The organism is Burkholderia sp. MSMB1072, from assembly GCF_001524725.1.
Lineage (GTDB): Bacteria > Pseudomonadota > Gammaproteobacteria > Burkholderiales > Burkholderiaceae > Burkholderia.
Genome location: NZ_LOYC01000033.1, coordinates 57,672 through 140,877, shown reverse-complemented (window position 1 = coordinate 140,877; position 83,206 = coordinate 57,672). Strand labels below are relative to the sequence as shown.

Sequence of the window (83,206 nt, the reverse complement as noted above, 5' to 3'; positions counted from 1 at the left end):
GTGCCGTCCGCGTTACGGTCGTACGTCACCGCTGCAATAGCCTTGCCGTCGTCGCCGATCAGGCCCGAATCCTTCAGCTGCGAAACGTTCACCGCGTCCATGTCGGCAACACCCGCCTTCACGTTCGACAGCGTCGTGCCACCCACGCCCTTCAGCGTGACCGTGTCCTTGGTCGCGCCGTCGTAGGTCACGGCGTTCGGATCGCTGCCGCCATTCGCGGCCAGTGCGTCAAGTGCGTCGCCGACGTTGTGGTAGTCGGTTCCGGCAACGTTGTAGGTCGGCTGCGTGACCTTGCCGCTACCGTCGACTGCCGCTCCGCCACCGAGCGCCCTGGTTACGCCGGACAGTTGGCCGACGTTGACGGCATCCGTGCTTTGCGTGCCAGCCGCGACGTTCACGATACGACGTTGCGTGGTGCTGTTGCCGACCGATACCGTATTGACCGCATCGGCCACGGAGCTATTGCCGATCGCCACCGCGCTGTCCGCCGAGACACTGGCGCCGTTGCCCAGCGCGATGCTGTTGCGCGCATTGCCGCTGGTAGCCGACACGCGTGCGCCATTGCCCAGCGCCAGACTGTTCTGCGCGCTGTACGTCCCGCCGGCGGCGTTGGCGCCTTCCTCGATCACGGCATTCGGGCCGATCGCCGTACTGGCAATGCCGTCTGCCCGCGCATTGGGGCCCATCGCGATACTGCTGAGGCCATTCGCCCGTGCGGTGGGGCCGACGGCCGTCGCGTTGGCGCCCGCCGCAGACGCTGCCGCGGCGGTGGAATTGACCTTGAAGTAAGTGTTATCCGCCTTGGTCGACAAGGCGGTATTCAGTTGGCCGACGTTGACGGCATCCGTGTTCGCCGTACCGGCGGCCAGATTGGTGATGCGTCGCTGCGTCGCTGCTGATCCGACGGAGACGGTGTTGTTGGCGTTCGCGATGCTGCCCGTGCCCAGCGCAACCGAATTGGCGCCGCTAGCCGTCGCACCTGAGCCCAATACAACGCTCGCGTTGCCCGACGCGGAGCTGTTCGAACCCAGCACCGTGCCGGCGCCGCCGCCCATTGCGCTCGAGTTCGCACCGACGACCGTCGCGTTCGAGCCCGAATGCATCGTGTTCGTACCGATCATGATCGAGCCGTTGCCGCCCGCGTTCGCGCCGCTACCGATCGCGATCGCACCCGTCGAGACCCCCGCGCCCGCGTCGCCCGCCCGGGCGTTCGCACCGATCGCAATCATGTTCGACGAATTCGCGTTGGTTCTCGTGACGGCCGCGCCCTGACCGAGCGCGAGGCTGCCCGTGCTGGTGGCGTCGACGTACGCTGCCTGCCCTAACGCCGTGGATCCATTTCCGAATGCGCGCGCGCTCGTGCCGAGCGCGGTACTTTCGGTTCCGGTCGCACTCGCCAGCGTGCCGATCGCCGTTGCGTTCTGTACAGAAGCAAGCGTGTTGCCGCCAAGCGCGACTGCCGACGTACCGGCCGCGTTGGCATTGGCGCCGATCGCCGTCGCGCTGCCGCCTGCGCGCGCGGCCGTCGCGGCCGCATACGTACCCGTATTGGTCACGACGTACGGGTTCGCCGTCGTCGCAGCGGCGGCGATCGCCGAATTCAACTGATTGAGGTTAACGGCATCCGTCCCGGCGGTCCCTGCAGCCAGCCCCGTGATGCGGTGGTTCGTCATGTTGACGTTATTGTTGAAATCGGCGGGGCCGCTGACGTGAACCCCGTTCTGGCCGTACAAGACGAGATGGCCGTCAGTGCTGCCCATTACCGACGCTGTCGGAGCAACGCCCGACGTGGCACCGTTCGTAGTGGCGGTGTTACCCAAGATAAAGGAAGGCGCATGCCCCTGATACGACGGCAGACTGATATTGATAGGACCGCAGTTCGCGTTTACCGTGTTGCTCAGCGCACCAAAGGTCTGCCCGTACCTTACACCGTTGGCCGCGGTCGTGTTCGAACACAAATTGAGTCCGCCTCCGGTCACGGCCTGCGCGTTCGCATCGGCCGACATCGCACCGCCGCCCACGCCGGCCATTACCGCCACCGCCGCCGTCACCGACGACCGCATCGCGGTATTCGACTTCGATTTCGTGTGCATCCGCGCCGTTTCGGCTGCTGCGGTCCATGTACCCGTCGTCGCGTTCCAGACGGTGCGATAGGTCTTGTTCACGTTGTGTGCCTCTGTAGAGAAAAAGGGAAAAGGACGCTCCTCGTCCACAGATGCCAATGTATTGATCGCCTGTCATTTCGATAATCAGACGGTTGAACGTGTGATGACTTATTTTGTAAGCCCAGTCCTAACATGACGTTGCTTGACAATCGGCCGTGCCAGACGCGGCACGACGTTCTCTTGAACGATTCCGTTTGACACGGTCGCACTGCAAGCTTTATATACGCAGCGCGCCGCCGATTGCATGAATAGGACTGGTCCTATCCATCGCGCGCGAGTGTTTCGGACTGCCCTACATACAGGACCGTCCGCTATCCCGATAATTTTCCCGTTCCCCGAGCCGGCAACGCATGGCGCTGCCACCAGCATGGCTCGCGGATATCGTCCGCGTCCCGGCCTCGCGGCGGCGCTTGCCGTCCGCGCCGTGCGCGTCTCCCGATTTGCGCATTGATTCACCAGTCTTAGTCTCATGCCCATCCGCCATCTCTTCGCGTCCCACACGGACGCCAGCGCGCCATTCGCGTCGATCGACGACGACGCGCGCGACCTGAGCCTGCTGAACCGGTACCAGCGCTTCACGCTGTATGGCGGCGCGGTCGTGCTGTCGCTCGTGATCCTGATCGCGGCCGGCATTCTGCTCGTCGGCTCGGTACGCGACTACATCGCCGAGCGCCGCGACCTGTTCGCGACGCACAAGGCGCTCGTGCAGCTCGAAATGGACGCGAAGCAGGCGTCGATGCGCCGCGCGGTGATCAATGCCGAACTACTGTGGAACGGCCACCCTCCGCATGCGCGCGAGGCGTCCGACGCGCTGCGGCGCGACGGCCACGTGCTGCTCGCACCGATGCGCGGCGTAAGCGAGATCTTCGTGGCCGCGTCGCCCGAGGCGCTCGCCAACCACGAAACCGATCGCTACGTACAGTTGATGGAGCGTCAGACGATTTCCGTCGCGGCGGCCGAGCGGCAGACCGGACGCGCGGTGCGCGGCTACGCGTACAGCCCCGATCGCAACGTGATCGCGATCACGCCGCCGCCGTCGATGCCGTATCCGGACCTGCTCGCACGCATCGGCGTGCCGGACACGCATACGCTGATCCGGCACCTCGCCTTCGACGTGGCCGACTGGTCCGATCCGGCCATCGCGCGCTACTGGCGCCTGTCGCGCCGGATCGCGTGGCAAGCGCCGGCGATCGATCCGTTGACCGGCAAGACGGTCTTCCGGCTCGTCGAACCGGCGTTCGACGGCCAGCGGCATTTCATGACCTTCGTCAGCGACTTCGACGTCGACGTGATCGCCGACCGAATGCGACGCGCGCCGGACGATGCCGTCGCGATGCTGATCGACGAGAACGGCCGGGTGCTGCTGCATGCCGACCGCACCGACAACGCGGAGGACGGCGCGGCGCTAATGCAGCACGCGCTCGCCGAAGGCACCTGGCGGCGCGGCCTCGTGCATTTCGACGAAAGCTATCGGCACGGCGTGTTCACGATCAGCGACCGGATCTCGGACACCGGCTACGCGATCGTCTATGCGTATTCGTGGCACACGATCGCCTATGCGCTCTGGTCGACGATGCTGCGCGAACTCGGGACGACCGCGACCATCCTCATCGTGCTGTGGACGCTCGTGATCGCGTTCGACCTGCGGGTGTTCGCGCCGCTGTTCCGCCGCTCGCGTCGCGTGTTCGAAAGCGAGCGGACTAGCCGCACGATCGTCGCGACGGCGCCGTTCGGCATCGGTCTCGTGTCGCCCGACACGCGCCAGGTGCTGCTGCGCAACCGGATGCTCGAACTGTACGAGCACGAGACGAGCGATCCACCGCTGCACGAGCGGCTGCTGGCGCGCTACCGCGAGCACGCGCACGCGTCGCCGGTACAGCTCGACGTCGAATTGCCGGTGACGCTCGCCGACGGTCGCACGCGCGACCTGCTCGTCAATTTCGTGCGCGTACGCTACAAGGGCAAGGACGCGCTGCTGTGCAGCTTCTCCGACATCACGACGCGCGCCGATGCCGAGCGCGCGCTCGACAGCGCGAACCGCGCGAAATCGACGTTCCTCGCGACGATCAGCCACGAGATCCGCACGCCGCTGAACGCGATGCTCGGCAATCTCGAACTGCTCGACAAGGCGCCCGACCCGAGCCGGCAGAAGCCGCGCCTGCATGCGGTCACGTCGGCCGCGCGGATGCTGCTCGACATGCTCAACAACGTGCTCGACATGACGAAGATCGAGGCCGACCGGATGACGCTCGAATCGACCGGTTTCCGGATCGACGAGCTGATGCGCGACGTGGCGGACCTGTTCGAGCCGGTGGCCGGCGCGAAGAGCATCGCGCTGCGCGTCGACGTCGACCCCGTAGTGACGCATCGGTATATCGGCGACCCGATGCGCGTGCGGCAGATCGTCGTCAACCTGGTCAGCAACGCGATCAAGTTCACCGATCGCGGGACGGTGGCGCTGTCGGTCTCGGCGCCGTCGAGCGACGCGACGCCCGTGACGATCCGCGTCAGCGATTCCGGCATCGGCATGACGGCCGATCAGCTTGCGCACGTGTTCGAGCCGTTCGCGCAGGCCGACGAATCGATCGCGCGCCGCTTCGGCGGCACGGGCATCGGCCTCGCGCTGAGCTACAAGCTCGCGGAATCGATGGGCGGGCGCATCGAGGCGAACAGCGTACCGGGCGTCGGCTCGACCTTCGTCGTCACGTTGCCGCTGCCGCTCGACCGTCAGCCGGGGGCGGCGCACGCGGTGGCGGGCGAGGATGCGCCGAACGTACGCGTGCTGTTCGTCGACGACAACCCGGTCAACCGTTCGCTCGTCCACGATCAGCTGGACGTACTCGGCTATCAGGCCGATATCGCGTCGAACGTCGCGGACGCGCTCGATCTGGTGGATCGCCACGACTACGCGGTCGTGCTGACCGATCTGAACATGCCCGGCCTCGACGGGTACGCGTTCGCGCGCGTGCTGCGCGAGCGCGGGCGCGTGCAGCCGATCCTGGCCGTGACCGCGCATGCGGAACCGGACGAGTTGCGGCTCGCGTGGGAAGCGGGTATCGACGAGATCGTCACGAAGCCGACGTCGCTGAAGTCGCTCGAACAGGCGATCGCGAAGTACGCGGGGACGTGGAGACGGCCGACGTATCCGCCCGCACCGGCGCGCGCGGCCGGCCCGCTGCCGAAAGACCTGCATACGGTGCTCGTCGACGCGACGCAGCGCTCGAGCGCGACCATCGCGCGGGCGTTGCAGGATGGCGACCTGAAGGTCGCGCGCTCGGAGATTCACAGCATGCGCGGTGCGTTCGCGATGATCGGTGAGCGGGAGATTTCGGGGCTCTGCGCGTCGATGGAAGCGCTGGCGCTGGCTGGGGATGCGGCGGCGTTCGCGCGGGAGTTCGAGCGCTACCGGCAGAGCGCGAACGAGATCCTCGCGCGGCGTGCGGCAGGCTGACCGAAGCCGTCGATTGAAGCGATTTCCGGCATCGGGAATGAATCGACGAGGCAGCCAGTCGACGCGATCGCGCGGGATTCGTTATGCAGCAAGCATTCGATGCATTGGCCGGACGGCCACGACACCGACGAATTCGCATGTGACCGGTCCGTGACGCCGAATGTTCCCGGCTACGGCCGGTGCCGGTGCGCGTTTTCGCAAGGAACCTCCGGCCGCTTCGACACACGATGCACGTGGTGATGGACCAGCGCTCGAATTCCGGTGCGTAAACGAGCGCGGCCCGAAGGTGAAACAGCACCCACGGGCCGCTGGCCACAACCAACTCAACCCAGGAGTCGAGCATGGCTGGCGCGAATCACAACGCATCGATGTACTTCCGTAATCGTTTCGGTTCCCGTCTATCGTCTCTTCAATCCCGTCGTATCGTTCCGCACATCCGGTTCGCCGACATGGCGCCGCCCGTCGTGCATCCGTGGATGGAACTATCCGGTCGATGGATCGAGGCCGCGGCACTCGTCGAGATGGCGCGTCCGGCGGTCACGCCCGAGCGGCGCGAGCAGCTTCGGGACGTGACGCTGGATCGAACGGTGTCGACGCTGGCGTCGTTGGGCCAGCATGTGGGGATCGTGGTGCAGCCGGGGGGAAAATCCTGGCTTGGGGGGGCGCGGTGTCGATCCGACGGCCTGCGACGCAGGCTTGAAGAAGTGTGTGGCGGCCGGAAGCGCGTCGGCGCTCGCATGAGGCAGCGTTAGGAGTAGGTGCTATCAAACACATAGCATGACGACGGCCGGGCCCAACGGCCGCCACCGAAGCGGCTCCGGCACCACACTCGTTCAATTTAACGTGAACGATCGTTACAGCCAATCAGACCGGGCTGATTCTGTGCGCGTCCAGGCGTCGCTTACTGCTGAATCGTCGCCTGCGCGGCCAGCTTGTCCACCAGCGCCGTCATCGCGCGCTGCTGCGCCTGCGCTTCCAGTTGCTGACGCAGCACGTTCTTCGCCGCTTCGAAGGTCGGCACGACGGTCGCCCGCTTCTCGTCGAGTTTCACGATCGCGAACGCATTGCCGATCCGGATCGGGCCTGCGACAGCACCCGGCTGCAGCGACGTGATCGCCTGCGCGAGCGGCAGCGGCAAACCGCCCGTCTTCCCTTCGGCCACCGGCGTGCGCAACTCGACCCACTGCGCGACACCGCCGTTCGGCGTCGTGTTGTACTTCTTCGCCACCGCATCGAACGCAGCGCCCTGCTTCAGCTCCGCGACCAGCGCGTTCACTTCGGCCGGATCGGCCACGGCGATCACGTCCGCACGATATTCGAACTGCGCGGCATTCGCGACGACGTCGTCGTAACGCGCCTTCACCTGCGCATCGGTCACGGCCTGCGGATGCAGGTTGTCGTGCAGGTAGAGATCCGTCGCCGCGACCGTGCGCGCACGCATCACGACACGGTTCACTTCGGGGCGGCTGCCGTAGTTGGCCTTTTCCGCCGCCTGCTCGACCAGTTGCTGGGCGATCAGCTCGCGCCTGGCCCGCTCCCGCAGCGCCGGCGTATCGTCCTGACCCCACTGGTGGATCAGGACGTCCACATCGCTGCGCGCGATGGGCGTGTCGTTGACGACCGCTTCGACGCCCGGCGGCAGCGGCGTTTCGGTTTTCGTGCCTGCGGCGCGTGCGACAGGGGCGCCGCAGGCGCACGCGAGTGCGATCAGCGTGGAAACAATGGAAAGGTGATGCTGCTTCATGACGATTCCTTCATCGATGGAGGGAGAGGCCGCACGCGATGGCGGCCTGGAGGAAATGCGGCAGCTTCGCCGCGGACAGCCGAGCGCGTCGGTGCCTGACAGGCCGCGCGCGATCGCGCCACGGCCGGACCTGACGCGCGAACCGGTCGAAGCCGGCCGCGCGTTGCGGAGCAGAGCCGCCGCCGTCGGCGAGGCGCCGACGATCGACGGACAGAAAGACAAAGATGAATGCCCTGCGCTCGCATGAGGCAGCGTTGTCCCAACCTGCGACCCAAATGGTGCAGACGCGACCGAGCCCACCGGTCGCCGCAAGGCATTCACGTGTGCCCGTCCGGCTTTGCGGGTGTCGAAGGCATCGCTCGCTTCGATCACGCTCGGAGAAAAATACGCTGCCCGACGAACGGGCAGCGCGTCCAACGAAGCATGGCTTCGGATACGAGGTATCGGGCGCGTACCATGCAGCCGCCCGACCCTCGCATTGTCGAAGCGCATACGGCGTCCGCACAATCGGCCTGGTCCTATTCCGCACGATGTCACCGTTGAATCGTCGACGTCGCGCGTGCGTTCATCGTCACGGCGAGGGGCGGAAATGCGGCGACGCTGCGCATCGCGCCATGGAACTTGTTCATCGCGACGTCGATTCCGTAGTTCGGCAGCGTGCGTCCGAGCCCGTGCGAGTACAGCGTCTCCGGTTGCAGCGGAAAGCAACGGTCGAGCAGAAAGCGCGCACCGGCCGGCGAGATCGTGTACGCGCAGATCCCGTAGAACTCGAGCAGGTCCATCACGAGCACGGGGCCGCAGTCGGTACGGAAATCGTCGACGGCCTGCGCGAGCGCCGCTTCGTCGAAGCGCATCGTCACCGGCGTGCGGCTGTTGAAGATCGCGCCGCGCAGGATCGAATCGAAGTTGTAGCCCCACGCGACGAAGTCGTAGCGGCCCGCGTGCGCGGCAAGGAACTGTATCGCCGTCTCGTCGAAGTCGGGGCGAAAGATCGCGTCGTCTTCGACGATCGTGACGAGTTCATTGCCCGCGGCGATGTCGGTCCACAGGCGGTGCGTGGTCATCGCGATGCCGATCGCGCCGCGCGTGTACGGCAACGCCGGCGCGAACAGGCCGCTTCGTGCGATATCGTCATCCGACAGCGCGCGGCCGTCGATCGCATCGACGAATTCGAATGCGAGCGCCGGATTGTTCGCACGAAATGCATCGCGGCGGCCACGCTCGCCCCGGAGCGAAATCACGCGAAGCGTCTTGCATACGGACGGCACATCGATCGCGGGAGCGCATGCGGGTGTCACGGCCGCATCGGCCATGTCGGTAACGGGCATCGACATCGTCACCACCCCGTCACGATCGAAATACCGAACACAATGCCGACGACGATGCCGATCGTCCGCCCTTGCAGCATCGGCTTCAATGCCGCCGGCTCGTAGAAAGGATCGACCACATCGTCGCGGTTGCGCCACGCGGTGACGAGCGGCGGCACGAGCAGCAACATCGCCATCAGCAATGCGGTCGCCATCGTCACGACCATGCCGCTCGACGACCAGCGCGTGCCGAACTCGACCACCACATGGACCATCCCGACCGTGGCTGCGCTCGCGACCATCCCGATCACGGTGCCTTTCACCAGAAAATCTGCTGCGCTCATCGTCAGTACTCCCTGTCTGATAGCTGCCGAACGACGTCGGCCGGAATACTGCGTATTACAAAGATCGCCGCACGCAATCTCTATCAGACGAGTCTTATTGGCGAGCGCCTCGCCCCAAAATAGGACTGGGACTACAACCGTGACCGAAAGGCGCGTTCGTCACCGGGGACGCTGCGCGCAGCTCCATCGATTCGGACTGGTCTTATTCAGTTGGCGGGTGCGGGTCCTTAAAGTGGACGTCAAGCCGGCGCCACGCCGCTTGTGCCCATGCGTACAAGCCATCGGCGCCCCACGGCAAACCCCGCTACCGGCCGCTGCCTCGACACGCGGCCGGCCCTCCGGAGCCCCGACATGCAGATCACGCCCGACGATACGCCCACGCTCGCCGATACCGACGACACGATGTTCGCCACGTCGGCCGATGCCGCCTCACTCGATATCGACGACGCCGCCGTCGCCACCGCCACGCAAACGCTGATCGATCGCGGTGAAACCGAGCGCCGCCCAACTGGCCGCCGCGCATTGGGACCTGCGCCCGGCATCGCCTGCAGCGGCATTCAACTGCGGCTATGCGATGCAGATGGCGGGACGCCACGCGGACGCGATCGCGCCCTATCGCCGCACGCTCGAACTCGCGCCCGCGTGGCCGTCGCTGAAGAACAATCTCGCACTCGCGATCCGACTGACGGATGGCGATCCCGATCTGGAATTCGCGCTCATCGAGGGCGCGCTCGACGACGACCCCGACGACGCGCGTGCGTGGACCAACGCGGTCATCACGCGCATCGACCGTTTCGATCTCGACGGCGCGTTGCACGCGGCCACCCGTGCGGTCGCGCTCGCGCCCGACAGCGCGCTGGCCGTGAACAACGCCGCGACGGCGATGAAGGAAGCGCAATGGTGGGGGCAGGCCGAAGCGCACGCGCAACGCGCCGTCGAACTCGCGCCGCACAACCCGACGTATCGCCACAATCTGTCGCTGCTCCAGCTTGCGCGCGGCGACTTCGCGTCGGGCTGGCCGCATTACGAAGCGCGCTGGGAAGGTTCGGCCGAACTGCGCGGCAAACTGCCGGTGTTTCCCGGGCCGCGCTGGCGCGGCGAATCGTTGAAAGGCAAGACGCTGCTCGTGTGGGGCGAACAAGGTCTCGGCGACGCGCTGCAGTTCAGCCGCTACGTGCCGCTGCTCGCCGAACGCGTGCATCGCGAAGGCGGCCGGATCGTGTGGAATGCGTTTCCGGTGATGGGCGACCTGTTCGGGCGCAGCCTGGCAAAGCATGTCGACGTGTTCGATACGACCACGCGCATCGAGGATCTGCCCGCGTTCGACGTCGAGCTGCCGCTGATGAGCATTCCGGGCCTGCTCGGCCTGGACGGCGACGCGCTCGCCACGACGGCGCCGTACCTCCACGCCGACGCGGCGGCCACCGACGCGTGGCGCACGGCGCTGGCGTGCGAAAAGCGGCTGAAGGTCGGCCTCGCGTGGACGGGTAGTCTCTCGCACCAGCGCAACCGCTTTCGCCGCGTCGGCCTTGAACGCTATGCCGAAGCGCTCGGCGGCCTGCAGCAGAACGTCGCGTTCTACTCGCTGCAACCGGGCGCGCAACACGACATCGAAGCCGCGCGCTCGGCCGGCTTCGTCGTGAACGACTGCACGCGCGATTGGCGAACGATCGACGACACCGCCGCATTCGTCGGCGCCCTCGATCTCGTGATCACCGTCTGCACGTCGGCAGCGCACCTGAGCGGCGCGCTCAGCCAGCGCACGTGGGTGCTGCTCGATGCGAACCCGCACTGGGTCTGGCAGCACGATCGCCGCGACAGCCGGTTCTACCCGAGCGTGTCGCTGTATCGGCAGAGGACGTTCGGGGACTGGCGGCCGGTCATGGATGCGGTCGCCGCCGATCTTCGCCGCCTGGCCGGCTGACGGTCGCCATCCCGACGGGAGATTCGTCATGGACTACAGCCTCTGCATCGCCAGCGCGCCGACTACGTGCACTCCGGTACTTTCACCGAACTCGGCGAAGCGATCGCATACGGGCTCGACGAGTCCATGGCGGCACGACGACACCGCGCCGAGCGCTGCCGTCGTCGATGCTCTCGCCACAGCGTTCCGAGAGCGCGTACTTGTTACCTGTCCACAGGCGGTTTGACAATCCCTGACACCATCGGGAACGAGTCCTAGCCCGATAGGGCGCAGTCCGATGGAAGTGCCTCCGCAGATCACCCGCAGTCCGATGGTCTCGCCCCGCCATCGCTCCTAGACTCGCCGTACTGCCCGAAAGCACCGTGCAACGCGCCGGGCAGCACACTGCGGAGCGTTGCACGAACGCGGGCGCACCGCCATTCCGGCGGTGAGCGGTGGCAAGGATGGCGGATGAAATGAACAAGAAGCACGGGCCGCGCGGCGAGATCGTCGTCTGCATGGTCGATGTCGCGGCGATCGTCGCGATCGCGGTACTCACGCATCACGGTTCGCTGTGGAATCTCGACGCGCTCGCGACCGAATGGCTGCTGATCGGCGCCAGCGCGCTGCTCGCGACGTTCCTGCTCCGCCTGGCGGGCATCGGCCTCGACGGCCGGCCGCGCCCCGCGACGCGCTATGCGGTGCGCACGCTCGCGCTGTGGCTCGTCGTGCAGGGTTTCGTGTTCCTGAAGATGATCGCGCTGACCGCCGCGACGGTGGTGATGCTGACGTGGTTCTTCGACTGGACGGTCGAGGTCGGGATCGTGCTGATCGTGTTCCGGATCGCGCTGAGCATCGCGCGCCGTCGCAGCCTGCGCGTGCCGGCGACGCCCGCCCGCATCGCGGTCGTCGGCAGCGGCGAGCGCATCGCGCGGCTCGTCGCGTCGCTCGATGCGGCCGGCGATACGCGCTACCGGCTCGTCAGCGCGTATTGCACGGCCGGTCGCGCCATGACGCTCGCGGGCGACGCGCTCGTCACGACCGATCTCGCATCGTTCGCCGCCTGCGCGCGCCGCCAGCGCGCGAACGAAGTGTGGATCGCGCTGCCGCTCGCGGAAGACGCCGCGGTCACGCGCGTGATCGACGAGTTCCGCAACGACTTCGTCGAGCTGCGCCTGATGCCCGACGTGAGCCATCACGCGCTGTTCGGCAGCCAGGTCGACGAAATCCTCGGCGAACCGGCGATCTCGCTCGCGGCCCCGCCGCTGTCGCGCGGCGCGCTGTGCGTGAAGGCCGTCTTCGATCGCGTGTTCGCGGCTGCCGTGCTGGTCGTGTCGATGCCGCTGCTGCTCGTCATTGCCGTGGCGATCAAGCTGAGCTCGCCGGGCCCGGTGATGTTTACGCAGAAACGGCGCGGCGGCGACGGCCGCACGTTCGACATCTACAAGTTCCGCACGATGCGCGTGCACGTCGGGCAGCCGGGCAAGGTCGAGCAGGCGACCCGCAACGACCCTCGCGTGACGAAGGTCGGTGCGTTCCTGCGCCGCACGAGCCTCGACGAACTGCCGCAGTTCATCAACGTGCTGTTCGGCGACATGTCGGTGGTCGGCCCGCGTCCGCACGCGGTGGAACACGACGCGCAGTACCGCACGCTCGTCGACGGATACATCCATCGCTACCGGATCAAGCCGGGCATTACCGGCTGGGCGCAGGTCAACGGGCTGCGCGGCGCGACCGAGCAGCTCGAAAGCATGCGCTCGCGCGTCGAGTACGACCTGTACTACCTGCGCAACTGGTCGTTCGCGCTCGACCTGCGCATCATCGGCGCGACGGTGCTGAAAGGGATCGTGCATCCCAACGCGTACTGAGCGGCGCACGCCGTTCGCCGCGGCGGCATCGTCGCCGCGGCTGCTTCGATTGACCCGGCGGCGCCTGCTTCGGCAGACCCGCTCCCGCGCCGCCGTCTCCCGACGCGCGGCGCAACTGGAAGGAACTCATGACACCCTCGATCGCATCGGCGGCTGCGAGCCGCCGCGGTGCGCTCGCGCTCGTCCTGACTGCCTGCGTAGGGCTGTCCGGATGCGCGTTCGCGCCCGGCATGAAGATGAACACGTCGTATCTCGGCTGGCTCGCCGACGCGCCGGATGCCGGCACGCCCGCGCCTGCGGCTGGCGACTCGCGCGCGGCCGAAGCCCGCGCCGCTGCCGCATCGACCATGGCCGGCACGCCGGTTCGCGCGCAGTCGGCGAGCGTCGATTCCGCCGCCACGCCGCCGATCGTCGACATCGATCCGTCGCTGATCGCGCGCCAGCGCGCGGCCCGCGATGCGGCCGCGGCGTCGTTCGACACGCCGGCCGCATCGCGTGCGCCGTCGGCCTACCGGATCGGCCCGGGCGACGTGCTGCAGATCACCGTCTGGGATCATCCGGAGCTTGCCGCAGCACAAGGCGGCGCCCAGCAGACTCCGCCGCGCGCGGCCGACCCGGTCGCCGGCTTCGTCGTCGACGATCGCGGCAACCTGACGTTCCCGTATGCCGGTGTATTGAAGGTCGCCGGCCTGACCGCCGCCGACGCGCAGGCGCGCGTGAAGCAGGCGCTCGGCAAGATCTACCGCGACCCGCAGGTCACGTTGCGCGTCGCGTCGTTCCGTTCGCAGCAGGTGTACGTCGACGGCGAGGTTCACACGCCGGGTGCACTGCCCGTCAACGACGTGCCGATGACGCTCGCCGACGCGATCGCGCGCGCCGGCGGCTTCACGCCCGGCGCCGACCAGAGCGACGTGACGATCGTGCGCGACGGCACACCCGTGCGCATCGACCTCGCGCGCCTGATCGAGCGCCATCGCGATCCGTCGCGCATCGTGCTGCGCAGCGGCGATCTGCTGCGCATCGGCGCGCGCGACAGCAACGGCGTGTACGTGATGGGCGAGGTGAACCGACCGATGCTCGCGCTGCCGAAGCGCGACGGCCGCCTCACGTTGAGCGACGCGCTGCTGCAGGCCGGCAGCATCAATTCCAATACCGCCGACGCCGCGCAGATGTTCGTGATCCGCGGCGCGCAAGGCAGCACGCCGACGGTGTTCCATCTCGATGCGCGCTCGCCCGTCGCGATGGTGCTCGCGAACCAGTTCGAGCTGGAGCCGAAGGACATCGTCTACGTCGACGGCAACGGGCTCGTCCGCATCAGCCGCGTGCTGAGCCTGCTGCTGCCGAGCGTGAACACGGGCGTCGCCGCCGGGATCGCCACGAAATGATCACGAACACGCCTCCGTTCCTGCTCGTCGTCTGCGAAGGCAACGTGTGTCGCAGCCCGCTCGCGGCCGCCCTGCTCGCGGCGAAGCTGCCGCACGCGCACGTCGGATCGGCCGGTCTCGCGCCGCCGGCGGGACGCCCTGCCGATCCGCTGGCCCGCGACATGGCCCGTGCTCGCGGGCTGAACCTCGATGCGCACGCCGCCCGCCCCGTGACGGCCGCGCTGTGCGCCCAGGCCGCGCTGATCTTCGTGATGGACCACGCACAGCGCCACATGCTCGAAGCGCGTCATCCGTTCCTGCGCGGTCGCGTATTCCGTCTCGGCGAATACGCGCGGATCGCCGACGGTGCGCCGCTCGGCCTCGATATCCCCGACCCCTACCGCGGCACGCGCGACGACTTCGTGCGCTGCGCGGTGCTGATCGACCTCGCGGTCGGCAGCTGGCTGCCGCGGCTCACCACGCGCTGGCCGCACATCACCGCCTCTTTCTCCGAATCCCGATCATGACGAGTTCCGCTTCCCCCGAACGCGAGATCGACCTGATCCGCGTGCTCGACGTGCTGCGCCACGCGCGCTGGACGATCGCGTCGATCACGGCGGCCTGCGTCGCCGCCGGCGCGCTGTATGCGTTCGTCGCGCCGCCGACCTACCAGGCCGACCTGATGATCCAGACCGACGACGCGACCGATGCCGCGTCGAAGAACCTGCTCGGCGACGCCGCGTCGTTCTTCAACGTCGCGTCGCCCGCGTCGGCCGAGGCGCAGATCCTGTCGTCGCGGCTCGTCGTCACGCGTGCGGTGGAAGACCTGCGCGCCTACATCGTTGCGACGCCCGCACGTGTGCCGGTGATCGGCGCGTTCGTCGCACGCTTCAACGACGACGTGGTGAAGCCGGGTTTGTTCGGCTTCGGCGGCTATGCATGGGGGCAGGAGCGGATCGATGTCGCGCGCTTCGACGTACCGACGCGCGCGGAAGGCGACATGTTCCACGTCGTGCGGCTCGACGACACGCGCTACCGGCTCACCGGCGCCGACATGAAGGCCGATGCGGTCGGCACGATCGGCCGCGCGGAAACCTTCGACACGCGCTACGGCCCGCTGCACGTCGACATCACGGGCTTCGACGCGCTGCCCGGCACGCGCTTCAAGCTCGTCCGTCGTTCGCGCGCGGAAACGATCGACACGCTGCGCACCGCGCTCGACGTCCAGGAAAAGGTAAAGCAATCGGGCGTGCTCGTCGCGTCGTTGCGCGGCGACGATCCCGTCGACATCAGCGCGACGCTCAACGCGATCGCGAATCGTTATGTCGAACAAAACATCGCACGCCGCACGGCCGAGGCCGCGCAATCGCTCGCGTTCCTGAACGAACAGCTGCCGATCGTGAAAGGGCAGCTCGAGCGCGCGGAAACGCGCTACGCGAACCTGCGCAGCCGTACCGGCTCGGTCGATCTCGAGGAGGAAGGCAAGGTCGTCCTTCAGCAAGGCGCAGATCTGCAGACGCGCATGCTCGAACTGCAGCAGAAGCGCGACGAGCTGTCGCGCCGCTTCCTGCCGACGCACCCCGACATGGCCGCGCTCGATGCGCAGCTCACGACGTTGAAGCGCCAGCAAGGTGCGCTCGACTCGCGCATCGCGCGGCTGCCCGCGCAGCAAAGCGAGGAAGTGCGCGCCCGGCTCGACGTGAAGGTGAATGCGGACCTGTACACCGCGCTGCTGAACAACACCCAGCAACTCGAGCTCGTGCAGGCCGGCAGGACGGCGAGCGTGCGCGTGGTCGATGCGGCCGTCGCGCCGGCCGACCCGGTGCGTCCGAACCGGCCGGTCGTGATCGCCGCCGCCGCGCTGGCAGGGCTCGCGCTCGGGCTGATCGCCGCGTTCGCGCGCGAATTCCTGTACGGCGGGCTGACCGCCGTCGACGAGATCGAGCGCCACACGTCGCTGCCGGTGCGCGCGGTGCTGCCCGCCGCCGCCGGCCAGCGCAAGTTGATGCGCGCGATCGAACGACACGACGCGGGCCTGCACGTGCTCGCGTACGACGACCCGTACGAACCGGCGATCGAAGGGCTGCGCAGCCTGCAGACCGCGCTGCACTTCGCGCTCGCCGATCACGCGCATCCGCTCGTGCTGGTCACGGGCCCCGCGCCCGGCACCGGCAAGTCGTTCGTGTCGGTCAACCTCGCGGCCGTGCATGCGGCGAGCGGCCGGCGCGTGCTGCTGATCGACGGCGATCTGCGCAAGGGCTATCTGCACCAGTACTTCGGGCTCGAACGCGGCGCGGGCTTCGCGGCGCTGCTCGGCGGCCACGCGAGCGCCAACGACGTCATCCGGCGCAACGTCGCGGCGAACCTCGACTTCCTGCCGACCGGCGAACTGCCGAGCGCGCCGACCGCGTTGCTGCAGCAGGCGAGCCTCGGCGCGCTGCTCGCGTCGCTGCGCGCGTGCTACGACCTCGTCATCGTCGATTCCGCCCCGCTGCTCGCCGCCACCGATTCGACCTGGCTCGGCGCCCATGCCGACGCGACGCTGCTCGTCGCCCGGGCGGGCTCGACGCGAGCCGGCGAGCTCGTCGAAGCCGCGAAACGCCTGCCGCAGCGGCCCGGCGCACTGCCCGGCGTCGTGCTGAACGGCCTCGATCCGCGCTCGGGCGCATCGGCCTTCGGCTCGAAATACGGCGGCTATCGCTACGAGGCCTACCGCTACACGTGCGACACGCAACGGTGTACGCATCTCGCCCGCCTGCGTGCGGCACTTCAACGTCTGCTGCGGAGGTCCGCATGAGCGACATCGCATTCGCGCCTTCACTCGACGAGCGCGCGGCACATCATCCCGACACGAACGAGCCCGCGCCCTCGGCAACCGTTGCGCCGCCGTTGCGCATCGCGCTCGTCGTCGAAGCGGCCGGCGGCGGCGTCGCCGTGCACCTGACCGACCTGATCGCCGGGCTGCACGCCCGCGGACACGCGGAAATCCACCTGATCGCGCCGCTCGGCGAGCGCTTCGACGACGCGATGCTGGCCAGTGCGGCCGCGCAGTGCAAGACGTTCCATCGGCTGCCGCTGCGGCGTGCGGTCGGCGCACACGACCTGCGCGGGGTGCTCGCGCTGCGCCGGCTGTTGCGCAAGATCCGGCCCGACATCGTGCACAGCCACAGCTCGAAGGCCGGCGCGCTTGCGCGCCTGTGCCGCGGGCCGTGGAAGCAGGTCTACACGCCGCACGCGGTCTATACGCTGAACCCGACGCTGCCGCCCGCGAAGCGCGCGTTCTACGGCGGCATCGAGCGCGTGCTCGGCAACGCGTGCTCGGATGCGGTGATCGCCGTGTCTCGGGACGAAGCCGATCACCTGCATGCGCTCGGCATCGCGCGGGACCGCATCCGGCTCGTCGAGAACGGCGTCACGCCGCCGACGCTGCTCGACCGCCAGGCAGCGCGCAGCGCGCTCGGGCTGGCCGATCACCCGTTCGTCGTCGGATTCGTCGGGCGCTTCGATCACCAGAAGGGTGTCGACCGGCTCGTGCGGATCGCACGCGTGCTGGACGCGCGCTTCGGCAACCGCGTGCAGGTCGTCGCGATCGGCTCCGGCGATTTCGACCGTGCCGCGGGCGACGAAGCTCATGACCTGCCGGCAAACCTGCGCATCGCGGGCCGCGTCGACGCAGCGCGCCGCTACTTCTCCGCGTTCGACCTGCTCGCGCTGCCGAGCCGCTACGAAGGTTTTCCGTACGTGTGCCTCGAAGCCGTCGCCGCGCAGGTGCCGATCGTCGCCACGCAGGTGTCGGGCGCGACCGAACTGATCGCCGAACATCACGTCGGGCTGACGGTATCGAACAGAGACGATCCGGCCGCGTTCGCGTCGATGGTCGGCCGGCTCGTCGAGCATCCGGCCGCCCACCGGCTGATGCGCGATCAGTGCGCCCGCGCCTACCCCCATTTCTCGGCGGACGCGATGGTCGATCGCACGCTCGCCGTCTATCGCGACCTGCTCCGGGAGAACGCATGATGAGCCGCCCCGTTCACGTGGCGTTGCTGCACGCCTACAGCGCACGCAACTCCGGCGACGGGCTGCTCGTCGAGCTGTCGGTCGCGCTGCTGCGCGGCGCGTTCGGCGCCGACACGCGCGTGTCCGTCGTCGCGGCCGATCCTGCATCGTTTGCCGATCGTCCGGACGTGCACCCCGCGCCCGTGCTCGCCGCCGGCGGCGCCGGGCGGCTGATCGGCGCGGCGATGGCGGCGTTGCCCGTCGGCGCCAATCCGGCACTGGCCGATCTGCGTGGCCTGCTGAAGCAGGCCGACCTGATCGTCGGCGTCGGCGGCGGCTACCTGCGCGCGCGCAACAGCGTCGAGGCGCTCAAGCTCGAAGCCGGGCACCTCGTGCAGATGCGTGCGGCCCGCGCGGCGCGCAAGCCGGCCGTCTACCTGCCGCAGAGCATCGGCCCGGCGGCCGGCAACGGGATGCTCGCCGGGCACCTGACGTCGCTGCTCGCGGGCTTCCACACCGTGTTCGTGCGCGACGATCGTTCGATGGCCCTGCTCGCCGCCAACCCGAACACCTGGCGCGCGCCCGATCTCGCGGTGCTCGAATTCGGCCGCCGTGCGGCCGGCCCGCGCAAGCACGCGCCGGTGCCGCCGGCCCGTCCCGGACACGTCGCGCTGGTGCTGCGCCGTCCGCCCGCATGGAGCGCCGTGCAATGCGCGCGTTATCACGCGCAGACGGAAGCGCTGATCGAACGGCTCGGCGCGTTCTGCCGCATCACGTTCGCCGTGCAAAGCACCGGGCGCGGCAACGACGACGCCGCGTACTACCGCGAACGCGGCTTCGACGACACGCGCTCGCTCAAAGACGTGCTCGCCGCGGACACGCCCGATGCGGTCGTATCCGTGCGCCTGCACGGCGCGCTCGAATCGATCCTGCACGGCGTGCCGGCCTATCACCTGAGCTACGAGCGCAAGGGGTTCGGCGCCTACGCCGATCTCGGCGTAGGCTCGTGGGTCGCGAACGCGGCGGATTTCGATGCGAACGCGGTATGCGACACGCTGTTCGCGCCCGACGCGCTGCGCCGCTTCTGGACGCAGACCGACACCGGCATCGCACGGCTCGGCCGCGAGCGCGAGCGGATCGTCGCCGCGCTGCGCGCCGCGCTCCACGACGGAGCGGCACGATGAAGGCCGCATCGTCGCGCCTCGCGCTGCGGGTCGCCGCACTCGCGCTGAAATTCGTGCTCACGATCGTCGTCGCGCGCACGCTTGGCTTCGATGCGGTAGCCGTCTATGGTGTCGCGCTCGCGGTGTCGGTCGTTGCGTCGAAGGTGCTCGGGCTCGGCTTCAGCACCGAAATCAACCGCCGGCTCGCCGGCCCCGATCCGCGCGACGCGATCCGGACCTGCATGCGGCTGTCGGTGCTGTATGCAGGCGCCTATGCCGTGCTGTGCGGTGTGGCCGCGCTGCCGGTCGGCGCGTTCTTCGGGCTGCCGCGGGAAGGCGCGCTCGCCGACGTGCCGCTCGCGCTGGTGATGCTCGTCGCGTGCGCCGAACATGCGGCGCTCGAAGTCAACACGTGGCTGTTCTCGCTGCACCGTGTCCGCGCGGCGTCGTGGCTGCTGTTCGTGCGGACCGGCGCGTGGGCCGGCGTCGCGGTCGCCGCGCTCGCGGCGCGCGTGGCCGCCTCGATCGACGACGTGTTCGCGATCTGGCTCGCCGGCGACATGCTCGTCGTCGCGCTCGGCTGGCTGTTGATCTCGGGTACCGCGCGCCGGCTGCCGGCGATGCCGGCGCTGTCGGCCACGCGCTTGCCGCTCGCGACGGTCTGGCGCAGCGGCGCGCCGTTCTTCGTCGCGTTGCTGCTGCTGTCGGTGCTGCAGTATCTCGAACGTTTCGTCGCATCCGCGATGCTCGACGCGAGCGAACTCGGCCGCTACGTATTCGTGTGGTCGATCGCGAACGCGATCCAGACGATCGCGTCGGCCACCGTCGCGGCAGTCGCCGCGCCGCGACTCGTGCGCGCGCTCGACTGCCCGCGAAGCGCACCGCAGGCATTTCGCGGCGAACTCGCGCAAGCGCTGCGCGGGTCGGTGATCCTGACCGGTGCGGCCGCGCTCGCGATCGTCACGGTGCATCCGTGGCTGTTCCGGCTCGCACACGAAGGCGGCGACCTGCCGTCGACCGTCATCCTCGCGATCCTGCTGCTGTCATTTGTACTGCGCGCCGCCTGCGACGTACTGTGGGCCGCCGCCGTCGCGTTGCGGGCCGGCCGCGTGGTCGCCGGCGTGATGGCGGCGCTGACGCTCGCATGCGTCCCGATGACGATCGCGCTCGTGCACGACGGGCACGCGATCGGCGCGGCCGTCGCGCATCTCGTCGCGAGCGTCGCGGCGAGCGCGTGGCTCGTATGGATCGTGTCGTCGCGCGCCCCGGTGTCGCGCCGCGCCGCCCGGCCCGGAGCGGCCGATGCTGCGTAACCTGATCGCGAGCGGTCCGCTGCTGAGCCGCGGCTTGCGCGATGCCATTGCCGCGTGTCTCGCGCTGCTGTACGTCGGTATCTATGCGAACGCCCGCGTGCTGCTGCCGGAATTCATCTTCCGCGACGCGGACAAGATCCAGACGCAGATCGGCGGCGGATCGACCTACGACGGCTCGTCGTTCGATGCGGTCGGCAAGCTGTACCAGGCGCTCGGCAGCGCCGGCACGGCCGTGTTCGTCGTCGCGCTGGGCGTCGCCACGATCTGGATCGCGTTGCGCGCGACACGGCGGCTCGGTGCGCTGGTCGCCCATCTCGCCCTGATCGCGCCGTGCCTGTTCTTCAATCTGTTCGTCGCGAGCAAGGACACGCTCGTCGTCGCGATGTCGATCGTCGTCCTCGCCGTTGCACGCGTACGCGGCACCGTGGGTGCCATGCTGATCGCCGTGCTGCTGTATCTCGGCTACGCGGCGACGATCCGCAGTTACTTCGCGCTGATCGTCGCGATCGCGCTCGCGGCATGGGTGTTGCGCCGTGTGTCGACGCTGCCGAGGCTGGCCGGCGCGCTGCTGGCCGTCGCCGTGCTCGTCGCGTTGCCGAATGCCGCCTATACGCTGCTTCAGCAGCCGCGCGATCTCGCGGTCGACTATCTCGTGTATGCGTCGCCGTTCGGCGCGCGCACGAGTTTCTACAATCCGTTTCCGCCCGATTCGTTCGTCCACTTCGCGGGCAACTATGCGTATTCGCTCGTGCGGCTCAACCTGCCGGTGCTGTTCTCGTTCGATCCGAAGGGATTCGCGATGCAGGGGCTGGTCGCGCTGTTTCTCTGCGCCGCATGGCGACGCGTTCCGGCGCAGCGTACCGGTGAAGGCGGGCACGGCCTGCCGCGCAACGGCGAGCTGCTCGCGTGCCTGCTGCTCGGCCATGTGGCGGTATCGATGCTGTTCGAGCCGGATCTCGGCAGCTACCTGCGACACCTGTCCAGCGTCGCTCCGTTCGCCGTCGCGCTGTGGGCGATCCGCACGCACGGCCCGGTTTGACGGCCGGCTAGGGCTGCGACGGCGTCGCGCGCAGCGACGCGCCGGCGGCATCGAGCGCAGGCTTCGGCGACCGGTCCGCACGCACGAGCCCGTAGCTGCGTTGCGCCGCGTCGTTTGCATTTGCCGTATCGGCCCATTCGTAGACCGACAGCAGCGGCGTGCCGAGCATCGTGCGCGCATCGAGCAGCGCACGCACGCGTTGCGCCTGCCGTTCGTCGCCATCGACACCGACCGACGCCGCGCCGTCTTCGGTCACGAGCGCCGGCAGTCCGTAGCGTACGCGGATGCCGTGCGCGGCATCGCGGATCTGCATCGGCGTCATGCCGTACGCGTGGTACGACACGGCGTCGAGACAGGCCGGCGCGGCGCCATGCACGCCAGCCAGCAGACGGCCGGGCACGCTGCCGGGCAGCGGCGGCCGCGCGAAGCCGAAGCCGACGACCGGAACGTCCGGCCGGCGCGCGGCCAGGCCGCGGCACAGTCCTTCGGCAAACGGCGGGAAGGTATGCACGACGTCGCCGGTCGGCCAATAGCGGCCCAGATCCGGTTCGTTCCACAGCTCGATCGCCACCAGCGCACGGTCGTATTGCGCGGCGAGCTGCGTCACCGTGCCCGCGAAACGGGCGCCGGCCGCCGCAAGCGATGCGCGGTCCGCCTTCGCTTCGCGCATCCCGTCCGCTCGTTGCACGTCGCGCAACGCGGGCCCGAGCGGCGCGAGCGTGCGCAGGGTCAGCAACACCGGCAGACGAGCCGAGCGCGCCGCCGCGAAAGCCTCGTCGATCTGGCGGCGGTAGTCCGCACGATCGAGACGATCGGTCCATACGCCGAAGCGGACGAAGTCGAAGCCGGTCTGCCGGATCCGCCGCGCATCGGCGGGCGTCAACGACTGGATCTTTGCCTGGACGCCGACAAGCGGTCGGCCGTCGGACACAGCCGGCCAGCGCGCGCGGTCGTCCGCATGGGCGGGCGACAGTGCCGCGAAACACAGTGCGACGGCGACGAACAGCGTGGAAATACGGAGCATGGACAGGAGAACGATCGGGCATGCCGGCGGCGTGTGGCGTGTTGCGGAACAAACCCGCGCGCGCACGGCCGGCGGAACACTGGGCATCGTGGCCGACCGTGCATTGTTGCAGAGCCTCGCGCTCGCCACCATCGGACCGGTCCGAGCGCGTTCGCCTCCTCGCCGGCGCACCGCGCGCACGCAGGCCTGCCCGGCCAGTCGCGAGCCCCCGCCGTCACGCTTTCTTCTTCCCTCTCAACACGAACGCCGCCGCCGTACACCCGATCATCGCGATGCCCGCGATCAGGAACGTATCGCTGTACGCCATCAGCAGCGCCTCGCGCATCACGCGCTGGTTGACGAGCCCGAGCGCCAGCTCGTGCACGCCGGAGATCGACCCGCCGGGCAGCACGTCCGCGCGCGGCGCGTGCACGCGGGCAAGCAACCGCGCGAGCATCGCCATGCGTTCCTGGAACGCTTCGGAAAACGGCGTGACCGCCTCGCCGATGCGCATCGCATGCAGCTTCTGCCGCTCGACGACGATCTGGCTCATCACCGCGATGCCGATCGCGCCGCCGACGTTGCGGACCATGTTGAACACGCCCGACGCGGAGCCGAGCTGCGCCTTCTCGATCCCGTCGACGGCCATCACGGCCAGCGCGATCACGACGAACGACTGCCCGATCCCGCGCACGATCAACGACGGGACGATCACGTTCGACGCCGCATCGGCGTCGAGGTGGATGTTCATCAGGCAGCCCGCCGCGACCAGCACGAAGCCGAGCACGATCGTCGTGCGCGGGCTCGTGCGGCGCATCAAAGGCGGCGTCAGGAACGACATCGCGAACTGCACGAGCCCGTACGGAATCATCGCGAGACCGATGTCGCGCGCGCTGTAGCCGTGCAGCTCGGCAAAATAGTTCGGCACGAGAAACACCACGCCGAACACCACCGCGCCGAACAGGAACTGCATCAGGCTCGCGATCCCGAAGTTGTACTGGCCGAGCAGCCGCAGGTTGATGAACGGCTCCTTGCGCCGCAGCTCGATCGCGACGAAAGCGGCCAGCCCGAGCGCCGCGACGATCGACAGCTCGACGATCAGGTCCGACGCGAACCAGTCCTTGCGCCCGCCCTCCTCCAGCACGATCTGCAGCGCGCTCAGGCCCACCGCCATCGTCGCGATCCCGAACCAGTCGGCGCGCCTCAGCATCCCGAGCTGCACGGGTACGGGCCGGATCGCCCAGCCGATCGCCGCGACCAGCGCGATCGCCGGCGGAATCTGCAGATAGAAGATCCAGCGCCACGAATACATGTCGGTCAGCCAGCCGCCGACCGACGGCCCCGCCGCCTGCGCGACGTTGTTCGCGATCGCGAACAGTGCCATCCCGAGCGGATGTTTCGACGGGGGCAATTCCGTGACGATCAGCTGGAACGACAGCGGAATCAGCACGCCGCCGAACGCCCCCTGCAACGCCCGCGCGATGATCATCGTCGAGATGCTCGGCGCGACCGAGCACGCGAGCGAAAACGCGAGAAAGCCGGTCGCGCCGACCAGCAGCACGCGTCGCGCAGAAAACACCTGCACGAGCCAGCCGGTCAGCGGAATCACGACGATCTCGGCGACCAGGTACGCGGTGGTGATCCACGAGCCTTCCTCGAAGCTCGCGCCGAGCGAGCCGCGGATGTCGGGCAGCGACGCATTGGTCACGTGCACGTTCATGCCGGCCATGAAGCAACCGAACACGCCGCCGAGCACGGCGACCCACGCGCGAAGCGAAACGGTGTCTTCGTGCGCAACCTGCGCGGTCGTCGCGCTCACGAGCCGGCCCCCTGCGTGCCGCGCGTGTCGACGCGCGCGATCACGGACATACCGGGCCGCAGCACGACGCCGGCCGGCGGCGCATCGACGCGGATCTTCACCGGGATGCGCTGCACGATCTTCGTGAAGTTGCCGGTCGCGTTGTCGGGCGGCAGCAGCGCGAATTGCGCGCCCGAGCCCGGCGCCAGGCCGGTCACGCGGCCGTGCAGCGTGTGGCCCGAATAGGTGTCGACGTCGATCTCGACGGGCTGGCCGTCGTGCATCGCGCCCAACTGCGTTTCCTTGAAGTTCGCGACCACGTACACGTCGCTCAGCGGCACCACCGCGAGCAGCGGCATCCCGACTTCGACGTACTGGCCCGCCCGCACCGCGCGCTGGCCGACGCTGCCGTCGCGCGTCGCTCGGATCACCGTGTGGTCGAGATCGAGCTGCGCGAGCGCCAGCTTCGCCTGGGCGGCTGCGAGCCGCGCACGCGCCTGCGCGATCGCGGCCGTGCTCTGTTCGCGACGGCGCTGCAGCACGGTCTGCTGGTCGGTTTGCACGCGCACGGCCGCGCCGGCACGGGCCAGCTCGGCGCGCGCCTTCAGCGCATCCGCGTGGGCCTGCTCCCAGCGCTGTCCGCTCGCGGCGGATTCGGCCAGCAGTTGCTTGTAGCGCGTCGCATCGGCATCGCGCCGCGCGGCTTCGGCACGCGCAGCGGTGGCATCGGCGTCGGCCTGCGCGATCTGGCTGCGCTGCTGGCCGATCTGGGCGTCGAGCGTCGCGGCCGCGGCCTGCTCGGCCTGCAGCGTCGCCTCGGCCGCCGCGACGGCGGCCTGCGCATCGTCGACCTTCGCGCGATAGTCGCTATCGTCGAGCCGCACGAGCACGTCGCCGCGCTTGACCGGCTGGTTATCGTCGACGGCGACCTGCGTGACGTAGCCCGACACGCGCGAGCTGACGGTCACGACGTCGGCGCGCACATACGCGTCGTCGGTGCCCTCGATGAAACGGCCGACGGTCCACCAGTGCCAGCCGAACACGGCGAGCGCGATGACGGCGAGCACGACGCCCGCGGCGATCAGTTGGCGCCGGGAGAACCAGGCGGATTTGGCTTTTTCGGGTACGGCAGTCGTGCTCATGATCGAAATGATGGGTTGGCGTGCAAGAGAACGGGCAGGGATGCTGCGAACGCGGCCGGCTATGGTTGCCAGCCGCCTCCGAGCGCCTTGAACACGGCGACCTGGTCGAGCGAGACCTGCTGCGTCGACTCGGCCAGCGCCGAATCGACCGCGACGAGGCTGCGCTGCGCGTCGAGCACGCCGAGGAAATCGAGTGCGCCGGCCTCGTAGTTCAGCTCGGCGAGGCGATAGGCGCGCGCATGCTCGGCGCGCGCGGTTTCGAGCGCGGCGCGGCGGCGCCACGCGGCGCCGTAGCGAGCCAGCGCCTGCTCGGTTTCCTTCAGCGCGCGCAGCACCTGCGCATCGAACTGGGCACGGGCGAGCGTGTCGTCGGCGCGGGCCTGCGCGAGCCGCGCGCGGCTCGCCGCCATGTTCGGAAAGCGCCACGTGATCAGCGGACCGACGCCCCAGGCGATCGCGTACTTGTCGCCGAGCGTCGACGGATCGCCGCCGGTCGACAGCCAGTTGACCGAGCCGCCGAGCGAAATCGACGGATACAGCTCGGCCGTCGCCACGCCGATTCGCGCATTCGCGGCGGCCAGCTGACGCTCGCTTTCACGCAGGTCGGGACGGCGGCGCAGCAGCGACGCGCCGTCGCCGACCGGGAACGGCCGGGCGAGCACCGGCGCGGCACGGCAATGCGCGACGGCGTCGGGCAACGCGCCGGGCGCACGCCCGGTCAGCACCGCAAGTTCGTACAGCGCAGCGCGCCGCGAGCCGACGAGCGCGGGCAGATCGGCGCGCGTGTCGTCGGCGAACGCGCGCGACCGCGCCACTTCGAGATCGGACACGAGCCCGTGCGCGCGCTGCTTCGCCGTCAGCGCGGCCAGCCGGTCCGCGATCCCGACCGACTGCTGAGCCACGTCGATCCGCTCGCCATACGCGCACACTTGCGCATACGCGGCCGTCGTCTCGGCGGCCACCACCACGCGCATCGCATCGGACGCGGCCTGCACCGCGTCCGCATCCGCGCGCGCGGCATCGACCAGATGACGCACGCGGCCCCACAGATCGACTTCCCACGACAGCGAAAACGACGGCGCGAAACCCCAGCGCGTATGCGCATCGGTGTCCTTGGCCGCCGCGACGATCTGGTCGGGCGCGTGCTTGCCGTAATCGACGCCGAACCCGGCCGTCGTATCGGGCAGCCGTGCGGCGCCGGCCTCGTCGAACACGGCACGCGCGCGTTCGACCCGCGCCACGGCCGCCGCGAGATCGCGGTTCTGCGCGAGCGCATCGCGCACGAGGCCGTCGAGCACGGGATCGTCGTAGAGGCGCCACCAGCGTTCCGGTGGTTCGCCGGCGGCCGCGGCCGGCACGTCGGCCACCGCGTCGAATGGCCCGGTGCGCGCCGCTTCGGACACGGGCGGCCGGTACGGCTCGCCGACCGAACACGCGGCCAGCGCGGCCGATGCCAGCAGCACGGCCGCACAGGTGGCGCGCCGCACGCGCGGCAAGCGTGTCTCGACGGCGGGAGAAACGGGCGAAGCGGACGGAGTGGACGGAACGCGCATCGGGTGGCAAGGAGGTCGAACAAACGATGGGCTTATGGTAATTTCGACCTGAGCGGTCGATCTCGCGCGTAAAGCGCATTCGTCGTCGAGAAAAGGACAATTCGGATCAAGTGGAAAATTTCTTCATCGCACTCGAACGCCAAGCGCGTGACAAGCAGATCGCCGTCGTCGCCTCCGACTCGCCGGCGGGCATGGCGTACCCGCCGCATTCGCACCGCCAGGGCCAGCTGATCCACGCGATTTCCGGCGTGATGATCGTGCACGCGGACGCGGGTAGCTGGGTCGTACCGACGGGCCGCGCGGTATGGGTGCCGGGCGGCACGCAGCACGAGATTCGCTCGGCCGGCGACGTGCAGATGCGTACCGTGTTCGTCGGCCCGGAAGTGCGGCCGAGCCTGCCGACCGAATGCCGCGTGATCGAAGTCGGCACGCTGCTGCGCGAATTGATCGTGACGGCCTGCGACCTGCCCGCCGACTACGACCTGTCGCACCGCGCGGGCCGCGTGCTCGCACTGATCCTCGACGAGATCGAGATCGCGCCGTCGCTGTCGCTGCACGTGCCGATGCCGCGCCATCCCGCGCTCGTCGCGCTATGCACGCGGCTCATCAACGACCCGTCGTCGGTCGTTACGCTGCAGGCGTGGGCGCGCGACGCACACATGAACGAACGCACGCTCGCCCGTGCATTCAAACGCGAGACGGGCATGACGCACGGCGCGTGGTGCCGCCACGCGCGGCTGCTGCTGAGCCTGCCGCGCCTCGCCGCCGGCACGCCGATCCTCGAACTCGCGCTCGAACACGGCTACGATAGCCCCAGCGCGTTCGCGGCGATGTTCCGCAAGGCGCTCGGCGTCGCGCCGAGCGAATACTTCCGACGACGCTGATCCGTCCGTCGATTGTCCGTTTTGCGACGATCGATCGCTGATGCGCGCGCGCGGCGTGCCGCAGCCGTCGCTACAGTAGCGACATTGCCACCTGGCCAGCCGGAGGTTTCGTTATCCCGATGGATCTGATTCAATGCATGCAGGCGTTCGTCACGCTCGCGGACGCGGGCACCTTCACCGAGACCGGCAAACGGCTCGGCATCACGACCGCACACGTCAGCCGGCTCGTCGCGTCGCTCGAGCATCGTCTCGGCATCCGGCTGCTGAACCGCACGACGCGTTCGATGTGCCTGACCGAAGCGGGCGAGCGCTATCTGGCGCGCGCCCGCGACATCACGCTGGCCGTCGATGCGAGCGAGCGGGAGGCGCGCGACGCGCGCGTGCATCCGCACGGCCGGCTGCGCGTGCATTGCAGCGCCAGCATCGCGAACCATTTCGTGATTCCGCTGATCGGGCAATTCCAGGCGCGCTACCCGGACGTCAGCGTCGACCTGACGCTCGCGCCGCACTTGCCGAAACTGGTGCGCGACAGCTACGACGTCGCGGTAATCGCGATGCCGAGCCTGCCGAGTTCCGAACAGGTCGCAATCGACGTCGGCCGCATCCGCAGCGTGCTGTGCGCATCGCCCGCGTATCTCGATGCACACGGCACGCCCGATTCGCCCGGCGCGCTGGTTCACCATCGCTGCGTACAGCTGGTCGCGCCCGCGTATCACGAGCGCATCTGGACGCTGTGGAATGGCGCGGAAGCACAGACGGTGGACGTCGATCCGTCGATGACGGCCGACGTCGCCGCGTCGCTCGCGATCGCGGTGCGCGAAGGCGCGGGGATCGGCTTGCTGCCGGACTTCGTCGCCGCGGCAGACTTGCGCTCGGGCGCGCTGGTGCGTGTGCTGCCCCACTACCAAGCGGAAGAAATCGGCGTGTTCCTGGTGTACGCGTCACGTCAGCATCTCGATGCGAAGACGCGCGCGTGGGTCGACTTCATGAAGGCCGCGCTGCGCGATGCATTCGCACAGATGCACGACGACGCGTGCGCACCATCGGCCAGGAAAAAAAACCACGCGCCGGGCAAGGCCGGCGCGTGGGCCGGCGCCGCCGCGTAGCGGCACGGCGCCGACGGGCGATGCACGGTTACTGCGGCTTGAACAGCGCGCGCAGGTTCGTCATCGCCATGTCGAGGAAGCCGGTGACGAACGCGTCGAATTCCGGCTGGCGCGCGGTGCCGCCGTGCGACGGTTCGCCGGCGATGTCCCACGTCACCGTGCAGGCCTGGTCGCCGCGCGGCTCGACGCGCATCAGCGCCCACAGATTGCCGATGTCGAACGACGTATGGATCAGGCTCCACGTCATCACCATCGCTTCGTCGTCGTGGCTGTTGAGCTGTTCGACGACGACGTTGCCGTCCGCGAAATGCTTGATGCGCAGCGAGCGCACGCCTTCGCCGATCATGTCGGTATGGTCGAGCCCCGTGATGAAGCGCGAGAAGCCGGCGAAATCGCCGACCACGCGCCACGCGTCACGCGCCGGCACGTCGAGATCGGCCGAGCCGGACAGGATCGGCGTTTGCGGCGCGTAGACGAGCGTGGACGGACGGGGTTGCGTTGCAGTACGTTGCAGCATGATGCCTCCTTGATGAATGATGCGATGACAGCGATTGATCAAACGGGGTACGTCTTCACCACGCGGGTTCGGGCTCGGCGTCGCGGCGGGCGTCGTTCGCGCGCCGCGACGGCTCGGCCGGCGGCGGCATGAAGCCGCATTCGGCGAGATAGCCGAAATGCGCATCGAGCAGCGCGTCGTCCTTGTCCGGATACGTGACGCCGAGCCGACGCAGCGTCGCCTCGGTGCGCGCGTGGTCGATGACGGCCATGTCGCCGATATCGTCCTGCCGGTCGTCGAGATAGAACGCGACGACGTCGAACAGCGCATTCGATTCGTCGATCGACAACAGCCGTTCGCGCCAGACCTCGGGCGCCTCGAAACGCAGCGGATAGCCCCGCCGCACGAGTGCGCGCAGGTAGCCGGCCCAGTCGAGCGGGCGCGGGTTGTGCAGATGGAACACGCGCTCGGTGCGCGCACCGTCGAGCGTGCACGCGACGATCGCCCGCGCCAGGTAGTCGACCGGACTCAGGTCGAACAGCCCGCCCTCGGTCGCGAGCGGCGCGCAGCCGAGCTGAACCGCGCCCTTGAGCAGCAGCAGGATCCGGTTGCGTCCCGGCTGGCACAGCCCCGTGCGCGAATGGCCCGTGATGTTGCCGGGCCGCAGGATCGTCGTGTCGATCCCGCGCGCAGCCGCTTCGGCAACGAGATGCTCGGACACCCATTTCGTCAGGTTGTAGCCGTTGTTGACGAAGGCAGGGCCGGCCTCCGACGGGGCCGCCTCGATCAGGTGGCCCGTCGGGCCCGTCGCGCTCGCCGCGGATAGCGTCGATACGAAATGCAGCGCCTTGCGGCGACCGCTGCAGCACAGGCGGAGCAGCTCGAGCGTCGAGCCGACGTTCTCCGCGTGCAGGTACGGGTAGTCGTACACGTGGTTCACGTGTGCGCCGTTATGATGAATCGCGCCGACCTCGGCCGCGAGCGTCTGCCACACCGCGTCGGACAAGCCGAGACGCGGCGCGCCGAGATCGCCGCGCAGCACGCGCACGCGCGGATGCCCGCACAGATGGCCGAGCCCGTTGACGAACGCCGCTTCGTCGAGCCGCCTGCGCGCGCTCGCGTCGTCGTCGCCGCGCACGATGCAGTAGACGATCTGATTCGTATGACTGATCAGTTCGCTGAGGATGAAGCTGCCCAGGAAGCCGTTCGCACCGGTCAACAACACCGCGCCGGGGCCGTCGCCCGCCGGCTGGTCGGCCGGCAGTCGCACGTCGTCGGGCAGGCGGCGATCGTCGTGCACGCGCGCCGGCACGTTCGCACCGCGCTCGCCCGACTCGTCGGTTAGCAGCGCCGCGAGCGCGGCGATCGTCGGCCGCTCCATGAAACGCGCGAGCGCCGCGTTGCCGCCCAACTCGCGCTTCACCGCAAGCATCAGCCGCGACACCAGCAGCGAATGGCCGCCCAGTTCGAAGAACGACGCATCGCGGCCGATCTCGTCCGGCGCGAGTTCGAGCAGCGTCGCCCACATCGCGGCGAGACGAAGCTCCAGCGCGCCACGCGGTGCATCGCGCGTGTCGTTCCCCGCACGCGACACCGGCAGGCGCGCGAGCGCGGCGCGATCGATCTTGCCGTTCGGCGTCGCGGGCAGCACGTCGAGCGCCGTGATGTCGTACGGCACCATGTAGTCGGGCAGCGCGGCGGCCAGCATGGCGCGCAGCGCGTCAGGCGTCGCCGCCGCGTCGACCGGCTTCGCGGCGAACAGCCGGATGCGCTTGCGCTCGTCGGGCACCACCACGCATTGGCGGTACAGCCCCGCCGCCAACGCGGCCGTCTCGATTTCGCCCGGTTCGACGCGAAAACCGCGAATCTTCAGTTGCGCGTCGCGGCGGCCCACGTAGCGCAGCGTACCGTCCGGCTCCCAGCTCGCGATGTCGCCGGTCCGGTACATCGTCGCGCCCGGCGTGCCGTACGGATCGGCGACGAAACGCTCGGCGCTCAGGTCGGGCCGGCCGAGATAGCCGAGCCCGACGCCCGCGCCGGCGATGCACAGCTCGCCTTCCTCGCCGGTGAGCGTCGGACGGCCGTCGGCCGCGAGCACATGGCAGCGCGCGTTCGCGATCGGCCGGCCGATGCGCCGGTTGCTGTCGCCGGCGCGCAGTTCGCCCGTCGTCGCGAGCACCGTGCATTCGGTCGGGCCGTAGATGTTGTGCAGCCGCCGGTTCGCGCTCCAGCGCGCGATCGTGTCGGGATCGCACACGTCGCCACCAGTGATGAGATGCGCGAGCGCGGGCCAGTCGCAATCCGGCAGCGCCGCGAGCAGCGCGGGCGGCAGGAACGCGTGCGTGATGCGCGCGTCCGCGACGAGCGCCGCAAGCGCGTCGAGCTCGCGGCGCTGCGCTTCGCTCGGCGCGACCAGCGTCGCACCGGCGAGCCAGGTCGGGAACATGTCGAGCAGCGACGCATCGAACGCGACCGTCGAGAACTGCAGCACGCGCGACGACGCATCGAGCGACACGTGCGCGCGATACCAGTGGCAGAAATGCACGATGTTCCGGTGCGACAGCATCACGCCCTTCGGCACGCCGGTCGAACCCGACGTGTAGATCGCGACCGCGCAGCGCGCATCGCGATCGGGATCGCTTTCGAGCGGCCACGCGCCGGCCTGCGTATCGCGCGCACCATCCGCTTGCGTGTGGGTGCCGCAGTCGATCACGTCGAGGTCGAATCCGTCGAGCAGCGCCGGCTCGACCGCGCGGTCGACGACGAGCGCTTGCGCACCGGACTCGCGCAGGATCGTGCGGGCACGCTCGGGCGGAAACGCCGGATCGAGCGGCACGCAGGTCGCGCCGGCGCCCAGCACGCCGACGATCGCCGGATACAGCGCGACGCCCTTGTCGAGCCGCACCGCAACCACACGCGGCGCGACGGGCCGAGCGGCAATGCGCGCGGCGACCTGGCGGGCACGCGTGACCAGCTCGCGATAGGTCAACCGGCCGTCGGCCGCGACGAGCGCGCAGGCATCCGGCGCACCGGCCGCCGCACGCGATACGAGTTCGGGCAGCGACGGTTCGCACGGCCATTCGGCCATCGTATCGTTCGACGCGTGCCAGCCGGCCAGCCGTTCGAGATCGAGCACGATGTCGGCCGGCCTGGGCGGTGTCGCGCGCGGCGCGTCGTTCGGATCGCTCAGCTCGCGGGCGATCCCGCTCGCGACTTCGTGCATCAGATCGACCGCGCACGCGGCGATCTCGCCCGCGAGATCGGCACCGTTGAGCGCCACGCCGAACGCAAGCGTCGCGTCGGCCAGCTCGCGCGTGTCGCCCGGTGCCGCGTCCGTGAGCCACGCGACACGTACCTCGCGCGGCGGAAAGGCATCGGCGACGATCTCGCACCGCAGCAGCCGAGCGTGCGCGCAGTGTACGGCCGGGTCCGGCGCGCCGCAGACAATCGACCACTCGGCCGCGTTGCGCAACGTGTCGGGTGCCGGCGCCGGCAACAGCAACGCGTCGGCCGCGTCGCGTAGCGGGCCGTCGCGTCCGTCGGCGATGCAGACGGTATGGCCGGTCGCCTCGAGTTCAGCCGCCAGCCGTGCAGCGAGACGGGTCTGGCCGCCGATCGCAATGATGATCGCTTTCATCGACGTGACTCACAGGTAGTCGGACAAGGCCGCGCGGGTCGGCGCGTGATCGAGCAGGCCGCTCATCCGGAAGAACTGCCGGATGTTGACGATCATCGGATGCTGGCTCGTGATCGGATACGCGCCGACCATGTCGTCCGCGATCCGCGCGCGCTCGGCGGCCGGCAGATCGAGCGCATCGATCAGGCGGCGATCGAACTGCAGTTGGAGGTCGGCGCTCAGGTATTCGCGCAGGAAGCACGGCAGCCCTTCGCCGAGCGCGAGCCGCGCGAGTTCGTCGATCTCCGACCAGTACAGCTTCACGAGATTGATCCAGAACGCCGAGTGACGGCCTTCGTCCGCGAGGTGATCGGCCATCACGCCCTTCACAGAGCGCTTCAGCGTCGCGTCGCGCGAGAACGCCGCGACTTCCGCCGTGACCGTGTTCTCCGAGATTGCGACGCACAGCAGCTCCATGCCGTCGCGATACTGCGCACCGACCCGCTCGACCGCGCGCGGAATCGCACGCGACAGCTCGATCTCGCTGTTCGGCGGCAGCGGCGCGATGCCGGTGGCTTCCTCGACCTGCCGCAGATAGTCCATCGCGACGTACGCGTGGTAGTCCTCGTCGATTACGACGGTCATCGCATCCTGCCGGCACGCGAACGGAAACGGGTGCGCGAACCGGCCGCGCGCGATTCGCAACGCGGTGGCGTTGACGATCTCCGTCTCGAAGATGATCACGTCCTGAATGTACTTGTAGAAGCTCTGCAGCAGGACGAAGTCGCGCACCGCGTCGCCCGCGTCGATGATCGCCGGGTGCGCGCACAGCGGCTGGCGTTCGAGCGGGTAATAGCGCAGTTCGTCGTCCTCGACGATCCGCCGAGGGCGCGATCGCACGGTCGCGCGCGCCTCCCAGCGATCGACGTGACTCACGTATGTGACGGCGGTCGTCATCGCGTGTCCTCCGGGGAACCGTAGTAATGGATTTCGAGCAGCAGGCAGCCCGCGTCGCTGCGAAACGGGCCATGCGGCGTGCCGGCCGGACGCACGAAGTAGCTGCCTTCCCGATACGTCGCGCGAGACTCGCGCGTCACGACGTCGACCAGGCTCTGGTCGCCGTCGATCAGGTGCACTTCCTCGTGGTAGTCGTGCAGGAACGGCACGCGCGTGCCCGCGCCGGGATCGAACCGCACGATCCGGGTCCGGATGCCGCGCTTCGCGTGCTCGTCCAGCGTATCGACGAGCACAACCTGGTCGATGCCGTCGTCGAACGCCGCCGGGTGCTCCCAGTCGAGCGCCGCGAAATCGACGATGCGCTCGGACAGCCCGCGCGCGTTCATGCAGGCACCACGTTGCGGGTGTGGCCGAGATGCGCGAGCAGCCCGTCCCACAGACGCATCCGCTCGTCGATCGCGTCGAGTCCGGCCTGCAGCGCTTCCTCGAGCTTCGCCGCGTCGCCGTCCGCCGCTTCGCGGATCATCGCGCGCGCCGCCGGCCCATGCTCGCCCGAATCCACTTCGATATGGCGGTCGAGGTAATACACGAGCAGCGGAATCGACGAGCGCTCGATCTTCCATTCGTCGAGCAGCGTGCGGAACATGTCGGGAATCACGTTCTCGCGGCCGTAGAAGAAGTTGCCGAGCACCTGGTGCGTCGCGCCCGACGTGCACGCGGCCATCGTCGCCTCGACGAAGCGGATCACCGGCTCCGGCGCATCGACGGCCTTCAGCGCGGCCGACACCGAGAAGCCCGAGCGCACCAGCGACACCATTTCCTCGATGCGTGACGTCGACGCGCCGACATCGCGCATCGCGTGCAGGTACAGGTCGTAGTGGCTCATGTGGCCGTTCGGCGTTTCGTCCGATTCCTCGCCGAGCACGATCTCGTTGATCAGGCGCGACGCATTCGCGTTGCGCGGCGCGACCCACGGCACCGCGACGGTCGTCAGATCCTGTTGCAGCCGCTTCACGAGCGACATGAAATCCCACACGGCAAATACGTGCCATTCCATGAACACGCGCAGCTCGTCGATGGTACGGATCGATCCGAACACCGGATGATGCGCGAGCCGCTCGTGCTGCTCGCCGATTTTTCGCTCCAGCCCTTCCAGTTGATTCACGGGACTCTCCTAGTAATGTCCGCTCGCGCCAGCCCACTGCGCCGGCTTCCGGCGCCGGAAACCGTTTCCGGCGAATTGCCTGCATGCCGTTTTCGGCTTGCGCAGCAATTTCAGGCGTCGATGCTAAATAAGCTGATAATTTGCCGCCTATTGAAAATGGACATTCTCATATTCTTTCCGGACCAGACTACTCACCCATCCACAAAAACCTTTACCAGCAAGGCTTTGAAGAATTACCAGCAGAACCGCACGGAATTGACAGCCGCAAATCGGGCTGTCTAGGATAAGAATTGCGATTCATCAAAAATGAAATGCACGATGCGAATATGTATTTTTTATTAAACAAATGCGCATTTAATTCATCCACCGGAATCAGCTTTCCAGGAGAAACGACGTGACCGATTCGACGCTTCAATTGCCGCTGTCCGCGCCGCAGCGGGATTTCTGGGAGGCCGCGCTTGCGTATCCCGTCCCGTCGACGCATATCTACGCAGCCGAGTATTTCGAAATTCGCGGCGCACTCGACACCAGCGCATTCGAACTCGCGCTGCGGCAGGTGATTCGCGAGGCGCAGACGCTGCACACGACGCGCATCGTGCTGGATGGCGGCACGCCCGTACGCGTGCTCGACGCCGCGCTCGCCGACCACTGGACGCTCGAACACGTCGACCTCGCCGGCACGAAAGACGCACACGCCATCGCGCTCGCCGGCATGCGCGCGCACTGCACGGGCGCGATCGAGCTGGCGCGCGGGCCGTTCTTCCGCCATACGCTGTACCGCATCGCGCCGGATCACTACTACTGGTATCACGGCTACGCGCACATCCTGGTCGACGGCTATTCGGGGAGCCTGATTGCCACGCGCGCCGCCGAGCTGTACAACGCATTCGCATCGGGCGCCAAGGTGCCGCCCACGCGCTTCGCGTCGCTCGCGGAGCTGCAACAGGACGAAGACGCGTACCGCGCGTCCGAACAGTTCGCGCACGATCGCCGCTACTGGCTCGAGCGCTTCGCGGATCAGCCGCGCACGGTCACGCTCGCCGGTCCCGCACGCTTTCCCGAGCGCGACGACGGGCCCGACCTGCGCGAGACGCGCGTCGCCACCGCAACCGAAAGCGCGCGCATCGAGGCGGTCGCCAGGGATCTCTTCACGTCGACGGTGCCGCGCCTCGTCACCGCGCTGACCGCCGCGTACCTGTACCTGAACACCGGCGCGCACGACATCGTGCTGTCGGTCGCCGCGATGGCGCGCACGTCGGCGCGCGAGCGCCGCACGCCGGCGCAGTGCGCGAACATGCTGCCGCTGCGCCTGCACGTCGAGCCGGGCCACACGCTCGACGATCTGTGCCGCCAGGCGAACCGCGAAATGATCGCGCTGCGCCAGCACCAGCGATACCGGATGGGCGACCTGCACCGCGAGCTGACGTCGCTCGACAACGGCCAGGGCGTGTTCGGCCCCGAGATCAACATCATGGCGTTCGACTACGACCTGCGGTTCGGCGATTGCGTGACGACGTCGCACAACCTGTCCGTCGGCACGACCGACGACCTGATGGTGAACCTGACCGACCGACGCAACGGCGAGCCGCTGCGCTTCGACTTCGACGCGAGCCCGCAGTACTACAGCCGCGACGCGCTGAACGCCCACGTCGGTCAGTTCCTGACTTTCATGCGTGTCGCGCTCGACGAACCGTTCGCGACGCTCGGCGCGCTCGAAAGCCGGCTCGACTTCCAACCGGCGGCGCTCGCCGGCTGAGCGTCACCTGCGTCACCGTATTGCCTCGTCCAACCTAATCACTACGGAGTCCTGTCATGTCCTATTCGGAATCGCGCTTCTGGCATCCCCGGCAACATCCGCTCGCCGCGTCGCGCCAGCCGATCCGCATCACGCGCGGCGAAGGCTGCTATCTGTACGACGACACCGGCCGGCCGTATCTCGACGCGGTCGCGTCGCTGTTCAACGTGTACGTCGGCCACGGCCGGCGGGAAATCAAGGAAGCGATCGTCCGGCAGCTCGACGAGCTCGAATATCACCCAGTGTTCGCCGGATTCAGCCATCCGCGCGCGGAAGAGCTGTCGGCGCGGCTGGTTGGCATGCTGCAGCCCGAAGACATGAGTCGCGTGATCTTCGGCTCCGGCGGCTCGGACGCCGTCGAGGCCGCGCTGATGATCGCGCGGCAGTACTGGAAGGTGTCCGGGCAGCCCGAGCGCACCAAGTTCATCGCGCTGCGCCAGGCTTATCACGGCTCGCACTTCGGCGGCAGCTCCGTCACCGGCAATACCGTCTACCGGCGCAACTACGAGCCGACGCTCGCCGGCTGCTTCCACGTCGAGACGCCGTGGATCTATCGCAACCCGTTCACGCACGATCCAGAAGAACTCGGCCGCCTGTGCGCGTCGCTCGTCGAGCGCGAGATCCTGTTCCAGGGGCCCGATACCGTGGCAGCCTTCATCGCCGAACCGGTGCAGGCGACCGGCGGCATCATCGTGCCGCCTGCGAACTACTGGCCGCTGGTGCGCGAAGTATGCGACCGCCATGGCGTGCTGCTGATCGCCGACGAGGTAGTGACGGGCTTCGGCCGGACCGGCGCGGCATTCGGCAGTCGCGGCTGGGGCGTCGCGCCCGACATCATGTGCCTGGCGAAGGGCCTGTCGTCGGGGTATTTGCCGCTCGGCGTGACCGTCGTCAACCGCCGCATCGAGAACGCGTTCGTGTCCAATCCGGGCGGCATCGGCACGCTGATGCACGGCTACACCTATTCCGGTCACCCGATCGTCTGCGCAGCCGCGCTCGCGAACCTGCAGATCATCGTCGACGAGGATCTCGCCGGCAACGCGGCGCGCGAAGGCGCGTACCTGCTGGAACGGCTGCAGCCGCTCGTCGACCGCTATCCGGTGGTCGGCGACGTGCGCGGCAAGGGCCTGCTGGTCGGCATCGACCTCGTGAAGGACAAGGTCACGCGCGAATCGATCGATCCGTCGGACGGCTATGCGGCCGCACTGGCCGACGCGGCGCGCGATGCCGGCGTGCTGATCCGCTCGCTCGGCAACCGGCTCGCGATCGCGCCGCCGCTCGTGATCGGTCGCGAGGACGTCGACCGGATCGTGCATGCGGTCGAGCATGCGTTCGAAGCGGTGCCACGCTGGACCGCACGCTGAACGCGGCGCGGTGGCAGTGGTGGCAGTGGGGGTCAGCGCGCCGCCGCTTCCGCCGCCGCGAGGTACTGGCTCGGCGTGACGCCGAACGCGCGCTTGAAGGTGGCCGCATAGGTGGTCGGGCTGCGATAGCCGACCTGGTGCGCGGCCTGCGTGACGGGCATGCCGCTCGCGAGCAGCGCGAGCGACATCGACAGCCGCAGTTGCTGGCGCCACGCGGCCACGCTCATGCCGGTCTCGCTGCGAAACAGGCGCGCCAGATGGCGCGCGCTCAGCGCGGCGTCGCGTGCGAGCGTGTCGAGCGGCAATTCGCAGTGCGGCTCGCGCTGCAGCCGCTCGCACAGCTTCAGCAGGCGCCGGTCGCGCGGCAGCGGTAACGTGAGCGGCGTCTGCGCGAGTTCGCGCAGCTCGTCGGCGAACAGGCGTGCGAGCGGGTCGTGCTCGATGCTGCAATCGAACGGATGGGACACCCGCGTGGCGAGCTCGCGCAGCAGCGGCGATACGGTCATCGCGCACAGCGTGGCCGGCAGCCGCGCGCTGAGCGCGTCGCCGAGGTAGAGCGAGCAGAACTGGACGTCGTCGGCCACGTGCATCGCATGGACGGTGCGCGCCGGAATCCAGATCGCGCGCAGCGGCGGGGTGATCCAGCGCTGGCCTTCGACGTCGAGTACTAATACGCCGCGCGTCGTAAACAATAGTTGCCCGGCCTGATGCGCATGCGGTGCATACTCGTGAGCAAGCGCGCGGGCGGGGGCCGACGCGCGGGGCGGTTCGATCGCGCGGATCCCGCCGAAGGCGAACGCGCGCGCGCCGGCGCGCGCGAGGAGAGGCACGTCTTGAACGCTGGTCATGGTCGATCGTCCTGATACGAAACCGGAGGGGTACCGCAACACGTGAAACGACGGGGGGACAGGTGCCCGCACAAGCGGGCCCGTCGTGCGAACAGCCGCCATTAAACCGGCGTCGGCTTCGCCTCAAAACTGTCCTTTTGAACAGGATACGCGCGGGCCGCAATGCACGGCCCGCCCACACCGACGAGGATCACCGATGGACCTGACAATACTGCACGACTGTTTCGACGCACTACAGCGCGCGCCCACCGCGGAAGCCGCGTTCCCGCCGATTGCCGCCGCCGCGGCCGCGCTCGGATTCCGGTATTGCGTGTACGGCTTGCGCCGCACGCTGCCGCTCGCCCGGCCCGACATGCAGATCGTCGGCAATCATCCACGCGAATGGGAACACCGTTATGTGAAATTCGGCTACGTCGCCATCGATCCGATCATCAAGCGGGTCGCGAGCCAGCCGCGGCCGGTCGTATGGAATGCGTTCGACGAACCGGGCGACACCGCGTTCTGGCACGACGCGGCGTGCTTCGGGATGCGTTACGGCTGGTCGCACGGCGGCTACGATCGGGCCGGCAACCTCGGCGTGCTGACGCTCGTGCGCGACACGACACCGCTCGATGCGGACGAGATCTCGCGGCTGCGCGCACCCTGTGCAAGCCTCTCGCATGCGGCGCACGCGTACCTGATGCCGCGCCTCGCCGATCCGATCGCGCCGGTCGGCACCGGGCTGACGCTGCGCGAGCGCGAGGTGCTGGCGTGGACGGCCGACGGCAAGACGGCCTACGAAATCGGGATGATCTTCGGGATCGCGGAGCGAACGGTGAAGTTCCATCTGCAGAACGCCGTCGTGAAGCTCGACGCGATGAACAAAACGCATGCGGCCACCAAGGCTGCGATGCTCGGGCTGTTGCCCTGACGGCGCACACGCGCGCGCCGTGACCTGAAAAAGAAACCCGGGCCGGCCCTGCCGCCCGGGTTTCGACCCGCTTATGCGACGGCCTGCACCGCCGGCTGTCCGGCAAAGAAGGTTGCCTGTGCAACCTCATCCGCGCGGGCATACGCGCGGTTCACGCCGCTGATCACCGCGCGAATCGACGCGGTCGTCAGGTTCGCATCGACGCCGACACCGAACGCGCTGCCGCGCACGCCCGTGCCGGCCAGTTCGGCGATCGCGATCGCCTTCGCATCGGCGCCCTGCGACAGCGCGCGCTCCTCGTAATGCTGGATCCGCAGCGGCGTGTGCAGCGCATGCATCAGCGCATCGAGCGGCCCGTTGCCCTCGCCGCGCAGCACGCGGCGCTCGCCGTGCACGTCGGCGGTCAGCACGATCGTCTCGCGGCCGTCGCGTTCGCTCAGCTCGTGGCCGACATAACGCAGCGGCGCGTCACTTTCGACGTACTCCTGCTGGAACAGCGCCCAGATCTGCGCGCTCGTCACCTCGTGACCGCTCTCGTCGGTCAGGCGCTGCACGGCCGCGCTGAAATCGACCTGCATGCGGCGCGGCAGCACGACGCCGTAGCCCTGTTCGAGCAGGTACGCGATACCGCCCTTGCCCGACTGGCTGTTCACGCGAATGATCGAATCGTACGTGCGGCCGAGGTCGTTCGGATCGATCGGCAGGTACGGAACTTCCCATACGGTATCCGCGCGCTGGACCGCGAAGCCTTTCTTGATTGCGTCCTGGTGCGAACCGGAGAACGCGGTGAACACGAGGTCGCCGACATACGGATGGCGCGGGTGGACCGGCAACTGCGTGCATTCCTCGGACGTGCGCGCGACTTCGTTGATCTGCGAGAAATCGAGGCCCGGATCGACGCCCTGCGTGTACAGGTTCAGCGCGAGCGTCACGAGGTCGACGTTACCCGTGCGTTCGCCGTTGCCGAACAGGCAGCCCTCGATCCGGTCGGCGCCGGCCATCACCGCGAGCTCGGCCGCCGCGACCGCGGTACCGCGGTCGTTGTGCGGGTGGACGGACAGGATCAGCGAATCGCGGCGCGCGAGATTGCGGTGCATCCACTCGATCTGGTCCGCATAGTAATTCGGCGTGCCGATTTCCACCGTGGCCGGCAGGTTCACGATCGACTTGCGCTCGGGCGTCGGCTGCCACACGTCGAACACCGCGTCGCAGACTTCCTTCGCGAAATCGAGTTCGGTCGCCGTAAAGGTTTCCGGGCTGTACTGCAGCGTGAATTGCGTGTCGGTCGCCGCATCGGCGCACCGCTTGATCGTGCGCGCCGCGTTCACCGCCAGTTGCTTCACGCCGTCGCGATCGAGGTTGAACACGATCTTGCGGAATTCCGGCGCGGTCGCGTTGTACAAGTGCACGATCGCGCGCTTCGCGCCGCGCAGCGATGCGAAGGTGCGCTCGATCAGGTCGTCGCGCGCCTGCGTGAGCACCTCGATCGTCACGTCGTCGGGAATGTGGCCGCCCTCGATCAGTTCGCGCACGAAGTTGAAATCGGTTTCGGACGCGGACGGGAACGCGACCTCGATCTCCTTGAAGCCGATCGCCACCAGCGTCTTGAACATCCGCATCTTGCGCGCGGCGTCCATCGGCTCGAACAGCGCCTGGTTGCCGTCGCGCAGGTCGGTGCTCATCCAGATCGGCGCCTGCGTGATCGTGCGCGACGGCCACGTGCGGTCGGGCAGGTTGACGGGCGTGAACGGTCGGTATTTGGTCGCGGGGTTCTTCAGCATCATGATGTCGGTCCTCGGTCTGTTTGTCGGTGAAGCGCGGCGCGGCGGCCATCGGCGTGATGAGCCGGGTATCTGCGCAGCGGTAAAAACGGCAAAAAAGCGGCACAACGGCAAAGCGGTACGGCAAACGACGGCCTTGGCGGTTGAGCGACCGGGACGGAGCGGAGTGGTGACGGAAGAAAGACGAACTCAGGCGCCGGTCGACAACCGGGGCCAGGTCGGTGATGCGGGGAAAATCTGGCGCTTCAGGAAAGAAGCAGATGGAAAGCGCGCAGCCGCAGACCCAGCCCGGAGAAGCGGGCTAGTAGTCGTAGCGAGAAAAGGAACTGGGCGGCGTGCATGACCGGCATCAAATCACAGGGTGGCCGCGGCTGTCAACCGGGTGCGCATTTATTCCGCGTCGCCCGCTGAACGCGCGTTTGCGCAGAATCAGCCCCGTCCGATAGGCGGCGGCTTCCCACGTCGATATGCTTCACGGGTGCGGCGCCGGTGAGGTCCTATTCATGTTCGGAGTGAGTCGGTCCATCCTCTTCGCCGGTCGCCGCATACCCCTCCCCTGCAATCAGGCTTCGGTGCAGGCGTTCGACGGTGGCCGGTGGGCGCGGTCACGGCAGAGATGCTGATGTTGAAACGAAACGCTGCCATATGCGAACGCCGAGCGCCTGCTCCGAAGCCCGATCGCCCCGCCTCTCCCGCCCACCTTGCGCGCTCGCGCATCGTTCAGGAAAGCGATACACCCATCGATATCATTCATTGAATATATCGAAATCGATGTCGTTAATTACACTCCATTAAATCGAATAACGCTGTTTTTCGGTTTACTGAACAATAATTATTCTCGACTGAATATTTTTTTATTTATTTTTCGCCATGCTTTGTGCGTCGCGTTTCAAACGGCAAACGTTTGCGCGACAAGGTCGCTGGCCTTATCCAACAAGCCACAGGAGAACATCATGGCCGACTCTCAAACGTCATCCAACCGCGCCGGCGAGTTTTCGATTCCGCCGAATACCGATTTCCGCGCGATTTTCTTCGCGAATGCAGCCGAGCAACAGCACATCAAATTGTTCATCGGCGACAGCCAGGAACCCGCCGCGTACCACAAGCTGACGACGCGCGACGGCCCGCGCGAAGCCACGCTGAATTCCGGCAACGGCAAGATTCGTTTCGAAGTGTCGGTGAACGGCAAGAATTCGGCGACCGATGCACGCCTCGCGCCGATCAACGGCAAGAAGTCGGACGGCTCGCCGTTCACGGTCAACTTCGGGATCGTTGTGTCGGAAGACGGCCACGATAGCGACTACAACGACGGGATCGTCGTGCTCCAGTGGCCGATCGGCTGACCTGATACGCGATCGACGACCGACCGCAGGCGGCCGCGCCGCATGCGCGCTGGCCGGCGGTTTACCCCGGGTACGGCGGCGCCTCGCCCCACCGGCCCCGCCCTCCGTCCGGAGACGTCCATGCCCTTCCTTTCGGCTTCGCTCGTCAGCGCACCCGTCGTGACGTCGGCGACTTACGTCGACATCTCGGGCCTGTACATCGACATCGCGAACGCCGAGATTCGCGACGGGAAACTGCCCACGACGATTGCAACGACGGCACCGTGTTCCCGAACTGGCCGCTTGGCTGAACACGGCCGCCGCGAAACATCGCAATGGCGACGGGGCCAGCGATCCATTGCGAGCCGTACGAGCAGTTCCACGCTTTGCTGCGCGCGCGGCCCGGTGAATTCCGATCACAGGGTCACGCGATAACAAAACCTTCCATCAAGACGAGGACGACATGTCACAACCCTTTACCCACGACGACCTTTACGCACTGCTGCAACTCGCGGGCAACGACGCCACAGCCGTGCAGGCCAACGGCGATCAGGCCGTGCTCGACCGGATGCGGCAGTTCATGACCGCGCAGCTCGTCGAGAAGCTGCCGCAATACGACGTGTTCGTCGATATCGCGACGATCCCGTACAGCTTCGACGTCGGCAGTTGGCAGAACAAGGTGAAAGCCGATGCGGCAGGCCAGGTCGTTGCCTGCACGGTGACGTGGGCCGGCGCGCCGGGTGTGTTGCCCGGTGCGGCGGCGAAGTTCGGCGTCGGCGCGGTGGTCAATTACTTCTCGAAAGCGACGCCGCAACCCGAACAGCCGGCGCCCGTGCCGACCGGCGGCGGCGAACGCGACGGCGTCTTCAACCTGCCGCCGAACATCGCCTTCGGCGTAACCGCGCTGGTCAATTCGTCCGCACAGCAGACGATCGAGGTCTTCGTCGACGACAACCCGAAACCGGCCGCGACGTTCCAGGGCGCCGGCACGCAGGACGCGAACCTGAACACGCAGGTCGTGAACTCGGGCAAGGGGAAGGTGCGGGTGGTCGTGACGGCGAACGGCAAGCCGTCGAAGATCGGCTCGCGTCAGGTCGACATCTTCAAGAAGACCTACTTCGGGCTGGTCGGATCCGAAGATGGCGGCGACGGCGACTACAACGACGGCATCGCGATCCTGAACTGGCCGCTGGGTTGAGTCGCGGCAGCCTGACGAGCGTCGCCACGCCGCCCGGCGTGGCGATCGATCGTCCTCGCGCCCTCGCCATCCACGAGCCCAAGCCCCCGACGTGATGGGTCCCGCTGATCGTCCGGGCAAAAGAGACGGCATCTGATCGCCAGCAAGCTCGTCGACAGGATCGAGTTGCTTGGTGCACTGCCGACGACGGCGCGAGAGTTTGGTTGAGGCTTCGTTCTGCCCCATCCGCCATCGGTCTTCACGGGAAGGCGATGGAACCGCAGGACTCATTCGATCGAATCGGAATCCGGGACGACTGCGCCATGTCATTTTTCCAGTGCGCTGCATCGGCCGGTTCGATCCGCCATACAAGTTGGACATATAGATCGCGAGACTATATTCTTTCCCGAAGTCACGCCGGCACGACGATCACTCCAGTCGAACATGACCGCTCCAATCAAATCACAAGGAAAATAGATGTTCAACGGAGCATTATTTATTTTCGAAATACTCGTCGTCGTTTTAATTATTATCGCGTCGATCATCGAGGCCATTCAGCACCGTGGCCTACGCAAATGGTATTGGCTGACCTGCGTATGTGTGTCACTCGCCGGGGCAATATGCACTGCTTACATCCTGATGTTCCCGTTAAAATCTGCCGGCAACATCGGAGATTCCGCATCGACAGCGCATCTGGCGATAATTTCAATATCACTCACCTGCGCCGGACCGCTTCTTTCCCTGCTTGGCATGATTCATTCATCAATCGGACGATTAACAAAAAAATCATGAAATAGATTCGGCCAGCAGATAGTTCGTACCGCTGGACGACCGCCGTCGGAGCCGCCATTCGACGCGCCCCGACGACGATCAAACGATGGACCGCTCAGCCGCGCTGCCGCCCACCGCGCGCCATGCTGGAGAAAACGCCGTCCCGGTAAATCCACGCATGAACCAGGGCGGCCGACAGATGGGCCAGCACGACGACGAACAGCAGCCGCGCCAACAGGCCATGCGCGTCGCGCAACCATGCGAAGAGCGTCGGACTGGCCGGTACGATCGCGGGTAGGTTGACGCCCTTGAACAGCACGATCGGGAAACCGCCCGCCGACAACAATGCCCAACCGATCAGCGGCAATGCCAGCATCAGCGCATACAGTGCCCAGTGCGATGCTTTCGCTGCAAGTACCTGCCAATACGGCAAGCTCTCCGGCAGTGCCGGCGGCCGGCTGCGCAGACGGTTCGCGACGCGCAGCAGCGCCAGTACGAGGATCGCGATACCCAGCGGCCGATGCAGGTCGATCAACCAGATCCGGTGATGCAACGACGTCATCATCCCGGCGCCGATGAACAGCATGGCCAGGATCATCGCGGCCATCAGCCAGTGCAGACCGCGCGCCAGCGCGTTGAAGTGGCGCGGTGCGCCGCCGTTCGTGATCTTGCGCGGTTTCATTTGACCTCCTGCTTGCCGACCGCCTCGGTGGCCTTGCCGTAGCCGATTTCCCGCTCGCGGCGATTGAACGAATGCGCGTATGCCCCCGAACGCGCGTTCAGGATCGGATCGTTCGACACCTCGACGCCCGCGGGCACGATCGACGGATCGAAGTTGATGTCGCGGCACGCGCCCTCGGCCTGTTCGACAACGCGCGTCATCTCGAGCGTGCCGGCGACGCGCTGCTTGCGATCGGCCGGCCACGGCTGCGACGCGTCGTCGACGGGATCGCCCGGCTGCGCCAGTTGCAGCACGTAGTCCCAATAGAGCGGCTTCCGGGCGAGGCGCTCGCGCACGCCTTCGAACAGGAAGTCGTGGTCGGCCTTCTGCCGCTGTGCGTCGCTCATCGGCATGAACGGATCATGCGGACGCATCATCCAGCGCACCGGCTGCCGGTAACCGTCGGCGGCCACGAGATAGAAGGCGTTGACGCTGTAGAACGTCGCGCCCGCGAAACTGCCCGGGGCCGGCTCCCGCGCCGCCCATTTCATGAACTTCTCCGCCTCCGGGTACGCTTTCAGGAACGCGGAAACCCGTGCAGGGTCGGGCTGGCCGGTGGCCGGATCGGGCGCGGTCGCCTGCTGCATGGCCAGAAAGCCCTCCGGTTCGTGTGTCGCGAAGTACGGCTGGTTGTTCATCGCCATGCGCCATTGCTGCTTGTCGTCGGTCGTCAGCAGCAGCGCCATGCTCAGCGTCGTCGTGGAACTGTCCGCCGCGTACGGGCTGCCGGTGCCGATCGAGAGCCGCCCGACGACCGGAATGTCCGCCTGCCTGAAAACGCGCGCGGTCGACAACGACGCCGCCGCAGGGTCGGGACGGAAGGTGCCGGCGAAGCAGACGCCCTTGCCGTGCGCGCGGCGAAAGCCGGGCGGAAACGGCTGCGGGGTTTCCGACACCAGCGATACGCTGGTCGTGCGCGAGCCGATCCAGCCGGCCGTCCACGCAAGGGCCGACGTCAGTGCGCCCGCAACGGCGGCGATCGCCGCCAGCGCCCCCCACGTGCGTTTCGACGTGAAATCCAGTTTTGACATAGATGGTTTTTCATCCCGTTGTGTCGTCGTGCGTGCCGCGCCGGGTTTCGCATAGCGCGGGCGTCGATGCATGAAGCGCGTGGCCGCGCTCACGGGCGCCATCGGGCGCCCACGATCGAGTCGATTGAGGTATGGACGTGTAGCGACGATCCGCTGCGGAAATCGCTACACGCGATGCATACGAAAATCTTAGCGACGGGGTAAACGCGAGACCATCAGACCGGGCTGAATTTGCCGGCCGCGTGTAGGACCAGTCCGGCTGGAGCGGGAGCGCGCGCGGTACCGTCCCGCGCGCTCGAGTGCGACAACGACGGAACGGTGCGTATCGGGCCCATTCCCCATGTGGCGATATTGGCCCGACGTTACCGACGATGGCCGGCAATCAGCCGGCATGCGGCGCCGAAGGCGTCGACATCGCAACCGGCTGCGCGAATGCGGCCGACGCCAGTTGCGTACGTGCGTCACGGGCCACGCGGTTGAACACCACGCGCTGCGCGCCCGTCAGTTTCGCCGCGTTGGCTGCGTGCACGAGTTCGATCGGATCGACGAGGTGGGTATGCCGGCGCACTTCGAAGTGCAGATGCGGGCCGGTCGCCGTTCCCGTGCTGCCGACCGCACCGACACGCTGCCCGCGCGCGACGCGCGAGCCGACACGCAACGCAGGCTCGAACGCCGACAGGTGCGCGTAGTACGACGCGTAGCCGCCGTCATGCCGAATCACCACGTACTTGCCGTAGCCGCGCGGCTCGGTGCCGATGAACGTCACGACGCCATGCGCCGACGCATGGACGGCGCGACCCGCCGGCGCCGCGAGATCGACACCTGAATGCACGTGACGCGCACCGCGCACCGGATGCACGCGCGTGCCGAATCGCGAGCTGATGCGCGTCGCGGCGACCGGCATCGCGAAGTGCGCGCCGGCGATCGGCATGCCGCCGAGGTCGTAATAGGCGCCGGTCGAACCGGCCTGCGGGACAAACCACACGGCCGCGACGTGCTGCCCGCGAAAGCGGATGTCGAGCGCCGTCACGCGTACGCGGCCCGGCCGCGTTGCGTCGTGGTCGGGCTCGAATGCCACGCGGAAAGTGTCGCCATGCGCGGCGCGCTGCTTCGGATCGACGCGCCCGGCCAGCATGCGGACGATCTGCGCGGCGGCGCCGGCCGGCAGATCGGCGCGCGCCAGCGACGCGTGCAGGCTGCCGACAATTGCGCCGGCGCGCGTGCCGCGATCCGGCTGCGCGAGCGTGAACGGCTCGGCGGATGCCAGATCGACGGGACCGTGCGCAAACGCCGACTGCGCGCTCGTCACGGGCAACGCCGACGCCAGCCCGTAATCGAACCGCGACGCATAGTCGCGTTCGACCGCACCGCGTGCGATCTCGCACAGCACGCGATACGCAACGCAGGCGCCGAAGCGCGCCACCGGATCGTCGCGCTCCGCGTCTGCCGACACGTTCAACGCACGCGACGCATACGCGACGTCGAGCGGCGCCGCCGATACACGCAGGTCGCCCCACGTCGTGCGCGCGGAATTGAAGAAAGGCACGTCGACAAGATCGGCCGTTTCCGCCGTCGCGAATGCGAAGGGGGCGACATCGTGAGCGGCCTGGGCTGGCGCGCTCTGAGCGCCGGCCACGCAAGCTGCCGCGATGACGCCGCGCAACAGCGCGCGGTACATCGGGAAACGCACGACGCCGCATCGGACGAATCGACCTTGTTCGCGTGCGAGACGGGAACGCAGGTCGAACCGCATGACGTCGTCACTCGCTATCAATGAAAATTCGGGAAAACCGGGTATCGCGGAGGAACAGGCGTCGCGATCCGGCAACATGAAATCGAGTGTATCGGGCGGCTTGAAACGGGCAAATAGGACCAATCCTATTTTTATGGAACATCGTTTAGTACTGTAACGAAATCCGGATGCGCCCTTCATCCGACACGGCGACGACGCCGCCCTCACACACGCGTGCGAACCATCGCGCGCCGTGCATGGTCGAACGCTGCCTGCGCACGCTCATGCGCGCCGCACATCGTTTCACCCAACCGGAATCCGTTCATGTCTCTCGATCAACTTCACCCGGAACGCTGGACGTTCCTGTGGAACGCTCTGTCCACGCTCTCCATCAAACTCTGCGCCGCGCTGGCGCTGCTCGTCGCCGGCTGGTGGCTGTCGAAGCGCATCGGCAACTGGCTGAACCGGCTGCTCTCGAACAAGGAGCGCGTCGACGACACGCTGCGCCCGATCCTCTGCGACGTCGCCGTATGGGGTATCCGCATCGTCGCGATGGTCGGCGCGCTGTCGCAACTCGGCATCGAAACCGCGAGCATCGTCGCGGTGCTCGGCGCGGCAGGCCTCGCGATCGGGCTCGCGCTGCAAGGCACGATGCAGAACATCGCGGCCGGCATCATGCTGTTGTTGCTGCGTCCGTTCAAGGTGGGCGATTACATCGACGGCGGCGCCGGTGTGGCCGGCACCGTCGACGAGGTCGGGCTGTTCATGACGCGCCTGACGAAACCGGACGGCATCTGCGAATACGTGCCGAACAGCGCGCTGTGGGGCAGCGCGATTCGCAACTACACGCGCAACCCGACGCGCCGCCTCGATCTCGAAGTGGAAGTGTCCGTGCATGACGATATCGATCGCGCGCTCGATGCGCTGCACGCGCTGGCTGTGGCCGATCCCGACGTGCTGCAGGACCCGGCGCCGGACGTGATGGTGATGCGCTTCGACGACAGCACGGCCGTCGCGAACATGCGCGTGTGGACGCATACCGACAACTTCTGGGCGATGCGCTGGCGCCTCGCGCGCCAGGTGCGCAAGACGCTCGCCGATGCGAAGTGCGCGCTGCCGATCCGCACGCGGGAGCTGCACATCGTGCACGACGCGGAGCGTCGTGCGGACAGCACGCGCGTCCGACGCGTGTAATCGCCGCGGCGGCGGGCGCGCCCGGAGCGCCCCGCCGCCATCACGACCACGGCGGCGATCGCCGCGTCGCGGTACGCAACCGCCCTGGGTCGAGTTTCCGCCCATCCGCCTTCGAATCGGACCCGTCTGATTCACTGCGCGACATCGTCTCGCGACAATGGCCGTGCCGGACGAAACGGTCATCTCGTCCGGCACGCAGTAGCGAACCTGTCCTTACCTTGCCGCCCTTCGCGGGCGGCGTCTTTTTGTCCGCCGTTCGACGCGGGCATGCAATCAGGAAACCAAAATGAAAGAACGCGCCACCGTCCTTTGTCGACGCGGCGACCGGATCCTTCTGGTCGCCCGGTTGAATGCCCGCTGGGCGCTGCCCGGCGGCAAGCCGCACGACGGCGAATCGCTGCGCGACGCCGCGCGGCGCGAATTGCAGGAGGAAACCGGGCTCGCGTGCGGCAACGCGCGCTACTTGTTCCGGATCGCGGGCACGCATAAGCTGCATCACGTGTTTCTCGCCGAGATCGATCCGGCTGCAACCGCGCAGCCGGCGAACGAAATCGCGCATTGCGCGTGGATCGACCGTGAATCGCTCGGGTCGCTGCACTGCAGCCGGCCGACGCCGCTCATCGTCGAGCTCGCGTTCGAATGGCTGCGGCAGCCGCGCCTCGTGCCCGGTGTAGTCGACCGCGACGTGTTCGCCGATATCGCGGCCTGAGGTCTCCGCTTCCATCTGGCGCGCGATACCGGCGCGCCCGCGTTACATCCCGACGATGTCGAGCAGCGCCTTCGTGCCACTCTTGTACGTGAACACAGAGATCGCGCCGTGCTTCAGCTTGCCCTGCGGCGTGAGGACGAACGTATCCGTCCCGATGTCGCTGCTTCTGGCGTCGTTACGCGGATGCGGTAGCCTGAACGCGATTGCAGGCGCCCCTGCGGCTGGCCGCCCCTCTCAAAGGTGCGGATCCGGTGCATCAGGTCGGCATACGCACCCGTTACAGATAGCACGGGTTCTTGCGCCGGTCATTTCGTACCTCGACGCAGCGCCAGCATGCAGAACCGGATCGATCACCCGCGGTATGGGTCGCACAATAATTTCCGTAAAATCAAATACTTGATTGAATACCCGGGTCGAATTTCCGATAAATCAAAGGCGCTGCCATCCTTCGGAGCCTCTTGATGATTGATGCTTGATGTTTGATGAGCTCGTAGTAAAATGAGTGATGTTTGATGCTGAACGGGAGAACCACCTCATGCGTACCACGATCGATATCGATGACGACGTCCTCGCATTCGCCCGGGAACGTGCAAGGCCGGGTACAAGTATCGGCAAGGTCATTTCCGAACTCGCTCGCGCCGCATTGCAGCGAACGCCGGCCAACCAGACGAGCCGCAACGGGTTACCTCTGATGCCGGTCTCGTCGTCAGCCCACCCGGTCACGCTTGATACTGTTAATCAACTTCGTGACGATTCGCTTTGATCACCTACCTTCTCGACGTCAATGTTCTTATTGCATTGCTGGACCCTTCGCACGTTCAGCACGAATCCGCGCATGCATGGTTCGGTCGCGTCGGATACGCTAGCTGGGCCACATGCCCACTGACCGAGAACGGCGTTCTTCGGATCATCGGTCATCCAAAATATCCGAATACGATGGGTTCGCCGGTATCCGTTGCACCGCTCGTCGCGCAACTGCGGGGCCACGCAGGCCATAGTTTCTGGCCGGACGATGTGAGCTTGCTCGACGCAGAACGCGTCGATGCGACTCGCTTGTTGTCCTCTGCGCAGCTGACCGACACGTATCTGCTCGCGCTCGCTCGCGCGCACGGCGGCAAGCTCGCGAGCTTCGACCGGCGACTTGTCGTCGATGCTGTGCCGAACGGCAGAAAGCACCTCGAATTGATTTCTTGAACGTCAGTCGAAGGAAAACCGAGGCTGCGACGAACGTCAGGTTTCGTTCAGCCGTTCCGACTCGTTTCGCTCGAAGCGACGCGGGCGGAAGGGGAGGCGACGGCACGTCAACCGGCCCCACCCATGGAACTGGCACTCGCCACATCCAGTAATTTGCGCAAAGATGGATTCGACCCGCTCTCCATCGTAGCCGCGCGCGCCGGTCACGATCCGGCTCCAGTCCGCCGCTCGCGCTTCCCTTCAGCCAGCGCGCGCCACAGCCGGTCGGCCTCGCCGGCGAAGCGTTGACGTTGGCCGCACGACGCCCCTGCGCTTCCCGCGAAACTTCGCTTTCCCGCCCCGCCATTCCGGAAACCCGGACGCACGAAAAACCCCACAAAAACAGGGATATTCAGCGTCTGCGACACGTTGTCCGAGTTCGGTTATATTACGCGCCCCTTGCCATCCCGCCCCTGCAAAACGCGTCGCACGCGGCCGCTTTCAACGCAGCCTGGAGCGCCGTCCGCTCAGGCTTGCCGCCAAGGCCCGGAGGTGCGGCGCATCGTCGCGACGCGCGCGCTTGCCGGCTCGCGGGAAGACGATCCGAAGGTGTCCTTCCGAACGGCTTCACGTGCGCAAATGCAACGGCGCGCCGCGTCGATCCGGAGTTCCGGATTCGCGGTCCGGATCTCCGGACCCGTGTTTCGGCGTAACGGAACCGCGCGCCGGGCGGCATGGCAAACCGATGCGTCCAAGTTGAAAAAAGGATCTGCTGTGATCAAAACGTTACGGGTAATACTGTCGGCGCTCGCGCTGTGCGTCGCGACATCGTCAGTGCACGCCGCCGACACGAAGAAGGTCGACGTCCTGCTGGTGGGCGGCGGCATCATGAGCTCGACGCTCGGCGTCTGGCTGCACGAACTCCAGCCCGACTGGTCAATGACGATGGTCGAGCGCCTCGACGGCGTCGCGCTGGAAAGCTCGAACGGCTGGAACAACGCCGGCACCGGCCACTCGGCGCTCGCGGAGCTGAACTACACGCCGGAGAAGGCGGACGGCAAGATCGACATCTCGAAGGCGATCGAGATCAACGAGTCGTTCCAGATTTCGCGTCAGTTCTGGGCGTGGCAGGTGAAACAGGGCGTGCTGAAGAACCCGCATTCGTTCATCAACTCGACGCCGCACATGAGCTTCGTCTGGGGCGACGACAACGTCCGCTTCCTGAAGAAACGCTACGAAGCGCTGCAGGCCAGCCCGCTGTTCCGTGGGATGCAGTATTCGGAAGACTACGACCAGATCAAGCAGTGGGTGCCGCTGATGATGGAAGGCCGCGATCGCAACCAGAAGGTGGCCGCGACGTGGACGCCGATCGGCACCGACGTGAACTTCGGCGAGATCACGCGCCAGTTCGTCGGCTACCTGAAAACGCAGCCGAATTTCACGCTGTCGCTGTCGAGCGAAGTACGCGAGATCACGCGCAACGCCGACGGCACGTGGCACGTGTCGTGGGTCAAGCTGCACTCGGACGAACCGCCGCAAGCGGTCGACGCGAAATTCGTGTTCATCGGCGCGGGCGGCGGTGCGCTGCATCTGCTGCAGGCGTCTGGCATCCCCGAAGCGAAGGACTACGGCGCGTTCCCGGTCGGCGGCTCGTTCCTCGTGACCGACAACCCCGAGGTCGTGAAGCAGCATCTCGCGAAGGCGTACGGCAAGGCGTCGGTCGGCTCTCCGCCGATGTCGGTGCCGCACCTCGACACGCGGATCATCGACGGCAAGAAGATCATCCTGTTCGGGCCGTTCGCGACGTTCTCGACCAAGTTCCTGAAGAACGGCTCGTACTTCGACCTCGCGAAAAGCACCAACCTGCACAACGTCGCGCCGATGATGCGCGTGGGCGTCGACGAATTCCCGCTGGTGCAGTACCTCGCCGGCCAGCTGATGCTGTCCGACGACGACCGCTTCAACGCACTGAAGGAGTACTTCCCGAACGCGAAGAAGGAAGACTGGCGCCTGTGGCAGGCCGGCCAGCGCGTGCAGATCATCAAGCGCGACCCGGTCAAGGGTGGCGTGTTGAAGCTCGGCACCGAAATCGTCAGCTCGCAGGACGGCAGCATCGCGGGCCTGCTCGGCGCGTCGCCGGGCGCATCGACCGCCGCGCCGATCATGCTGAACCTGATGAAGAAGGTGTTCAAGGACAAGGTCGCGACGCCCGAGTGGCAGCAGAAGATCCGCCAGATCGTGCCGAGCTACGGTACCAAGCTGAACGACAGCCCGGCGAAGGTCATCGAGGAATGGACCTACACGAGCGACGTGCTGCAGCTCGCGCCGCCGCCGAAGATCGACCTGAGCGCGCCGGCTCCGTCCGGCGCCGGTGCCGCGCCGGCCCGCCCGGCGAAGGCGTCGGCCGACATGGCGCTGTAACGCGCCGAACCGCGACACGCCACGCGAACCCGACGGGCGACCGTTGCCCGTTCGGGCCCGTTTCGCCTGAAAGGCGAACATCCTCTCGCCCCGGAGCATGGGGAGGCAGGCGGCGATCCACGGCCATCCGGGAGGGTGGCCGTTTTTGCGTCAGCGCCCGGCGGCCGGTGCGCGCCACCGGCCGCACGGCCGCGACACCCGGGCGAAATCGACCGATTGCGCCCGTTCCGCCGCATCCGGCCCGGCGTGGCGCGCGGTATCCGCTAGAATTGCGGCACGCGCGATCCCGAATCGCCCTCCCGATCCATCACCCGCAGCGTCGCACCCTTACGCCACCGTCCGCACCGCCCCGCTCCCGCGGGTGCACGCGACCGCCGTGGCCGTGCGACGCCCGCGCCCGCAAAGGGCGCACAACCGAATTCAGCTGGAGAAAGACCGTGTTTACCTGCCGAAACCAGAGCTGCGGCACGCAGTGGGAGCAGTCCGACGTCGTCATCAAGGACGAGGGCCAGGGGCTGCTGTTCCGCTGCCCGCTGTGCGGCGCCCGCAACTATCTCGAACGCTTCGAGGACGACGAAGGCAACGTCGTCTACGAGCAGATGGAAGGCCGCCCCTACCTCGGAGACCTGTCTTGACCCAACCGACCGCCACGCCGTTCAGCGCGCTGCCGCTGACGCCCGCCACGCTCGCGAACCTCGCGCAGCTCGGCTATGTCGACATGACGCCGATCCAGGCCGCCAGCCTGCCGGTCGCGCTGGCCGGCCAGGACCTGATCGCGCAGGCGAAGACGGGCAGCGGCAAGACCGCCGCGTTCTCGCTCGCGCTGCTCGCGCGCCTCGATGCGCGCCGTTTCGACGTGCAGGCGATGATCCTGTGCCCGACACGCGAGCTCGCCGACCAGGTCGCGCAGGAAGTGCGCCGCCTCGCGCGCGGCGAGGAAAACGTGAAGGTGCTGACGCTGTGCGGCGGCACGCCGATGCGTCCGCAGGCGCAAAGCCTCGAGCACGGTGCGCATATCGTCGTCGGCACGCCCGGGCGCATCATGGACCACCTCGATCGCGGCAACCTGAAGCTCGACGCGCTGAATACGCTGGTGCTCGACGAAGCCGACCGGATGCTCGACATGGGCTTCTTCGACGACATCGCGAAGGTCGCGCGGATGTGCCCGACGACGCGCCAGACGCTGCTGTTCTCCGCGACCTATCCGGACGGCATCGCGAAGCTGAGCCAGCAGTTCCTGCGCAATCCGAAGGAAATCAAGCTCGCGGAACGCCACGACGACAGCAAGATCCGCCAGCGCTTCTATGAAGTAACCGAGGACGAGCGGCTGCATGCGGTCGGCCAGTTGCTGAACCACTACCGGCCGGTGAGCACGATCGCGTTCTGCAACACCAAGCAGCAGTGCCGCGACCTGCTCGACGTGCTGCACGCGCAGGGCTTCCACGCGCTCGCGCTGCACGGCGAGCTCGATCAGCGCGAGCGCGACCAGGTGCTGATCCAGTTCGCGAACCGCAGTTGCTCGGTGCTGGTCGCGACCGACGTCGCCGCGCGCGGGCTCGACATCGCGCAGCTCGAAGCGGTGATCAACGTCGACGTGACGCCCGACCCCGAAGTGCACGTACACCGCATCGGTCGCACGGGCCGCGCGGATCAGGACGGCTGGGCGCTGAGCCTCGCGAGCATGGACGAGATGGGCCGCGTCGGCGCGATCGAACAGGCGCAGAAGCGCGACGTCGAATGGCATCCGCTCGCCGAACTGACGCCGGCGGACGACAGCGTGCTGCTGCCGCCGATGGAAACGCTGCAGATCCTCGGCGGGCGCAAGGACAAGATTCGTCCGGGCGACGTGCTCGGCGCACTGACCGGCGACGCCGGGTTCGACGGCAAGCAGATCGGCAAGATCAACGTGACCGAGTTCTCGACCTATGTCGCGATCGAGCGCGGCGTCGCGCGCGACGCGCTGCGCAAGCTCAATGCCGGGAAAATCAAGGGCAAGCGGGTCAAGGTCCGATTGATGGACGAGGAGTAAGCGGGCCGCGGCGCGTGCGGTCGCGGTACCGCCGCGCTCCGTGCGTCACGCGAGTTCGGGATAGCCGTGCGCGGCGGCTTCCCGCTCGAACCGCGCAATCGTGTCGTAGTCGGCCGGCGACAGCCGGTCGAATCCCTTCAGCCTCAGCACGCGCGCGCGCTCCGCATCGGCGGCGACCGCGCGATCGAGCGCATCCTGCAACGCGCCGACCTGCGTGTCCGCCAGCGCCCGCGATGCGATGAACGGCAATCCCGGCGCGGATGCCGTCATGCCGACGATCCGGATGTCCTTCAGCAGATCGGGTAGCGCGTCGCGCACATACGCGAACGTCACGCAGTCGATCGCCGCGCAATCTGCCTCTCCCGATGCCAGTGCACGCAGCACGTTCAGGTGCGAACCGAACGGCGTGACCGAGCCGAAAAACCGGCCGTCGTGCGCATGCAGCGCGATCGCGTGCCGGAATGCATTCATCCCGCTGTGTGAATCCTCGCCGTTGAAGCCGGCCCGCAACCCGCGGCATGCGGCGAGCGTCGTCGCGCCGCCCGCATGCGCGCGCGCCGACACGACCAGCACGCTGCTGTAGCGCGCACCGTCGCAACCGTGCGCGTCGAACACCGGCGTCGCGATCAATCGCACGGCATCGCGCAGGCCAAGCATCCGGTACGGGTAGCCGCAGGTCTGCGACAGCAGCAAATCGTCGCGCCGCCACAGTGCATGCAGGTCGTCGAACGGCGCGTCGGGTAGCGCGACGTCGGCGGGCCCGCCCACGTTCGCGAACGCATCGAGCGCGTCGCGCAGCAGCGCGCGCCACGGTGTCGTGTGGTGCGGCGTCACGTTGTACATCGGCAGGACTGCGATCCAGGGCTTCATGCGGACATTCTACGCATCGGCGGCGGCCCCGATGCTTATCGGCGCCGGCACGATAAGCAAATACGAATCGATTGGTTGGCGTTGCCGCCCCGCCCCGGTACCGTTCGAATGCCTGTCGGCGCCGCCACCGTACGCGATGCCGGTCAGGTCGACCGTGATCCGCGAGACACCAGCGCACCCGGGCCGAGCGCCCCGGTTCCATCACTCGTTCCCCGCACTGCCCGATCCATCCCGCCTCAACGCCATGGCCGAATACTTCGACGTCGACCACGCACGCGCGATCGCCGCGCTCGACGCCCGCTTCACCGCCCGCACCGAGTGGCCGACCTGGCTGCTGGTCGTCGTCATCTACGGCGGCTGGCTCGCCGTGCTGCTGCTCGTGCGCGACGGAAACCTGTCGCTCGCCGCCGCGACGCCGCCGCTGATCCTGCTCGGCGCGTGGCACCTGTCGCTGCAGCACGAACTGCTGCACGGCCATCCGACGCGTTACGCGTTCGTGAACAAGCTGCTCGGCTATCCGCCGCTGACCGTCTGGTATCCGTACACGCTGTATCGCGACACGCACCTCGACCATCACCGCGACGAAGACCTGACCGTGCCGGGCATCGATCCCGAAACGAACTACGTGACACGCGAACGCTGGGCGCGGCTGCCACGCTGGCGCCGGGCGCTGACGGTCGCGCGCAAGACTTTCGTCGGACGAATCGTCGTCGGGCCGCCGCTGGCCATCGCCGCGACGTTCGGCGATGCGTTCGCCGCGTTCCGGCGCGGCGACTTCCGTTATCTGCCGATGTGGTTGACTCACGTTGCCTGCGTGATCGCGCTGCTCGCGTGGCTGCAATGGGCGATCGGCGTGCCGTGGTGGTACTACCTGCTGGCCGTCACGTGGCCCGCGCTGTCGCTCGCTATGATCCGCTCGCTGTACGAGCATCGCGCCGCACCGCATCCGAAGGCGCGCATCACGATCAACGAAGCCGGGTTCGCGATGCGGCTGCTGTACCTGAACAACAACTACCACCTCGTCCATCACGACCTGCCGAAGCTGCCGTGGTACGACCTGCCGCGCGCGTACCGGATGCGGCGCGACGCATACGCGCGCAAATGCGGCGGCTTCGTGATCCGCGGCGGGTATCGCGAGTTGTTCGCACGCCATGCGTGGACGCCGACCGATCCGCCCGTGCATCCGTTCGACGAGGGCACGGCATCGCTGTCGACGGGCAGCGGCGTGAAAGTGGCGGTGATCGACAAGGTGTTGCAGATCAGCACGTGACGTCGTCCGGCACGCGCTGCCGATCCTCCTCCGGGCTTTCTCGCCAATCCTTACAAAACACCGACGACGCCGCTCGTCGCCCGCGAATTGCCAATTGCGTCGGCAATGCCCAGAATGGCGGCTCATCCGGGGCTTCCAACAATCATTCGCCCCGGTTCAGCCGCACGGCCGCGCGCCGCATTCCCCGACGACGATGCAACCGAACACCCCACCCGGCGCGATCCGCACGATCGGCAACGACTGGTCCGTTTCCGCGATCACCGCGGGTTTTCTCGCGGTCCTGATTTCGTATGCAGGCCCGCTCGCGATCTTCTTCCAGGCATCGCAGGCCGCGCATGCGTCCAACGACATGGTGTCGTCGTGGGTCTGGGCGATCTCGATCGGTGCGGGCGTGTCGGGCCTCGTCGCCAGCTGGAAGCTGAAGGTGCCGGTCGTCACCGCGTGGTCGGCGCCCGGCACCGCGCTGCTCGTCGGTCTGTTTCCGCAACTGACGCTCAACCAGGCCGTCGGCGCGTACATCACGGCCGCGCTGATCATCCTGGCGATCGGCGTCTCCGGCTATTTCGACCGGCTGGTGCGCCACATCCCGCGGGGCATCGCCTGCGGGATGATGGCCGGCATCCTGCTGCCGTTCGGCATGCATGCGTTCTCGGCCGCGTCGGAGCAACCCGCGCTCGCGTTCGGGATGATCGCGGCCTACGTGATCTTCAAGCGCCTGCTGCCGCGCTACAGCATCGTGCTCGTGCTGCTGACGGGCGCCGCGCTCGCGACGCTGCTCGGGATGACGCATCTCGGCAACGTGTCGCCGAGCCTCGCGCGGCCGATCTTCATCGCGCCCGAATGGACGCTCGGCACGACGCTCAGCCTGGCGCTGCCGCTTGTCGTGGTCAGCCTCACCGGCCAGTTCCTGCCCGGGATGACGATTTTGCGCGTGTCCGGCTATCACACGCCGGCGCGACCGATCATTACCGCGACCAGCGTGATGTCGCTGGTCGTCGCGTGCTTCGGCGGGATCACGATCGTCGTCGCGGCGATTACCGCGGCGCTGTGCACCGGCAAGGACGCGCACGAGGATGCGGACCGACGGTATGTCGCCGGGCTCGCGAACGGCGTGTTCTACCTGATCGGCGGGCTCTTCGCGGGCACGATCGTCACGGTGTTCTTCGCACTGCCGAAGGCGTTCGTCGCGATTCTGGCGGGGCTCGCGCTGATCGGCGCGATCAGCGCGAACGTGCACGGGATCTTCGAGGACGAAAACCACCGCGAAGCGTCGATGATCACGTTCCTCGCGACCGCGTCGGGGATGACGTGGCTCGGGCTCGGGTCCGCGTTCTGGGGCATCGTGATCGGATCGGTGGCGTATGCGGTGTTGAACAGGGTGCGGCGGCCTGCGTGATACGCGCCGCGCACCGCCGCTTCACTCAACGTGCATGCCGGCGCACCAGTTGCGCGAGGGCCTCTTCCGGCGGCGTCGTACCGTAGGCCCGCTCCGACACGTCGGCCTCGACGTCGATCCGCCCCGCGTTGTGCACGTCGTACAGATCGACGATCAGCTGCGCATGGCGTTCGCCGAGCCCGGCGCGCAGCAGCGTCGCGCTCCACGTGTCGCGCGGCAGCTCGTGCGCGACGATCGCGCGGCCCGCCGCCGCGCCCAACATATCCGCGATCGCCGTCACGCTCACCCGCCGCGGCCCTTCGACGCTGACGATGCGCGGCCCGCTGCCGCCCTCCGGCGCATCGAGCAGCAGCCGCGCCGCGACGACGCCCACGTCGGGCGCCCAGACCGTCGGAAACACCTTGCCGACCGGATGGTGGAAGCTCGGCAGCACGCCGGTGCCCAGCGCGACCGGCAGCACGCGCGCCCAGTTCTGCAGATGCTCGGCCGACCGCAGCAGCGTCAATTGCGTCGGAATCGTCTTCAGCCGTTCCTCGAAGTCATGGAACAGACGCGTGATACCCGTATTGCCTTCAAGCTCCGCGCCGTAGTCCGACAACGCGAGCAGCGCGGGCGGCGGATTCGCCGCGAGCGCGGCGGTCGCGACGTCGATCGTCCGCGCCATCGTCGCGGCCGGGTCGGGATCGGCGGCCGGCACCGGGCACAGCATCTGCACGGCCTGCGCGCCGTCGATCGCCGCGGCGATCGCGTGCGCGTCGGTCAAGTCCGCGATCGCGACATCGCAGCCGAGCTGCGCGAACCGTTCACGATGACGTGCGTCGCGCAGCACCGCGCGCACGGAATGGCCTGCGTTGCGCAAGGTCGTCACAGTCGATAGGCCGACGTTGCCGGATGCTCCGAAGATCACGAACACGATTCGCTCCTGATGGGTGAAAGTGCTGTGATTGTCGGCATACGCGGCCCGAGTGGCGCGCAGGGAGGGATGAATCGAGCAGGAAAGGATGACGGGATGAACGGCCGTGGCCATGCGGCTGCTCGATGTGACACCGATCGCTTCGGGTCGGGCGATGTGCCGATCAAGAGGAACAACACACCTCAAACGAACAGCCGCTCACATCCGACGCGTCGCGCTTCAACAGCGCTCGTGGGCGCCGGAGAAGCGAGCGCGGCAATTGTCCAACACCCTGTTTGTTGGACAATTGCCGTCGAATCAAATGCAACGCCCGTGCACCGCTGTTTCGTTATGCGTCCCTGCCCCCGTCCTCACCGTCATAAGCCAGCCGCAACCCGCCCCGCGCGCCCGACCGCGCAATCTCGGTCGGCGTCGCGCCGAGCACGCGGTTCATCCAGTTCGCCATGTGACTCTGATGCGCAAACCCGGCTTCCAGCGCGATCTGGCTGATGCTGAGCCGGCCTTCGAGCAGCAGCGCCTTCGCACGCTCCACCCGGCGCCGCACGACGTACTGGTGCACGGGCATCCCGAGCGTTTCGCGGAACAGCACCTTGAAATGCGGCACGCTGATCGACACGAGCGCCGCGAGCTCGGCCAGTGTCATGCGCCGGTCGAGATTCGCTTCGACATAGTCGATCACGCGTGCCGCGGCCTTCGGCGCCAGCGTGCGCCGGCGTTCGCGAAACGCCGGCTGGCCGTCGACCAGCCGCGCGACGAGCGCCGTGCACAGACTTTCCGCGTAGAGCGGATCCGATGCGTCTTCCGCTTCGAGTTCGGCGGCCATCGCCCATGCGATGTGCTGCAGCCGCGGGTCGCGCACCTGCAGCCGCCGGCGAATCTGCGCGTGCGACGGCTTCAGTTCGAGCTGCTCGACCGTGCGCCGCACGAAGGTGTCGCTGAGCGCGATGTGCAGGATCCGGCAGTCGGCGCTGTCGGTCCACTGGCCCGGCAGGCCGGCCGGAATCACGTCGACGTCGCCGTGCGCCTGGATACGCGACACGCGCTCGCCGTCGCATACGCAATCCGCCCGCACCGGCGCGCCGATATGCACGCCGATCCGGTGATGCTCGGCTGCCGGAATCCGGTACGTGCCCGCGCGGATCTCCAGCAGCGACGCGCCGAAGCCGTGCCAGCCGAGCCCGCGGCTGGAGCGCAGGCTGACCGGGACGCCGTTGTCCGTCGGCGCGGCAAGAATCGGATCGCTCATCGATGGTCTCCACGAGATCGGGTGCCGAATGCGCATTGTGACGCGTTTCGCGCCGGCGTGCCGGCCCTGCCCGGCCGTCTCCGAATCCAGCAGAAAAAGATCATCCGTTTCTGCTCGGGACGATCCTTGCGTGCGCGCCGACGGGCGCCGCGCCGCTTACGATCGGCTCGTCCGACACCCACGGAGCCCGTCATGCCCCATTACTGCCCGCAACGCGCGGCGTTCATCGCGCGCTCGCGCTGCGCCGCCCGCCCTTCATCCGGCCCCCACGCCCGTCACGGCCGCACCGCCATCGCCGCGTGGTGCCTGCGCATCGTCGGCTGGTACCGGCTCGAACGGCTTCTCGCGTCGATTCCCGACAGCAACGACGATTTCGGGCTCGTCTGACCGGCCGGTCGACACCCCGCCTACTTGCGCCGCCGCTCGTGCGGCGCCACCGTCGCGCCGTCGATCACCGGCGCGCCCTGCTTGATCAGGAAGTCGCGAAACAGCCCCGTCACCTGCGAGATGCGCCGGTCGGCGAGCGTCACCACATACCATTCGCGCTCGATCGGGTTGCCGGGGAACGGCAGTTGCCCGAGCAGCCCCGTGCGCAGTTCGAGCGCACACGCGTGCAACGACAGGAACGCGACGCCGAGCCCCGCTTCGGCCATCTGCTTGATCGCCTCGTTGCTCGACAGTTCGGAGCCCACATGAAAGCGGTGGCCCGCGTTCTTGAACAGGCTCTCGACGGTCGAGCGCGTGCCGGCGCCGCGTTCGCGCACGAGCAGGTGCGCGGATTCGAGATCCTTCAGCGCGACGCGCTTGCGCCGCATCAACGGATGGCCGGGCGCCGCGACGAACACCATCGGGTGCTTCGCGAACTCGACCGCATGCGTACGCAACTCCTTCGGGGCGCTGCCCATCACCGCGAGATCGATTTCATGCGTCGCGAGCATGCGGATGATGTCGTCTCGATTACCGACCTTGAAATACGTCTTCACGTGCGGACGCGTCGCGGTGAATTTGACGAGCAGCGGCGGGATCAGGTACTCGGCCGTCGTGATCGCGCCGATCCGCAGCGTGCCGCCGAGATCGCCCGTCAGCGCGGCCACTTCGTCGCCGGCCTCGCTCCACAGATGCAGGATCTCGCGCGCGTAGCGCGCCACGATCTCGCCGGCCGCGGTCAGTTGCACGCCACGCCCCACTCGCTGCAACAACGCGGCGCCCACGGCCTCCTCGAGCAGCCGAACCTGCAGCGACACGGCCGGCTGCGTCAGGTTCAGTTCCTCGGCCGCGCGCGACACGCTGCCGAGCCGCGCAATCATGTCCAGCGCCTTCAACTGCCGGAACGTCGCGGTCTTTCCTATAAGTGAATACATATGAGTCGCTTATAAACATTAAATTGTTCGAGTGGGTTCGAAACTATATCGTCGGTTCCTGAGCAATGTCATCCGAATCGTCATTCAGCGGGAGCCCAACATGGACAACATCACGCCCAACCTTGCAACGGACCGCGCACCGCGTCTGCCGCGCATCGTGATCGTCGGCGGCGGCGCCGGCGGCCTGCAGCTCGCGACGCGTCTCGGCGATACGGTCGGACGCCGCGGGCAGGCCGACGTCGTGCTCGTCGACCGCTATCCGACGCACTTCTGGAAGCCGCTGCTGCACGAAGCCGCATCGGGCCATCGCGATCCGGCTTCCCACACGATCGAATACGCGGCGCAGGCGAAGCGCCACGGCTTCCGCTTCGTGCAGGGCGCGCTGCAGCGGGTCGATCGCGCGGCACGCACGGCGACGATCGCGGCCGTGCAGGATGCGGACGGCACGGAAATCCTGCCGCAACGCGTGCTCGACTATGACGATCTCGTGCTGGCGGTCGGCAGCGTGACGAACTTCTTCAACGTGCCGGGCGCCGAGCACCATGCGCTGCCGCTCGAAAACCTCGAACAGGCCGAGGATTTCCGCCGCAAGTTCCTTGCTGCCTGCACGAAGGCGAATCACCTGGCCGAGCAGCAGCCGGCACGGCGCGGCGCGCCGATCTGCATCAACGTGATCGGTGCGGGCGCGACGGGCGTCGAGCTGGCCGCCGCGCTGCGGCATGCGGTCCAGCAACTGACGACGTACCGCTTCAAGGCGCTGGTGTCCGCGCGCGACGTGCACATCCGGCTGATCGAAGGCGGCCCGCGCATCCTGCCGGCGCTCGACGAACGGCTGTCCGGCAAGATGCACGCGCAGCTTCGCGCGCTGAACGTCGACGTGCTGACCGACACGCGCGTGGCGGAAGTCGGCGCGGATGCCGTGACGACCGCGACCGGCGAACGGCTCGCGAGCGACATCACGATCTGGGCGGCCGGCGTCGCGGGCCCCGCGATGCTGCGGGACATCGGCGACATCGCGCTCAACCGGTCGAATCAGGTGATCGTGACCGACACGCTGCAGACGCCCGACGATCCGCACGTGTATGCGTTCGGCGACTGCGCCGCGTGCCCGTCGACCGGTGCAGGCGGGTTCCTGCCGCCGCGTGCGCAAGTCGCATACCAGCAGGCCGTGTATCTGGTCGACGCATTCGCGCGCCGCGTCGCCGGCAAGCCGGTGGCCGGCTTCACGTTCCGCGACGCGGGCACGGTCGTGTCGCTCGGGCATGCGGGCGCCGTGTATCAGGCGGATATCGGCATGCGCTCACGCTCGCTGATCGTCGACGGGCTGGCGGCGATCGGGCTGTACAAGTTCCTGTATCGCAAGCACCTGTTCAGCGTGGTCGGCATGAAGCGCGCGCTGTTCCAGTCGCTGAGCCACTGGCTGCAAAGCCGCAACGAGCCGTCGATCAAGCTGCATTGATCGCCGCTGTTCGCACGCAACATCGCAGCACGGCATATCGGGCAAGCATCGTCCGATATGCCGTTTTCCTATATGGATATGCGCGATTCAGCCGGAATGTGCGCCACGCCGGTGCATCACATCGAAGGCCGTCGATACGATGCACTTCATGCGCGAAATGCCGTGCGACGCGTATCCCGCGCCCGCTCTGGCTTGTCACCCACTCATTAGTCTGAACGTATGAGTCGGCTATAAATATTGATTGGTCGCGTTTTCCGGATCGACGCTAAGGTGTGTGGCATTCCCGTCGGCGAACGGATCATCACGTTTCTGAAAAGGAATCACCGTGGTCATCGAAGCCATCGTCACCCGTCTCGACGCAGCATTCGCGCAGATCGAAGCAACGCCGGATTCGCGCGAGTCGCGCCATCAACGCGACGCGATCATCCAGTGGCTGGACCGGGCATCGGAAGAGGGATATCGACTCGGTCTCGTCACGACACTGCCGGCCGCGCGGCTCAACGACATGTTCGAAGGCCAGTTCGGCCGCGCGAACCTCGACCGCTTCTCGGTCGTCGTCACGGACACCGATCAACAGGACTCCGGATCGAATCAGCATCCGTTCGATGTCGCGTTGCAGGCGCTCGGCGTGCCGCGGGAGCGCGCGGTCGGGATCGCGAGCAGCGAACCGGAACGCCGCGAAGCCGAGCATTTCGGGTTGTCGCGCTGTGTGAACATCACCGATACGGTGCGCTCGATCGCATCGGCCGGGCTGCACTGAACGCCCGCACACGGGCCGGCCCGAGCCGGCCATCATCGCCGATCCGGCGGCAATCCGACGATTGCCCGACCGCATCCTGACATTCTGCTGTCAAAGTCGCTTGCAACACTTCGGGGCTCGACCACATTCCCCCCGGAGACGGGACGACGCGCATGCGCATCGTCCCGTCCGTTGCCCGCCACGATGACACGCCCGACCCGCACCGCCGCCGCCCTCACGATTGCCTGCCTGTTGCTCGCCGCCTGCGGCGGGGATGACTCGACGCCGCCCGCCACGTCGGCCGACAACAACGGCACGGCGCCCGCACCGCAGCCTCAGCCGGCGCCGTCCCCGGCACCCGCGACCTACTACCAGACGAAGACGCCGTACCGCCCGCAGCAGGACGCCGCGACGTACGAAGCGCCGCCGGCCGGCTACGCGCCGGTCTATACCGAACTCGTCGCACGTCACGGCTCGCGCGGGCTGTCGGGCTTCAAGTACGACGGCGCGATCTACGCGATGCTGGTCAAGGCCGAGGCCGACGGTGCGCTGACCGCGCTCGGCGCGCAGCTCAAGGCCGACACGTACGCGATGATGAAGGCCAATGCGCTGCTCGGCTACGGCGTGCAGGGCATCTCGACGCCCGGATACGGCAACCTGACTCAAACCGGCATCCGCGAACATCAGCAACTCGCCGCGCGTCTCGCGCAGCGGCTGCCCACGCTGTTCGCCGCGGGCAACCGGCAGGTGGTCGTCGTCAACTCGGGCCAGGATCGCGCGGTCGACAGTTCGACGTATTTCTCGGCGGCGCTCGTCGCCGCGCAGCCGGCGCTGGCGCCGGCCATCACGCTGCCGGCCGCGCCGGCCGGCTATCTGGCGAGCGCACCGGTCGCACAGCCGGCCGGCACCAACCGCTTCCTGCTGTATTTCCACTCGCTGAAGCCGGCCACCGATCTCGTGACCGACACGAACGATCCGTACTACGCGACCTATCAGGCGAGCCAGGCGTACCAGACCTATGCAAACGACGCGACGGTGGCCGCGAAGCTGAAGGCGATCAAGGCCGCGCCGCAGGCGGCCGACGTCGCGCAAACGGTGCTGTCCGCGCTCGTGTCGCCGGCCTTCATCGCGAAGCTCGGCTCCGACGGCTACACGTTCGCGAACACCGGCACCTATGCATTCACGTCGACGGACGGCAAGTTCACCAACACGCTGAAGGGCGACGGCAAGACGAAGATCGCGACCGCCGTCGACGCGGTGAACGTGCTGTACAACCTGCTGCAGGTTGCGCCCGCGATGACCGCGGAAACCGGTGGCGTCACGATGGAGAAGTACATCGGCGCCGGGCAGGCGCAGTATCTCGCGTATCTGCAGGATGCCGAGGACTACTACCAGAAAGGGCCCGGCATCCAGGAAGCGAACCCGGTGACGTACCGGATGGCGAAGGTGCTGCAGGACGACTTCTTCGGCGAAGTCGACGCGATCGCGCGCGGGGACCTCACGCACGCCGCGAAGCTGCGCTTCACGCATGCGGAGATCGTGATTCCGTTCGCGTCGATCATGAACCTGAAGAACGTGTTCGTGCCGACGCCGCAGGCACAGACGTACACGTATGCGAACAACCCGTGGCGCGGCGACCAGGTGTCGCCGATGGCCGCGAACATGCAGTGGGACGTCTATCGCAACGGGTCGCGGCTCATCGTGAAGATGCTGTACAACGAGCGCGAGACGGATTTCCAGGCCGCGTGCGACGGCGCGAAGATCGCGCCGGGCAGCCACTTCTACGACTACGCGGGGCTGAAGCAGTGTTACGGGTATCAGTGATGTGATGCGCAGTAGCGCAGCCGGCAGCGGTGCGGCCGGCCGGCATCTCGCGCCGACGAACTCGCGGCGGCTTGCCCGGTCGAACGAGCATCGCCGGAGAAACTCATGAAGCGCGTCGCGCTTGCCGCCCTGACCCTGTTTGCCGCCATTGGCGTGCCGGCTATCGCCGGTGCGCCATCCGGGGCCGCCTTGGCGGCCCCGACTCACGCATACGCAAAGAATTGCGTGCCGTCGCGGGACACCGCGCAGGCCGCCGGTTCATCCGCCCATGCGCCGCCGATCCGCGTATGCGTCGGCGATTCCGACACGCAACTGAACCTGCCGTGGTTCCTGACCGATGTCCTCACCGCCGTGGACACGCACCAGTCGCCCAGCGGCCTGCTCCACAAAATGCGCAACGATTTCTGAATCTGAATCGCCGCCGGCACCGCATCGTTCATGACGCGTCGGGACGCTTCAGCACCTGGATGAACGTGCCGACGATGCCGGCCCACATCGCGGGGTCGGCAATGCGCTCCAGCGGCACTCGCAATTCCCGCCGTTCTTCGTTCGACAGCACGCCGTGCACGACGCAAGCACGCGAACGAGCGAATAGTGGCGGAGCCTCTCCGTCCACCGAAATCCGGATCCACGGCGAACCGCCGTCCGCCGCGGCGGCGCCATCGGTCACGATGACCGCAGGCGCGGTATTTTCTTCCATCGCAACGCTCCGGTTTGACGCCTCGGCTGCAGACAGCCGACAACGGCGCCGCATGAAAATGTTTCTTTTTGAGACACAATCGCGAAATCGCATCAATATTTAAACAACAATATTTCGCAATGGCGCGCCGCATCTTATACTTGCCGCGCACCATCCTCGTGCCAAGAGACGGTGTCTTTCGTCCCGGCTGCACACACTGTGCGGCCGGGGCTTTTTTCGGTACGCTGCGTCGATATACATGCGGGATGTGCGCATGTTATTACGGAATGCTGCCGGATAAATGGCCGATCGCGACAGGCTCGTGCCGATGCCCGTCGCGACGGCCGAATCGACCGGCGCCCCGAAGCCGGCGCGAGCCGCAGGGCCCGAATCAGGCATGCGGCATGCGCGCGGTTTGCACATCGACCGGTTCGACTTGCCACGCCATGCGTACAACACCAAAGGCAACCGCGGGACTGTGGGCACTCACGCCCGGCTCGAAGCCCCTTTTCCACCGCCGCGACGCGTGGCCGCGCATCGTGTTTCTCGCCGCGGCAATCATTTGCGTGCTCGTGCCCGCGTTCGCGATCGTGCTGGCCGACCGCTACGCGCGCGAGGCCGTCACCGCGCATGAGCGCGTCGTGGCAAACGACATCATCACCTCCGTGGACCGCATCCTGGACGGCGTTCGCCTTCGGCACGCGGACGAGCTGACCGCACTCGTCGGGCGGCCCTGTGCGACGGTGTTCCGAACGCTGGCCGAAGTGGGCACTCGCCTGCGCTACCTGCGTGCGGTCGCGCTGGTGAACGACGGGCGCGTCATGTGCTCGTCGGCGCTCGGTTCGATCGACCTGCCGCTCGCCGCCTATGCACGCGAACCCGACCCGGGCTCGACGGTCGTCACGCTGCTGCGCCAGACGCCGTTCCAGCACGACATTCCGGTGCTGTCCGCGTTTCGCGCCACCGCGCGCGGCGCGGGCGTCCTGTACCTGATCGAAGGCGACTACGTGGCCGACGCGCTCGCCCAGGGCACCGGCAATGAAGCGGCAACGGCCATGCTGTCGATCGCGGGTTCGGGCCGTCTCGATCAGCACGGGAAGTTCACGCCGGAAACGGACGCAGGCCCCGCGGGCGGCAGCATGATCGCTTCGCAGCGCTGGCCGTTCACGGTGTCGGTCATCGCATCGACACACTACGCGTCGCAGGTCCAGCGCCACTACCGGTTGATCTGCGCGACGATCGTGCTGCTGGCCGATAGCCTCGTGATGGCCGCCTACCTGCTCGCGATGGCGCCGCGGCGGCTGTTGCTGAAGGCCGTGCGCCACGCGCTCAGGCGCAACGAATTCCATGTCGTGTACCAGCCGATCGTCGACGTGCGGACGCGCAGGACGGTCGGCGTCGAAGCGCTGCTGCGCTGGCACCATCCGAAGTGGGGGGCCATCAGCCCGGCCGTGTTCATCCCGCAGGTGGAATCGAGCACCGTGCTGCCGAAGGTCACAGAATTCGTGCTGCGCACCGCCGTGTCCGAGCTGACCGCGCTGACGCCGTCCGCGCCGCTGCGCATCGCCGTGAACGTCGCGCCTCGGGACCTCGAGCGCGGGCGGTTCGTGGCCGTCGTCGAGGAAGCGATCCGTGCGCTGCCGCCCGGCTTCACGCTGGTGCTCGAAGTCACCGAGCGCATGCTGCTCGAGAAGAACGCGCGAACCACCGAGATCTTCCAGACGCTGCGTTCGAAAGGCGCGAAGTTCGCGATCGACGATTTCGGCACGCATCACAGCAATCTCGACATGCTGTCGCGCTTTCCGTTCGACTACGTGAAGATCGATCGACAGTTCGTCTCGCAACTGGACCATGGCAGCGCGAGGCTGATCGAGGGAATCGCGGCCGTCGCGCATCACTATGGTCTGAAGATCATCGCGGAAGGCGTGGAGACGGAAGCGCAGCATCGCGCGCTGCATGCGGTCGGGATCCAGTATGCGCAGGGCTACCTGTATCAGCGGCCGCTGCGCGCGGAGAACCTGAAGCGCGATTGCGCATGGGCGACGGTGTAGCGGCGCCGCCGACGGCGACTACTGCGTGCCGTATTGACCGTCGAGGTGAACGCGGCCCTGCTCGATCCATCCTTCGAAATCGTCGCCGGTCTTGCCGTTCACGTACATGACGTTGTACCAGCGCCCGTGCGACTTGTAGATCGTCACCGAATCGCCGGGGACGATGAAGGTCCGCTTCGTCATGCAATGCGCGTCGGGCGCCGAGTAAAAATACGCGCGCCCCGTGCCGACGACCGTGCCGGACGCAGGCGGCCGGAAGTTGTCGTCCGGGCCGCTCGTGGCGGCGTCGAGCTTGCCGCAATCGACCGTGCTCTTCGCGTGCGCGCCGTTCGCGCCGAGGCTCGCGCCGAGCACCAGCATCGCGACGCCGATGCGCATCGTCGCTTTCATCTGCATGATTCGTTCTGGATACCGTATTTTTTTCGGTTTGCCGGTTCGCGCCCGACCCACGCTCAATCCTGCGCGACCGTCGTCGCTTCGACGCCGGCCGCTTCCGGATGATGCCCGAGCCGCGCGGAAATCGCCTGCCCGGCCTCCTTCAGCAACGCGACGTAATGCGCCTTCGTGTCCGCACCGCACCGCATCGTCGGAAACGACAGCGACAGCCCCGCGATCACGCGATCGAAGCGGTCGAACACGGGCACCGCGAGACACAGCAGGCCATCTTCCTGCTCCTCGTTGTCCTCGCCGTAGCCCTGCCGCCGCACGTGCGGCAGGATGCTCATCACCGCATCCGCCGACGCGAGCGTTTTCGCGGTCGACTTCCTGAACTCGATGCCGGCCAGCACCGCCCGCGCGTCGCCGGACGGCATCCATGCGAGCAGTACCTTGCCGATCGCCGTGCTGTACAGCGGATTGCGCCGGCCGATGCGCGACTGCATGCGCAGCCCGTAATCGGCGTCGATCTTGTGGATGTAGATGATTGCGTCCTCGTCGAACGCGCCGAGATGCACGGCTTCGCGCGTCAGTTGCCCGATGCGGCGCATCTCGAGATCGGCCTCGCGCACGAGATCCACGCTCTCCAGTGCCTTGCTGCCGAGTTCGAACAGCCGGATCGTCAGCCGGTAGCGATCGGTCTCGCCTTCCTGCGCGACGTAGCCGAGCGCCTTGAGCGTCTGCAGGAAGCGATGCACCGTCGTCTTCGACATGCCGAGCTGGTGCGACAGTTCGCTGATGCCGACCTCGCGGCGCTCGCCGAGCGCGGCGAGGATCGTGAAGACCTTGCCGACGGCGGCCACCGAATCGGGCTTCTCGGCGGCGCCTGCCGCCGAAAGGTCCGCCCCGGTTTCCTGGTTCGCCTGATCGCGCTTGCGCTGCCTGGGCGTTGCTGTCATGTCCGTGAATCCGTGAGATGCGAATCGGGAGAGCATAACGCGTTCGTCTTGCGATACGGTCAGCGCGCGAGCCAGCCGCCGTCGACGGCGAGCGTGTGACCGTGCACGTAGTCCGACGCGCGCGACGCGAGGAACACCGCCGCGCCCGCGAGATCGTCCGGCACGCCCCAGCGGCCGGCCGGGATGCGGGCGAGGATTTCGTCGCTGCGCCGGCTGTCCTCGCGCAACTGCGCGGTGTTGTCGGTCGCCATGTAGCCGGGCGCGATCGCGTTCACGTTGATCCCGCGCGCGGCCCATTCGTTCGCGAGCAGCCGCGTGAGGCCCAGCACGCCGCTCTTCGACGCCGTGTACGACGCCACGCGAATGCCGCCCTGGAACGACAGCATCGACGCGACGTTCACGATCTTGCCGCCGCGCCCCTGCCGCACCATCTGCCGCGCGACCGCCTGCGACAGGAAAAATACGCTCTTCAGGTTCACGTCGATCACCGCGTCCCAATCGGCTTCGGTGAACTCGAGCGCATCGCAACGGCGGATCATGCCCGCGTTGTTGACGAGGATGTCGACGTGGCCGAACGCGTCGAGTGCGCCACCGACGATCCGCTCGACCGGCTCGAGCGTCGACAGATCCGCGCGCACGTCGACGAAACGCCGCCCCGCGGCCGCCACGCGCGCCGACGTTGCATCGGACGACGAACGGTTCGCGCCGACGATGTCGCACCCGGCCGACGCCAGCGCGACGGCCATCGCCGCACCCAGCCCCGTGTTGCAGCCGGTGACGATCGCGACCTTGCCGGTCAGGTCGAACAGGCCGGCGAGCGCGGCATGCGCATCGGCGGCGGGAAGATCGGTCGTATCGCGTTTCATGATGTCAGCGCAGGTCGGCAACGGCGATGTGGTCCATGTCCTTGAACACCTGGTTCTCGCCGACCATCCCCCAGATGAACGTGTACGCCTTCGTGCCGACGCCGGAATGAATCGACCAGCTCGGCGAGATCACGGCCTGCTCGTTGTGCACCACCACGTGACGCGTCTCCTGCGGCTCGCCGAGCATGTGGAACACGGCCGCGTCGGCGGCGAGATTGAAGTAGAAATACACTTCCATGCGCCGCTCGTGCGTATGGCACGGCATCGTGTTCCACAGGCTGCCGGGCTCGAGTTTCGTCATCCCCATCGACAACTGACAGGTCGGCAATACATCCGGCACGATGAACTTGTAGATCGTGCGGCGGTTGCTCGTGGCCGCGTCGCCGAGCGTTTCAGGCGATGCCTGCGCAAGCGTGATCGTGCGGGTCGGATAGGCCGTGTGCGCGGGCGCGCAGTTCAGGTAGAACTTCGCGGGCCGCGCGCGATCGTCGCTGCCGAACACGACACCCTGCCCGCCTTGCCCGATGTAGATCGCCTCCTCCGTGCCCACCGCATGACGCTGCCCGTCGACCTCGACCCAGCCTGGCCCGCCGATGTTGATCGCCCCGAGTTCGCGCCGCTCCAGCAGATGGCTCACGCCCACCGCGGCGCCGAGCGACGCCGGCACCTCGACCGGCCGAGTGGCCGGCCACGCGCCGCCGACGATGATGCGGTCGATATGACTGTAGGTGAGCGACAGCGCGTCCGGCGCGAACACGTTCTCCACCAGGAAATGCCGGCGCAGGCCGGCCGTGTCGAGCGCCTTCGCGTGTTCGCTGTGAATGCCCTGCCGCACTTCCATGCCGGTTCTCCATGGGAAACGGACACGCCGCCGGCACCGTCGCCGCCGATCGCCCTGATGAAGATTGAAGCACACATTTCTTGAATTCGGAACGTCGATCCGGATTTTCGATCTTGCGTGACGGATCGATAAATTCCTTTCACATCAATATCTTCACGTATTACGGGTATACGACTACCACCGAAATTCACAAAAACGGACCACCGTTCCGAATCATGTCCTATAGTCATTCGGCAGACATCATTCGACAACGGGACGCCTCGACGTCCACGGAGGAGACGTGAAGCTGAAACAGGCCATCGACCGCATTCCGGGCGGACTCATGCTGGTCCCGATGCTGCTGGGCGCATGCGTGCATACGTTCGCGCCGAACGCCGGGAAGTACTTCGGCTCGTTCACCAACGGCCTGATCGCCGGCACGGTGCCGATCCTCGCCGTCTGGTTCTTCTGCATGGGCGCGACGATCAACCTGCGCGCGACGGGCGTCGTGCTGCGCAAATCGGGCACGCTGCTCGTGACGAAGATCGTGGTCGCATGGCTCGCGACGCTGATCGCCGCGCAGTTCATCCCCGACGACGGCATCCGCACGGGCCTCTTCGCGGGCCTGTCGCTGCTCGCGATCACGACGTCGATGGACATGACCAACGGCGGCCTTTATGCGGCCGTGATGCAGCAGTACGGCAGCAAGGAAGAGGCCGGCGCGTTCGTGCTGATGTCGATCGAATCGGGGCCGCTCGTCAGCATGCTGATTCTCGGCGCGGCCGGCGTGGCGGTGTTCGAGACGCGGCTGTTCGTCGGCGCGGTGCTGCCGTTCCTGATCGGCTTCACGTTCGGCAACCTCGATGTGGAGCTGCGCGAATTGTTCGGGCGCTGCGTGCATCCGCTGATTCCGTTCTTCGGGTTCGCGCTCGGCAACGGCATCGATCTGAACGTGATCGCGAAGAGCGGGCTGCCGGGCATCGCGCTCGGGCTCGCGGTGATCGTCGTGACGGGCGTGCCGTTGATGCTCGCCGACAGGTTTCTGGGCGGCGGCAACGGGACGGCCGGGCTCGCCGCGTCGTCGACGGCCGGCGCCGCGGTCGCGAACCCGGCGATCATCGGCGAGATGATTCCGAAGTTCAAACCGATGGTGCCGGCGGCGACCGCGATCGTCGCGACCGCGTGCCTCGTGACGGCGATACTCGTGCCGATTCTGACTGCGATGTGGGCGAAACGGGCGGCGCGGGCAAGCGGCGCGCCGCTGCCGTCACTGGCCGCACGGCCCGCGCATGGAAGCCCGATCGAGCATGAAGGGCATGTGTGATGCGCTTTTGACGCCGTTCCCTGCTCCTGTCACAGGAAATCCTTTCGCCATGTCATTGCTCGAGCGCTTCGGCGCCGCTGCCCGTTTCGTCGCCGTTGCCGCGCTGCTTGCCGCAAGCGCCGCCGCTCATGCCGCCGATGCGGACGCCGAGCCCGTCGCGCATGCGGTCGAGCACCTGCGCGTCGCGATGCTCGACGGCGACGGCGCCGCGCTGCGCACGCTCGTCGAGGACGATCTCACCTACGGCCATTCGTCCGGCCAGTTGCAGGATCGCGCCGCCTTCCTGAAGACGCTCGACGGCACGCATGCGTTCCAGTCGATCGCACTGTCGGGCCAGACGGTGACGGTGAACGGCGACAGCGCATGGGTGCGCCATACGTTCGATTCCGTCAACAACCTGCCGGACGGCAAGACGAGCACCGCGCATATCGGCGTGCTGCAGGTGTGGAAGCGGCATCCGGACGGATGGCGGCTGTTCGCGCGGCAAGCGTATTTGTTGCCGAAGGAGTGACGGCGCGATCCTGCGGCATCGCGCAGCGCGGCCGCACTGCCCCAGTCCCGTCCCTCCGGAGCGCCGCGCGGCTCCGTTGCGCATCGCGCTACAACGCCATCCCGCCGTCGATCGTCAGGCTCGAACCCGTCATGTATCCCGATTCGGCGCTCGCGAGCCACGCAACCAGCGATGCAATCTCGTCCGGGCTGCCAGCCCGCCGCAGCGGAATCAGCGGGCGAATCCGGTCGAGGTGATCGGCCGTCATGTCGGTCTCGACCGGCCCTGGCTGCACGTTGTTGATCGTGATCCCGCGCGGTGCGAGATCGACGGCGATACCCTTGACCATCACGGCCACCGCGGCCTTCGTCATCGAATAGACGCTCGACCCCGGATGCCCGCTGCGCACGGCCGTGTTGCTGCCGATCGTGACGATCCGGCCACCGTGCGTCAGGTGCGCGGCGCCGGCCTGGACGGCCAGGAACACGCCCCGCACGTTGACCGCCAGCATCCGGTCGAGATCTTCGACGCCGACCTCGGCCACGTCGCCCAGCTTCAGGATGCCCGCATTGACCACGACGACATCGAGCCGCCCGAAGCGCCCGGCCGCCTGCGCGACGGCCTCGCGGATCTCGTCCGCGTTCGCGCTGTCGGCCCGGATCGCCAGCGCGGCTCGCCCGCTCGCTTCGATCGCGGCAGCGGTTTCCTGCGCGCGCTCCGGCGCCGAGACGTAGGTGAACGCGACATCCGCGCCGTCCGCCGCGAGCCGCCGGGCGATGGCCGCGCCGATTCCGCGCGATCCGCCAAATACGATCGCGACCTTGCGTGCGCCGCCGGAAATGCCTGTCATGATTCGCTCTTTTATGGACTAATCAGTCAATAACTTGACAAAAAAAACGCCGGCAGCCGTGCCGGCGCGTTGTGTTGCGTGTATCGGTATCAGCGCGCCCTGAGACGATCGGCCGCGAATTCCGCGGTCGTGCGCAATGCCTGCAGCTTCGACCCGGCACGTGCGCCGAGCTGGATACCTTGCATCGTCGTCAGGATGAAACTCGCAGCGTCGCGCGCATCGACCGCGCGGTCGATCTCGCCCGCCTCCTGCCCTTCGCGGACGCGCGCGACGACCTGCTTGTGCAGCATCGCACCCGCTTTATCGCGCAGCTCGGCCAGCTCGGGATCGGCCGTGCCGAATTCGCAGATCGCATTGACGCCCATGCAACCCAGCACGCGCTCGGCCGCGTTGCCGGCGATCACGCCGAGCAGCAGCGCCTCGATACCGGCGATCGCGGACGCCGGCGCCATCAGGTGGGCGACGTGACCCGACACGCTTTCCGACTGGTAGCGTTCAAGCGCTTCGACGTACAGACTGCGCTTGTCGCCGAACGCGTTATAGAGGCTCTGCCTGCCGATATGCATCGCACTCAGCAGGTCGTCGGTGGACGTCGCGGCATAGCCCTTCTCCCAGAACACGCGCAACGCGCGCTCCAGTGCCTCGTCCCGATCGAATTCACGTGGTCTCACCATTGCCGCAGAATAGGCGTTATGGACAGATCAGTCAATAAATAGATGTCGCTCCATCCCCATTTCGTCCATGCCCGCGTCAGGCACGACCCTCTCCCAAGCGCTAAAATCCGCCGCCTGGGCATCCACGACGAGCAAGCGTTTTGACGGCGTTCGAGCAGGGTTTCATCCTTACCCGCCACTGGCGGGACACCGCATCCGGTATCGAGATCGAGTTCTGGCTGGCAACCGAACACGGTCCGCGCCGCGTGCGGTTGCGTCCGCAGGAAGCCATCGCGTTCATTCCGGCCGAACAGCAGGCGCTCGCCGAACGCACCCTGGCCGGCGAACGCGAGGCGGAACTGCGCCCGCTCGCGCTGCGCGATTTCAGCCGGCGCCCGGTCGTAGGACTCTATTGCCGGCGCTATCGCCACCTGTCCGGGCTCCAGAAGCGCCTCGCGGCGGCCGGCGTCGACGTCTACGAAGCCGACGTGCAGCCGCCCGACCGCTACGCGATGGAGCGCTTCATCACCGCATGCGTCGAGTTTCGCGGCCAGCCCGGCCGCGACGGCACGCTGACCGGCGGCGAGCTGAAGCCCGCGACCGGCTACCGCCCGGCGCTGCGCTGCGTGTCGCTCGACATCGAAACCAGCGTCCACGGCGAGCTGTATTCGATCGCGCTCGAAGGCTGCGGGCAACGGCAGGTCTACATGCTCGGACCGCCGAACGGCGATGCCGGCGCGAGCGCCATCGACTTCCGCCTCGACTACTGCGACAGCCGGCCCGCGATGCTCGCGCGGCTGAACGACTGGTTCGACGAACACGATCCCGATGCGGTGATCGGCTGGAACCTCGTGCAGTTCGACCTGCGCATCCTCCATGCGCACGCGGAGCAATACGGCGTGCCGCTGAAGCTCGGGCGCGGCGGCAGCGTGCTCGACTGGCGCGCGCACGGCCAGCAGCCCGACCACTTCTTCGCGGGTGCGGCCGGCCGGCTGATCCTCGACGGCATCGACATGCTGAAATCGGCGACGTGGACGTTCCCGTCGTTCAGCCTCGAATACGTGTCGCAAGCGCTGCTCGGCGAAGGCAAGTCGATCGACAATCCGTACCAGCGGATGGACGAGATCCAGCGCCGCTTCGATCACGACAAGCCCGCGCTCGCGCGCTACAACCTGAAGGACTGCGAGCTCGTCACGCGCATCTTCGACAAGGCCGACCTGCTGTCCTTCGCGCTGGAACGCGCGAGCGTCACGGGGCTCGCGGCCGACCGCACCGGCGGATCGGTGGCCGCCTTCACGCACCTGTACCTGCCGCGCATGCACCGGCTCGGCTATGTCGCGCCGAACCTCGGCGACGTGACGGGGCAGAACAGCCCAGGCGGCTTCGTGATGGATTCGCGCCCCGGGCTGTACGATTCGGTGCTCGTGTTCGACTACAAGAGCCTCTATCCGTCGATCATCCGCACGTTCCTGATCGATCCGGTCGGCCTGATCGAAGGGCTCGCGAACCCCGGCGACGATGCATCGGTGCCCGGCTTTCTCGGCGCGCGCTTCTCGCGCACCGCGCACTGCCTGCCCGATATCGTGCGCCGCGTATGGGAAGGCCGCGACGACGCGAAGCGGCAGCGCAACGCGCCGCTGTCGCAAGCGCTGAAGATCATCATGAATTCGTTTTACGGCGTGCTCGGCTCGACGGGCTGCCGCTTCTTCGACCCGCGCCTCGCGTCGTCAATCACGATGCGCGGCCACGAGATCATGCATCGCACGCGCAAGCTGATCGAAGCTCAGGGATACGAAGTGATTTACGGCGATACCGATTCGACCTTCGTGTGGCTCGGCCGCGCGCACGACGACGACGAAGCCGGCGCCAAGGGCCGCGCACTCGTCGAGCACGTGAACCGCTGGTGGCATGCGCACCTGCGCGACCAATTCGGGCTCGAAAGCGCGCTGGAGCTGCAGTACGAGCGGCATTACCGCCGGTTCCTGATGCCGACCGTGCGCGGTGCGGAAGAAGGCAGCAAGAAGCGCTATGCGGGCCTCGCGGCGACGGCCGACGGCGGCGAGGATCTCGTGTTCAAGGGGCTCGAAACGGTGCGCACCGACTGGACGCCGCTCGCGCAGCAGTTTCAGCGCGAGCTGTACCGGCGCGTGTTCAGGCGCGAGCCGTACCGGGATTTCATTCGCGACTACGTGCAGCGCACGCTCGCCGGCGAATTCGACGACCAGCTCGTCTACCGCAAGCGCGTGCGCCGGCCGCTGCGCGAGTACGAACGCAACGTGCCGCCGCACGTGCGCGCGGCGCGGATCGCCGACGAATTCAACCTCGCGCAGGGTCGGCCGCTGCAGTATCAGCGCGGTGGCTGGATCAGCTACGTGATGACGACGGCCGGCCCCGAGCCGCTCGAAACGATGCGTTCGCCGATCGACTATGCGTTCTATCTGAGCCGTCAGCTTCAGCCTGTCGCCGATGCGATCCTGCCGTTCCTGCGGGACGATTTCGAACGCGTGATCTCCGGGCAAGGGCAGTTGTTCTAAACCGACGACACGGCAACACTACGCTCGCCGTTCCGTCATACGGCTGCGCTCGCAACCGCTTTGCGCCCCGCTCTCCTCGAACCGCGCATCCGCACGATCGGCATTTACATGGACCCGCGGTCACGGATGTGTGTCGCCAAAAAGGAAAAGGCGCGGACTCCGTGTTTGAAATGCCTGCAACGAACATCCTTTCCGTGCGGTCTCCCGTTCCCGCATGCTTCGTCCTCCGCCACGGCGCATCCCGCAAACCGACGTTGCAAGACACGACGTGCTGCACGCGCCTCCCACGCCGTAACGCAGTCGCAGCAATACATTCCGACCGTCTCGCCCAAGGAAACCGACGTGTCGCAAGCCACCGCCGCGCCGCTACGGCCGCGCGATCCACTCTCTATCGATCCGAGAAAGCACCTTTTCTCGATCAACACTTTCATCGCAGCCGCGCTTGTGCTGCCGATCTCGTTCAGCGTCAGCTCCCCGCGGCAGTGGTGGGCGCTGCTCGCGGCTTACGTGACTCGCTGCCAATGGCCGGCGCGTTTCGCCCCGAAGACGATCTATCGGCTCGCGGGCAGCGCCGCGGGGGCGGTAGCGATAGTTGTGGCCGCACCCAATCTTCAGAACCCGCCGCGCTGCTGGTGATGTGCCTCGCGCTGTGGATCGGCTTCTGTATCTATTTCGCGGTGTTCGAGCGCACGCCACGCGCTCCGAACCAGCCTTTCGCCGCCTGACACTGCGGATGCCGTCGGCAAGACGGCATCCGGTCGCAAACCCTTCGTCCCCGGCCCGTTGCCTGCCCTCACGCCCCTTCCGGTTTCGCCGCTTCCCCGATCTTTGCTGTCCCCGCCACGCGTAGCCGTGCTCAGCCCGCTCGCACCACCTTTCTCCGCACACCTTCTCGCGCCGCCCCGCACCTGCGGGGGAAAACCCGGCCTCCCGTCAGTTCTCGTTGACATGCCGATTTTTGCTCTTCTAATATGCACACAATGCTGCACACAACAAAACACACATCGATGTGTGGAGAAAGCAGAAGGCATACGGGTTTACCCATATCAAGTGAGGTCACCATGAATCGACTGTCTCGTTTCACCCGTCAAATCGCCGCGTGCACGCTGGCAGCGGCATCTCTGATCGCGGCCGCGCCGTCGTACGCCGCCGGCCCCGATGCGTGGGCCGCCGTGAAGAAAGCCGGCGTACTGCGCTGCGGTGCCGCGGTCGCGCCGCCGTACGTGATGCGCGACCCGAAGACGGGTGCCTACAGTGGCTTCTTCTCGGATCTGTGCCGCGATTTCGGGCAGAACGTGCTAAAGGTGAAGGTCGAATTCGTCGATACGAGCTGGGACAACATCGTGGCGGGCCTGCAATCGGACAAATGGGACCTGTCGCTCGCGCTGAACGACACGCCCGAGCGTGAAAAGGCCGTCGCCTTCTCCGCGCCGGCGACCGACTACAACGTCTCGTTCGTCTACAACAAGAACAACCCGCGCGTGCCGAAGAATCTTCGCTCGATCACCGACATCGACAAGCCGAACATCACGATCGCGGTGATGTCCGGCACGTCGCAGGACAAGGCTATTTCGGCCGAACTGAAACAGGCGCGGATCATGCGGCTGCCGGGCAACGACGAGACGCGCCTGTCACTGATCTCGAAGCGTGCCGATCTCCTCGCCGACGCGAACATCACCAACATGCTCCTGACCGAAGCGCACCCCGACTGGGCAGCCAGCTTCAACCCCGCGCCGCCGCTCGCGCAGCAGGAAGTGGCGTTCGGCCTGCGCAAGGACACGCCGAAGGCCGATCTCGACGTACTCAACGGCTATCTCGCACAGCAGGTCAAGTCAGGCGCAGTGAATCGGCTCATCAAGACTTCCGTACAAGCCATGCTGACCCCGGGCAAGTAAGCGCCGGCCACGCCGACAAGCCTGGCCGACCGTCGCCGGGCGCCGGTTTTCCGATTCGCACTTTGCGCGCCGACGTCGGGCGCCGCTGGAGAGATTGTCATGTTGTCGCCTCAAACGACGGCCGTCAGGTCGGCCACGCATCCCCTTTCGACCACGCGCTTCGCCGCTTGCGCGCCGGCCGGCGATTTCGTCCGGCTGCACGACGTGCACAAGGCGTACGGCCCGAACCTCGTCGTCATGGACGGCATGAGCCTCGACATGCGCGCCGACGACCGGCTCGTGATCATCGGCCCGAGCGGCAGCGGCAAGAGCTCGCTGCTGCGCGTGATGATGGGCCTCGAAGGTATCCAGCGCGGCGAGATCGCGTTCCAGGGTGCGTCGTACATCCGCGGCGGCGACGCGCGCGGCGGATGGCGCATCGACGCGAAGCTGCAGAAGCAGATCGGCATGGTGTTCCAGCACTACACGCTGTTTCCGCATCTGTCGGTGCTCGGCAACCTGATCCTCGCACCCGTGCGAGTGGGCGGGCTGTCGAAGGCCGAAGCCACCGAGCGCGCCCGCATGTATCTCGCGCGCCTCGGCCTCGAAAGCAAGCTGCATGCGTATCCGAGCCAGCTTTCCGGCGGCCAGAAGCAGCGCGTGGCGATCGCGCGCGCGCTGATGCTCGAACCGAAGCTGATGCTCTTCGACGAAGTGACGTCGGCACTCGATCCGGAAATGGTCGTCGAAGTGCAGAACGTGATGCTGCAGCTCGCCGAGCAGAAGATGGCGATGATCATCGTCACGCACGATATGCACTTCGCGCGGGACATCGCCACCCGCGTGGTGTTCTGCGCAAACGGCAAGATCGTCGAGGAAGGCGCACCGGACCAGATCTTCAAGTGTCCGAAGGAAGCGCGCACGCGGGAATTCCTCGAGAAAGTCCTGCATCTCGACTGAGGCCGAAGCCATGAGCTATCACTTCGATTTCAGCTTCCTCGCCGGCAGCCTTGGTGCGCTGCTCGACGGGCTGAAGGTCACCATCGTGCTGGCCGTCGCCGCGAACGCGATGGGTCTCGTGCTCGGCTTCGTGCTGTGCCTGCTCGCGATGAGCCGCTGGACGTTCGTGCGCTGGCCCGCGCAGCTCTTCATCGAATTCTTCCGCTGCACGCCGGCGCTGCTGCAAATCATCTGGTTCTTCTACTGCATTCCGATGATGGTCGACGTGTTCATCGATCCGGTCGCGATGGGCGTGCTGGCGCTCGGCCTGAACCTGACTGCATTCAACGCGGAAGCCTATCGCGCAGGCGTGCAGGCGGTGCCGAAAGAGCATCTCGATGCGGCGGTCGCACTTGGCCTGCGGCCGTGGCAGCGCACGATCTACGTCGTGCTGCCGCAGGCGCTGCGCAGCGCGATGCCCGTGCTGCTGACCAACGGCATCGGCAGCCTGCAGCAGAGCGCGCTGGTCGCGATCGTCGCGGTGGGCGATCTGATGTACGTCGCGAAGAGCATCGCGACCGAAGCGTACCGGCCGCTCGAAACCTACTCGGTGGTCGCGCTCGTGTATTTCGCGCTGTCGCTGCCGATCGCGAAACTCGTCAACGTCATCGAGCGCCGCCAGGACGTCGCCGTCCAGCGCTGAGGAGCCCGCCGTGAATCTCGATTTTTCCGTCGTCTGGCCGTACTGGCTGGTGCTCGCGAAAGGCCTCGGGCTGACGCTCGCGTTCACCGCCACATGCGCACTCGTCGGCAGCCTGCTCGGCTTCGTGCTGAGCCTGCTGCGGATGTCGCCGTCGCGCTGGCTGCGCGGGCCGGTCACCGCGTTCGTCGAATTCTTCCGCGGCACGCCGCTGCTGATCCAGCTGTTCTGGGTGTTCTTCTGCTTCCCCGTCGTGCTGCGGCTGCCGATTCCGCCGTATCTGTCGGTGCTGATCTCGCTGACGCTGTATATGGCCGCGATCACCAGCGAGACGTTTCGCGGCTCGCTGAAATCGATCGCCGGCGAGCAGCACGACGCGTGCATCGCGCTCAGCCTGTCGCCGCACGTGAAGATCGTCTACGTGATCTTTCCGCAGGCGCTGCTGCGCGCGGTTCCGCCGCTGCTGTCGAACGTCGTGAGCCTGTTCAAGGAGAGCGCGCTCATTTCGTCGGTGGGGATCGCCGACCTGATGTTCGTCGGCCAGAACGTATCGAACAGCACCGCGCGGCCCGTGGAGTTCCTGACCACGGTCGCCGTCATCTATTTCCTCGTCGCCTTTCCGCTGACCCGCCTGGTCGGCGTAGTGGAGTCCAGGATGC

General features: G+C 67.3%; 72 protein-coding genes and 1 pseudogene (1 of these 73 running past the window's edge). 44 read left to right on the top strand and 29 right to left on the bottom strand.

Annotation, left to right across the window (positions count from 1 at the left end; all coding sequences use genetic code 11):
* A partial coding sequence (locus tag WS89_RS17515; RefSeq protein WP_257128182.1) for a YadA family autotransporter adhesin occupies positions 1 to 2,165 on the bottom strand: 2,165 nt, incomplete at its 3' end.
* 469 nt (positions 2,166 to 2,634) lie between these two features.
* Here WS89_RS17515 and WS89_RS17505 point away from each other — a divergent pair.
* Together WS89_RS17505 and WS89_RS32630 are read left to right on the top strand one after the other, a co-directional pair.
* Positions 2,635 to 5,616 (top strand): ATP-binding protein, encoded by a 2,982-nt coding sequence (locus WS89_RS17505; protein WP_059792285.1) that lies wholly within the window; start codon positions 2,635 to 2,637, stop codon positions 5,614 to 5,616.
* Positions 5,617 to 5,957: 341 nt separating this feature from the next.
* Positions 5,958 to 6,368: an XRE family transcriptional regulator gene (locus WS89_RS32630; RefSeq protein ID WP_082741889.1), complete on the top strand. Its 411-nt coding sequence runs from the start codon at positions 5,958 to 5,960 to the stop codon at positions 6,366 to 6,368.
* A gap of 149 nt (positions 6,369 to 6,517) precedes the next feature.
* Here the strand turns inward: WS89_RS32630 and WS89_RS17495 are convergent, their stop codons facing one another.
* The gene (locus WS89_RS17495; RefSeq protein ID WP_059792282.1) at positions 6,518 to 7,360 is read right to left on the bottom strand and encodes a peptidylprolyl isomerase; all 843 of its coding nucleotides are present in this window, start codon (positions 7,358 to 7,360) and stop codon (positions 6,518 to 6,520) included.
* On the opposite strand from WS89_RS17495, the gene WS89_RS17490 reads away from it, so the two are divergent.
* Positions 7,359 to 7,607, top strand: a complete 249-nt coding sequence (locus WS89_RS17490) for a hypothetical protein (RefSeq protein WP_156440565.1) — start codon at positions 7,359 to 7,361, stop codon at positions 7,605 to 7,607. The two genes, WS89_RS17495 and WS89_RS17490, sit on opposite strands and share 2 nt — an antisense overlap.
* Positions 7,608 to 7,893: 286 nt before the next feature.
* On the opposite strand, the gene WS89_RS17485 is transcribed toward WS89_RS17490, so the two are convergent.
* Together WS89_RS17485 and WS89_RS17480 are read right to left on the bottom strand one after the other, a co-directional pair.
* Positions 7,894 to 8,601: a glycosyltransferase family 25 protein gene (locus WS89_RS17485; RefSeq protein ID WP_257128181.1), complete on the bottom strand. Its 708-nt coding sequence runs from the start codon at positions 8,599 to 8,601 to the stop codon at positions 7,894 to 7,896.
* 95 nt (positions 8,602 to 8,696) lie between these two features.
* Positions 8,697 to 9,011, bottom strand: a complete 315-nt coding sequence (locus WS89_RS17480; RefSeq protein WP_059792276.1) for a hypothetical protein — start codon at positions 9,009 to 9,011, stop codon at positions 8,697 to 8,699.
* A 351-nt stretch (positions 9,012 to 9,362) separates the two neighbouring features.
* Here WS89_RS17480 and WS89_RS17475 point away from each other — a divergent pair.
* From WS89_RS17475 to WS89_RS17435, 9 genes and pseudogenes are all read left to right on the top strand, one after another.
* A pseudogene (locus tag WS89_RS17475) lies at positions 9,363 to 10,935 on the top strand (hypothetical protein).
* 455 nt (positions 10,936 to 11,390) lie between these two features.
* Positions 11,391 to 12,782 carry an undecaprenyl-phosphate glucose phosphotransferase gene (locus WS89_RS17470; protein WP_059792307.1) on the top strand — a complete coding sequence of 464 codons (1,392 nt, stop codon included), beginning with the start codon at positions 11,391 to 11,393 and terminating at the stop codon, positions 12,780 to 12,782.
* Between the two features lie 128 nt (positions 12,783 to 12,910).
* On the top strand, positions 12,911 to 14,167 hold the full coding sequence (locus WS89_RS17465; protein WP_059792274.1) for a polysaccharide biosynthesis/export family protein: 1,257 nt from the start codon (positions 12,911 to 12,913) through the stop codon (positions 14,165 to 14,167).
* Positions 14,164 to 14,673 carry an arsenate reductase/protein-tyrosine-phosphatase family protein gene (locus WS89_RS17460; RefSeq protein WP_059792272.1) on the top strand — a complete coding sequence of 170 codons (510 nt, stop codon included), beginning with the start codon at positions 14,164 to 14,166 and terminating at the stop codon, positions 14,671 to 14,673. Before WS89_RS17465 ends, WS89_RS17460 begins: the two co-directional genes overlap by 4 nt.
* Positions 14,670 to 16,943: a polysaccharide biosynthesis tyrosine autokinase gene (locus WS89_RS17455; RefSeq protein ID WP_059792269.1), complete on the top strand. Its 2,274-nt coding sequence runs from the start codon at positions 14,670 to 14,672 to the stop codon at positions 16,941 to 16,943. Before WS89_RS17460 ends, WS89_RS17455 begins: the two co-directional genes overlap by 4 nt.
* Positions 16,940 to 18,163, top strand: a complete 1,224-nt coding sequence (locus WS89_RS17450; protein WP_059792267.1) for a glycosyltransferase — start codon at positions 16,940 to 16,942, stop codon at positions 18,161 to 18,163. Before WS89_RS17455 ends, WS89_RS17450 begins: the two co-directional genes overlap by 4 nt.
* Positions 18,163 to 19,326: a polysaccharide pyruvyl transferase family protein gene (locus WS89_RS17445; protein ID WP_059792305.1), complete on the top strand. Its 1,164-nt coding sequence runs from the start codon at positions 18,163 to 18,165 to the stop codon at positions 19,324 to 19,326. The genes WS89_RS17450 and WS89_RS17445 overlap by 1 nt, the downstream gene beginning before the upstream one ends.
* On the top strand, positions 19,323 to 20,618 hold the full coding sequence (locus WS89_RS17440) for a lipopolysaccharide biosynthesis protein (protein WP_059792265.1): 1,296 nt from the start codon (positions 19,323 to 19,325) through the stop codon (positions 20,616 to 20,618). Before WS89_RS17445 ends, WS89_RS17440 begins: the two co-directional genes overlap by 4 nt.
* On the top strand, positions 20,608 to 21,657 hold the full coding sequence (locus tag WS89_RS17435; RefSeq protein WP_059792263.1) for a hypothetical protein: 1,050 nt from the start codon (positions 20,608 to 20,610) through the stop codon (positions 21,655 to 21,657). The genes WS89_RS17440 and WS89_RS17435 overlap by 11 nt, the downstream gene beginning before the upstream one ends.
* 7 nt (positions 21,658 to 21,664) lie before the next feature.
* On the opposite strand, the gene WS89_RS17430 is transcribed toward WS89_RS17435, so the two are convergent.
* From WS89_RS17430 to WS89_RS17415, 4 genes are all read right to left on the bottom strand, one after another.
* Positions 21,665 to 22,681, bottom strand: coding sequence for a hypothetical protein (locus WS89_RS17430; RefSeq protein WP_059792262.1), 1,017 nt, complete (start codon positions 22,679 to 22,681; stop codon positions 21,665 to 21,667).
* A 214-nt stretch (positions 22,682 to 22,895) separates the two neighbouring features.
* On the bottom strand, positions 22,896 to 24,479 hold the full coding sequence (locus tag WS89_RS17425; RefSeq protein WP_059503772.1) for a DHA2 family efflux MFS transporter permease subunit: 1,584 nt from the start codon (positions 24,477 to 24,479) through the stop codon (positions 22,896 to 22,898).
* Complete coding sequence (locus tag WS89_RS17420) at positions 24,476 to 25,600, bottom strand: HlyD family secretion protein (RefSeq protein WP_059792260.1); 1,125 nt, start codon at positions 25,598 to 25,600, stop codon at positions 24,476 to 24,478. The genes WS89_RS17425 and WS89_RS17420 overlap by 4 nt, the downstream gene beginning before the upstream one ends.
* A 59-nt stretch (positions 25,601 to 25,659) precedes the next feature.
* Complete coding sequence (locus tag WS89_RS17415; protein ID WP_257128183.1) at positions 25,660 to 27,087, bottom strand: efflux transporter outer membrane subunit; 1,428 nt, start codon at positions 27,085 to 27,087, stop codon at positions 25,660 to 25,662.
* A 176-nt stretch (positions 27,088 to 27,263) separates the two neighbouring features.
* Between WS89_RS17415 and WS89_RS17410 the strand changes: the two genes are divergently transcribed.
* Together WS89_RS17410 and WS89_RS17405 are read left to right on the top strand one after the other, a co-directional pair.
* On the top strand, positions 27,264 to 28,037 hold the full coding sequence (locus tag WS89_RS17410; RefSeq protein ID WP_041489435.1) for an AraC family transcriptional regulator: 774 nt from the start codon (positions 27,264 to 27,266) through the stop codon (positions 28,035 to 28,037).
* A 119-nt stretch (positions 28,038 to 28,156) separates the two neighbouring features.
* Positions 28,157 to 29,143 (top strand): LysR family transcriptional regulator, encoded by a 987-nt coding sequence (locus WS89_RS17405; protein ID WP_059792256.1) that lies wholly within the window; start codon positions 28,157 to 28,159, stop codon positions 29,141 to 29,143.
* A 28-nt stretch (positions 29,144 to 29,171) separates the two neighbouring features.
* On the opposite strand, the gene WS89_RS17400 is transcribed toward WS89_RS17405, so the two are convergent.
* The 5 genes from WS89_RS17400 to WS89_RS17380 are packed head-to-tail and all read right to left on the bottom strand — an operon-like array spanning position 29,172 to position 35,377.
* A complete protein-coding gene (locus WS89_RS17400; protein ID WP_059792254.1) occupies positions 29,172 to 29,660 on the bottom strand; it encodes an SRPBCC family protein in 489 nt (162 codons plus the stop codon).
* Between the two features lie 55 nt (positions 29,661 to 29,715).
* Positions 29,716 to 33,276, bottom strand: a complete 3,561-nt coding sequence (locus WS89_RS17395) for an amino acid adenylation domain-containing protein (RefSeq protein WP_059792252.1) — start codon at positions 33,274 to 33,276, stop codon at positions 29,716 to 29,718.
* A gap of 9 nt (positions 33,277 to 33,285) precedes the next feature.
* Positions 33,286 to 34,212, bottom strand: coding sequence for a diiron oxygenase (locus tag WS89_RS17390; RefSeq protein WP_059792250.1), 927 nt, complete (start codon positions 34,210 to 34,212; stop codon positions 33,286 to 33,288).
* Positions 34,209 to 34,598 carry a cupin gene (locus tag WS89_RS17385; RefSeq protein WP_059503763.1) on the bottom strand — a complete coding sequence of 130 codons (390 nt, stop codon included), beginning with the start codon at positions 34,596 to 34,598 and terminating at the stop codon, positions 34,209 to 34,211. The genes WS89_RS17390 and WS89_RS17385 overlap by 4 nt, the downstream gene beginning before the upstream one ends.
* On the bottom strand, positions 34,595 to 35,377 hold the full coding sequence (locus tag WS89_RS17380) for a DUF3050 domain-containing protein (protein ID WP_059786519.1): 783 nt from the start codon (positions 35,375 to 35,377) through the stop codon (positions 34,595 to 34,597). Before WS89_RS17380 ends, WS89_RS17385 begins: the two co-directional genes overlap by 4 nt.
* 394 nt (positions 35,378 to 35,771) lie before the next feature.
* On the opposite strand from WS89_RS17380, the gene WS89_RS17375 reads away from it, so the two are divergent.
* Together WS89_RS17375 and WS89_RS17370 are read left to right on the top strand one after the other, a co-directional pair.
* Complete coding sequence (locus WS89_RS17375; protein WP_059792248.1) at positions 35,772 to 37,133, top strand: condensation domain-containing protein; 1,362 nt, start codon at positions 35,772 to 35,774, stop codon at positions 37,131 to 37,133.
* 56 nt (positions 37,134 to 37,189) lie between these two features.
* Complete coding sequence (locus WS89_RS17370; RefSeq protein WP_059503725.1) at positions 37,190 to 38,536, top strand: aspartate aminotransferase family protein; 1,347 nt, start codon at positions 37,190 to 37,192, stop codon at positions 38,534 to 38,536.
* A 32-nt stretch (positions 38,537 to 38,568) separates the two neighbouring features.
* On the opposite strand, the gene WS89_RS17365 is transcribed toward WS89_RS17370, so the two are convergent.
* On the bottom strand, positions 38,569 to 39,384 hold the full coding sequence (locus WS89_RS17365; protein ID WP_059503723.1) for an AraC family transcriptional regulator: 816 nt from the start codon (positions 39,382 to 39,384) through the stop codon (positions 38,569 to 38,571).
* 196 nt (positions 39,385 to 39,580) lie between these two features.
* Between WS89_RS17365 and WS89_RS17360 the strand changes: the two genes are divergently transcribed.
* Positions 39,581 to 40,294 carry an autoinducer binding domain-containing protein gene (locus WS89_RS17360; protein ID WP_059792246.1) on the top strand — a complete coding sequence of 238 codons (714 nt, stop codon included), beginning with the start codon at positions 39,581 to 39,583 and terminating at the stop codon, positions 40,292 to 40,294.
* 71 nt (positions 40,295 to 40,365) lie between these two features.
* On the opposite strand, the gene leuA is transcribed toward WS89_RS17360, so the two are convergent.
* Positions 40,366 to 42,075 (bottom strand): 2-isopropylmalate synthase, encoded by a 1,710-nt coding sequence (gene leuA, locus WS89_RS17355; RefSeq protein WP_179949872.1) that lies wholly within the window; start codon positions 42,073 to 42,075, stop codon positions 40,366 to 40,368.
* Between the two features lie 953 nt (positions 42,076 to 43,028).
* On the opposite strand from leuA, the gene WS89_RS17350 reads away from it, so the two are divergent.
* From WS89_RS17350 to WS89_RS33810, 4 genes are all read left to right on the top strand, one after another.
* Positions 43,029 to 43,418: a fucose-binding lectin II gene (locus tag WS89_RS17350; protein ID WP_059792242.1), complete on the top strand. Its 390-nt coding sequence runs from the start codon at positions 43,029 to 43,031 to the stop codon at positions 43,416 to 43,418.
* A 120-nt stretch (positions 43,419 to 43,538) separates the two neighbouring features.
* Complete coding sequence (locus tag WS89_RS34680) at positions 43,539 to 43,832, top strand: hypothetical protein (RefSeq protein WP_257128180.1); 294 nt, start codon at positions 43,539 to 43,541, stop codon at positions 43,830 to 43,832.
* A 28-nt stretch (positions 43,833 to 43,860) separates the two neighbouring features.
* Positions 43,861 to 44,595, top strand: a complete 735-nt coding sequence (locus WS89_RS17345; RefSeq protein ID WP_059792241.1) for a fucose-binding lectin II — start codon at positions 43,861 to 43,863, stop codon at positions 44,593 to 44,595.
* A gap of 456 nt (positions 44,596 to 45,051) precedes the next feature.
* Positions 45,052 to 45,366 (top strand): hypothetical protein, encoded by a 315-nt coding sequence (locus WS89_RS33810; RefSeq protein ID WP_156440564.1) that lies wholly within the window; start codon positions 45,052 to 45,054, stop codon positions 45,364 to 45,366.
* Positions 45,367 to 45,460: 94 nt separating this feature from the next.
* Here WS89_RS33810 and WS89_RS17340 read toward each other — a convergent pair whose 3' ends face one another.
* From WS89_RS17340 to WS89_RS17330, 3 genes are all read right to left on the bottom strand, one after another.
* Positions 45,461 to 46,027: a cytochrome b gene (locus tag WS89_RS17340; RefSeq protein WP_059792238.1), complete on the bottom strand. Its 567-nt coding sequence runs from the start codon at positions 46,025 to 46,027 to the stop codon at positions 45,461 to 45,463.
* The gene (locus WS89_RS17335) at positions 46,024 to 47,097 is read right to left on the bottom strand and encodes a catalase family peroxidase (RefSeq protein ID WP_059792236.1); all 1,074 of its coding nucleotides are present in this window, start codon (positions 47,095 to 47,097) and stop codon (positions 46,024 to 46,026) included. Before WS89_RS17335 ends, WS89_RS17340 begins: the two co-directional genes overlap by 4 nt.
* A gap of 382 nt (positions 47,098 to 47,479) precedes the next feature.
* A complete protein-coding gene (locus tag WS89_RS17330) occupies positions 47,480 to 48,850 on the bottom strand; it encodes a M23 family metallopeptidase (protein WP_059792233.1) in 1,371 nt (456 codons plus the stop codon).
* A gap of 303 nt (positions 48,851 to 49,153) precedes the next feature.
* Between WS89_RS17330 and WS89_RS17325 the strand changes: the two genes are divergently transcribed.
* From WS89_RS17325 to dbpA, 7 genes are all read left to right on the top strand, one after another.
* Positions 49,154 to 50,023, top strand: a complete 870-nt coding sequence (locus WS89_RS17325) for a mechanosensitive ion channel family protein (protein WP_059792231.1) — start codon at positions 49,154 to 49,156, stop codon at positions 50,021 to 50,023.
* A 286-nt stretch (positions 50,024 to 50,309) separates the two neighbouring features.
* On the top strand, positions 50,310 to 50,732 hold the full coding sequence (locus WS89_RS17320) for an NUDIX hydrolase (RefSeq protein ID WP_059792229.1): 423 nt from the start codon (positions 50,310 to 50,312) through the stop codon (positions 50,730 to 50,732).
* A gap of 535 nt (positions 50,733 to 51,267) precedes the next feature.
* Entirely contained in the window at positions 51,268 to 51,495 is a 228-nt protein-coding gene (locus WS89_RS32615) for a DUF2191 domain-containing protein (protein ID WP_027781942.1), read from the top strand.
* Positions 51,492 to 51,926, top strand: coding sequence for a TA system VapC family ribonuclease toxin (locus WS89_RS17315; protein ID WP_218921300.1), 435 nt, complete (start codon positions 51,492 to 51,494; stop codon positions 51,924 to 51,926). Before WS89_RS32615 ends, WS89_RS17315 begins: the two co-directional genes overlap by 4 nt.
* Positions 51,927 to 52,679: 753 nt before the next feature.
* A complete protein-coding gene (gene mqo, locus WS89_RS17310) occupies positions 52,680 to 54,326 on the top strand; it encodes a malate dehydrogenase (quinone) (RefSeq protein WP_059792227.1) in 1,647 nt (548 codons plus the stop codon).
* 437 nt (positions 54,327 to 54,763) lie between these two features.
* Positions 54,764 to 54,961, top strand: a complete 198-nt coding sequence (locus WS89_RS17305; RefSeq protein ID WP_006483193.1) for a hypothetical protein — start codon at positions 54,764 to 54,766, stop codon at positions 54,959 to 54,961.
* The gene (gene dbpA / locus WS89_RS17300) at positions 54,958 to 56,355 is read left to right on the top strand and encodes an ATP-dependent RNA helicase DbpA (protein WP_059792225.1); all 1,398 of its coding nucleotides are present in this window, start codon (positions 54,958 to 54,960) and stop codon (positions 56,353 to 56,355) included. Before WS89_RS17305 ends, dbpA begins: the two co-directional genes overlap by 4 nt.
* A 45-nt stretch (positions 56,356 to 56,400) precedes the next feature.
* Here the strand turns inward: dbpA and WS89_RS17295 are convergent, their stop codons facing one another.
* Positions 56,401 to 57,225 (bottom strand): phosphate/phosphite/phosphonate ABC transporter substrate-binding protein, encoded by an 825-nt coding sequence (locus WS89_RS17295; RefSeq protein ID WP_059792223.1) that lies wholly within the window; start codon positions 57,223 to 57,225, stop codon positions 56,401 to 56,403.
* Positions 57,226 to 57,469: 244 nt separating this feature from the next.
* Here WS89_RS17295 and WS89_RS17290 point away from each other — a divergent pair, with 244 nt between their 5' ends.
* The gene (locus WS89_RS17290; RefSeq protein ID WP_059792221.1) at positions 57,470 to 58,495 is read left to right on the top strand and encodes a fatty acid desaturase; all 1,026 of its coding nucleotides are present in this window, start codon (positions 57,470 to 57,472) and stop codon (positions 58,493 to 58,495) included.
* 193 nt (positions 58,496 to 58,688) lie between these two features.
* Entirely contained in the window at positions 58,689 to 59,891 is a 1,203-nt protein-coding gene (locus WS89_RS17285) for a benzoate/H(+) symporter BenE family transporter (protein ID WP_059792219.1), read from the top strand.
* 25 nt (positions 59,892 to 59,916) lie between these two features.
* Here the strand turns inward: WS89_RS17285 and WS89_RS17280 are convergent, their stop codons facing one another.
* Positions 59,917 to 60,804, bottom strand: a complete 888-nt coding sequence (locus WS89_RS17280) for an NAD(P)H-binding protein (RefSeq protein WP_059792217.1) — start codon at positions 60,802 to 60,804, stop codon at positions 59,917 to 59,919.
* Between the two features lie 328 nt (positions 60,805 to 61,132).
* Complete coding sequence (locus WS89_RS17275) at positions 61,133 to 62,050, bottom strand: AraC family transcriptional regulator (protein WP_059792215.1); 918 nt, start codon at positions 62,048 to 62,050, stop codon at positions 61,133 to 61,135.
* A 192-nt stretch (positions 62,051 to 62,242) separates the two neighbouring features.
* On the opposite strand from WS89_RS17275, the gene WS89_RS17270 reads away from it, so the two are divergent.
* Positions 62,243 to 62,437 carry a hypothetical protein gene (locus tag WS89_RS17270; RefSeq protein WP_059792213.1) on the top strand — a complete coding sequence of 65 codons (195 nt, stop codon included), beginning with the start codon at positions 62,243 to 62,245 and terminating at the stop codon, positions 62,435 to 62,437.
* Positions 62,438 to 62,457: 20 nt separating this feature from the next.
* Here WS89_RS17270 and WS89_RS17265 read toward each other — a convergent pair whose 3' ends face one another.
* Positions 62,458 to 63,411, bottom strand: a complete 954-nt coding sequence (locus tag WS89_RS17265) for a LysR family transcriptional regulator (RefSeq protein ID WP_059503689.1) — start codon at positions 63,409 to 63,411, stop codon at positions 62,458 to 62,460.
* 100 nt (positions 63,412 to 63,511) lie between these two features.
* Between WS89_RS17265 and WS89_RS17260 the strand changes: the two genes are divergently transcribed.
* The 4 genes from WS89_RS17260 (at position 63,512) to WS89_RS17245 (ending at position 67,841) form a co-directional block, all read left to right on the top strand.
* Positions 63,512 to 64,870, top strand: coding sequence for an NAD(P)/FAD-dependent oxidoreductase (locus tag WS89_RS17260; RefSeq protein ID WP_059792211.1), 1,359 nt, complete (start codon positions 63,512 to 63,514; stop codon positions 64,868 to 64,870).
* A 325-nt stretch (positions 64,871 to 65,195) separates the two neighbouring features.
* Complete coding sequence (locus WS89_RS17255) at positions 65,196 to 65,630, top strand: phosphatase (RefSeq protein WP_059792209.1); 435 nt, start codon at positions 65,196 to 65,198, stop codon at positions 65,628 to 65,630.
* A 183-nt stretch (positions 65,631 to 65,813) separates the two neighbouring features.
* Positions 65,814 to 67,433, top strand: coding sequence for a histidine-type phosphatase (locus tag WS89_RS17250; protein WP_059792206.1), 1,620 nt, complete (start codon positions 65,814 to 65,816; stop codon positions 67,431 to 67,433).
* A gap of 105 nt (positions 67,434 to 67,538) precedes the next feature.
* Complete coding sequence (locus WS89_RS17245) at positions 67,539 to 67,841, top strand: hypothetical protein (protein WP_059792204.1); 303 nt, start codon at positions 67,539 to 67,541, stop codon at positions 67,839 to 67,841.
* Positions 67,842 to 67,869: 28 nt separating this feature from the next.
* Here the strand turns inward: WS89_RS17245 and WS89_RS17240 are convergent, their stop codons facing one another.
* Complete coding sequence (locus tag WS89_RS17240) at positions 67,870 to 68,133, bottom strand: hypothetical protein (protein ID WP_059792203.1); 264 nt, start codon at positions 68,131 to 68,133, stop codon at positions 67,870 to 67,872.
* A gap of 425 nt (positions 68,134 to 68,558) precedes the next feature.
* Here WS89_RS17240 and WS89_RS17235 point away from each other — a divergent pair, with 425 nt between their 5' ends.
* Complete coding sequence (locus WS89_RS17235) at positions 68,559 to 70,163, top strand: EAL domain-containing protein (RefSeq protein WP_059792201.1); 1,605 nt, start codon at positions 68,559 to 68,561, stop codon at positions 70,161 to 70,163.
* Between the two features lie 18 nt (positions 70,164 to 70,181).
* On the opposite strand, the gene WS89_RS17230 is transcribed toward WS89_RS17235, so the two are convergent.
* The 4 genes from WS89_RS17230 to kduI all read right to left on the bottom strand — a co-directional run bounded on the left by WS89_RS17230 (position 70,182) and on the right by kduI (position 73,204).
* Positions 70,182 to 70,553, bottom strand: a complete 372-nt coding sequence (locus tag WS89_RS17230) for a hypothetical protein (protein ID WP_059792300.1) — start codon at positions 70,551 to 70,553, stop codon at positions 70,182 to 70,184.
* 62 nt (positions 70,554 to 70,615) lie between these two features.
* Complete coding sequence (gene kdgR, locus WS89_RS17225) at positions 70,616 to 71,497, bottom strand: DNA-binding transcriptional regulator KdgR (protein ID WP_059792199.1); 882 nt, start codon at positions 71,495 to 71,497, stop codon at positions 70,616 to 70,618.
* A gap of 59 nt (positions 71,498 to 71,556) precedes the next feature.
* Positions 71,557 to 72,363 carry a 2-dehydro-3-deoxy-D-gluconate 5-dehydrogenase KduD gene (gene kduD / locus WS89_RS17220; RefSeq protein WP_059792197.1) on the bottom strand — a complete coding sequence of 269 codons (807 nt, stop codon included), beginning with the start codon at positions 72,361 to 72,363 and terminating at the stop codon, positions 71,557 to 71,559.
* 4 nt (positions 72,364 to 72,367) lie between these two features.
* Complete coding sequence (gene kduI / locus WS89_RS17215) at positions 72,368 to 73,204, bottom strand: 5-dehydro-4-deoxy-D-glucuronate isomerase (RefSeq protein WP_059792195.1); 837 nt, start codon at positions 73,202 to 73,204, stop codon at positions 72,368 to 72,370.
* A 280-nt stretch (positions 73,205 to 73,484) separates the two neighbouring features.
* Between kduI and kdgT the strand changes: the two genes are divergently transcribed.
* Positions 73,485 to 74,507 (top strand): 2-keto-3-deoxygluconate transporter, encoded by a 1,023-nt coding sequence (gene kdgT / locus WS89_RS17210; RefSeq protein WP_059792194.1) that lies wholly within the window; start codon positions 73,485 to 73,487, stop codon positions 74,505 to 74,507.
* Positions 74,508 to 74,556: 49 nt separating this feature from the next.
* Positions 74,557 to 75,018, top strand: a complete 462-nt coding sequence (locus WS89_RS17205) for a nuclear transport factor 2 family protein (RefSeq protein WP_059792191.1) — start codon at positions 74,557 to 74,559, stop codon at positions 75,016 to 75,018.
* 88 nt (positions 75,019 to 75,106) lie between these two features.
* Here WS89_RS17205 and WS89_RS17200 read toward each other — a convergent pair whose 3' ends face one another.
* Positions 75,107 to 75,847 carry an SDR family oxidoreductase gene (locus tag WS89_RS17200; RefSeq protein ID WP_179949870.1) on the bottom strand — a complete coding sequence of 247 codons (741 nt, stop codon included), beginning with the start codon at positions 75,845 to 75,847 and terminating at the stop codon, positions 75,107 to 75,109.
* Between the two features lie 89 nt (positions 75,848 to 75,936).
* Entirely contained in the window at positions 75,937 to 76,521 is a 585-nt protein-coding gene (locus WS89_RS17195; RefSeq protein ID WP_059792189.1) for a TetR/AcrR family transcriptional regulator, read from the bottom strand.
* Between the two features lie 140 nt (positions 76,522 to 76,661).
* On the opposite strand from WS89_RS17195, the gene WS89_RS17190 reads away from it, so the two are divergent.
* The 6 genes from WS89_RS17190 to WS89_RS17170 form a co-directional block, all read left to right on the top strand.
* Positions 76,662 to 79,034, top strand: a complete 2,373-nt coding sequence (locus tag WS89_RS17190) for a DNA polymerase II (protein WP_059792187.1) — start codon at positions 76,662 to 76,664, stop codon at positions 79,032 to 79,034.
* A 342-nt stretch (positions 79,035 to 79,376) separates the two neighbouring features.
* Positions 79,377 to 79,670 (top strand): hypothetical protein, encoded by a 294-nt coding sequence (locus WS89_RS32605; protein WP_257128179.1) that lies wholly within the window; start codon positions 79,377 to 79,379, stop codon positions 79,668 to 79,670.
* A 425-nt stretch (positions 79,671 to 80,095) separates the two neighbouring features.
* Positions 80,096 to 80,929 carry a substrate-binding periplasmic protein gene (locus tag WS89_RS17185; RefSeq protein ID WP_059792186.1) on the top strand — a complete coding sequence of 278 codons (834 nt, stop codon included), beginning with the start codon at positions 80,096 to 80,098 and terminating at the stop codon, positions 80,927 to 80,929.
* 99 nt (positions 80,930 to 81,028) lie between these two features.
* Positions 81,029 to 81,868, top strand: a complete 840-nt coding sequence (locus WS89_RS17180) for an amino acid ABC transporter ATP-binding protein (RefSeq protein WP_059792184.1) — start codon at positions 81,029 to 81,031, stop codon at positions 81,866 to 81,868.
* 10 nt (positions 81,869 to 81,878) lie between these two features.
* Positions 81,879 to 82,550 carry an amino acid ABC transporter permease gene (locus tag WS89_RS17175; RefSeq protein WP_059792182.1) on the top strand — a complete coding sequence of 224 codons (672 nt, stop codon included), beginning with the start codon at positions 81,879 to 81,881 and terminating at the stop codon, positions 82,548 to 82,550.
* A 10-nt stretch (positions 82,551 to 82,560) separates the two neighbouring features.
* Positions 82,561 to 83,206, top strand: the 5' portion of a protein-coding gene (locus WS89_RS17170; protein ID WP_059792180.1) for an amino acid ABC transporter permease. The gene runs 20 nt beyond the window's last position; only the first 646 of its 666 coding nucleotides appear in the window; the start codon lies at positions 82,561 to 82,563; its stop codon lies beyond the right edge, outside the window.

Excerpts from the sequence above, each read along its gene's own strand:
- WS89_RS17460 (WP_059792272.1), top strand. The coding sequence starts at position 14,164 with ATGATCACGAACACGCCTCCGTTCCTGCTCGTCGTCTGCGAAGGCAAC.
- WS89_RS17335 (WP_059792236.1), bottom strand. The coding sequence starts at position 47,097 with ATGTCAAAACTGGATTTCACGTCGAAACGCACGTGGGGGGCGCTGGCG.
- WS89_RS17495 (WP_059792282.1), bottom strand. The coding sequence starts at position 7,360 with ATGAAGCAGCATCACCTTTCCATTGTTTCCACGCTGATCGCACTCGCG.
- WS89_RS17490 (WP_156440565.1), top strand. The coding sequence starts at position 7,359 with ATGACGATTCCTTCATCGATGGAGGGAGAGGCCGCACGCGATGGCGGC.
- WS89_RS17230 (WP_059792300.1), bottom strand. The coding sequence starts at position 70,553 with ATGAAAGCGACGATGCGCATCGGCGTCGCGATGCTGGTGCTCGGCGCG.
- WS89_RS17320 (WP_059792229.1), top strand. The coding sequence starts at position 50,310 with ATGAAAGAACGCGCCACCGTCCTTTGTCGACGCGGCGACCGGATCCTT.
- kduD (WP_059792197.1), bottom strand. The coding sequence starts at position 72,363 with ATGAAACGCGATACGACCGATCTTCCCGCCGCCGATGCGCATGCCGCG.
- WS89_RS32630 (WP_082741889.1), top strand. The coding sequence starts at position 5,958 with ATGGCTGGCGCGAATCACAACGCATCGATGTACTTCCGTAATCGTTTC.
- WS89_RS17360 (WP_059792246.1), top strand. The coding sequence starts at position 39,581 with ATGGACCTGACAATACTGCACGACTGTTTCGACGCACTACAGCGCGCG.
- kduI (WP_059792195.1), bottom strand. The coding sequence starts at position 73,204 with ATGGAAGTGCGGCAGGGCATTCACAGCGAACACGCGAAGGCGCTCGAC.
- WS89_RS17345 (WP_059792241.1), top strand. The coding sequence starts at position 43,861 with ATGTCACAACCCTTTACCCACGACGACCTTTACGCACTGCTGCAACTC.
- WS89_RS17440 (WP_059792265.1), top strand. The coding sequence starts at position 19,323 with ATGAAGGCCGCATCGTCGCGCCTCGCGCTGCGGGTCGCCGCACTCGCG.
- WS89_RS17365 (WP_059503723.1), bottom strand. The coding sequence starts at position 39,384 with ATGACCAGCGTTCAAGACGTGCCTCTCCTCGCGCGCGCCGGCGCGCGC.
- WS89_RS17295 (WP_059792223.1), bottom strand. The coding sequence starts at position 57,225 with ATGAAGCCCTGGATCGCAGTCCTGCCGATGTACAACGTGACGCCGCAC.
- WS89_RS17175 (WP_059792182.1), top strand. The coding sequence starts at position 81,879 with ATGAGCTATCACTTCGATTTCAGCTTCCTCGCCGGCAGCCTTGGTGCG.
- WS89_RS33810 (WP_156440564.1), top strand. The coding sequence starts at position 45,052 with ATGTTCAACGGAGCATTATTTATTTTCGAAATACTCGTCGTCGTTTTA.
- WS89_RS17445 (WP_059792305.1), top strand. The coding sequence starts at position 18,163 with ATGAGCCGCCCCGTTCACGTGGCGTTGCTGCACGCCTACAGCGCACGC.
- WS89_RS17405 (WP_059792256.1), top strand. The coding sequence starts at position 28,157 with ATGGATCTGATTCAATGCATGCAGGCGTTCGTCACGCTCGCGGACGCG.
- WS89_RS17250 (WP_059792206.1), top strand. The coding sequence starts at position 65,814 with ATGACACGCCCGACCCGCACCGCCGCCGCCCTCACGATTGCCTGCCTG.
- WS89_RS17420 (WP_059792260.1), bottom strand. The coding sequence starts at position 25,600 with ATGAGCACGACTGCCGTACCCGAAAAAGCCAAATCCGCCTGGTTCTCC.
- leuA (WP_179949872.1), bottom strand. The coding sequence starts at position 42,075 with ATGCTGAAGAACCCCGCGACCAAATACCGACCGTTCACGCCCGTCAAC.
- WS89_RS17200 (WP_179949870.1), bottom strand. The coding sequence starts at position 75,847 with ATGACAGGCATTTCCGGCGGCGCACGCAAGGTCGCGATCGTATTTGGC.
- WS89_RS17470 (WP_059792307.1), top strand. The coding sequence starts at position 11,391 with ATGAACAAGAAGCACGGGCCGCGCGGCGAGATCGTCGTCTGCATGGTC.
- WS89_RS17400 (WP_059792254.1), bottom strand. The coding sequence starts at position 29,660 with ATGCTGCAACGTACTGCAACGCAACCCCGTCCGTCCACGCTCGTCTAC.
- WS89_RS17450 (WP_059792267.1), top strand. The coding sequence starts at position 16,940 with ATGAGCGACATCGCATTCGCGCCTTCACTCGACGAGCGCGCGGCACAT.
- WS89_RS17205 (WP_059792191.1), top strand. The coding sequence starts at position 74,557 with ATGTCATTGCTCGAGCGCTTCGGCGCCGCTGCCCGTTTCGTCGCCGTT.
- WS89_RS17235 (WP_059792201.1), top strand. The coding sequence starts at position 68,559 with ATGCGTACAACACCAAAGGCAACCGCGGGACTGTGGGCACTCACGCCC.
- WS89_RS17275 (WP_059792215.1), bottom strand. The coding sequence starts at position 62,050 with ATGAGCGATCCGATTCTTGCCGCGCCGACGGACAACGGCGTCCCGGTC.
- WS89_RS17455 (WP_059792269.1), top strand. The coding sequence starts at position 14,670 with ATGACGAGTTCCGCTTCCCCCGAACGCGAGATCGACCTGATCCGCGTG.
- WS89_RS17390 (WP_059792250.1), bottom strand. The coding sequence starts at position 34,212 with ATGACGACCGCCGTCACATACGTGAGTCACGTCGATCGCTGGGAGGCG.
- WS89_RS17185 (WP_059792186.1), top strand. The coding sequence starts at position 80,096 with ATGAATCGACTGTCTCGTTTCACCCGTCAAATCGCCGCGTGCACGCTG.
- WS89_RS17465 (WP_059792274.1), top strand. The coding sequence starts at position 12,911 with ATGACACCCTCGATCGCATCGGCGGCTGCGAGCCGCCGCGGTGCGCTC.
- WS89_RS17330 (WP_059792233.1), bottom strand. The coding sequence starts at position 48,850 with ATGCGGTTCGACCTGCGTTCCCGTCTCGCACGCGAACAAGGTCGATTC.
- WS89_RS17270 (WP_059792213.1), top strand. The coding sequence starts at position 62,243 with ATGCCCCATTACTGCCCGCAACGCGCGGCGTTCATCGCGCGCTCGCGC.
- WS89_RS17505 (WP_059792285.1), top strand. The coding sequence starts at position 2,635 with ATGCCCATCCGCCATCTCTTCGCGTCCCACACGGACGCCAGCGCGCCA.
- WS89_RS17260 (WP_059792211.1), top strand. The coding sequence starts at position 63,512 with ATGGACAACATCACGCCCAACCTTGCAACGGACCGCGCACCGCGTCTG.
- WS89_RS17245 (WP_059792204.1), top strand. The coding sequence starts at position 67,539 with ATGAAGCGCGTCGCGCTTGCCGCCCTGACCCTGTTTGCCGCCATTGGC.
- WS89_RS17180 (WP_059792184.1), top strand. The coding sequence starts at position 81,029 with ATGTTGTCGCCTCAAACGACGGCCGTCAGGTCGGCCACGCATCCCCTT.
- WS89_RS17370 (WP_059503725.1), top strand. The coding sequence starts at position 37,190 with ATGTCCTATTCGGAATCGCGCTTCTGGCATCCCCGGCAACATCCGCTC.
- WS89_RS32615 (WP_027781942.1), top strand. The coding sequence starts at position 51,268 with ATGCGTACCACGATCGATATCGATGACGACGTCCTCGCATTCGCCCGG.
- WS89_RS34680 (WP_257128180.1), top strand. The coding sequence starts at position 43,539 with ATGCCCTTCCTTTCGGCTTCGCTCGTCAGCGCACCCGTCGTGACGTCG.
- WS89_RS17350 (WP_059792242.1), top strand. The coding sequence starts at position 43,029 with ATGGCCGACTCTCAAACGTCATCCAACCGCGCCGGCGAGTTTTCGATT.
- WS89_RS17195 (WP_059792189.1), bottom strand. The coding sequence starts at position 76,521 with ATGGTGAGACCACGTGAATTCGATCGGGACGAGGCACTGGAGCGCGCG.
- WS89_RS17325 (WP_059792231.1), top strand. The coding sequence starts at position 49,154 with ATGTCTCTCGATCAACTTCACCCGGAACGCTGGACGTTCCTGTGGAAC.
- WS89_RS17480 (WP_059792276.1), bottom strand. The coding sequence starts at position 9,011 with ATGAGCGCAGCAGATTTTCTGGTGAAAGGCACCGTGATCGGGATGGTC.
- WS89_RS17385 (WP_059503763.1), bottom strand. The coding sequence starts at position 34,598 with ATGAACGCGCGCGGGCTGTCCGAGCGCATCGTCGATTTCGCGGCGCTC.
- kdgR (WP_059792199.1), bottom strand. The coding sequence starts at position 71,497 with ATGACAGCAACGCCCAGGCAGCGCAAGCGCGATCAGGCGAACCAGGAA.
- WS89_RS17395 (WP_059792252.1), bottom strand. The coding sequence starts at position 33,276 with ATGAAAGCGATCATCATTGCGATCGGCGGCCAGACCCGTCTCGCTGCA.
- WS89_RS17430 (WP_059792262.1), bottom strand. The coding sequence starts at position 22,681 with ATGCTCCGTATTTCCACGCTGTTCGTCGCCGTCGCACTGTGTTTCGCG.
- WS89_RS17285 (WP_059792219.1), top strand. The coding sequence starts at position 58,689 with ATGCAACCGAACACCCCACCCGGCGCGATCCGCACGATCGGCAACGAC.
- WS89_RS17290 (WP_059792221.1), top strand. The coding sequence starts at position 57,470 with ATGGCCGAATACTTCGACGTCGACCACGCACGCGCGATCGCCGCGCTC.
- WS89_RS17340 (WP_059792238.1), bottom strand. The coding sequence starts at position 46,027 with ATGAAACCGCGCAAGATCACGAACGGCGGCGCACCGCGCCACTTCAAC.
- WS89_RS17240 (WP_059792203.1), bottom strand. The coding sequence starts at position 68,133 with ATGGAAGAAAATACCGCGCCTGCGGTCATCGTGACCGATGGCGCCGCC.
- WS89_RS17435 (WP_059792263.1), top strand. The coding sequence starts at position 20,608 with ATGCTGCGTAACCTGATCGCGAGCGGTCCGCTGCTGAGCCGCGGCTTG.
- WS89_RS17265 (WP_059503689.1), bottom strand. The coding sequence starts at position 63,411 with ATGTATTCACTTATAGGAAAGACCGCGACGTTCCGGCAGTTGAAGGCG.